Annotated in this window: 91 protein-coding genes, 1 tRNA gene and 1 other RNA gene (1 of these 93 only partly in view); 59 read left to right on the plus strand and 34 right to left on the minus strand. The window is 32.5% G+C overall.

Going from position 1 to position 100,998, the window contains the following annotated elements:
• The 3 genes in view from DESAMIL20_RS00940 to DESAMIL20_RS00950 are tightly spaced (at most 9 nt apart) and all read left to right on the plus strand, a layout consistent with a single transcriptional unit that may run on beyond the window.
• A protein-coding gene (locus DESAMIL20_RS00940) for a Nif3-like dinuclear metal center hexameric protein (protein ID WP_143340212.1) crosses the window boundary here: on the plus strand, nt 1-118 show its 3' end. Its footprint begins 644 nt before the window's first position; only the last 118 of its 762 coding nucleotides appear in the window; its start codon lies beyond the left edge, outside the window; it ends in the stop codon at nt 116-118.
• A 9-nt stretch (nt 119-127) separates the two neighbouring features.
• Nucleotides 128-832: a zinc ribbon domain-containing protein gene (locus DESAMIL20_RS00945; RefSeq protein WP_086033007.1), complete on the plus strand. Its 705-nt coding sequence runs from the start codon at nt 128-130 to the stop codon at nt 830-832.
• The gene (locus tag DESAMIL20_RS00950) at nt 829-1,410 is read left to right on the plus strand and encodes a ribonuclease HI family protein (protein ID WP_086033008.1); all 582 of its coding nucleotides are present in this window, start codon (nt 829-831) and stop codon (nt 1,408-1,410) included. Before DESAMIL20_RS00945 ends, DESAMIL20_RS00950 begins: the two co-directional genes overlap by 4 nt.
• On the opposite strand, the gene DESAMIL20_RS00955 is transcribed toward DESAMIL20_RS00950, so the two are convergent.
• Nucleotides 1,376-2,206 (minus strand): energy transducer TonB, encoded by an 831-nt coding sequence (locus DESAMIL20_RS00955; RefSeq protein WP_158090468.1) that lies wholly within the window; start codon nt 2,204-2,206, stop codon nt 1,376-1,378. The genes DESAMIL20_RS00950 and DESAMIL20_RS00955 overlap by 35 nt on opposite strands.
• Nucleotides 2,207-2,468: 262 nt before the next feature.
• Here DESAMIL20_RS00955 and DESAMIL20_RS00960 point away from each other — a divergent pair, with 262 nt between their 5' ends.
• From DESAMIL20_RS00960 to DESAMIL20_RS01045, 18 genes are all read left to right on the plus strand, one after another.
• Complete coding sequence (locus tag DESAMIL20_RS00960) at nt 2,469-4,202, plus strand: sensor histidine kinase (protein WP_086033010.1); 1,734 nt, start codon at nt 2,469-2,471, stop codon at nt 4,200-4,202.
• The gene (locus tag DESAMIL20_RS00965) at nt 4,195-4,911 is read left to right on the plus strand and encodes a LytR/AlgR family response regulator transcription factor (RefSeq protein ID WP_086033011.1); all 717 of its coding nucleotides are present in this window, start codon (nt 4,195-4,197) and stop codon (nt 4,909-4,911) included. The genes DESAMIL20_RS00960 and DESAMIL20_RS00965 overlap by 8 nt, the downstream gene beginning before the upstream one ends.
• Before the next feature lie 60 nt (nt 4,912-4,971).
• Nucleotides 4,972-6,348, plus strand: a complete 1,377-nt coding sequence (locus DESAMIL20_RS00970) for a mannose-1-phosphate guanylyltransferase/mannose-6-phosphate isomerase (protein WP_086033012.1) — start codon at nt 4,972-4,974, stop codon at nt 6,346-6,348.
• A 24-nt stretch (nt 6,349-6,372) separates the two neighbouring features.
• On the plus strand, nt 6,373-7,620 hold the full coding sequence (locus DESAMIL20_RS00975; protein ID WP_086033013.1) for a flippase: 1,248 nt from the start codon (nt 6,373-6,375) through the stop codon (nt 7,618-7,620).
• Nucleotides 7,613-8,611, plus strand: a complete 999-nt coding sequence (locus tag DESAMIL20_RS00980; RefSeq protein ID WP_086033014.1) for a glycosyltransferase family 2 protein — start codon at nt 7,613-7,615, stop codon at nt 8,609-8,611. The genes DESAMIL20_RS00975 and DESAMIL20_RS00980 overlap by 8 nt, the downstream gene beginning before the upstream one ends.
• A gap of 102 nt (nt 8,612-8,713) precedes the next feature.
• Nucleotides 8,714-9,205 carry an SCP2 sterol-binding domain-containing protein gene (locus tag DESAMIL20_RS00985; protein ID WP_086033015.1) on the plus strand — a complete coding sequence of 164 codons (492 nt, stop codon included), beginning with the start codon at nt 8,714-8,716 and terminating at the stop codon, nt 9,203-9,205.
• A gap of 75 nt (nt 9,206-9,280) precedes the next feature.
• A complete protein-coding gene (locus tag DESAMIL20_RS00990) occupies nt 9,281-10,183 on the plus strand; it encodes a protoglobin domain-containing protein (protein WP_086033016.1) in 903 nt (300 codons plus the stop codon).
• A 72-nt stretch (nt 10,184-10,255) separates the two neighbouring features.
• Nucleotides 10,256-10,723: a TlpA family protein disulfide reductase gene (locus DESAMIL20_RS00995; RefSeq protein WP_086033017.1), complete on the plus strand. Its 468-nt coding sequence runs from the start codon at nt 10,256-10,258 to the stop codon at nt 10,721-10,723.
• A 102-nt stretch (nt 10,724-10,825) separates the two neighbouring features.
• Nucleotides 10,826-11,836 (plus strand): phosphate ABC transporter substrate-binding protein PstS, encoded by a 1,011-nt coding sequence (gene pstS, locus DESAMIL20_RS01000; RefSeq protein WP_086033018.1) that lies wholly within the window; start codon nt 10,826-10,828, stop codon nt 11,834-11,836.
• A 42-nt stretch (nt 11,837-11,878) separates the two neighbouring features.
• On the plus strand, nt 11,879-12,805 hold the full coding sequence (pstC, locus tag DESAMIL20_RS01005) for a phosphate ABC transporter permease subunit PstC (RefSeq protein WP_086033019.1): 927 nt from the start codon (nt 11,879-11,881) through the stop codon (nt 12,803-12,805).
• 1 nt (nt 12,806) lies between these two features.
• Entirely contained in the window at nt 12,807-13,640 is an 834-nt protein-coding gene (gene pstA / locus DESAMIL20_RS01010) for a phosphate ABC transporter permease PstA (RefSeq protein ID WP_086033020.1), read from the plus strand.
• Nucleotides 13,637-14,416: a phosphate ABC transporter ATP-binding protein PstB gene (pstB, locus tag DESAMIL20_RS01015; RefSeq protein ID WP_239393352.1), complete on the plus strand. Its 780-nt coding sequence runs from the start codon at nt 13,637-13,639 to the stop codon at nt 14,414-14,416. The genes pstA and pstB overlap by 4 nt, the downstream gene beginning before the upstream one ends.
• A gap of 8 nt (nt 14,417-14,424) precedes the next feature.
• Nucleotides 14,425-15,084, plus strand: a complete 660-nt coding sequence (phoU, locus tag DESAMIL20_RS01020; RefSeq protein WP_086033021.1) for a phosphate signaling complex protein PhoU — start codon at nt 14,425-14,427, stop codon at nt 15,082-15,084.
• On the plus strand, nt 15,047-15,754 hold the full coding sequence (locus DESAMIL20_RS01025; protein WP_204218542.1) for a winged helix-turn-helix domain-containing protein: 708 nt from the start codon (nt 15,047-15,049) through the stop codon (nt 15,752-15,754). The genes phoU and DESAMIL20_RS01025 overlap by 38 nt, the downstream gene beginning before the upstream one ends.
• Nucleotides 15,738-16,958, plus strand: a complete 1,221-nt coding sequence (locus tag DESAMIL20_RS01030) for a sensor histidine kinase (RefSeq protein WP_086033023.1) — start codon at nt 15,738-15,740, stop codon at nt 16,956-16,958. Before DESAMIL20_RS01025 ends, DESAMIL20_RS01030 begins: the two co-directional genes overlap by 17 nt.
• Nucleotides 16,959-17,030: 72 nt before the next feature.
• Nucleotides 17,031-18,665 carry a CTP synthase gene (locus tag DESAMIL20_RS01035; protein ID WP_086033024.1) on the plus strand — a complete coding sequence of 545 codons (1,635 nt, stop codon included), beginning with the start codon at nt 17,031-17,033 and terminating at the stop codon, nt 18,663-18,665.
• Nucleotides 18,631-19,476: a DNA polymerase III subunit delta gene (locus DESAMIL20_RS01040; protein ID WP_086033025.1), complete on the plus strand. Its 846-nt coding sequence runs from the start codon at nt 18,631-18,633 to the stop codon at nt 19,474-19,476. The genes DESAMIL20_RS01035 and DESAMIL20_RS01040 overlap by 35 nt, the downstream gene beginning before the upstream one ends.
• Nucleotides 19,473-21,410 carry an alpha-amylase/4-alpha-glucanotransferase domain-containing protein gene (locus DESAMIL20_RS01045; RefSeq protein ID WP_086033026.1) on the plus strand — a complete coding sequence of 646 codons (1,938 nt, stop codon included), beginning with the start codon at nt 19,473-19,475 and terminating at the stop codon, nt 21,408-21,410. The genes DESAMIL20_RS01040 and DESAMIL20_RS01045 overlap by 4 nt, the downstream gene beginning before the upstream one ends.
• Before the next feature lie 165 nt (nt 21,411-21,575).
• Here DESAMIL20_RS01045 and DESAMIL20_RS01050 read toward each other — a convergent pair whose 3' ends face one another.
• From DESAMIL20_RS01050 to DESAMIL20_RS01080, 7 genes are all read right to left on the minus strand, one after another.
• Nucleotides 21,576-21,887, minus strand: a complete 312-nt coding sequence (locus tag DESAMIL20_RS01050) for a DUF134 domain-containing protein (RefSeq protein ID WP_086033027.1) — start codon at nt 21,885-21,887, stop codon at nt 21,576-21,578.
• 66 nt (nt 21,888-21,953) lie between these two features.
• Nucleotides 21,954-22,301, minus strand: a complete 348-nt coding sequence (locus DESAMIL20_RS01055; RefSeq protein WP_086033028.1) for a NifB/NifX family molybdenum-iron cluster-binding protein — start codon at nt 22,299-22,301, stop codon at nt 21,954-21,956.
• Entirely contained in the window at nt 22,298-23,116 is an 819-nt protein-coding gene (locus DESAMIL20_RS01060; protein ID WP_086033029.1) for a metal ABC transporter permease, read from the minus strand. The genes DESAMIL20_RS01055 and DESAMIL20_RS01060 overlap by 4 nt, the downstream gene beginning before the upstream one ends.
• Nucleotides 23,092-23,862 (minus strand): metal ABC transporter ATP-binding protein, encoded by a 771-nt coding sequence (locus DESAMIL20_RS01065; protein ID WP_086033030.1) that lies wholly within the window; start codon nt 23,860-23,862, stop codon nt 23,092-23,094. Before DESAMIL20_RS01065 ends, DESAMIL20_RS01060 begins: the two co-directional genes overlap by 25 nt.
• Entirely contained in the window at nt 23,855-24,706 is an 852-nt protein-coding gene (locus DESAMIL20_RS01070) for a metal ABC transporter substrate-binding protein (RefSeq protein ID WP_086033031.1), read from the minus strand. The genes DESAMIL20_RS01065 and DESAMIL20_RS01070 overlap by 8 nt, the downstream gene beginning before the upstream one ends.
• Entirely contained in the window at nt 24,703-25,500 is a 798-nt protein-coding gene (locus tag DESAMIL20_RS01075) for an inositol monophosphatase family protein (RefSeq protein WP_086033032.1), read from the minus strand. Before DESAMIL20_RS01075 ends, DESAMIL20_RS01070 begins: the two co-directional genes overlap by 4 nt.
• Nucleotides 25,487-26,326 carry a 4-hydroxy-3-methylbut-2-enyl diphosphate reductase gene (locus DESAMIL20_RS01080; protein ID WP_086033098.1) on the minus strand — a complete coding sequence of 280 codons (840 nt, stop codon included), beginning with the start codon at nt 26,324-26,326 and terminating at the stop codon, nt 25,487-25,489. Before DESAMIL20_RS01080 ends, DESAMIL20_RS01075 begins: the two co-directional genes overlap by 14 nt.
• A gap of 93 nt (nt 26,327-26,419) precedes the next feature.
• Between DESAMIL20_RS01080 and DESAMIL20_RS01085 the strand changes: the two genes are divergently transcribed.
• The 13 genes from DESAMIL20_RS01085 to DESAMIL20_RS01145 are packed head-to-tail and all read left to right on the plus strand — an operon-like array spanning nt 26,420 to nt 39,984.
• Entirely contained in the window at nt 26,420-27,163 is a 744-nt protein-coding gene (locus tag DESAMIL20_RS01085) for an SAM hydrolase/SAM-dependent halogenase family protein (RefSeq protein WP_086033033.1), read from the plus strand.
• Entirely contained in the window at nt 27,147-28,664 is a 1,518-nt protein-coding gene (purH, locus tag DESAMIL20_RS01090) for a bifunctional phosphoribosylaminoimidazolecarboxamide formyltransferase/IMP cyclohydrolase (RefSeq protein WP_086033034.1), read from the plus strand. The genes DESAMIL20_RS01085 and purH overlap by 17 nt, the downstream gene beginning before the upstream one ends.
• 11 nt (nt 28,665-28,675) lie before the next feature.
• On the plus strand, nt 28,676-30,013 hold the full coding sequence (glmU, locus tag DESAMIL20_RS01095; protein ID WP_086033035.1) for a bifunctional UDP-N-acetylglucosamine diphosphorylase/glucosamine-1-phosphate N-acetyltransferase GlmU: 1,338 nt from the start codon (nt 28,676-28,678) through the stop codon (nt 30,011-30,013).
• Nucleotides 30,014-31,807, plus strand: a complete 1,794-nt coding sequence (glmS, locus tag DESAMIL20_RS01100; RefSeq protein ID WP_086033036.1) for a glutamine--fructose-6-phosphate transaminase (isomerizing) — start codon at nt 30,014-30,016, stop codon at nt 31,805-31,807.
• Nucleotides 31,804-33,558, plus strand: coding sequence for a chloride channel protein (locus tag DESAMIL20_RS01105; protein ID WP_086033037.1), 1,755 nt, complete (start codon nt 31,804-31,806; stop codon nt 33,556-33,558). The genes glmS and DESAMIL20_RS01105 overlap by 4 nt, the downstream gene beginning before the upstream one ends.
• Nucleotides 33,551-35,488: an ATP-dependent helicase gene (locus DESAMIL20_RS01110; protein ID WP_086033038.1), complete on the plus strand. Its 1,938-nt coding sequence runs from the start codon at nt 33,551-33,553 to the stop codon at nt 35,486-35,488. Before DESAMIL20_RS01105 ends, DESAMIL20_RS01110 begins: the two co-directional genes overlap by 8 nt.
• Nucleotides 35,489-35,496: 8 nt before the next feature.
• The gene (locus DESAMIL20_RS01115) at nt 35,497-35,961 is read left to right on the plus strand and encodes a protein-export chaperone SecB (RefSeq protein WP_086033039.1); all 465 of its coding nucleotides are present in this window, start codon (nt 35,497-35,499) and stop codon (nt 35,959-35,961) included.
• Nucleotides 35,939-36,478: a hypothetical protein gene (locus tag DESAMIL20_RS01120; RefSeq protein WP_158090469.1), complete on the plus strand. Its 540-nt coding sequence runs from the start codon at nt 35,939-35,941 to the stop codon at nt 36,476-36,478. Before DESAMIL20_RS01115 ends, DESAMIL20_RS01120 begins: the two co-directional genes overlap by 23 nt.
• A gap of 15 nt (nt 36,479-36,493) precedes the next feature.
• Nucleotides 36,494-37,684, plus strand: a complete 1,191-nt coding sequence (locus tag DESAMIL20_RS01125) for a DUF1015 family protein (RefSeq protein WP_086033041.1) — start codon at nt 36,494-36,496, stop codon at nt 37,682-37,684.
• Nucleotides 37,677-38,042: a 6-carboxytetrahydropterin synthase QueD gene (gene queD / locus DESAMIL20_RS01130; protein ID WP_086033042.1), complete on the plus strand. Its 366-nt coding sequence runs from the start codon at nt 37,677-37,679 to the stop codon at nt 38,040-38,042. Before DESAMIL20_RS01125 ends, queD begins: the two co-directional genes overlap by 8 nt.
• Nucleotides 38,043-38,288 carry a DUF1844 domain-containing protein gene (locus DESAMIL20_RS01135; protein ID WP_086033043.1) on the plus strand — a complete coding sequence of 82 codons (246 nt, stop codon included), beginning with the start codon at nt 38,043-38,045 and terminating at the stop codon, nt 38,286-38,288.
• A gap of 10 nt (nt 38,289-38,298) precedes the next feature.
• Nucleotides 38,299-39,177: an HDOD domain-containing protein gene (locus DESAMIL20_RS01140; protein WP_086033044.1), complete on the plus strand. Its 879-nt coding sequence runs from the start codon at nt 38,299-38,301 to the stop codon at nt 39,175-39,177.
• A complete protein-coding gene (locus DESAMIL20_RS01145) occupies nt 39,178-39,984 on the plus strand; it encodes a CheR family methyltransferase (protein ID WP_086033045.1) in 807 nt (268 codons plus the stop codon).
• On the opposite strand, the gene rnpB is transcribed toward DESAMIL20_RS01145, so the two are convergent.
• Both rnpB and DESAMIL20_RS01155 read right to left on the minus strand, forming a co-directional pair.
• An RNA gene (gene rnpB / locus DESAMIL20_RS01150) (RNase P RNA component class A) lies at nt 39,982-40,316 on the minus strand. The two genes, DESAMIL20_RS01145 and rnpB, sit on opposite strands and share 3 nt — an antisense overlap.
• Nucleotides 40,317-40,348: 32 nt before the next feature.
• Nucleotides 40,349-41,521, minus strand: a complete 1,173-nt coding sequence (locus DESAMIL20_RS01155) for an N-acetylmuramoyl-L-alanine amidase family protein (protein ID WP_158090470.1) — start codon at nt 41,519-41,521, stop codon at nt 40,349-40,351.
• A gap of 105 nt (nt 41,522-41,626) precedes the next feature.
• Here DESAMIL20_RS01155 and mltG point away from each other — a divergent pair, with 105 nt between their 5' ends.
• The 14 genes from mltG to yihA are packed head-to-tail and all read left to right on the plus strand — an operon-like array spanning nt 41,627 to nt 55,917.
• Complete coding sequence (gene mltG, locus DESAMIL20_RS01160) at nt 41,627-42,643, plus strand: endolytic transglycosylase MltG (RefSeq protein WP_086033047.1); 1,017 nt, start codon at nt 41,627-41,629, stop codon at nt 42,641-42,643.
• Complete coding sequence (gene miaB, locus DESAMIL20_RS01165) at nt 42,640-43,908, plus strand: tRNA (N6-isopentenyl adenosine(37)-C2)-methylthiotransferase MiaB (protein WP_086033048.1); 1,269 nt, start codon at nt 42,640-42,642, stop codon at nt 43,906-43,908. The genes mltG and miaB overlap by 4 nt, the downstream gene beginning before the upstream one ends.
• Nucleotides 43,896-44,324 carry a DUF151 domain-containing protein gene (locus DESAMIL20_RS01170; protein WP_086033049.1) on the plus strand — a complete coding sequence of 143 codons (429 nt, stop codon included), beginning with the start codon at nt 43,896-43,898 and terminating at the stop codon, nt 44,322-44,324. The genes miaB and DESAMIL20_RS01170 overlap by 13 nt, the downstream gene beginning before the upstream one ends.
• The gene (locus tag DESAMIL20_RS01175) at nt 44,325-45,338 is read left to right on the plus strand and encodes a deoxyguanosinetriphosphate triphosphohydrolase (protein ID WP_086033050.1); all 1,014 of its coding nucleotides are present in this window, start codon (nt 44,325-44,327) and stop codon (nt 45,336-45,338) included.
• 15 nt (nt 45,339-45,353) lie between these two features.
• Nucleotides 45,354-46,655: a TldD/PmbA family protein gene (locus DESAMIL20_RS01180; protein ID WP_086033051.1), complete on the plus strand. Its 1,302-nt coding sequence runs from the start codon at nt 45,354-45,356 to the stop codon at nt 46,653-46,655.
• Nucleotides 46,631-48,166, plus strand: a complete 1,536-nt coding sequence (gene guaA, locus DESAMIL20_RS01185; RefSeq protein ID WP_086033099.1) for a glutamine-hydrolyzing GMP synthase — start codon at nt 46,631-46,633, stop codon at nt 48,164-48,166. The genes DESAMIL20_RS01180 and guaA overlap by 25 nt, the downstream gene beginning before the upstream one ends.
• 1 nt (nt 48,167) lies before the next feature.
• Entirely contained in the window at nt 48,168-49,145 is a 978-nt protein-coding gene (locus DESAMIL20_RS01190; RefSeq protein ID WP_086033052.1) for a PhoH family protein, read from the plus strand.
• Nucleotides 49,099-51,282, plus strand: coding sequence for an HD family phosphohydrolase (locus tag DESAMIL20_RS01195; protein ID WP_086033053.1), 2,184 nt, complete (start codon nt 49,099-49,101; stop codon nt 51,280-51,282). Before DESAMIL20_RS01190 ends, DESAMIL20_RS01195 begins: the two co-directional genes overlap by 47 nt.
• On the plus strand, nt 51,279-51,683 hold the full coding sequence (gene ybeY / locus DESAMIL20_RS01200; RefSeq protein ID WP_086033054.1) for an rRNA maturation RNase YbeY: 405 nt from the start codon (nt 51,279-51,281) through the stop codon (nt 51,681-51,683). The genes DESAMIL20_RS01195 and ybeY overlap by 4 nt, the downstream gene beginning before the upstream one ends.
• 2 nt (nt 51,684-51,685) lie before the next feature.
• Complete coding sequence (gene cysE / locus DESAMIL20_RS01205) at nt 51,686-52,489, plus strand: serine O-acetyltransferase (protein ID WP_143340213.1); 804 nt, start codon at nt 51,686-51,688, stop codon at nt 52,487-52,489.
• Complete coding sequence (leuC, locus tag DESAMIL20_RS01210) at nt 52,490-53,758, plus strand: 3-isopropylmalate dehydratase large subunit (protein ID WP_086033055.1); 1,269 nt, start codon at nt 52,490-52,492, stop codon at nt 53,756-53,758.
• A complete protein-coding gene (locus DESAMIL20_RS01215) occupies nt 53,755-54,249 on the plus strand; it encodes a 3-isopropylmalate dehydratase small subunit (protein ID WP_086033056.1) in 495 nt (164 codons plus the stop codon). Before leuC ends, DESAMIL20_RS01215 begins: the two co-directional genes overlap by 4 nt.
• A gap of 1 nt (nt 54,250) precedes the next feature.
• On the plus strand, nt 54,251-55,324 hold the full coding sequence (gene leuB / locus DESAMIL20_RS01220) for a 3-isopropylmalate dehydrogenase (protein ID WP_086033057.1): 1,074 nt from the start codon (nt 54,251-54,253) through the stop codon (nt 55,322-55,324).
• The gene (gene yihA, locus DESAMIL20_RS01225; RefSeq protein WP_086033058.1) at nt 55,321-55,917 is read left to right on the plus strand and encodes a ribosome biogenesis GTP-binding protein YihA/YsxC; all 597 of its coding nucleotides are present in this window, start codon (nt 55,321-55,323) and stop codon (nt 55,915-55,917) included. Before leuB ends, yihA begins: the two co-directional genes overlap by 4 nt.
• Here yihA and DESAMIL20_RS01230 read toward each other — a convergent pair.
• Nucleotides 55,895-56,911 (minus strand): TQO small subunit DoxD, encoded by a 1,017-nt coding sequence (locus DESAMIL20_RS01230; protein WP_086033059.1) that lies wholly within the window; start codon nt 56,909-56,911, stop codon nt 55,895-55,897. The genes yihA and DESAMIL20_RS01230 overlap by 23 nt on opposite strands.
• Nucleotides 56,912-56,927: 16 nt before the next feature.
• Nucleotides 56,928-57,710 (minus strand): sulfite exporter TauE/SafE family protein, encoded by a 783-nt coding sequence (locus DESAMIL20_RS01235; RefSeq protein ID WP_086033060.1) that lies wholly within the window; start codon nt 57,708-57,710, stop codon nt 56,928-56,930.
• 127 nt (nt 57,711-57,837) lie between these two features.
• Between DESAMIL20_RS01235 and DESAMIL20_RS01240 the strand changes: the two genes are divergently transcribed.
• From DESAMIL20_RS01240 to DESAMIL20_RS01250, 3 genes are read left to right on the plus strand one after another with little or no spacing between them, the layout of a single operon-like run.
• Nucleotides 57,838-59,058: an NAD(P)/FAD-dependent oxidoreductase gene (locus tag DESAMIL20_RS01240; protein WP_086033061.1), complete on the plus strand. Its 1,221-nt coding sequence runs from the start codon at nt 57,838-57,840 to the stop codon at nt 59,056-59,058.
• A 46-nt stretch (nt 59,059-59,104) separates the two neighbouring features.
• Nucleotides 59,105-60,574: an amidase gene (locus tag DESAMIL20_RS01245; protein WP_086033062.1), complete on the plus strand. Its 1,470-nt coding sequence runs from the start codon at nt 59,105-59,107 to the stop codon at nt 60,572-60,574.
• Between the two features lie 5 nt (nt 60,575-60,579).
• Nucleotides 60,580-61,452, plus strand: coding sequence for a DMT family transporter (locus DESAMIL20_RS01250; protein WP_086033063.1), 873 nt, complete (start codon nt 60,580-60,582; stop codon nt 61,450-61,452).
• On the opposite strand, the gene DESAMIL20_RS01255 is transcribed toward DESAMIL20_RS01250, so the two are convergent.
• The 7 genes from DESAMIL20_RS01255 to DESAMIL20_RS01285 all read right to left on the minus strand — a co-directional run bounded on the left by DESAMIL20_RS01255 (nt 61,449) and on the right by DESAMIL20_RS01285 (nt 68,214).
• Nucleotides 61,449-62,555, minus strand: coding sequence for a branched-chain amino acid aminotransferase (locus tag DESAMIL20_RS01255; RefSeq protein WP_086033064.1), 1,107 nt, complete (start codon nt 62,553-62,555; stop codon nt 61,449-61,451). The two genes, DESAMIL20_RS01250 and DESAMIL20_RS01255, sit on opposite strands and share 4 nt — an antisense overlap.
• A gap of 56 nt (nt 62,556-62,611) precedes the next feature.
• Nucleotides 62,612-63,556, minus strand: coding sequence for an MBL fold metallo-hydrolase (locus DESAMIL20_RS01260; RefSeq protein WP_204218543.1), 945 nt, complete (start codon nt 63,554-63,556; stop codon nt 62,612-62,614).
• Nucleotides 63,557-63,599: 43 nt separating this feature from the next.
• Nucleotides 63,600-64,301, minus strand: coding sequence for an ABC transporter ATP-binding protein (locus tag DESAMIL20_RS01265; protein WP_086033066.1), 702 nt, complete (start codon nt 64,299-64,301; stop codon nt 63,600-63,602).
• Nucleotides 64,288-65,067 carry an ABC transporter ATP-binding protein gene (locus DESAMIL20_RS01270; RefSeq protein WP_086033067.1) on the minus strand — a complete coding sequence of 260 codons (780 nt, stop codon included), beginning with the start codon at nt 65,065-65,067 and terminating at the stop codon, nt 64,288-64,290. Before DESAMIL20_RS01270 ends, DESAMIL20_RS01265 begins: the two co-directional genes overlap by 14 nt.
• Entirely contained in the window at nt 65,057-66,097 is a 1,041-nt protein-coding gene (locus DESAMIL20_RS01275) for a branched-chain amino acid ABC transporter permease (protein ID WP_086033068.1), read from the minus strand. The genes DESAMIL20_RS01270 and DESAMIL20_RS01275 overlap by 11 nt, the downstream gene beginning before the upstream one ends.
• Nucleotide 66,098: 1 nt before the next feature.
• A complete protein-coding gene (locus DESAMIL20_RS01280) occupies nt 66,099-66,992 on the minus strand; it encodes a branched-chain amino acid ABC transporter permease (RefSeq protein ID WP_086033069.1) in 894 nt (297 codons plus the stop codon).
• A gap of 85 nt (nt 66,993-67,077) precedes the next feature.
• Complete coding sequence (locus tag DESAMIL20_RS01285) at nt 67,078-68,214, minus strand: ABC transporter substrate-binding protein (RefSeq protein WP_086033070.1); 1,137 nt, start codon at nt 68,212-68,214, stop codon at nt 67,078-67,080.
• A 421-nt stretch (nt 68,215-68,635) separates the two neighbouring features.
• On the opposite strand from DESAMIL20_RS01285, the gene gdhA reads away from it, so the two are divergent.
• Nucleotides 68,636-69,982: an NADP-specific glutamate dehydrogenase gene (gdhA, locus tag DESAMIL20_RS01290; protein ID WP_239393357.1), complete on the plus strand. Its 1,347-nt coding sequence runs from the start codon at nt 68,636-68,638 to the stop codon at nt 69,980-69,982.
• A 110-nt stretch (nt 69,983-70,092) separates the two neighbouring features.
• Here the strand turns inward: gdhA and DESAMIL20_RS01295 are convergent, their stop codons facing one another.
• Genes DESAMIL20_RS01295 through DESAMIL20_RS01330 form a run of 8 tightly spaced genes read right to left on the minus strand, consistent with a single transcriptional unit; the run spans nt 70,093 to nt 78,870 of the window.
• Entirely contained in the window at nt 70,093-71,073 is a 981-nt protein-coding gene (locus DESAMIL20_RS01295) for a sodium:calcium antiporter (protein WP_086033072.1), read from the minus strand.
• Nucleotides 71,074-71,118: 45 nt separating this feature from the next.
• On the minus strand, nt 71,119-72,321 hold the full coding sequence (locus tag DESAMIL20_RS01300) for an MFS transporter (RefSeq protein WP_086033073.1): 1,203 nt from the start codon (nt 72,319-72,321) through the stop codon (nt 71,119-71,121).
• The gene (locus DESAMIL20_RS01305) at nt 72,314-73,072 is read right to left on the minus strand and encodes a menaquinone biosynthetic enzyme MqnA/MqnD family protein (RefSeq protein ID WP_086033074.1); all 759 of its coding nucleotides are present in this window, start codon (nt 73,070-73,072) and stop codon (nt 72,314-72,316) included. Before DESAMIL20_RS01305 ends, DESAMIL20_RS01300 begins: the two co-directional genes overlap by 8 nt.
• Nucleotides 73,069-73,611 (minus strand): class II aldolase/adducin family protein, encoded by a 543-nt coding sequence (locus DESAMIL20_RS01310; protein ID WP_086033075.1) that lies wholly within the window; start codon nt 73,609-73,611, stop codon nt 73,069-73,071. The genes DESAMIL20_RS01305 and DESAMIL20_RS01310 overlap by 4 nt, the downstream gene beginning before the upstream one ends.
• Nucleotides 73,601-74,206, minus strand: a complete 606-nt coding sequence (locus DESAMIL20_RS01315) for a DedA family protein (RefSeq protein ID WP_086033076.1) — start codon at nt 74,204-74,206, stop codon at nt 73,601-73,603. Before DESAMIL20_RS01315 ends, DESAMIL20_RS01310 begins: the two co-directional genes overlap by 11 nt.
• Complete coding sequence (locus DESAMIL20_RS01320) at nt 74,203-74,997, minus strand: DNA-3-methyladenine glycosylase family protein (RefSeq protein WP_086033077.1); 795 nt, start codon at nt 74,995-74,997, stop codon at nt 74,203-74,205. The genes DESAMIL20_RS01315 and DESAMIL20_RS01320 overlap by 4 nt, the downstream gene beginning before the upstream one ends.
• Nucleotides 74,990-76,654, minus strand: a complete 1,665-nt coding sequence (gene dnaG / locus DESAMIL20_RS01325) for a DNA primase (RefSeq protein ID WP_086033078.1) — start codon at nt 76,652-76,654, stop codon at nt 74,990-74,992. Before dnaG ends, DESAMIL20_RS01320 begins: the two co-directional genes overlap by 8 nt.
• Complete coding sequence (locus DESAMIL20_RS01330) at nt 76,651-78,870, minus strand: endonuclease MutS2 (protein WP_086033079.1); 2,220 nt, start codon at nt 78,868-78,870, stop codon at nt 76,651-76,653. The genes dnaG and DESAMIL20_RS01330 overlap by 4 nt, the downstream gene beginning before the upstream one ends.
• Before the next feature lie 111 nt (nt 78,871-78,981).
• Here DESAMIL20_RS01330 and DESAMIL20_RS01335 point away from each other — a divergent pair, with 111 nt between their 5' ends.
• From DESAMIL20_RS01335 to DESAMIL20_RS01350, 4 genes are all read left to right on the plus strand, one after another.
• Complete coding sequence (locus DESAMIL20_RS01335; protein ID WP_086033080.1) at nt 78,982-79,908, plus strand: sulfurtransferase; 927 nt, start codon at nt 78,982-78,984, stop codon at nt 79,906-79,908.
• Nucleotides 79,909-79,981: 73 nt separating this feature from the next.
• The gene (gene uvrC, locus DESAMIL20_RS01340) at nt 79,982-81,760 is read left to right on the plus strand and encodes an excinuclease ABC subunit UvrC (protein WP_086033081.1); all 1,779 of its coding nucleotides are present in this window, start codon (nt 79,982-79,984) and stop codon (nt 81,758-81,760) included.
• 55 nt (nt 81,761-81,815) lie between these two features.
• Complete coding sequence (locus DESAMIL20_RS01345) at nt 81,816-85,001, plus strand: helicase-related protein (RefSeq protein WP_086033082.1); 3,186 nt, start codon at nt 81,816-81,818, stop codon at nt 84,999-85,001.
• A complete protein-coding gene (locus DESAMIL20_RS01350; protein WP_086033083.1) occupies nt 84,994-88,347 on the plus strand; it encodes an Eco57I restriction-modification methylase domain-containing protein in 3,354 nt (1,117 codons plus the stop codon). Before DESAMIL20_RS01345 ends, DESAMIL20_RS01350 begins: the two co-directional genes overlap by 8 nt.
• A 201-nt stretch (nt 88,348-88,548) precedes the next feature.
• Here DESAMIL20_RS01350 and DESAMIL20_RS01355 read toward each other — a convergent pair whose 3' ends face one another.
• The 7 genes from DESAMIL20_RS01355 to DESAMIL20_RS01385 form a co-directional block, all read right to left on the minus strand.
• On the minus strand, nt 88,549-90,177 hold the full coding sequence (locus DESAMIL20_RS01355) for a hypothetical protein (RefSeq protein ID WP_086033084.1): 1,629 nt from the start codon (nt 90,175-90,177) through the stop codon (nt 88,549-88,551).
• A gap of 487 nt (nt 90,178-90,664) precedes the next feature.
• Nucleotides 90,665-90,741 (minus strand) — tRNA-Pro (locus DESAMIL20_RS01360).
• A gap of 37 nt (nt 90,742-90,778) precedes the next feature.
• Nucleotides 90,779-91,522 (minus strand): adenosylcobinamide-GDP ribazoletransferase, encoded by a 744-nt coding sequence (locus DESAMIL20_RS01365; protein WP_086033085.1) that lies wholly within the window; start codon nt 91,520-91,522, stop codon nt 90,779-90,781.
• Nucleotides 91,519-92,007 (minus strand): bifunctional adenosylcobinamide kinase/adenosylcobinamide-phosphate guanylyltransferase, encoded by a 489-nt coding sequence (locus tag DESAMIL20_RS01370; protein ID WP_086033086.1) that lies wholly within the window; start codon nt 92,005-92,007, stop codon nt 91,519-91,521. Before DESAMIL20_RS01370 ends, DESAMIL20_RS01365 begins: the two co-directional genes overlap by 4 nt.
• Nucleotides 92,004-92,933 carry an adenosylcobinamide-phosphate synthase CbiB gene (cbiB, locus tag DESAMIL20_RS01375; protein ID WP_086033087.1) on the minus strand — a complete coding sequence of 310 codons (930 nt, stop codon included), beginning with the start codon at nt 92,931-92,933 and terminating at the stop codon, nt 92,004-92,006. Before cbiB ends, DESAMIL20_RS01370 begins: the two co-directional genes overlap by 4 nt.
• A complete protein-coding gene (locus DESAMIL20_RS01380; RefSeq protein ID WP_086033088.1) occupies nt 92,905-94,260 on the minus strand; it encodes a cobyric acid synthase in 1,356 nt (451 codons plus the stop codon). Before DESAMIL20_RS01380 ends, cbiB begins: the two co-directional genes overlap by 29 nt.
• Entirely contained in the window at nt 94,257-95,219 is a 963-nt protein-coding gene (locus DESAMIL20_RS01385; RefSeq protein WP_086033089.1) for a pyridoxal phosphate-dependent aminotransferase, read from the minus strand. Before DESAMIL20_RS01385 ends, DESAMIL20_RS01380 begins: the two co-directional genes overlap by 4 nt.
• A gap of 211 nt (nt 95,220-95,430) precedes the next feature.
• Here DESAMIL20_RS01385 and DESAMIL20_RS01390 point away from each other — a divergent pair, with 211 nt between their 5' ends.
• From DESAMIL20_RS01390 to DESAMIL20_RS01400, 3 genes are all read left to right on the plus strand, one after another.
• Complete coding sequence (locus DESAMIL20_RS01390; RefSeq protein ID WP_086033090.1) at nt 95,431-97,986, plus strand: EAL domain-containing protein; 2,556 nt, start codon at nt 95,431-95,433, stop codon at nt 97,984-97,986.
• The gene (locus DESAMIL20_RS10740) at nt 97,983-99,656 is read left to right on the plus strand and encodes a methyl-accepting chemotaxis protein (protein ID WP_086033091.1); all 1,674 of its coding nucleotides are present in this window, start codon (nt 97,983-97,985) and stop codon (nt 99,654-99,656) included. The genes DESAMIL20_RS01390 and DESAMIL20_RS10740 overlap by 4 nt, the downstream gene beginning before the upstream one ends.
• Nucleotides 99,657-99,665: 9 nt before the next feature.
• A partial coding sequence (locus DESAMIL20_RS01400; RefSeq protein ID WP_086033092.1) for a methyl-accepting chemotaxis protein occupies nt 99,666-100,998 on the plus strand: 1,333 nt, incomplete at its 3' end.

Genomic DNA, 100,998 nt, shown 5'->3' on the forward strand with positions numbered 1-100,998 from the left:
TGCAACACATTTTTATACGGAAGTATGGTCTAAAGACATACTATTTGAGTGCTTAAAAGATTTGGATGTTAAAGTAATAAAAAGCACTAAAGATTATATCCCATGGGATTATATATAGGAGGTGTTAATGAATGCTGATATAGAAATGCTCTTAAAAATTCAAGAATACGATAAGCGAATTTATCAGCTTGAATCTGAATTCGCTAAAAAGCTTAAAGAAAGGGAAAAATTAGAAGAATTGTTAACTGCTCATACACTGAATATGGAGCAGGCACAAGAGGAACTAAATGAGATTCTTGAGGATTTAAATTTTAAAAAAAACCTACTTGAAGAAAAGGAAGTTTTGCTTGAAAAGCTTGATGAAAAAAGCAGTGCTGTTCAAAACCAGAAGCAATCAGATGCGTTGTCCAGTGAAATAACTATTGCAAAAACCAATAAAAGTATCTTGGAAGACAAAATTTTAGAAATGCAAGCAGTAGTTGATGACAAGAACAAGAAAATAAGTGAAATTCAACAGCAATTAGATGAAACAAAACAAAAATTGGAAGCTTTTGATATTCAATTATCTGAAATCAAAGAAGATATTGATAGGCAAATTGAAAAAGTTAATGAAGAAAGACAGACCATGTTGCACGACATAAATCCTAATCTATTATCAAAATACAATAAAATTTCCATGTGGGCCAAAGGTAGTGCTGTGGTGCGAGTTGAGGATGAAACGTGTTATGGTTGTTTTATAAAATTACCACCACAAGTATCTGTACTTGTTGAAGAAACCGAAGAAATTGTTTACTGTCCAAATTGTGGAAGAATATTGTATAAAAAAGAATGAAATTAGACTTACTCAAGAAATTTTGCGAATTTAAATCAGTAGAAAAAACCGCTGATTATTTTGGTATTTCAATTGATGATTTTTTTGGCAAGATAAGTCAAATATGCGGAGACTTAGAAATAGATAAACCGCTTGCCAAAAAAAATCATTTAATTGAACCAGATAAACCCCTAAGTGCTTATATAGATGGTGCTTCTAGTAATAACCCAGGACATGCTGGTATTGGTATAGTATTTATACAAGATGAACAAATTATCGATACAGTGTCTGAGTATATTGGTGAAAAAACTAACAACGAAGCGGAGTATACCGCCCTTATAGAAGCGTTAAAAAATGGACTAAATTTTGGCGTGAAATCAATAAAAGTTTTTTCTGATTCTGAATTAGTTGTAAAACAGATAAAGGGTGTTTATGCTGTAAAACAGGAGCATTTAAAAAAACTCAATAAAGAGGCTCGGTTGTTAATAGAAAAATTTGAGCATTTTGAGATTAACCATATAGTTAGAAGTTTTAATGCTAAAGCTGATAAATTGGCAAAATCGGCTATTGAACATAATGGTAAACTAGCTCATAGGTAAATGTTGCGTATATGTTGAGCCTATCAACACCAAATCTTTCTGGTAGTGGATTAAATGGTGAGGCTTCCCTTATGGCTTTTATTGCTGCTTCATCTAAAATAGGATATCCACTGGAGTGAATAACTTCTGCATAAGCAAGCGAACCATTTTTATTAATACCAAACTTTACAAGCAAGGTACCCTGCTGGTTTTTTAAACGGGCTTGCTCTGGGTAAACCCACACATTTTGTATTTTATCCTTAAGTAGTTTCATATAAGAAACATATTTTATTGACTCTGTTCCTATTTCAATAGTTGCTTCTTTTTTTGCATTTGGGCTTTCGTACTCTTTCACGTTGCTTGTGCCTTGATATTTTTGATTTGGGTTTATAGCAGGTGTGTTTTTGTTGGATTGCGAAAATAAGTTACCAGAAATTTTGTATGGAGTATTTTTGGTTAAATTTTGTTGTTTTGTTGCGCTTGAAATAGATTTTGGTTGCTTTAGAACTTGAGCATTCTTTGCAATTTCTTGATTTTGCGAGGGTTTGACTATTTTTTGCTCTTTATTGTGTGTTTTTTGAGGTACGCTTTTTCTTTTAGATTGCGGTGCGCTTTTTAATGGTATCTTTTCTGTTTTTGAATATATTTTGGATTTAGTCTGCCTATTGATATTTGACGCTATAATGTGCGGCTGTTTTTGCTGTGTGTTTTGTTCTTGTTTTGGCAATTGTACAATATCTACGTGATATACTGGTGGAGATAGTTTTGCTATAGGTTTTTTGTTATGAACAATTAGTAGATATAGCAAAACTATCAATAATAAGTGAATTACCACAGAAAAAGCAAAAGACAAAAACTTCATTTTTATTTTTAATGTTACCTGTTCATTTTAAGTTTTTTATTAGCGCAAAGCGCATACAGCAAAAGACACCTTCTTTTTCGGCCACTATAAATCATAGCTTAGAGTATATATATTTTTAAAAGTATTTAAAGAGGTTATCAAAAATTTTGTTTGTGATATTCAATGTAAAATTAATTGATTTATTCTATAATTTTTATACAATTAAATGGGGTTTTATATGCATGATTCGTTGCTTTTGGCTATGCTTGAGCGATTAAGTATAATTGCTATACTTGCATTTTTTTTATCAAAAGCATCATTTTTTAGGAATATTCTTTATAACGCAAAAGTTACAAAAAAAGACTTATTTTTAGCTATTTTGATATTTGCAGGAATTGGTATTTTGGGTACTTATACGGGGGTGCCAACAAAAGATGCTATTGCAAATTCTAGGGTTATTGGTCCTATGGTTGGTGGTTTAATTGGTGGGCCTATTGTGGGTTTTTTTGCGGGTTTAATTGCTGGACTTCACAGATTAACGCTTGGTGGGTTTACTGCAACAACCTGCGCTGTTTCTACAGCTTTAGAAGGTTTACTCGGCGGACTTATTAGGAAATATTACAAAGGTGAGTATGTGCCGTGGGAGCTAGCTTTTTTTGCTGGGATTTTAGGTGAAGGAATACAAATGGGTATAATCCTACTCTTTTCAAAACCATACCCTAAAGCACTGGATTTGGTAAACGACATAGGCATGCCAATGACAATTACAAACGCTATCGGTATAACTGTATTTATGATGATTGTTAAATCCGTATTTGATGAAAAGGAAAACATTTCTGCAACACTAGCAAAAATCTCACTTGATATTGCAAATAAAACATTGCCTTTTTTAAGAAACGGTTTAAATGAAATATCCGCTGCTAATGCTGCCAAAATTATTTATGAATCAACCGATTTAGATGCTGTAGCAATTACAGATACAGATAAAATTTTAGCTCATATTGGTGTAGGCAATGATCACCACAAAAGCGGTATACCTATACAAACCAATGCTACAAAAAATACACTTTTAAATGGAGGGATCAATATAGCAACTACAAAAGAAGAAATAGGTTGTTCTATTAAAGATTGCCAGCTAAATAGTGTAGTTATTGTACCGCTGAAGTGCTTTGATAAGCTTGTTGGTACTTTGAAACTATACAGGTCAAAAAAGAAAGTTAGCAGAAAAGTTATTTCTAACACAGACATTGAGTTGGCAAAAGGTTTAGCTCAGTTAATTTCTTATCAAATTGAGATTGCTCAGGTTGAAGAACAAAAGAAACTTGCTAGTCAAGCAAAGCTTATTGCATTAGCTTCACAGATGAACCCGCATTTTTTGTTTAATACACTAAATGCGGTAATATCATTTATCCGAACAAACCCCAATGTAGCTAGAGAAATGCTTATTAATTTAAGTGAGTATTTGAGATACAACCTCAAAAATATTGGAACTTTTATAACAATTGCTAAAGAATTAGAGATTGTAAAATCTTATTTGTATATTGAGAAGTCTCGCTTTGGTAATAAAATTGAAGTTGAAGAAGAAATTGATGAAAGTTTGTTAGAAGAAAAAATACCCGCTTTTATTTTACAACCGCTTGTGGAAAATGCTATAAAGCATTCGATATCGAAGATAAATACAAAATTGATGTTGAAAATAAAAATACAAAGGATGGAAGAAAACATACAATTTTATGTTACCGACAATGGACCTGGTATAAAACAAGAAAAACTTCAAAAGATATTTACTGCTAATAATGAAATTACTTCAGAGCAAGAATCAGAAAGTAGTTTAGGTATAGGTTTAAAAAATGTAAATGAAAGGCTTGTGTCGTTTTTTGGAAAAGATGCCTATTTGCACATTCATACAAAAGAAGGTCAAGGCACGTTAGTTTATTTTATGATGCCAAAATCATTGTTATCAAATGCTTAAAGCGCTGATCATTGAAGACGAAAAACCTGCTATTGATGAGTTAAAGTACCTATTAAGTTTGTATGATTTTATAGAAGTCATAGGTGAGGCTCAAGATGGGATAAAAGGTTTAAATCTCTTAAAATCTTTAAAACCAGATATTGTTTTTATTGATATAAACATACCTAAAGTTAACGGTCTTGAACTATCAAAAATTATATCAAGCGATAAGGTAGCTATAATTTTTACAACTGCTTACGATAATTATGCTGTTGATGCGTTTGAGTTAAGCGCGCTTGATTATATATTAAAGCCAATTAGCCCTTCAAGATTGGAAAAATCTTTAGAAAAAGCCAAAAATTTTCTAAATCAAATTGAGACAAAACAGAAAAAAATTGATAAAATTCCCGTCGAAGAAAAAGGCAAGATTTATTTATTAGATATCAATGAAATAGTTTTTGCTAAGTCTCAAGAAGGTTTTGTTAAAATTGTTACAAAAGGTTCAAGTTACTTATTTAAAAAATCCATGAAAAATTTAGAAGAGAAACTACAAGATTTTCCTCAGTTTTATAGGGTTCAAAAGAGCTACATAGTAAACTTACAAAGTATATCCGAAGTTATTCCCTGGTTTAAGAGCACATACTGGCTTGTCATGAACGATGCAAATAAAACCCGCATATCTGTAAGCAAAGTGCAGATAAAAGAATTAAAAAGTATTTTGGGTTTTTGATAACAATTTGACATTTGAACTCTATAATTTTTATAATACTATGTAATTTAAGGAGGAAGTATGATTAACGTAGTTTTGTGCGGCGGTTCTGGCACGAGGCTTTGGCCGCTAAGCAGGAGCCTTTACCCAAAACAATTTATAAAGCTTTTTGATAACAGGTCTTTGTTCCAATTGACGGTTTTGAGAAACAAAAGTTTTGCCGAAAAGTTTATTTTTGTTACAAACGAGGTTCATTATTTTTTAGCGCTTGATCAAATCGAAGAGGTTGGTTTGGACGTGAATAAAGCTGAGTTCATATTAGAGCCAGTTGGCAAAAATACTGCACCTGCTGTTGCATTTGCAAGTTTTTTGGTGAATGAAGATCAAGTATTACTCGTATCAAGCGCAGACCATTATATAAAAGAGTCAGATAACTATTATGAAAGCCTAAAAAAGGGGGAAGAATTTGCCAGGTTAGGATACCTTGTAACCTTTGGTGTTAGACCAACAAACCCCAATACAGGCTATGGTTACATAAAAGCTAAAGGTTTTGATGTAGAAGAATTTAAAGAAAAGCCAGATTTACAAACAGCTCAAAAATATATAGAAAATGGAAACTACTTTTGGAATAGCGGTATTTTTTGTTTTAAAGCAAAAAGCTATTTAGAAGAGCTAAACTTATATGAAAACGAGGTTTTTGAGTCATCGCATAAAGCATTGAAAAATGCTAAAAATTGTTCACCAATCAGGATAAAGCCTAAGGATATGTCTGAAATTAAACCCAACAGTATTGACTATGCCGTTGCAGAAAAAAGCAAGAGATTAAAAATTGTGCCTTTTGATACAGAATGGGATGATTTGGGCAGTTTCGATAGTTTATACGAAGTTTTAGAGAAAGATGAAAATGGCAATACAAAGAATAATTCTATCCTGATAAACTCAAAAAATAATCTTATAATAGAAGAAAATAATCGAATGATTGGAGCTATAGATGTTGAAGATTTAATGATTGTTGATACAGCGGATGCTTTATTGGTTTTAAAAAAAGGTTCTGGTCAAAAGGTTAAAGACATAGTATCTGTACTAAAAAGCAAAAACTCAGAGCTCACAAATGCTCACTTAACTGTATATAGGCCATGGGGCAATTACACACTTTTAGAAGAAAATCGTTTTTACAAAATAAAGAAAATTGTAGTTAAACCACAAAAAAGACTATCTTTACAAAAACACTTACACAGAAGCGAACACTGGATTGTTGTATCTGGGACCGCATTGGTAACCGTAGCTGACAAAGAGTTTATTTTAAGACCAAATGAATCAACTTATATAAAAATTGGCGAGCTTCATAGACTAGGAAATCCGGGTAAAATAGATTTAATAATTATAGAAGCTCAGGTTGGCGAGTATGTAGCAGAAGACGACATTATCAGAATAGAAGACGATTTTAAACGATGCTAAACGATTATAAAATAAAAATATTTTATGCGACTAAGCGAAGATAAAAAATTAGTTTTTAAAAATATATTTTTTTTGGGTTTAATGCAGGGTGCAAACTATATTTTACCTTTTATTACCATACCATACTTAGTTAGAACAATTGGTATAGAAAAGTACGGTCTTGTAGCTTTTGCCCAATCCTTTGCGGCATACTTTGTTATTTTTACCGATTACGGCTTTAGTTTATCTGCAACAAAATTAATATCAATAAACCGTGACAATCCTCAAAAAATCTCTGAAATATTTTCATCTGTTTTATTTGTAAAATTGGTTTTTGTGATTTTTGGCATAGCTTTATCTACAATTATTATTTTTAGTTTTAAAAAGTTTTATAGCCAGTATGAGATATTCTATTTTTCGCTTTTGGTATTGATTGGACAGATGCTTTTTCCTGTATGGCTTTTCCAGGGCTTAGAAAAAATGAAATACATCACATTCATAAATATACTGATAAAACTTATTTTTACTTTATGTATATTTATTTTTATCAGGCAAGAAAAAGATTACCTGTACGTGCCTTTGATTAATTCACTGGGCTTTTTGGTTGGGGGCTTAGTAGCTTTCTATATTGCAATAAAGCAATTTAATATCAAATTCACATTTAATTTAATAAATATTAAAAATCAACTTATTGATGGCTGGCACTTATTTTTGGCAATATTGTCAACGAACATTTATAGAAACGCGAATACATTTTTTTTAGGTCTTGTATCCACAAACACAGCTGTGGGCTATTATGCATTGGCTTCGAAAATTATTATGAGCTTACAGGCCCTGATGAGTCCAATTAGTCAAAGCCTATATCCGCATTTATCCAAAAAATACCACAGCATATCAAGAAAAAATGCTATTAAAAATTTATTTTCTATAGCTAAATACTATGGTTTAATACTTTTTGTAATTGTTTTTTTAGTATTGATATTCTCTAATTTTATTATAAAAATAATTGCTGCAAAACCCATGATTGAGGCTGTAATTGATATGAGGATTTTAAGCTTTGTAATATTGTTTGGTAGCTTCAACTATCTATTTGGTACGATAGGTCTAATTAATCTAAGCTTCGAAAGATACTTTACAAAAAGCATTGTGTTTGTATCAATATTTGATATAATAGCGTGTTTAACGCTAGGATATTTTTTTAAAGATTTGGGGGCGAGTATTGCGTTTGTTGCCAGTGAGTTTTTTTTGTTATTGTTAGTTTTTGGTAAGATTTTGAGGATACGTAATGAATAAACCGAAAGTATCAATTACTGTACCAGTATACAATCAAGCAAAATATATAAAACAAGCTATAGATTCTGCTTTAGGACAAGATTATCCAAATTTAGAAGTAATAGTATCCGATGATGCATCTTTTGATGAAACAAAAGACATTGTAAAACAATATCAAGATAAACGTTTAAAGTATTTTAGAAACGAAAAAAATATTGGCAGGGTGGCTAATCATAGAAAGCCTTTATACGAATATGCAATGGGTGATTATGTACTAAATCTTGATGGTGATGATTATTTAATATCGACTGATGCCATTTCTACAATGATAAACCAAATAGATTTTTATAACAAAAAAGAATGTGCAAATATAGTTATGGTTATGGCATTAGCTGAAACTGTATATGATAATTCAAAAATAACATACAAACGCAAAGAAGAAACCTGTATAAATGGTTTTTATGTGTTTCTCAATTGGAATAAAATCCCATATTTTCATGCTGCAACACTGTTTTCAAGACAGGCTGCTTTAAAAATTGGATTTTATAAACACGATATAATAAATGAAGATGTTGAATCTTTTTTAAGACTGTGTCTTTCGGGTAATGTAATTCTTTCAAACAAAACAGTCGCGGTTTGGAGACTTCATGAAAATAATATTTCTATGACATCTGATATTGATAAATTATTTGAAAGTTTGGAGTTTATCAAATCGCCTCATAGGTATGCGCTTGGTCTTGGATATAACAAAAAACAGCTATTAAGATGGAAAACTACAATGCTATTTAATAGATACAACAAAATGCTTAGTAAGATTTTGCTACAAAAAAATAAAAAATTATTTGTAGCTTATTTGAAAAGGTTGCATAAAGAAGATAAAAAAGGTTTTAAAGTGGTTTTTTACCCTAAAAATATTGTAAAAATAATTAGTTTTTATGTGCCTTTTTTATTTGAGGCTCTAAGACGTATTAAATGGTTTTTTACTAACAAATCAAAGCCGCCAAAACTCTGATATCTAAAAATCATCATATTTGAAAGTTTTTTGTTGACAAAATTATTTTGTTATATATTGTATAATCGTATTATATGAGTATGTCATTTTATGGAGGTGTGTATGTTTAAACGGTTAATATTAAGTTCATTGATTTTGTTTGGTTTAAGTTCGATATCGTTTGCAGCAGAGCCATGGATGAGTCCCAGTTGGACTAAAGAATTTTGCTCTTACTGGAATGAGCACCTACAGTCTACTATGGCAGAATGGTCAAATTACAATGTAAACAAAGAAAAAGGCTATAAAACAATAGCTTTTTACAGACAGGATTGTAACCCAAAAGTGATTTCAGCAGTTGAAGTTAAATATGAAAATGGCAAGGCTGTTTGTATTTACGGTGGTTTGCAAAAAGATCAACACCCAGAGTTTGTAATGTATGCGACTACTAAAAATTGGAAATCTTTAGCGGCAGGTGAGTTTGGTTTTCTAAACATAGGAATGTTTACAAAAATGACCTTCAAAGGTTCAAAAGGCGAAGCTATGCAATTTATTGCTCCTTTTAAAGCTTTTTTGGTTGATTTAGGAAAAGTTTCATATACCGATACCTGCCCTTAAGATTTTTTCTGCCTGTAAAACTGCAGGCAGATTTTTTTCTTGACAAATCTTTTTTTTTAATTAAAAAAACTAAATATGGAAACAATACAGAACATAAACCAAATATATAACTTTACAAAAGAGGACATAAGTAATCTTGGTAGCTTAAAAGAATTAGCGCAAAGCAATGCTAATAACTTCATAGAGGGGCTTTATCAGTTTATATCTAAGTTCGATAACTATAGTAAGTTTTTATCTGATGAGGAAATCAAAAACCGCCACAAAGAGAAGCTTAGAATCTGGTTTTTAGATTTATTTAGCGCAAAATACAACGAAGACTATCTTAGAAAAATAAAAAAAATTGGAGAAGTACATGCACAGATTGGCTTACCGTCGCATTATGTTAGCGCCACAATGAGCTTTATTAAATCATTTTTGCATAGCCTCATATTAGAAAATTATGATATTCTTTATAGACAGGAAGAGTTAAAACTGTCCGTAGATAAGATATTGGACATAAATTTGGACGTAATGACAAGCTCATACATTGATGAAAATCAATTCTATATTGCAAAAAGTAAAATTGAAACAAACATTGTGCGTTTGAGTTCAAGAATTTCTTATTTTTTTGACGTTGGTTTGGTTAGTTTGCTTGTATTCACAAGTTTTCTGATATTTTTCTTGTTTGTTTCTGATATAGTTAAATTTTTGTTTAACGCTACTTCTTCATTTGAAAATACAGTGGTAAATATACTAGGCGCTATGTTAATTTTATGGACAATAAGAGAGCTTTTAGAAGAAGAAGTAAAGCGCCTAAAGGGAAAAAAATTTGCTTTAAATGTGTTTATAAGTCTTGCAATGGCGGCATTATTGCGTAAGATATTGATATTTTCGCTAGAGCCTCAAAAGTCTGAGGAGGTTGCTGTACTTGGCTTGCTTGTTTTAATTTTGGGCATAGTATATTGGTTAATGAATATCAGCGAGCAAAAAAAGCAATAGAGTCTTTTTAAAATAATTTGATTTTTATATTTATCTGTGATAACTTTAAGCTCTTAATAATGGAGGTTTGTTATGCGTGCAAAAAAATATTTTTTTGTATTAATAATGGTTTTTGTTTTAACAAGCAATGCTTTTGCATTTAATTTAGATTTAGTAGGCACAAATGGGCAAAGGGCAAATGTGTCAAATTTTAAAAATAAAATTGTTGTGATGACTTTTTTTGATATTGGCTGTTATTACTGTCAAAAAGAAGTACCTACGTTAAACAAGCTATATGAGCTTTATGGCAAAAATCAGAAAAATGTGATTGTAATAGGTGTTGATCCATTCGATCATATTGGACAGATTAGAGCATTTGCGTCGCAGTTTGGTGTTAAATATCCTCTATATTGGGGTAATTACGCTCAAACTGCTCCACTTGGGGGAATTTTTGCTACGCCGACAAGCATTTTCATAAATAAACAAGGTATCTCAAAGGTTAGAGTACCAGGTCAAATTGGCGAGCAGGATTTTATTGAAATTATCAAATCCCTACAATAGCCGCTTTACAAAAATTTTACAATTTCTTGATGTTTAATTAACAACTTATAATATATAATACAAAGAAAGGGGCGTTGCAATAGCGCCAATTTGGGGGTGTGTATGAACTTATCTAAATGGTTTTTTCTTACTTTGGCTTTTTTAATCTTTATTGGTTTAGGTAAATCTTATGCTGCAAACATCAACGGCGCAGGTTCAACTTTTGCTTACCCAGTTTACACTAAGTGGGCTTTTGAGTATGAGAAAGTTACGGGCGCGGAAGTAAACTATCAGGGTGTTGGCTCTGGTGCAGGTATACAGCAAGTTAGTCAAGGGATTGTTGCATTTGGTGGCTCAGATATGTGTTTATCTAAAAAAGAGCTTGATAAAAAAAATTTGCTTCAGTTTCCCTCTCTTGTTGGAGGTATAGTATTGGTGGTAAATATTCCAGGTATTAAGGATAACCAGCTCAAATTATCTGATGCTGTTATCCCTAAAATATTTATGGGACAAATTAAGTATTGGGATGATCCCCAAATTAGAAAGGATAATCCTGGTTTAAGACTACCACATATACCTATTACAATAGTTCACAGGGCAGACGGCTCTGGCACAAACTGGAATGTTACATACTGGCTAAGCCAGATTAACAAAGAATGGGATGAGAAAATCCACTACGGTTTATCTGTAAACTGGCCAACAGGTGTGGGTGGTAAAGGCAATATGGGTGTATCAAACTATGTAAAACAGATCAAGGGCTCAATTGGATATGTAGAGTATGCATTTTGGCTGCAAAGTCATCTAACAAGTGTAGTATTGCAAAACAAAGAAGGCAAGTGGGTTGTACCTACTGTTGCAGCATTTAAAGAAGCTGCTGCAAAAGCAAACTGGCAAGCAAGCAATGGTTTTTGTGAAGCTTTGGTAAACCAAAGTGGTCCAAAGACTTGGCCAATCGTATCTGGTACTTTTGTGCTAATACCAAAACAGTCTAACCCTCAACACAAGCAAGCGGTTAAGTTCTTTAAATGGGCATTTGAACATGGCAATAAAGCAGCTGAGAGTCTAGGCTACATTCCATTGCCTCAATCAACGAAAGGCTTGATATTCAAATATTTAAATGAAAATAAGTTTTAAAATTTGGGAGGTACCTCTCCCATTTTTTAAAAAGGATTGGTTATGAAAAAAAAGTTTGTTATGATTGATTTTTTTCTTAAACATATTTCTATGTTTTTTGCTTATTTTGTTTTGCTTGTTATTTTTGGTTTATTCCTGGTTTTGTATATAAATTCAAAAGATGCTATAAATCATTTTGGTTTTTTTAGCTTTTTAACTAGCAATATATGGTCTCCTGCTTTCGATAAATTTGGTGGCTTAATTGCACTTATTGGAACATTTTTGACGACTGTAATTTCTGCAATAATAGCCATACCTATAGCACTTGGTATAGCTATATTTTTGGTTGAAATTTGCCCAAATTTTTTAAAAACGCCTATTGGGATAGCAATAGAGTTACTTGCTGCTATTCCTAGCGTAATCTATGGTTTTTGGGGTTTGTTTTATTTGGGTCCTTTAATTGAAAAATATGTTCAGCCTCTTTTTAATGCCACACTGGCAAAACTGCCAATAGTAGGTCAGTATTTTTATGGATATTCTTCAAGCGTGAGTTTATTTACCGCTAGTGCGGTGCTTGCTATAATGATTATACCATTTACTGCTGCTTTAACGCGGGACGCGTTAAAAATAACGCCAGATTTACTTAAAGAGTCTGCCTATGCATTAGGTGCAACGAAATGGGAAACTATATCAAAAGTTATGTTTAGATATTCAAAAGGTGCTATCATTGGCGCTGTACTTATTAGTTTAGGTAGGGCAATAGGCGAGACAATGGCTGTTACTTTTGTTATTGGAAACCAAGATAGTCTGCCTACGTCATTAATGTCTGCTACTACTACAGTTACAGCAACAATAGCAAACGAGTTTACAGAGGCAAGTTCCCACCTTTACTTGTCTTCAATGTACCTTTTGGCTTTAATTTTATTTTTGTTAAGTTTTCTCTTGATCATTGGATCAAAAATGTTTTTTTTGAGAAAAGTGAGGGATTAAAATGAGAAAACGCAAAATAAAAAACTATATAGGCTTGTTAATTTCAACAATTAGTGCTTTTATTGGTTTATTTTTTTTGCTTTGGATAATTGTGAGCTTAATCGAGAAAGGTTTTCACTATGTTAACTGGTCAGTGTTTACACAAAATGCTGTCTCTCCAGGAGATGAAGGCGGGGGCTTGAAATTTGCAATTTTAGGCCAATTAGAGGTTGTAGGAATAGCTTCTTTGCTTGGAATACCAGCTGGTATTTTAGGCGGTATTTATTTGAGTGAGTATGGCAAAGATAGCGTTTTGTCAAATGTTATAAGAAATGTTTCTGATGCTATGACGAGTATACCGTCTATAATAACAGGCATTTTTGTTTATGCTATAGTTGTTGTGCCAATGGGTGGTTTTTCTGTGTTGGCCGGCTCTATTGCACTTGCTTTGCTTATGATGCCTATTGTAATAAGCTCTATAGACAATATATTAAGGCTTGTGCCTAATGAATTAAGGGAAGCTGCTTATGCGTTGGGTGCACCAAAGTATATAGTGATTTTTAAAGTAGTTTCAAAAAAAGCCGTAGTGGGTATTGTAAGTGTAATTTTACTTGCGATATCAAGGATATTAGGTGAAACTGCACCGCTGTTATTTACTTCATTTAATAGTAATTTTGAAAGTTATAAATTAAATAAACCTATTGCAACACTAACTGTAACAATGTACGATTATGCAATGGGACCTTATGATAGCTGGCACCATTTAGCTTGGGCAGCGGCAATTATTTTGACTTTTAGTGTATTGTTGTTTAATATTGCAAGTAGGTTGTTTTCTTATTGGAGGTTTAGTCGTTGAAATATATCTGTAAAATAGATGGAAAACAAAAAATTGATGTGCGAAATTTTAATTTTTATTATGGGAAGAAACTCGCCCTGAAAGATTTAAATTTTTGCATAAAAGAAAACACAATTTTAGCACTCATTGGTCCATCTGGATCTGGAAAAACCACTCTTGCAAGATGCTTTAATCGTATGCATGATTTGTATATCAATAATCACTATGAAGGAGAAATCTTTATTGATGACACAAACATTTTAGATCCGAAAATTGACTTGATTGAATTAAGGGATAGAGTGGGTATGGTTTTTCAAAAACCTACGGCTTTCCCTATGTCGATTTTTGAAAACATTGCATTTGGCTTGAAACTAAAAGGTATAAAAAATAAAACAGAGCTTAAAGACAGAGTAGAAAAAGCTCTAAAAGATGCTGCACTATGGGATGAGGTAAAAGATAGATTGGATAAATTAGCCACAAATCTTTCTGGTGGTCAGCAACAAAGGCTTTGTATTGCTCGTGCAATTGCAGTTGATCCTGAAGTTTTGGTGTTTGACGAATCTACGGCTTCACTTGATCCTATATCAACATCAAAAATTGAAGATTTAATGGTTGAACTTTCAAAAAAGTTGACTATTATAGCAGTAACACATAATTTGCAACAAGCGGCGCGTGTATCTGAGTATACGTTTTTTTTATTGGATGGTGAAGCAATTGAATACGATAAAACAAATATTATGTTTACAAACCCAAAAGACAAAAAAACACAGGATTACATTATGGGTAGGTTTGGCTAGGAGCTTATATGAGATTGTTAGATGAAGATTTAAGACAATTGAGAGTTAAAATTTCCAATATGGCACAAGCTGCTACACGCATGTTTATTGATTCAATTGATGCGCTTATACACAAAGATCTGGATTTGGCTCAAAAAGTGAAAGAGTTAGATGACGAAGTAGATGCCCTAGATAATGATATAGACGAATTTTGCGCAAATTTAATAGCTCTAAGATGGCCTTTGGCTGAGGATTTAAGGATTGTTTTGTCTGCTTTAAAAATTAATACATTTTTAGAGCGTATTGCGGATAATGCCACAAATATTGCAGAGTGGATAGGGAAAATTGATTTTGTGGAGTTTAAGGTAGATACAAACGAAATTTCAAACATGAAAGATAAAACTGTAATTATGCTTGAAACAGCACTTGATTCTTTCTTTTCAAAAGACTATTCTAAGGCAATTTCTGTTATTAAAAGTGACGATTATGTGGACAAATGCGAATTGTCCATTATTAAAGAGATGGCTCAAATAACAAATGAGCAAAATGCTTCTATTTTAACGATACCGATGATTTTCATAGCAAGGGCAATAGAGCGTATAGCAGATGAAGCAACAAATATTGCAGAATTATCACTGTATATAGCAACTGGTGAGATTTTTAAGCACAAGCGCATCAAAGATCTATAAAATGTTTAATATATTAATTGTCGAAGACGAAGAAACAATATCGCACTTAATTGAATTTAATTTAAATAAAGAAGGTTTTAGGACTGTAGTCGCAGAAGATGCAAATTATGCAATGTTACTATTAAAAGATTTTATACCTAATTTAATTATCTTAGATTTGATGCTCCCTGGTTTGCAAGGTGAAGATTTTTTGAGATTGATAAAAACAAAAAAAGAGTACAAAGATATAGCTGTTATTATTTTAAGCGCAAAATCACAAGAAAGTGTGATTACAAAGTTATTAACTGATGGAGCAGACGATTACATTGTTAAGCCGTTTTCTATAAAGGTATTAATTGCAAAAATAAAAGCATTATTGAGGAGGATAGAAAAAAAAGATAATATATTGAGGTATGATGGCATAGAACTTGATTTAAACACATTTAGTGCTTACTTAGATAACAAAACTCTTGACTTAACAACAAAGGAATTCGAGCTTGTAAGTCTTTTTTTGTCAAATCCAAATAAAATTTTTTCTCGGGAAGAATTGTTTAGTAGAATTTGGGGATATGAGAACCAAGTTCAAACTAGAACTGTGGATGTTCATATATCGTCTTTACGAAAAAAATTAAGCTCAAAGGCAAATATAATTAAATCAAAGCCAAAAGTTGGGTATGGCTTTATTTTATAAATTTTTGTTCTTTTTTGTTTTATTGTTCAATTTCATTATTTGTTTAGCTGTTTTCCAATTTTTTCACCTATTTTTTTTAAGCGCAAGTTTATACGCTATTTTAACTATCATAATTTTAGAAGGTTTTAACCACTTAATCCCTGAAAGTTTTCAAAATCATGGCAATGTTTTTTTCAGGATTTTTCCTATCGTAAATAAAATTATTGAAAAACAATCTCAAAAAATTGACAAATTAAGTTTACATAGATCCAACTTGCTTAAAGTTATTGAAAATATAAAGCTTGGAGTCTTGCTTATCGATAATAAAAATACAGTAATATTATCCAATAATTATGTTTCTTATATATTTGATTGCAATATTGAACCTGGAAAATCAATAATAGATGGCTGGGAAAATTATAAATTTTTAACTCTATTTGATAAATTTATCAAAGAGAATTTTCAAAAAGTTGAGTTTGAGCACAAAATTTTAAAATTCAATAAAATTTTAATCGAAAATGGTTATATAATAATAATTGAAGATATAACAAAAGAAGAATCTTACCAAGCAATGAAGATGAATTTTTTTTCAAACGCATCGCATGAGCTAAAAACGCCTATTACTAGCATAGTAGGCTATGCAGAAACATTGCTTTTAAATAATGATATAGACAAAAAAGATCAAAACAAATTTCTAAAGTATATCTACCAAAATGCGCTAAATTTAAATGATTTAATAAACAATATATTGCAACTAGCCGAAATAGAACACTTCAAACAATCTAGCGATGTATTGTCTAATGTCGATATTTTGGCTCTATTGAGTGAATTAAACATTAATCACTTAATAAATAGCAAAAATATAGAGTTTATACAAGAATGCGAGCTTAGCGCAATTCCATTTAATAAATATCATTTAAAAACAATATTGGATAACTTGCTTGATAATGCGTTTTTTTATACAAAAGAAGGCTTTATAAAACTAAAATGCCACAACGATAATAATTATTATATTTTTGAGGTTCAAGATAGTGGTATTGGCATAGAAAAAAGCCAACAAGAAAAGATATTCGAGCGTTTTTATAAGATTAAAAGCAAAGGCAGCGGTCTTGGTCTTGCAATTGTAAAGCACCTCGTATTAATCTATAATGGCTCGATAGAGCTAGAAAGCACAGTTGGCGTTGGGAGTTTGTTTAGGTTAAAATTTCCAAAAAAAAATGAATAATTTGTGTAAAAAAGTAATCTTGTGGTATAATATTTGTATGTTTAGTTTTATCTTAAAAACAGAGGTTATATTATGAATACTAAGTATATTTTTATAACAGGTGGCGTTGTTTCGTCATTAGGTAAAGGCATATCTAGCTCATCGTTGGGTTTTTTGCTTAAAAAAAGAGGCTTTAATATTTCTATGTTAAAGATTGATCCATATATCAATATTGACCCAGGTACAATGAACCCATACCAGCATGGTGAAGTGTATGTTTTAGATGATGGCTCAGAGACGGATCTAGATCTTGGCCACTATGAGCGCTTCACAGGGTTAAGATTAACAAAAGACAATAATTTTACAACAGGCCAGGTATATTACAGCGTGATAGAAAAAGAGCGCAGAGGCGATTATTTGGGCGCAACTGTGCAAGTAATACCTCATATCACAGATGAAATAAAACAGCGCATTAAAAAGGCGGCATTAAATAAAGATATCTTGCTTGTAGAGATTGGCGGAACAATAGGCGATATTGAAGGATTGCCGTATTTGGAGGCAATAAGACAGCTAAAATTGGAACTTGGCAGCAAAAATGCCGTTTTTATACACGTTACATTGGTGCCCTACATTAAGGTTACAGACGAGCTCAAAACAAAACCCACCCAGCACAGTGTAAAAGAACTGCAGTCTTTAGGTATACAGCCAGATATCATTATCGCAAGAAGCGAAATTGCACTTGATGATTCGCTTAAGCAAAAGATAGCTTTATTTTGCAATGTTGACGAAAAAGATGTAATCAATGCGTGTGACGTAGATACAGTTTATGAAGTGCCTGTTGCTTTAAACCAAGAAGGTCTTGATTTGGCAGTATTGTCTAAGCTTGATTTGCCAGATAACGGAGTTGATATAAACGAATGGAAAAAAATGGTTCATTCTATAAAATACCCAAAAGATGCTGTAGAAATCGCTTTTGTTGGTAAGTATGTGTCGCTTAAAGAAGCTTACAAAAGTTTGATAGAGTCTTTTGTCCACTGTGGTGGCAATTTCAATATAAAGGTAAATTTACGTTGGATAGATTCCGAAGAATTAGAAAAAGATGGTACTGGTTTGTTTAGCGGAGTTGATGGAATTTTAGTTGCTGGCGGTTTTGGTTCGAGGGGTATTAATGGAAAAATATTGGCAATTCAATACGCAAGAGAAAACGGGATACCTTATCTTGGGATTTGTCTTGGCATGCAGACTGCTGTCATAGAATTTGCAAGAAATGTATTGAAATTAGATGCTAACTCGCAGGAGTTTGACGAAACAAGCCCAAACAAAGTTATTCACATTACAGATAAATGGGTAAAAGATGGCGTTTATGTTGAAGGCAGTACCAAAAAACTTGGCGGCACCATGAGACTTGGAAGCTATCCATGTGTTATTGAGGAAAATACACTTGCTCATAAAATATACAACCAAACATTAATATACGAAAGGCATAGGCACAGATACGAGTTTAACACTAATTATCTTAAAGCATTTGAAGAGGCTGGGTTTGTATTTAGTGGGAAAAGTCCAGATGATAAACTTATTGAAATTGTTGAGCTTAAAAACCACCCCTTTTTTATTGCAGTACAATTTCACCCGGAATTCCAATCACGACCTCTAAGCCCACACCCACTTATTAAAGCTTTTGTAAGTTACTCATATGAATCAAGACGAGCTAAAAAAAGAGATTTATAGTAAAAAAATAAGAAATTTATATATTTTTAATAGTGATGATTATTTTTTAAAACGCACGTATATTGAAAGATTGTCAAAATCAATTGGCTTAAGTGTTCAAAAATATGCATATATGTCTTTTAAGGAATTTTCGCAAGAATTGAATCGTTTGTGTTGTCTTGATCTATTTAGTGAAAAAACTATCAAGCATATTAGGTTAAACTTTGAGTTTGATCAGTTAATCGATATTAAAAATAGTGAAAATATAATAATCTTGGATCCGATAAGATGTTCTGATAAATTAAAATCGGATTTAATTGTAAATTTTAGGCGTCTTAAGCCACAAGAAATCAAGGCTTACTTAAAGAGTAAGCTAAAGCATATTGATTCAAACCTTATTGATAAGATTAGCGATAGTCCTTTTTATTCTAATGCTACAGCACTTTACCTGCTTGTTGAAAGGTTGTCTTTATCTGGCAATTATAATGAAATTGAATTTTTAGAAAAAGAGTTGTCAAACTTTGAAGCAGTTGATGCTATTATAAGTAATAATTTTGAACTATTTAGTGCGTTTTTAGATAAATACAACGACTATCCTTTAGTCCTTGTTTCAACACTTTCCACAATTTTCTTTAATGCTTTTTTGGAGTTATACAATGTGACTGATTTATCAAAAACCTACTACAAAAGGATCGTCAGTGCATTGGGTAAAAAAAGACTTGAAAGTTTGATATCTATTTTGTATGATTTGGATAAGTTATATAAAAGCACGAATATGGTTAATTTATTGCCACTAAAATTAAAAATTTTTTACTGGATGGTGCAAAATTGAGAAAATTTATCTTTGTAGTCCATAACCACCAACCTGTTGGTAATTTTGACAGTGTGTTTGAAGATGCTTTTAATAAAGCATATTTACCATTTATTGAGGTAGCTTCTAAGTTTGATAAATTTAAATTTGGGATTCATTACTCTGGACCACTTCTTAGGTGGCTTTCAAAGAACAAACCTGATTTTTTGAGCCTCATAAAAATTTTGGTTAGTGAGGGTAGGGTAGAAATACTTGGCGGAAGCTTTGCAGAAAGCATCTTACCAATTTGGGATGAAGGCTCTTCAAAAGCTCAGATTGAACGCATGAATGATTTGGTTTTTGATTTATTTGGTGTTAAACCTTTTGGTATGTGGCTTGCAGAGCGCGCTTGGGAACCTAATTTGCCAAGCATTATAAATCCTCTAGAGTATGTGGTTGTTGATGATATTCACTTAAAAAGGTGTGGAGTGTCTTCTAGTGAGCTTGTCCAAAATGTGTTTGTTGCAGATAACGTATTTTCAAAAATTAAACTGTTACCTTCAAATGAAGTTTTGCGCTATACAATACCATTTAGGCAACCTCAGGAAACTATAAATTATATAAATAGCTTTAATGATGATTCTTTTTTTGTATTTGCAGACGATGGGGAAAAATTTGGTATTTGGCCAGGCACTTACGATTGGGTTTATAAAAACAATTGGCTAGAAAATTTTCTAAATGAAATTATTGATGTTGTTGAATTTGTTCTACCAAAGGATTTTTTTGAAACTTTTCAAGGTATTGCAAAAAGAGCTAACCCTCCTACTGGTTCATATACAGAGCTTGGTGAGTGGGCACTTGGTTTTGAAGCCCAAAAGGAATACAATGATTATATAAATCAAATTAAATCTCTAAATTTGTACGATTCAAAAAAACACTTCATTCAAGGTGGTACATGGCGCAATTTTTTAGCAAAATACGATGAAGCAAATAATATGCACAAGCGTGTGTTATTTGCAAAACCATTTCTTGATAAAAGCAATGAGCAAAAAATGCAGCAGTTTTTTGATGCGCAATGCAACGATGCTTACTGGCATGGTATATTTGGTGGCCTATACATGCCGCATTTAAGAAATGCCCTTTATGAAAATATTATAAGTGCTTCACACTGGGAAGAAGCTATAATATCAACAGACATAGATAATGATTTTTCTGTTGAATATATTTTAAATAACGATTTATTTAATGTTTTTGTTAAGCCCAACTATAGTGGGTCTATTTTTGAGTTTGACATAAAACCATTTAACTTTAATATAGCAAATACAATTAGAAGGCATCGTGAATTTTACCATACAAAAATTGATTATAAAACACAGAGCTCTGGTGTAGAAAGCATACACAATAAACTTAAAGCTAAAGAAAAAGGGTTGGAAAATTCTATTTTTTATGACAAAAACAACAGATATAGCTTTGTAGATCATTTGGTTGAAAAAGATTTGACGCTAACAGAGGTTTTTGAGAGTTCTTTTAAAGAGGTTAATGATATACCAAAATATACTGTAAAAGCATTTGATTACAGCCTGCATTTAGAAAATCATCAATACGATATAAAAAAGGTTTATACAATAAATAATTCAAGCTTTACCGTTGATATATACAAATCAAGCGGTCAGTACAATCTATATGAAGAACTTAATTTTACTTTTTTGAGTGCTTTTTTTGATAAGCAAATAATAATCAATGAAAAAGAATACAATATGGATGCTTTTATTGAAGAGCAAACCGATAATATTCTACTTGCAGATAATTATAGAAAACTTTATTTTAATTTAAATTTTACGCCATCGCATGTTTTGATTGTACCCGTATACAGCGTTTCTCTATCAGAAAATGGCGTAGAAAAGCTTTACCAGCAAACATGCATATTTATTAAATGCGACGCTCCAATGTTTAGTTTAAGATTTAATTTGTTCTAAAGAAGGCTAAAAGCCTTTTTATAAGAGTTTTTAGTGATTAAGCAAAAGGTTATTTATCTTAGGGCGGTTCTTACAAGTAGTTTTTTCTCTTCTAAATGTTCTTTATAGCTTGATTGCAGATTAACACTTTATGCCTAGTAAATAATGATTTGAAATATTTTATCATCACTTGCTTGTGCTGTTATTCTCATTAAAATCATTTGCTTCTTCAATCACTAAAGCTTTACCATGCAATAGGCAGTCTGTAATCTTTTTCCTTGCGCTTTCTATAGTTCTGCCAAATGTGGTGCGAGAAATATTCATCCGCCTTGCGCATTCTTCCTGGTATAAACCTTCATAATCTGCCAGCCTTAAAGCCTCTAATTCATCGTGCTTTAATACATTTACTTCTAATTGACTAAATGCAATACCGCATGGTTTAAAGCACTTATTCTGTGGCTTAAACTCAATGTGTCTTCTTCGCCAGCAGTTCCTCATTTACTCTCCTTTATAGTCATATGCTCAAATATATAAGTCTTTAAAGATATATCAAGTATAGTTAAATTATTTTTTACTGTTCAAATAGACTTGAAGTAACTCTTTCGCATTTTTGAAATTACTCTGTGGAAATTCAATTACTTGAATATCTTTTTCTTCAAATGCTTTTTTAATGTGTTTTCCAATTAAAACAACCAATGCTGCATCAATATCACCTAAAGTTTCTACTTGCTTTCTGTGAAACTCCACATGATCTATTGACGTGCTTTCTTCATCTTCATGTTCATGGTTTCCTACCAGGTTTTTAATAAGATGGCTGAATGTTGAATCGTTAAATATAGCAAAATACGGCGTTTTACCTGTTTTTGGAAAGATTTCCAAACTTTCGTCTTTAACTGGGATTGCAATTTTCATTTTATCCTCCTTGCTATTTTATTGTAAATTAGACTAAATAACCAAAAAACAAAAAAAGTTATAACAATTGTAGCTCCAGATGGTGTGTTAAGATAGTAAGAAATAAAGATTGCAAAAACGCAGGAAACAATGGAGAACGCAATAGACCATAAAATAACATTTTTATAATTTCTTGCAACATTCATACCGCACAAAGTCGGTAAAACCAAAAAAGCGTTGACTAGAATAATTCCAATCAACTTTACACTCAACACAATAATAATACCTAGAAAAATTAAAAATAGATAATAAAACAGATCAACATTTATACCATTTATTCGCGCTAACTCTTCGTTGAAAGTTATAAGCTGCACATGCGAAAAAAAGATGCTAAACAAAATAAGCCCTATTGCAAGAAGTATTAGAGAATATACAATATCACTATTATTAATTGCTAAAATATCACCAAAGAGCATACCCAATATATTCGCCGAGTATCCAGAAGAAAAACTCAGCACAATTGCTCCCAATGCCATTGTAAAAACAAACATTACATTAATTGCACTATCTTTACTTAAGCCTTTTCGGTATAAAATACCTATTAACAATGCTGTTAAGCAAGCAAAACCAATAGGTAAAAATAGTGTAGTTAGACCAAAAAGGTAGTTAAAGGCTAAACCACCAAAAACGGAATGAGATATACCTACGCCTAAAAAATTCAAACGTTGCAGGACAACAAAATAGCTTAAAATAGAAAGCAATATTGATAAAGAAATACCAACTATTAAAGCTTTAAATATAATCTCAACAATTATTGAGTTTTGTAAAATTGACATGATCTACATCCATTTTTGTGTATAACTATATTAGTGGTGCTGCCATATAATGCTGAAGCAAGTTTTACATAATCAATGTTTTCTGGTTTTTCGCTGCAATGAAGTTTTATATTTAAGCACATGATTCTATCAACAAACCTGCTTACTGCCCCAATATCGTGACTAACCAGAATAATAGTTATATTGTTTTTTAATTTTTCTTCGACTAAAATATTGTACATTTTTTCGTTAAAAACAGTATCCAAAGCGGTATTTGGCTCATCTAAAACTAAAATTTCTGGGTCTTTAAGAAGACACCTGCCCAGCTCAACCCTTTGTTTTTGCCCACCCGAGAGTTCTTTTAAATATTTATTTTCAATATCTAAAATGCCAAATAAATCAAGCACTTGCCTTGCTTTTTGAATAAGATGCTTTTTAGGTTTTTTAAAGACTGTAAATGCCCTTAGGTTTTCTTCTATTAGCATAATATCTATAACTCTAAGCGGCATAGACCAGTTTATACTTGTTTGCTGAGGTAAATATGAAACTTTGTGTTTTGATATGTATTCTTTGGGGGTTAATCCCTCTATAAGCACAATTCCTTTTGTAGGCTTTATTAATCCTAGTAAAATTTTTATTAAAGAGGTTTTGCCTGCGCCATTTGGACCTATTATGCTTACAAATTCCCCCTTCTTTATAGTTGTGTCGATTCCATTTAAAACAATCTTTTTATCAAAAATTAGACTAACATTTCTAAATTCAATCATTTACAGCGTTTTTTATAGTGTTTAAATTATACTGAAGCAGTTTTATATAACTGTTTAATCTGTTATCTTTTGAATTACCAAGAGGGCTTAAATAAACGTCTTTATAGTGTTTTTCTTGGGCTATCACTTTTGCTTGCTTTGCTCTAAAAGCGTAAACAACGATACCTTTTTTACATTTGCAGTTATCTAGTTGCTTAAAGCTTGTAAGTGTTAATTCACCTGATCCTTCTTGTAACATCTTTGCACATGGCTGTTTTCCAAAGCTTCTTAAAAAGTAATCAAATGCTGGATCAACCTCAACTATGCAGATGTTTTTATTCTTGAACAGCTTTTTGTAATCATTTTGTATATGTGAAATTTCTTGACTCAAGTTTTTGGCATTATTCATGAAAAACGAGCAATTTTTGGTATCTATTTTGCACAAATTATCTGCAATGGCATAGACGGCTGTATTTTTTACAAAATCCACATCAAGCCAAATATGAGGATTGGCGATGATTTTACCCGATAAAGTTTTTTTGCCTATAGGATTTTTATGATAATCGGATAAAATCAATGTTTTACCTTTAATATTATTTTTTACTTTATCAAACCAAAACTCAAAACCATACCCAACGCTTATAAAGAGGTTTGATTTAGCCAACTCTTGAATATCTTTTGGTGTTGGGTTAAAAAAATGGGGATTTGCGTTTTCTGGAACAATAAATGCTGTATCAACCTTATTTTGTGCAATTTGATTAACTAGTGAGCTTAGAATATATGTGCTTGTAACAACAAGTGGTTTTGCAAAAGTGTATTGAACAAACATAATTATAAACAAAAAAGAAAGTAAAACTTTCCTCATACAACACCCCCTGAATAAATTTTATTGTAGAAGTAGTCTAGTTTTTTAATATCAGAAAGTGCCCAAAAAGGTTTATCCTTGCTTGTATCAATAGGAGCTATATAGGGTGTCTTAGAACCCCACTCAAACACGCCCCCGCCTGTTTCTTCTATGATGAGCTTGGCTGCAGCATAATCTATTATTCTTGATGGCTGTATGTGAAAAAAAACATCAATGCTGCCAAGACCTAGGTAGCACAAATCAAGCGCTACACTTCCCATAGACCTTATGCGGTGGAAACTTTTAAAAATATTTTTTAAATCATCCAGGCTTGTCTGGCGTTTTATGCCTTCGATTGAAGCAATTTCACTTGCAATTGAAAGCTTTTGTATAGGTTCGTTATTTAGAAATGTCCCTTTGTCTTTAATTGCAAAAAATTCATCTGAGTTTGATAAATTTAGCACATACGCTTCTGTCATGGAGTCGCTTGTTTGGGAATAAGCTAGCGCAATAGAAAAAGCACTGTATGGTATGCCTCTTTTAGCATTAAGGCTTCCATCTATGGGGTCAACAATAAACAGTGGATACTTTTGGCCAAAATCCATAAAACCGCTCTCTTCACTTAGCAAAGAGCATTTTATTGATTGTTTTATTATTGATTCAACAATAATTTCCTGCGCTTTTTTATCAATAAATACGCTAACATCACCAAATGGATTTGTTTCAAATTCTTGACTTGCTATTTTATTTCCAAAATACCTATTAAGTGCTATTATTTGTTTTCCAAGCTCTTTAAAAAAATCAATGTATGTCATTGTCTATACTTTCAATGGCTTGTATAACATCATCAATAAGCCATGAGGGTGTACTTGCGCCAGCTGTTATACCAACATTTTTTACATTATAAAACCATTCTTTTTTGAGTTCTTCTTTTGTTTCTATGTAATAGACTTTTTTGCAAAAATTAAGACATATTTCGAATAGTTTGCGTGTGTTTGCAGAATTTTTGCCCCCAATGACGATCATAATATCTGAAATTTGTGCTAGCTCTTTGGCAGACTCTTGTCTTTTTTCCGTTGCATCGCATATTGTATTAAATATTCTTATTTCTTTTGCTTTTTTTACAAGTTCGGACACAATTGAAACAAAATTATCCACAGATTGTGTAGTTTGTGATACAACACCAATTTTTTGAGCTTGAATGTTTTTTGCCTCTTCTTTAGAGTTTATAACCTGTGCCTGATAATTTGCATAAGCAATATGTGCCTGGACTTCAGGGTGATTTTTATCCCCTATTATTACAACAAAGTAGCCTTCTTCGTACAATTGTTTTGCATAATCCTGAGCTTCTTTTACAAAGGGGCAGGTGGCATCAATGCACTCCAGTTTTTTTTTATTAATAAGCTTGTAGATTTGAGGTGGTATGCCATGAGATCTGATTAAGATGGCATTTTTTGCTTCATCGATACTTTCTACTACTTTCAACCCTTTTTTTTCGTATTCGCTTACTACTTGAGGGTTGTGTATAATTGGACCTAAGCTGTAAATTGATTTGTTTTTTTCTAAAGCTTCGTCTGCGATTTTTATCGCCCTTCTCACACCGTAACAAAACCCAGCATTTTGAGCAATTCTGATTTTCATAGGTAGCATTATATCAAACGCAAACAAAGTTTTCAAATGACAATTGAAATAGATAACTTGAAAAACTTTTAATTTAAGTATAAAATATTAAAGATGCGAACGGTAGTGTTTTTATCGGATTTTGGCTATCTTGATCCTTATGTAGGAATTGTAAAAGGCGCAATAAAGTCTAGCTGTAATGTTGAAATTATTGATTTATCACATAATATAGATTCTTTTAAGTTAAAAAGTGCTCAGTTTATTTTAAAGCATTCTTATAAGTATTTTCCAGAAGGTAGTATTTTTTTGGTTGTGGTTGATCCTGAAGTGGGCTCTTTTGCAAGACCTATTGTTGTTAAAAGAAAAAATTATACATTTGTAGGCAGAGATAACGGTATTCTAACATTTGACAATGATTTTAAAGTATTTAGCGTCGATGAAGGATTTAAAGATGTATCTGCTACATTCCATGCAAGGGATGTATTTGCAAAAATTGTTTGCAAGATTATTAATAAAAAAATTAATTTGACAAAAATTGAATCTTTTGAAAAATTTAACATTGAGGAGGTGGTTTTTAGCAAAGATGAGCAAAAAGGTGAAGTTTTATGGATAGACAAATTTGGTAATATCATTACAAATATTAAGACTAACTCTAACAATTATGAGTTGGTTATAAATGGTTTTACTATAGAAAAGAAAGCCCAATACTATGCTGAGTTTAAGGAATCTTTTTTTGCTATAGAGGGGTCTTTTGGTTTCTTGGAAATTGCAAAATATCAAGATAGTGCAGCCAAAATACTAAACGTTAAAATTGGCAATAATGTTATAGTAAGGAGTAAAAATGAGAGCAATAATTAGCGTGTATGATAAATCAGGAATTGTAGAATTTGCAAAATTTTTGAAAGAAAAAGGTGTAGAAATTATATCAACTGGATCTACCTACACTTTGTTAAAGGAAAATGGTATCAATGCTAAAAGTGTTGAAAACTACACCGGTTTTGAAGAAATTTTAGATGGACGTGTAAAAACGCTTCAATATAAAATTCACGCCGGTATTCTTGCTGATTTGAGCAAACCAAAGCACCAAGAAGAGCTCTTAGCGCACAATATTGAGCCTATAGACATAGTGGTTGTTAACCTGTATCCGTTTGAGCAGGTTGCATTGCGATCAAATAACGAGGAAGAGCTCATTGAAAATATTGATATAGGTGGACCTACGCTTATTAGGGCAGCTTCAAAAAATTATAAAAGAGTGCTTGTAGTAGTAGACCCAAAAGATTATTCAAAAGTGATGGAAAATTTTGACAACATCGATTTAGAATTCCGAAAAAAATGCGCACTCAAGGCTTTTGCATTAACGTCTTATTACGATTCTGTGATTGTAGAAAAATTTGGCTATAGAGGCGATGTACTCAATGTTGGTCTTAAGTTAAAAAAATTTCTAAGGTATGGCGAAAATCCTCACCAAACTGCAAACTTTTTTAGACTGCCGCTAAAAAAAGGCTTACCAAACATGGTCCAACTTCAAGGAAAAGAAATTTCATTTAATAATATATTAGATATAGATATTGCCTATCGTATGATGATAGAGTCAAACTTTTTAAATAAAACTTGCATGTGTGCAATAATAAAGCATAATACGCCTTGCGGTGCAGCTTGTGCTGATAGCGCTCAAGAGGCTTATGAAAAAGCGCTTTTTGGCGATCCAGTAAGTGCTTTTGGTGGTATAGTAGGCATAAATGATACTGTAGATGGAAATTTAGCAAAAAAAATATCAGAGCGTTTCTATGAGGTTGTGGTTGCTTTCGATTTTAAACAAGAAGCTTTGAGTATTTTATCTAAGAAGAAAAATTTAATTTTGGTAAAAGTTGATAAAATAGACTTAAATTCTTATAAAAACAACAAAGATATAAAAAGCGTAATAGGTGGTTTTGTTGTTCAAGATATTGATTATATGAGTGAGTTTAGTTATGAAACCGTCACAAAAGCTCAATCAACGGATAAACAAATAGAAGATTTAAAATTTGCGTGGTTTGTTGCAAAATTCGCAAAATCAAACGCCATTTGTTTTGCTTTAAACTCTCAGACGTTGGCAATTGGGGCAGGTCAAACTTCAAGGGTTGATGCGATAAAGTGTGCTGCTCAAAAAGCTAAAGATTTAGGTATTGGCTTGGCTGGAAGTGTTTTAGCATCGGATGGTTTTTTCCCTTTTAGAGATAATATTGATGTAGCTAAGTCCTATGGGGCGGTAGCATTTATTCAACCAGGTGGCTCTATTCGCGATGAAGAGGTAATTAAAGCATGTAATGAGTATAACTTGCCTATGGTTTTTACCAAAAAAAGGCACTTCAGGCACTAAGAGAGGTTTATATGGATGCTGTAGTTTTGGCTGCAGGTAAAAGCAGCCGTATGAAGACAGCCAAAAGCAAAATTTTTTACGATTTGTGCGGGAAAAGCATTATTTCGCATATTATAGATACGCTAACACATAGTGGCTTTGAAAAAATTGTCATTGTAGCAGACAAAGATCATAAAGATCAGTTATCTTCATTTGGCACAGTTGTGGTTCAAAAAATTCAAAATGGTACAGCAAGGGCTTGCGAGATCGCTCTAGACTATGTTAGCAATGATTTTTTGGTTACCACTGCGGATGCGGCTTTAGTGAAAAGTTATACCCTTCAAAGAGCTAAAGATTATTTTATAGACAAATCTTTAGAATGTTTATTGCTTGTATCAGTCGTCGATAACCCAACAGGCTATGGTCGTATTGTAAAGCATGAAAGCGGTTTTAGGATTGTAGAACAAAAAGATGCCAGTAATGATATTTTAGCTATAAATTTGGTAAGCAGTGGTATTTTTTTTCTGAAAAAAGACTTTGCATCGGAAAACTTACCAAATATAGACAATATTAATGCCCAAAGTGAGTATTACCTGCCAGATATTGTAAAATTTAGCAAAAAATGCGATTTATTTGAAGTTGATAAGGATGAAATTTTGGGTATTAATACGCAAAAAGAGTATTCCATAGCAAGAAGCATTATGCAACAAAGAATTATTGAAGCTCACATGGAAAATGGTGTAGTGTTTATTGATCCAAAATCAGCCTATATCGATTTAGATGTAACAATAGGCACAGATACAATTATACACCCAAATGTTCACATAAGAAAGGGTACAAAAATTGGGAAAAATTGCTTAATTGATACAGGGAGTGTTATTGATTCTTGCAACATTTCTGATAATGTTGTTGTAAAACCATACAGTGTTTTGACTGGCTCAATTATTGAAGATAATTGTTCAATTGGTCCATTTTCTCACTTAAGGCCAGACAATGTGTTAAAAAAGAATGTGCATATTGGCAATTTTGTGGAAGTTAAAAAGTCAATTTTGGATAAAAATACAAAGGCAAGTCACTTAAGCTATATTGGCGATGCAATAATAGGCAAAAATGTAAATGTAGGTGCCGGTACAATTACATGCAACTATGACGGTTATAATAAAAACCAAACAATTATAGGTGATAATGTGTTTATTGGTTCTGATACCCAGCTTGTTGCACCAGTAAAAATTGGCAATGATTGTCTAATAGCGGCAGGCACTACAGTAACCAAAGACACACCACCTTTTAGTTTAGTTTTATCAAGACTACCACAGCAAGTTAAAGAAAATTGGGTTATATCGTACAGAAAACGCCAAGAGGAGAAATAAATGTGTGGTATTGTTGGCTACATTGGCAATAAAAAAGCAAGCGGTATATTGTTAAATGGTTTGTCTGCCCTTGAGTATAGAGGTTATGATTCTGCCGGTATTGCTCTTCTTAATGATCGTATAGAAGTTATAAAAGTTAAAGGTAAAGTTGCAGATTTAGTTAGTGCATGCTTGTCATCAGGAAGTGAGCTCAACAGCACAATTGGCATTGGCCACACCAGGTGGGCAACACATGGCAAACCAAGCAAAGAAAATGCCCATCCTCACTCCACTAAAAATTTTGCTATTGTCCACAATGGCATTATAGAAAACTTTAAAGAGATTGACGACTTTTTACTACAAGAAGGATATAAAAAATCCTCCGCTACTGACACAGAAACTATTTTGTTGCTTATTGATTACTACAGTAAAACTTTATCTACTTTTGAAGCTCTCAAAAAAGCAATGTCTATTTTGAAAGGCAGTTTTGCTATAGCGTTAATTCATTTAGGTGAGCAAAAAATTTATGCCGCAAAAAAAGAATCTCCACTGCTTATTGGTTTGCAAGAAGATGAACTGTTTTTAGCAAGTGATTTGAGCGCATTTTTGGAACACACAAAGCAATTTGTAGTTTTGGAAGAAAACGATATTGCAATATTAGAAAAAAACGGTAGATACAAAATCTACAATAATGCTAATAAGGTAGAACGTTTAGTTAAAAGCGTTGATTGGAACTTGCAAACTGCTCAAAAAGGTGGTTTTAAGCATTTTATGCTAAAGGAGATAAGCGAAGAAGACGAAGCTTTGGCAAACACTATTTATGCTCATATCCAAAGTGACAAAATCGAATTGGACATTGATGAAGATTTACTAAGAAATATTAAAAAAATAACCATTGTGGCTTGCGGCACAAGCTATTATGCAGGTTTAACATCAAAGTATTTTTTTGAAGATTTACTTTCTATACCTGTAAGTGTAGAAATTGCATCGGAATTTCGCTATTCAAAACCTATATTTTCGGACAATAACATATTTATTGCAATCTCACAATCAGGCGAAACGGCAGACACCAAAGAGTCTTTAAATCTTGCAAAAGCGTTAGGCATAAAAACCATTTCGATTGTAAATGTTCAAGAAAGCACCATTGCAAGATTAAGCGACTATGTGCTATATACGCTTGCTGGTCCAGAAATAAGCGTCGCTTCAACAAAAGCTTTTGTTTGTCAGCTTGCTATGCTGTATTTGCTTGCTCTAAAAATAGCTCAGCTAAAAGGAATAGACGTGGAAGACTACATAAAAGAGTTAAATTCTATACCACCGATATTAAAAAGTGAGTTTAACCATATCAACAGCGAAGTCGAAAAAATTGCTAAAAAATACTCTCATGTTAAAAATTTTATATATTTAGGCAGAGGTTTATCTTACCCACTGGGGCTAGAAGGGGCTTTAAAACTAAAAGAAATTTCATATATACATGCAGAAGGCTACCCTGCAGGAGAGCTAAAACATGGGCCTATTGCATTAATTGATAAAAGTACGCCAACATTTGTCATAGCGCCTGGCATTGAACCATTTTACTCAAAAACCATATCAAATGCCAATGAAGTAAAAGCCAGAGATGGCAAGATTATACTACTATCAGAAAAATATTCATATATTGCAGATGATTTCATAGAATCTCCAAAAGTTTCATACTTTTTTTCTGCTTTTATTAATATCGTGCCACTGCAGTTGTTTGCCTACCATATTGCAAATATTTTAGGAAATGACGTAGATCAACCACGCAATTTAGCAAAAAGCGTAACTGTTGAATGAAAAATATATCAAATTTGGGTATTTTAGAAAGCAAAATAGCAAAAAAGTGGTTACTTTATGTTTTGCTTGGTGTATTTAGTGGACTTGGCGCAATTTTTTTGTATGTGTTGATTAATTTCTTTAGTGTTTATCTGCTAAATCATGTAGCTGGGTTTCCTTTTAAGTTCCCTACAAACGAAAAATCACTGTTTGCTTTAAGAAATGTACCATTTAAACCTATTTTGTTTTTGATTATTATAACCTTGGGAGGATTTTTAAGCGGTTTGATGCTTTATATATTTGATGATAGAGAAAGCGGTGTCAATAAAATTATAAAGTACTTTCATCACAAAGTAATCATCAGACCAAAATCTGCTTTAATAAAGCTTTTTGCAAGCTCAATTGCGCTAGGCAGCGGATTTGCCGGAGGCAGGGAAGGTCCAGCAGCAGAAATAGGAGCATCTATTGGCTCATTTATTGGAAATACCTTTAATGTAAGCAATAGAGAAAAAAGGATCCTTATGATTAGCGGTCTTGCAGCGGGTATCGGTGCGATTTTTAGAGCGCCAATGGGGGCGGCTATTTTTGCAACAGAAGTACTCTACAAAGAAGCTGATTTTGAGTATGAAGCCCTGATGGCAAGTGCAATTTCTTCTATTACAGCATACTCAGTGTTTTCTTCGCTATTTGGGTGGGAGCGTATGTTTAGTGTCCCTACGATGTATTTTTATAAGCCACTAGAGCTGATATCATACAGTGTGCTTGCAGTAGCTATTGCAATTGGCGCCATATTATTTATTTATCTATTTAAACACGCAAAACTTTTAACCGGTATGATAAATTATCCCATTTATGTAAAAACCGCTTTAGGTGGATTAGTTGTTGGTTTGTTTGGCATTTTTTTGCCAGCTAGCGCTGGAATGGGTTATGGTTTACTAGAAGCTGCCTTTACAGACCCACGAAATTACTTCTTTTTGTTAATGGTTGGTATTTTGAGAATGTTTACTACTTCTGTATCAGCAGGTAGTAAAACACCAGTTGGTTTATTTGCGCCATTGCTTATAATTGGCGCGCTTCTTGGTGTTGGAATTGGGAATTTGTTAAAGTTAAGCGGTATTTTTGTTGTAGTAAACCCTTCGAGCTTCGCTGTAGTTGGTATGGCTGCTTTTTTGGCAGCCTGTGAAAAAACGCCTATTTCTTCTATTGTGCTTACAGCAGAAATAACAGGTGGGTATGAGTTAATTGTACCTGCTCTTTGGGTTGTTGCTATTGCTTTTTTGCTCACAAGAAAAGTAAATTTAGAAGAAGCTCAAGTAGATACAAGGCTTGACTCTCTTGTACACGCTGATGAGTACAAAATCAATATTTTAGAGCATATTAGAGTTGAAGAGCTTATGGAAACTAAATTTTTAACGATTAATAAAAATGAAACATTAAAGGAAATTTATGATATATTTGCAAATGAGAAATACAACGAAATCCTCGTTCTAGATGAAAATAATAAACTATACGGTATTATTACATTGCATGTTTTAAAAACCATCCTTAATGAAAGCTTACTTAATAATTTTTTGTTGGCTGTAGATGTTGCAAATACTGACCTTATATTTGTTTTACCTCAAGAAAGTTTGTATGCTCTTTTAAATAAAATTGACTTTAGAGAAATTAATACAGTGCCAGTTGTAAAATCTTTAGAAACTATGGAAGTTATTGGCATAATTAGAAGAAAAGCAATATTAAGAAAAATATCACAAGGAAGTATAAATGTTTGATTCATTAAACGAACAACAAAAAAAAGCAGTTGAAATATGCGATAAAAATTTACTTATTATTGCAGGCGCTGGAAGCGGAAAAACTAAAACACTTACATATAAAATTGCATATATTCTTAAACATAATCTTGCAAAGCCTCATGAAATCTTAGCATTGACCTTCACAAACAAAGCAGCAGACGAGATGAAAGAAAGAGTAGCAAGTATTCTAAATACAAATATTGAAAATTTTTATATAGGCACATTTCACTCTTTATCGTTGAGATTTTTGAGGAAAATGGGCAAAAATTATACAATTTATGACAAACATGACCAGGAAATGCTCGTTAAAGAAATTATACAGTCGCTTAATTTGGATAAAAATAAGTTTTCACCTTCTAAAATCTCATCTTATATTTCAAAATTAAAAAACTCTGCTAATATAGAGTTTCCCACTAAGGAAATAGAAAAGATATACAATATGTATGAGGAAAAACTTGTTAATGCTAATGCGGTTGACTTTGACAATATTTTAATAAATTTTATAAATGAGCTTAAAAACAATAATGAATTGCGTCTTAGGTTTCAAAACCAATTTAAATTTATCCTGATTGATGAGTACCAGGATACCAATAATATACAGTATGAGCTTATTAAGCAGTTTTACAATAGTAAAACATTAGTTTTCGCTGTAGGCGATGAAGATCAGTCTATTTATGCATTTAGAGGCGCAAATATAAATAATATTTTGTCTTTTAGTGATGATTTTTTGCCATGTGAAATTATTAAACTAGAAAAAAATTACCGTTCAACAAAGAATATACTAAACATCGCAAATACTATCATTACGCACAACAAAATGCGCATAGGCAAAAAGCTTTACTCTGAGATTTCTGGCGTTGAGCCTATTATCAAAGAATTTTCAACAAATAGAGAAGAATCGTATTTTGTTGCAAATCAAATAAAAAAAATTTTAAAAGAAAATCAACATACCAGCATAGCTGTTCTATATAGAAACAACAATCTTTCTAGACTTTTTGAAGAATATCTTGTACAGCTTGGTGTCTTCTACAAAAAAATAGGTTCTCACAAATTCTTTGATAAAAAAGAAATTAAAGACATTTTGAGTTTTGTAAAAGTTGCATATAATGAAAAAGATAATTTATCTTTTTTGCGCTCAATTGGAAATTTTGGTGGAATTGGCGAAAAGACAATAGAAAGCATTAAAAATCTAGCAAGTGATTTAGGTATGAGTCTTTTTGGAGCTACATCTAGACTAACACAAAAAAAATATGCCAAAGTTGCTAACTTTATTGAGTTTGTAAAAATTTTGCAAAAAAAGCTCGAATTTGATAGTATTAGCAAGTGCCTAAAGTTTATTTTTGATGAAGTGTTTTCAAATAAAAACTTTTACAAAGAAGATTTACGTCAATCAAATGTTGATGAGTTGATTGAATTTTCAAAAGATATGGATATTGAATCTTTTATGGAAAGTGCGAGTCTGTATGATTATTCTCAAAACATAGTTGAGCAGGATATTCAAGCAACATCAAGCGTTAGCCTTATGACCATACATGCGGCCAAAGGATTAGAGTTTGATCATGTTTTTATGGTGGGCCTGAATGAAGGCATATTGCCCAGTTTGTATCATGATTCGGCTATAGAAGAAGAAAGGCGCATAATGTATGTAGGTGTTACAAGGGCAAAAAAGAATCTATATTTAAGCTACTTTTTATCAGACTTTCATAACAATTTCATATCATCTCGTTTTTTAAAAGAGATAGGTTCGATAAATAAAAATCCCATAAGAAGGTATAAAATTGGGGAGACGATAACTCATAAGGATTACGGTAGTGGTGTTATTTTAAATGTTAAAGAAGAGCCATTAGAGTTAAAAGTGAATTTTTTTAAGTTTGGATTAAAAAATTTAACAAAAAGTGATATTATTTAGGAGGCACTATGGCAGATAGCGTTCAAGAAAGATTTGCAAAACTCAACACAAACCTGGTTTTGCACAACATCAGGCTTTATAAGTTTGAAGCTAGCTTTGATGATGAGAAAATTAATGTTTCTATGGAGGAATCCAAGGTTTATATTGACAAAAATGTTTATTATCAAGTTGTAGCTGATAATCATGTGAGGGTTTTTCAAGAGTTTTTTTTTAAAGTGGCACTCCAAAATAATCCAGAAGAAGTGTTAATTAAGATAAGCCCATCTTACATTTTAGACTTTCAAGTAGGCGGACCAATGGATGATGAGATTTTTAAGATTTTTGCAGACTCGACTGTCTTGGTCGATAGTTGGCCATATTTTAGAGAAATTGTCCAAAGCACACTCCTTAGGATGGGTTTAGCGCCAGTTGTTCTGCCGCCTATTAATTTTAACCCATTTGTTAATGTTGATGCAAGCGCACAGTCAAAGTAACAATATTGCCTTTGCAATTGACGGTTCAGGTGAATCACTTAGTATGGCTTTTTTTGAAGGTGAATTGCTAATTGATTCCATTTTCGTTGAAAAAGCCATACACTCTGTGAGGATTATTTCCACTTTTGATGCTTTATTAGAAAAAACACAACTGCATATTTTTGATATAGAAACATTGTATGTGACAATTGGACCTGGCCGTTATAGCAGTCTTAGAGTGACGCTGTCTGCAATTAAAGGTTTATTTTTTGATTTTTCAGGTTTAGTATATTGTGTTAACACAATGGATTTAATAGCAGCAAATTGCCTACATAGTGATTGTTTATCTGTAAGCAAAAAAACTTCAAAGGGCGAAATTATGTATTATTATAACACAAATAAAATTGTAAAAAGACTAAATAATTACAATAAAAATTGCCAAAACTGTAATGGTGCTAGCGATATTAAAAATTTATTTAGAATAGATAAAAAACTTTTTATTAAATGCAGTTTATCAAGTATTGTACCGATATATTAGATATTAGGAGGAGCTATGCCCATAGTTGAACCATTTAAAGGGATTTTTTTTAAAGAAAAAAAAATTGATACTTATGTATGCCCACCATACGATGTCATAGACAGTGACTATAAGAATCAATTATTATCAAAAGATGAGTTTAATATAGTAAGAATCGTTTTACCAGAAGGAGAGAATGACCAAAAGTATAAAAATGCTAAAAATATATTGAAAGCCTGGATTTTGCAAAAAAAACTGATTTTTGACGAAGATTGCTCATTTTATGCTTACAGTTGTAAATATAGTATTGATGGAGTAGAAAAGACATTATTTGGTTTTTTGGGCGCATTGAAGCTTGAAGAACTTGGTGGTTCTATAAAACCACATGAAAAAACGCTTAAAGGCCCAAAAATTGATCGATTTAAGCTTATAACTTCAACTAATGCTATGTTTTGTCCCATAATGATGATTTACGATAATGTACAATTGTCCGACTTTATAAAAAAATGCAATAAAGAGGATCTTTTTGAGGTAAATTTTGAAAATAAATTACATAAAGTTTATAAAATAAATGATGCATCTGCTATTAACCATATAAAACAAAAAATTAAAAATCAAACATTAGTCATAGCTGATGGTCACCATAGATACGAAACTTGTTTATCCATTAAAGAACACTACAAACAAATAGGTCAAGAAACTCCTGGAAGCGATTACGCTCTTGTTTTTTTTGTTGATAAAAATGATGAGCTGTCTTTAATGCCCATACACAGATTAATAAAAAAAATCAATATTGATAAATTGAAACAAAAACTTTATAATTTCTTTGAAATTGGCGATGTTTTTAATTATGATATAGTCATGTATGATGGTGAATTTACTTATTTAAAATACATGAAAAAAATTACGGATGGTTTAATAGAAAGGCTTGATGTGAAGATTTTTGAAGATGTAGTTTTTAAAGGTATGCTAAATCTTAGCGATGCAGACATTGCAAGTAATGAAATATCAGGCTATGCTCACTCAAAAGAAGAAGTAGTAAAAAGTGTTGATAGAAAAGAAGCTGCTGCGGGGTTTTTACTAAAGCCTATAACTTACGATACACTATTTGAAATTACAAGCCATAACCTTACATTCCCACAAAAATCCACATACTTTTATCCCAAAATCCCAAGCGGCCTTGTAGGGTATCATTTTAGCAGTATAGAGGGTTGTAAAAATGTTTGAAATTTGTGTTGAAAGTGATTTTTGTGCAGCACATAGACTAAATAATTATCTTGGCGCATGCGAAAACCTGCATGGTCATAATTTTAAAGTAGAGGTTGTTGTTAGATGTAGCAAACTTAACCAAACATACATAGGAATAGATTTTAAAGAATTAAAAGGACATCTAAAAGATATATTGTCTGCACTTGATCACAGGTATTTGAATGAAATAGATTTTTTTTCAAAAACAAACCCCACATCAGAAATGATAGCAAAATACATTTTTGAAACATTAAAAAGTCGCATAAAGGAATGCGATCTATACACTGTAAGTGTTTATGAAACGCCTACATCAAAAGCAACCTATATGGAGGATTAGATGAAGTTTGAAGAATTTATCCTATCAATTGCAGGCGGTGCTTATGTGCAGCTTGGGATAGTCGAAGACCCATTTGATAATACGAAAAAAATAGATTTAGAAATGGCAAAAGCCAGTATAGAGTTAATAGAAATGCTTAAAGAAAAGACAAAAAACAATCTTACAAAAGAAGAGGAAGACTTGCTTGAGAGTGTAATATTAGATTTAAATGAAAAGTATAAAGAAAAAATAAGCAAAGAAACATAAGTAGGCTAAAATGAATAACGTAGAAAAACTATACAATAATTTAGAATCTATTGAAAATTTACCCGCTTTCCCTCAGATTGCCCTAGAGGTTACATATTTATTGAGAAAAGAATCTACATCTGCAAAGAATTTGTACGACCTTATACAGAAAGATCCTGTGTTGGTGTCTCAAATTTTAAAAACGGCTAATTCTCCATTTTACGGGCTACATGAAAAAGTTTCTTCATTGGTGCATGCTATAAATTTACTTGGTTTTGTGCAAATAGAAAACATCGTTATTGCTTCGGCGCTACTTTCTACAATGAAAAAGTTTCCTGTTGGTAGACGATTCAACACAAATCAATTTTTGGATCACTCTTTTGGTTGTGGAATAACTGCAAAAATTATATCAAACATTCTAAATTTTAACACAGGTGGCTTGGAGTTTTCCGCAGGTGTTATCCACGATATAGGAAAAGTTATATTAGATTTATACGACCAGGAAGATTTTGATAAAATTTTAAACTTTGCTTATAAAAACAATAAGTCGTTTTACGAATCCGAAAAAGTACTATTTGGTATAACGCATTGCGATTTAGCCAAAAAACTGCTCAAAAAATGGAGTTTGCCAGAAGATTTAATCGATGCTGTGGTAAACCATCATAGTCCAAAAAAGGCAAAAAATCAGATAATGGCATCTATTATATCTGTTGCAGATTTGCTTACTTACTCAGAAGGCATAGGTTTTGGTGGCAATTATTCAAAATTTTTAATGGAAGATCAAGAAGGATGGAAAATTATAACCTCAAACATTGAAGTTTCAAAAAAGATTGATTTGGCTTTATTTACTTTCAAACTCTTTGAACAAATTGATGAGGCAAAAAAATCCTACTTTAAGGAGTTGCACTAAATGCCAGAAATGGATTCTGAAATATTTGAAAACTTAAGAAACTTCATTTACGAAAAATCCGGCATTTTTTTTGAAGTTAGCAAGAAATATCTGCTTGAAAATAAACTTTCAAAACGCATACAAGAATTAAAATTGCGAGATTATGAAGATTATTTAAGATTTTTACAAAACAGAAAAGATGAATTATGCAATCTCTTTGATGCAATAACAATTAATGAAACCTATCTTTTTAGGCATGCACAGCAAATTGAAGTATTTTTAATTGTAGCAAACGAGCTTCTAAAGCAAAAACCCATGTTGAATATATGGAGTGCAGCTTGCTCAAGCGGAGAAGAACCATATACTTTAGTTATAGCTTTAATGGAAAAATACGGGCAGCAAATACCAGCAAGAATCTTAGCATCAGATATTAGTCAGGAAGTTTTGGAAAAAGCAAAAAATGGAATTTACAATGAGTATGCTGTAAAAGAACTAACAAGTGCTATAAAGCAAAAATACTTCGATATTGAAAAAAATACATATAAAATCAAAGATTTTGTTAAGAGCAAAGTAGTGCTTAGACAATTGAACCTTATTGATAACGAAGATTTAAGCAGCGTTGGTAAAATGGATATAATATTCTTAAGGAATGTTTTAATTTACTTTGATAACAAATCTAGACAAAAAGTTATAGATAAGATTCATAATGATATTTTGAATAAAAATGGATATTTATTTTTAGGCGCAACAGAGTCAATATCAAGATTAAATACGAAGCTTAAGCTTGTACATTTCAAACAGGCACTTGCTTATAAAAAAGAAGATTAAGGCAAGCAGGCTATAAGCCAGGTTCTGTAAGGAATAAATCCTTTGGGGCCATTTATCTAAGCGACCTACCCGGAGATTATAGGCTCGGATCAGGCCAATCTCCCTATTTGGTCTTGCTCTAAGCGGGGCTTGCAATGCCACAGCCATTACTGGTTGTGCGGTAAGCTCTTACCTCACCATTTCGCTTTTTACTTAAAACTATCGTTTTAAGTAACTTCTTTTCTGTTGCGCTTTCCTGTGGATCACTCCAACCCTTTTACAGGCGCTTTGATCCGATAGAGCCTGGACTTTCCTCTAGTGCTTAATGCACCAGCGACCCCGCACCTACTTGCCGTTAATTAATATATCCTAAAGTATGGCGTTGTCAATTGTTTTTATATGTGTCTAAGTATTTAATCAAGCCGCTAGCTATGCCTTTTGCTATTGTTTGCTGGTAATTGGAGTCTTTTAAATACTCATTGTCTTTAGGGTTTGTTATAAAGAGCGTTTCTATTAAAATTGATGGGCAATTTGTACCTACAAGTACGTAAAACGGAGCCTGATCTATACCTCTGTTTATTAAACCAGGATATACTGGCTTTGTAATAGAATATATGGAGTCATCTACATCTTTGGCAAGGATAGCAGACTCTTTGAGTTTTGCTTGATTTATTAGTGAAATTATAATTTTGTTAATTGTGCCCATTTGCTCTAGGGGAACGTCGTTTTCAAGTGCAGCAATTTTTAAAGCCTTTTGGTTGCTGGTTGCATTTAAAAAAAATACTTCCATTCCCTTAGCGGATGGATCTGTCGAAGCATTAGCGTGGATTGATACAAACAGATTTGTTTTTGCATCATTTGCAATTTTTACTCTTTGGGCAAGTGGTATAAACACATCGCTGTCGCGGGTTAGTACTACCCTAAAACCTTTTTCTCTTAAAATTTGTGCACAATACTGAGCTATGCTTAAAACCACATCTTTTTCTTTAAGTCCTAAAATGCCAACTGCGCCAGAATCTTTGCCACCATGGCCTGGATCTAAAACAATTGTTATATTTTTAGGGTTATAAGATGGTAACTTAATGGGAGCTGTTATAATAGGAGGGTTACCTTGATTGTTATTATTGAGTGTTGGTTGAGAATTTTGAGTTGAATTTGTACTTAACTGAGTAGGCTTTATATTTTCTTTTTTTTCAGATATATTCAAATTAATTATAAGAGTTTTTTTGTTTGTTTTAGATAAGTTTATGTCGTATTGATAATCTGGGTTTAATTTAAAATATATGCGTGTTTGATTGGGCAGTTGCTTTAAAATAACTCTTTCTATATCATAATTGGGCTTTAGGTTAGTGTTTATTATGGCTTTGTTTGTGCCAATATAAAAAAGCTCATTTGAGAGCCTGATATAAGTGTAATTTTCTAAGTTGTCAAATTGAAGCATTATTGTTTGCTTTGTTTGTGAAATTTTGACAATATTTAGTGTCTTTAGGGTAAGACTAAAGGCGTTTGATACTAATAACAAAACAAACAGAGCGATCAAAATTGTTGCTTTTTTCATCATCTGACATTATACTAACATGCGGTTGTTATTGCAAGGTGTATTTTGGAGTGTTTTATTGATAGTTTTTGATTGTAATTTTGATTTATTAAAGATGCAATTTTAATGAAAAGAGTTAAAAAGTTAATAATCATAAATACGGCTTTGCTTTTTATAGCGCTAGTATTTATTGTGTATGCTATTTTTTCTTTTGAAAATTTTGTAAACCAGCCTAATTCGAGCATTAAAAAGAAAATTTATATGGTTATTTTACCAAGTCAGCCCGTCCTATCAATATCTGAAGATTTACAAAAAAAGGGTATAATAAAAAGGTATGATTGGTTTTACTATTATACGCGTCTGTCTGGGAAGTCTAAAGATATAAAAGCTGGTGTACATTTGTTTTATACAAATTATTCGCCTAAACAAACACTACAAGAGCTTATTGGTGAAAATAAAAATGATGTAATTTTTTCAATACCCCCTGGCTTTGATATTCAAACAATTGCACAGAGATTAAGTAAAATGGGTTTTGATGGAGGTAAGTTTTATAAGTTAGCAAAATCTAAATCAAATGCTTATGAATTATTGCATTTTAAGGCATCAAATATGGAGGGCTTTTTGGGCGCTGGGGATTATTTTGTTGAAAAAAAAGAAAAACCTTCTGTGCTGTTAAAACTTATGTTTGAGCAATTTAAAAAAGATTATACTGACCTGGCTGATTTTGGCCACATTGATAAAAATTTATACGAAAAGGTTATAATTGCATCATTAGTGGAAAAAGAAGCCAAAGTAAACTCTGAAAGGCCTTTAATTGCAAGCGTAATATGCAATAGATTGAAAAAAAACATGTTGTTGCAGATAGATTCTTCTGTAATATATGGTATAAAAGATTTTAATGGAAAATTAACCATTCAAGATCTTGAAAACAAAAAAAACATATACAATACTTATGTACATAAAAAATTACCTCCAACGCCCATTTGTTCTCCAAGTTACCAATCGCTAAAAGCAGCGTTTGACCCAGCAAAAACAAATTATTTATATTTTGTATCGAAAAATGACGGTAGGCATGTTTTTTCCACTACTTTAAAACAGCAAAATTACTGGGTAGATATATATCAGAAAGGCAAAAAACAATGAAATACTACATTAAAACATTTGGATGTCAGATGAACGAAAGAGATTCGGAAAAAATTGAATCAATATTGCAGGAAAATGGTTATGAAAAAGCAGACATTAAAGAAGCTGACATTGTGATTGTGAATTCATGTGCAGTGAGAGAGAAGTCAGAAAAAAAAATATTTAGCGAAATTGGTAGGATTAGAAATTTGAATAAAAAGGCAAAATTTATTTCAATGGGCTGTGTTGCGCAAATTTTCCCACAAAAGCTTTCTAAAATATCTGATGTTGTATTAGGTACCGCATCTATTTACGAATTCAAAAATTTTTTTAATAAAGATTTCAAAGGAATCTTTGTTTCCAAAGAGATGACTGAGTCAGATTATATATTTGGTCATTTAAAAAGCCCTACCGCCTACATTGATATAATTTATGGGTGTGATAATTTTTGCACTTATTGTGTTGTCCCATATACTAGACTTAGGGAAGTATCTAGATCATACAATTCTATTATACAAGAAATAAAGAATGCAGTTGAAATTGGTGCAAAAGAAGTTATATTATTAGGTCAGAATGTGAACTCATACAATTTTGATGGGGTAAATTTTATTGGGTTGTTAGAAATGGTAAATAAAATAGCTGGAGTAAAAAGGATAAGGTTTGTAACATCCCACCCAAAAGATTTTAGTGAGGATTTGGCAAAAACGATACTTGATTTAGATAAGGTATGTGAACATTTGCATTTGCCACTTCAATCTGGTTCAGATAGGATATTAAAATTGATGCGCAGAAAGTATAATTTTAAAGAGTTTGCTCAAAAAATAGAGTACTTTAGAAAATATAACCCAAAAGGTTCAATAACAAGCGATATTATTGTAGGCTTTCCCCGTGAGACAAAAGAGGATTTTAAACAAACACTAATGGCTCTAGAAGAAATTCAATTTGATGAAATTTACTCTTTTAAGTATTCTAACAGACCTTTTGCAAAAGCTGCTTTAATGCCTGATCAAATTAGTGAAGAAGAAAAAAAAGAAAGGTTATCGATTGTGCAAGATTTGCAGTCGAAAATTAGCGAGCAGATTAACAAGCGCTACTTAGGTAGCATACAGGAAGTTTTAATTGAGTCAAAAGCCAAAGCTTTTAACCAAGTGCAAGCAAGAACCAGAACAAACAAAATAGTAAACATTGATAATTCGAAATTAAATCTAAATGAAGGTAATTTGGTTTTTGCTAAAATAACAAAACTTAATAAGCATAGCTTTAATGGTGAAATATGTACAAACTAGAAGTGGCTGATTTAATATTTAGCGATAATAAAAATCAAGCGCAAATAATATTTGAGGATGAAAACGGTGATTTTTATGCATTTTCACTTACGCCAGAGCGAGCAAGGCTTGTATATCTGTTGGTCTACCAAACATACGTCCCAAAAAATACTATATACGAGGTGTTTTTAAATTTCACAGGCGCGCTTGGAATAAAAGTAAAGTCCGTTGTTATTGAAGATGTAGAAAATTTAAGCGCTTATTTAGTCTTAGAAACACAAGATTTGCAAGATATGAAAATGACGATATGTACACAAGATGCTTTTGTTGTAGGTCTTATGTCAAAAGCTGAATTTTACATAAAAAAAGATACATGCTTTGTTGATCATGTTGAGTATTGTTGGCTTGATTTTGTTAAGCGTTTTTTGGGAGGCTAATTGAATATAAGGGAGCGGATAGAAAAAAACGAAGAGCTTTATTTGTGCAAATTTGCAGCTAAATCAAGTCAAACAAAAGGTAGGTTAAAACCAGAAGAAAAAGACGATATCAGAACCGATTACATGCGCGATAGAGATAGAGTTATTCATTCTAAATCATTTCGTAGATTAAAACATAAAACTCAAGTATTTTTTTCCCCACTTGGAGATCATTATAGGACGCGTATGACTCATACGTTGGAAGTATCGCAAGTAGCAAGAACAATTGCTGTGGCATTGAGCCTAAACGAAACGCTCACAGAGGCTATAAGTTTAGCACATGACTTAGGGCATACACCATTTGGACATGCGGGTGAGGCTGTTTTGAACAAAAAAACAAACGGAAAATTTAAGCACTGGTTCCAAAGCTTAAGAGTGGTTGATGTGCTGGAAAAAGATGGTCAAGGCTTAAATTTGACATACGAAGTAAGGGATGGTATAGTAAAGCATTCAAAAGGAAGAGGAGATATTTTACTTGATAAAAAAAATTCTGCTAATACACTTGAGGGGCAGATTGTGCGTATAGCAGATATTATAGCATATGTAAATCACGATATAGATGATGCCCAGCGTGCTAAAATTATTGATAAAATACCAAATAGACTATCAAATGTTCTTGGAGATACGCATTCAAAAAGAATAACCACAATGGTAAAAAGTGTTATAAAACAAACAAAAGAATCAAATTACGAGCAAATCTTAATTGAAAGTGATATACTTGAATGTTTGAATGAACTAAGGGATTTTTTATTTGAAAATGTGTATATGTCAGGTGCAATACAAAGCGAAATTTCAAAAAGCTCAAAGGTTATAAGTGATCTGTTTGATTATTTTCTCGAACATATTGATCTTATACCACAGTATGGTTCTACAAAAGAAGAATCAGTTGCAGATTACATTTCTGGAATGACAGATAGGTACGCAATGGATCTATACTATAAGATTTTTATACCAAAATCTTGGGCTATTACATAAAAAGGGGGGGAGTTTGTGTTTGATTTTGCTCAAAACTTACTTGATTATTCAAAAAAGAAGGGTTTTAATCAGTTGGAAGTTTATATTGAAAAATATATAGAAAAGTCTTTTGACCTAAAAAATGAGTCTGATTATTCAAAGAGTTTAAGCGAGACAATTGGTGTTGCTTTAAGGCTCATTAAAGATGATTATATTTTTTTTGTAAACTCTACACTTAATGATGAGAAAAAAGTTGAAGATATGATAGATAATGTTTCTTCAATGAGTTTTTCAAAGAAAATTGATGCTCAGATTTTGTCAAAAGCTGATGATGAATTCAGCTTTAAAGAAGTTAACGAATATGATGAGTCAAAAATCAAAGAGGCCATTTATGAGATGAGTTTTGCTGCAAAAAATTTTGATAAACGGATTCAACAAGTTAAATCTTCTTCTGTAAATATAAATGAAAAATATATATGGGTGTTAAATTCATTTGGCCTTAAAGCGCATCAAGCTTATAATATTGTTGATTCACAAGTTAGTGTGCTCGCAAAAGACAAAATCGAAGAGATGGGCTGGTGTGATGAAAAAGGATTCAGCTTAAATGATATAGATTTTGTAAATATTGCAAAGGTTGCTTCGCAAAGAGCAGTAGAAAAATTATCACCATCAAGTTTTTCAACAAAAAAATTAAGCGTTGTACTATCAAATGAAGTAATGTCTTATATGCTGAGGTATTTTTTTAACATTTTTAGTGCTCAAAGCGTTATAGACAAAACCACTAAGCTAGAAATTGGCAAAAAGGCGTTTTCAAGTTCAGTCACTATAGTTGATGATAACATTGCAAAAGGTGGTGTAAAATTTTTTATCGATGAAGAAGGTGTTCAAAAAAAACCCACAATAGTTATGCAAAATGGTGAGTTGAAAACGTTTTTACACAACACTTACACAAGTGGCAAACTTAATTGTCAAAATACAGCTAATGCAAAACGTTTTGGGTTTGTCAATCCCGTAAAAGTGGGTCCTGCTAATTTTTATTTGAAACCTTCAAATGAAAGTTTAGAAGATTTACTAAGCACTGTAGATGGCTTTTATATAACGGAAATTATGGGGATGCATATGGCAAACCCAATAAGCGGAGATTTTTCTTTGGGTGTAAATGGTTTTTTGATTGAATCTGGGCAAAAAATAAAATACATAAAAGCATCGACGTTTACAGATAATTTTTATAATATATTAAACAAAGTAATTAAAGTAGCAAACAATGTATATTTTAGCGGATCCGTTGGGAGTCCTTCTGTTTGGGTAGCAGATTGTATTATTGGAGGAGAAGATTGAGCTTAGTGATATTGGATTTTGGGTCTCAATATACGCAATTAATTGCAAGGCGTATTAGACAGATGGGCTATTATGCAGAGATTTTACCTTATAATGCAAAACTAAAAGATAATGTAAAAGGTATAATATTATCAGGATCTCCAGCTAGCGTTTACGAGAAAGACGCACCAAAACCGGATGATTCTATATATGCTCTCAATGTTCCTATACTTGGTATTTGTTACGGCATACAGCTTATAGCCGAGAAATTCGGTGCTGGGATTAGTAAGGCGCAAAAAAGAGAGTATGGATACGCAGAAATCTTTTTTGAAAAAGAAGATAAGCTTTTTTATAATATTAATAACAAAAATATTGTGTGGATGTCTCATGCAGATAAAATAGATAAGCTACCAAATGGATTTGAGGTAATATGCTCCACACAAAATTCACCTTATGCAGGTATTAGAAATTTAGATAAAAAAATATGGGCAATACAGTTTCATCCAGAAGTTTCACATACTCAAAACGGCAATACCATTCTTGAAAATTTTGTTTCGACAATATGTGGTTTAAAGAAAGATTGGAATATGGGTGATTTTTTGGAGAAAACTATCAATGAGATAGGGCAAGAAGTAAGGGACAAAAAAGTATTGTGTGCAATATCGGGTGGTGTCGATTCTTCTGTTTTGGTAGTGTTGCTTAATAAAGCGCTAGGTGATAATGTAATTCCTGTATTTATAAACAATGGTTTATTGCGTCAAAACGAAGAAATAAATGTTCAAAAAGCATTTGAGAAGCTTGGTATCAAGATAAACTATATTGACGCAAGTGAGATTTTTTTATCAAAATTAAAGAAAGTGAAAGATCCAGAAAAAAAACGCAAGATTATTGGGCACACTTTTATTGATGTCTTTCGAGATTTTGTGTCAAAGCTTAGTGGCGTTGAATATCTTGCACAAGGCACACTTTATCCAGATGTTATTGAGAGTGTGTCCGTTAAAGGCCCATCAGATGTAATAAAAAGCCATCACAACGTAGGAGGCTTGCCAAAAGATTTGAAATTCAAACTTATAGAGCCATTTAGATTTTTATTCAAAGACGAGGTAAGACAGCTTGCAAGACAACTCAACCTAGACGATGCTTTTATTAACAGACATCCATTTCCAGGACCAGGTCTTGCTATTAGAATTATTGGCGAAGTAACAAAACAAAAATTAAATATTTTAAGGCAAGCAGATGCTATAATATTGGAAGAGATTAAAAAAAGTGGTTTTTACGACAAAGTTTGGCAAGCTTTTGGTGTTTTGCTTGATTTAAAAAGTGTAGGTGTAATGGGTGATAAAAGGACTTATGATTATGCTATTGTGGTTAGAGTTGTGGAAAGCTTAGATGGCATGACAGCAAACTGGGTATATTTACCACAAGAGTTTTTAAATACCATATCTACAAGGATAATAAACGAAGTGCAAAGAGTAAATCGTGTGGTATTGGATATTTCAAATAAACCGCCAGCAACTATAGAGTGGGAGTAATGTGGAAAAACGCCTTGTATTGAGCGATCCAGCGTATTTGGGTAATGTGTTTTACAACCGCAAGGATACATTAAAAAAAGTTGAGAAAAAGCTTAATGTTTTTATTGTTTTTAGGGGAGGCGAGGTTCTAATTAAAGGCAGTGATAAAAATATACAACTTGCTTACAACTATTTAAAAAATATAAATGATATGGTGGACAAAGGTATACTTGTTGAGGAAAATGCTATAGATAGTTTGATTTCTGAGCTTGATAATGGTAATGCACTTAATGCAAAAGCAGTTTTTAACCCACCAAAAACACACTCGAAAATAAAAGCCATATTGCCAAAAAATGTTAACCAGGCAAAATATTTGGAGCTTATTGAAAAAAATACTATGACTTTTGGTATAGGGCCGGCTGGTACTGGTAAAACTTATTTGGCTGTTTTTGCTGCCATAAATGCTTTGCTTGAAAAAAGAGTTAAAAGAATAATTTTAACAAGACCAGCAGTAGAGGCAGGCGAAAAGCTGGGTTTTTTGCCTGGTACATTGTATGAAAAAATTGACCCTTACATGAAACCTCTATACGATGCAATTTACGATTGTATAGAAACTGAGCTTGCGCTAAAGCTTATTGATCAAGGAAAAATTGAAATAGAACCGCTGGCTTACATGCGTGGAAGAACACTTAATAATGCTTTTATTATCTTAGATGAGGCACAAAATACAACAGTAAGTCAGATGAAAATGTTTTTGACGCGTACAGGTTTTGATTCAAAGGTTGTAATAACAGGCGATATAACGCAAATTGATTTACCATACAACATAAAAAGTGGTTTGGCAGATGCTGTTAGCCTACTTAGAAAACTAAATTTAGACTCAATTGGATTTGTTGATTTTAAAAAAGAAGATGTGTTAAGAAACCCTATAGTTTCAAAAATCGTTGAAGCGTATGAAAAAAGAGATAAAGATAATCAAGAAAGCAAAAACACTTATTGAAAAATACCAACATCTTTTTACAAATGAATTTTTGCTTGCATTAATTTTTTTTGTAATAATTGTTTTTTTAATAGTCCCAAAAAGTAAGCTAGGCATAAGTGCGCTGAAGGTAGGTGATGTAGCGCCAAAAACAATTCGCTCAAATGTATCAATGTTAGTAGAAGATCCGTACGCAACACATGCGAAAATTCAACAAGCAGAGGCAGCCGTTCCCAATGTATTTTACTATAACCCAGAATTATATGATAATTTATACGAAAAGGTCTTGAGTGCATTCAATGATATTTCTAATATTAAAGATAAAACAACCGCATTGAAGAAATTTAATCAGAATTTGGATTTAAACTTAGATCAAGATATGTTTAGTTTAGTTTTAAAAAATAAAAGCAGTATTTTGCGATTTACTAATACAATACTAAAAGATATTAACCGTTATTATGTTTTGTCTGGACCTTCAGACTACCAATATGTTAAAAATCAAATTTTAATATATAATACAGAATTAAAAACTAGTAGATTAGAAACTAATACGGAGAAATTTATTGATTTGAATACCGCAAAAGCACTATCGTATGATAAACTACACTGGTCTGTGCCAAATTCAACATTAAGAAAATTAATTATAAATTTTGTATTTTCTTTAGTTAAACCCAATGCTTACTACAATTCACAAAAAACACAGGAACTTAAAAAACAAGCTAGGGAAAAAGTTGTACCTATTTATTTAAAATTATCGAAAGGAGAAGTTGTTGTTAGAGAAGGAGATGTTCTTGATCGCAACGCTTATGTAAAATTAAAAGCACTAAATTCGCTGCTTGAAGTAAAAAATAGATTTTTGGATTTAATGGGAATTATTGCTATTCTAGCTGTTTTTTTTCTAACTTCGGCGTTTATTTATAAAAAACTCAAACCAACTGAAAAATTTCCATATAAAAAATTAATTTTAATAACAGGTACAATTGTCCTATTGCAGATTATTTTAATTAAAGTGTTTTACTTTTTATCTGTAGTTGTAGGTTACTACTCGCCCGATTTTCCAAAAAGCGTTTTATTATACTTAATACCATTTGCCGTTGCTTCGATCCTAGGTGTATTGCTTGTGGGTTTTAAATACTCGATTTCCATTTCTCTTATTACTGTGATTTTAGCATCCATAACGGTGGATAACAGTCTTAGGTTTATGATATTCATTTATTCCTTTTTAGATAGTGTCATTGCAAGCATATACCTTGTGAGCAACAGAAACAGAAGTGGCATTGTTATGACAGGGTTTATCATATCGTTTATTAATGCTGCGCTGATAGTAATATTTTATATGCTTCAAAGTAATAATTTGTTTAATACTGTTACATTAATAAGTATTGGTTTGGGTGCACTAAATGGTATCTTGACAGCAATTATTATAAGCGGTGTGTTGCCAATTTTTGAGTGGCTATTTGATATTGCAACAAATGTTAAGTTAGTTGAACTTGGAAATCTTAATCACACATTACTTAAAGAGCTAGCCATAAAAACGCCTGGTACATACCATCACAGTATAGTTGTATCAAGTTTGTCAGAAGCAGCTTGTCAAGCAATCGGAGCGAATTCGCTGCTTGCAAAAGTAGGTTCTTATTATCACGATATAGGAAAAATTAAAAAACCAACGTACTTTATTGAAAATCAATTCGATACAGAAAACCCCCACGATAGACTAATGCCATACGTAAGCAGTCTAATTATTAAAAATCATGTAAAAGATGGCGTAGAGACAGGTAAAAAATATAGACTTGGTTCTCAAATTATTGATATAATCGAACAGCATCACGGCACAATGATTGTGAAGTATTTTTACGATAAAGCTAAAGAGATGGGATTAAACCCAAATGAAGAGGATTTTCGCTACCCAGGTCCAAAACCTCAATCTAAGGAATCAGGTATTGTGATGCTTGCGGATAAGGTTGAAGCAGCGACCAAAAATTTAAATGAACCTACAATTACACATTTAAAAAATTATGTTAAGAACCTAACAAATGAGATTTTTTTAGATGGTCAATTGGATGAATCTGATTTGTCTTTAAAAGAACTAAATTTAATTGTGGATAGTTTTGTTAATGTGTTAATAGGTATATTCCATCATAGGATAAAATATAAATGAAAGCTATTATAGACGAATGTGGGTTGGGTAATAAAGCTTATTTTAAAAAATTTTTCGACTTTTTATACAAAAAATATAATATTTCAAGCAAAAAAGAAATAAATCTTTTGTTTTGTAGTATTGATAAAATAAAAGAATTAAATAAACAATACAGAAGAAAAAAAAGTCCAACCGATGTCTTGTCTTTTTATGGCTATGATGATAATATACTAGGAGATATTGCCATATGCTGTGAAGTAGCAAGCAAAAAGGCTAAAAAACTAAATATGGATGAGAAAGAATATATACTATTTTTAATCGCTCATGGTTTTTTGCACCTTTTGGGTTATAACCACGATACTATGCAAGATTATGAAACAATGGTCAATTTACAAAAACAACTTTTGCGGGAATGGAGTTAAATATGAAAAAGAAACTTTTATTAGCGTTGCCAATTATTACTTTTGGTGTATATTTTGGCAAAAAAACCAAAGTGGTTGAACAAGTAAAACAAGACATAAATAATGTTTTTGAAAAAGACCCAGCCGCAAAGAGTGTGCCAGAAGTACTATTGTGCTATCCAGGTCTTCATGCTTTATGGATGCATAGATTATCTCATTTTTTATGGAATAAAAATTTAAAACTTATATCGCGATTTACTTCTCATGTTAGCAGATTTTTAACTGGTGTTGAGATTCATCCTGCGGCAAAAATTGGTAAAAATTTTTTTATTGACCACGGTATGGGTGTTGTTATTGGTGAAACTGCTGAAATTGGAGACAATGTTACACTTTATCAAGGGGTTACGCTTGGAGGTACAAGTCTAGAAAAGGTAAAAAGACACCCTACATTAGGAAACAATATAGTGGTTGGCGGCGGAGCGAAAATATTGGGTGCTTTTAAAATTGGCGATAATTCAAAGATTGGTTCAAATAGCGTGGTAGTAAGAGAAGTGCCGGATAATTCTACAGTTGTGGGTGTACCAGGTAAAATTATTAAAAAGGAACCCTCAGAAGAGAAAAAAGACTTTGATCATACAAAAATGCCTGATGTTGAGGGTAAGTTATTTAGGTACCTATTACATAGGATTGAAGAATTAGAGAAAGAAATTCAGGCAATGGGTAAAGGCGATAAGGAATTTATAAAACTTGAAGAAGAAAAAAACTTACAGGAATTAAAAAACATAGAAAATTATATAAAAAGCTTTGATATAGGCCTAGGAGGGTAAATGGGAAAAATGACGATTAGCCAAAAGATTTTGGCAAAACATGCAAGCAAGGAGTTTGTTAAACCTGGTGAGATCATATTAGCCGATGTAGATTTAGCATTTGCTAATGATGTTACAGCGCCAATTGTAATAAAATTTGTAAATGATTTAGGTGGAGTAATTGCAAACAAAGACAAAATAGCTCTTATACCAGATCATTTTACACCAAACAAAGATATAAATTCTGCAAATCAATGCAAAACTATGCGAGATTTTGTAAAACAAAACGATATTAAGCACTACTTCGAATCAGGAGAGGTTGGCATTGAGCATGCGCTTTTGCCAGAACAAGGCTTTATTAAGCCTGGAATGTTAATTGTTGGTGCTGATTCACATACATGCACGCATGGGGCATTTGGCGCGTTTGCTACAGGTATGGGCAGTTCTGATGTAGGTTTTGCCTTTGTAACAGGTAAATCTTGGTTTAGAGTACCAGAATCTATTAAGTTTATCATAAATGGCAAAAAAAACAAATGGGTAAGCGGTAAAGATTTCATACTTAAAATTATTGGAACAATCGGTGTTGATGGGGCATTGTACAAATCGATGGAGTTTTGCGGTAGCGCTATTGGCGACTTATCTATGGACGATAGAATGACTATGTGCAATATGGCAGTAGAAGCAGGTGGCAAAAACGGCATCATCCAGGCCGATAAAACTACTATAAACTATTTACAAGAAAGAAACATTACAAATTATGAAATATTTCAAAGCGACGAAGATGCTGAATATGCAAGTGTGTATGAATTTGATTCAGCAAACATAGAACCACAGGTTGCATTTCCTCATTTACCAGAAAACGCTAAAGGGATAAGCGAAGTTAAAGAAGATATTAAAATTGACCAAGCTTTTATTGGTTCATGTACCAATGGTCGCATAAGCGATTTAAGAATTGCTGCGCAAATTTTAAAAAACAATAAAGTTGCAAAATATGTGCGTTTAATTATAATACCAGCCACAGTAGAAATTTATAAACAGGCGTTAAAAGAAGGTTTATTTGATATATTTTTAGACTCAGGTGCTGTTATTTCAACACCTACCTGCGGTCCTTGTCTTGGTGGCCATATGGGGATATTAGCCGACGGCGAAGTAGCAATTTCCACATCAAACAGAAATTTTGTAGGTAGAATGGGTTCACCAAAATCATTTGTATATCTAGCAAATCCAGCTGTTGTTGCAGCAAGTGCTATAGCAGGAAAAATTATAAATCCAGATGAGGTGATAAAATGATTTTAGCAAGAGTTTGGAAATTTGGAGATAATATTGATACTGATCTTATAATACCAGCGAGGTATTTAAATACCTCTGATGAATTTGAGCTTGCAAAACATTGTATGGAAGATGCAGACCCAGATTTTGTTAAAAAAGCTCAAAAAGGCGATTGTATTGTAGCAGGTTTTAATTTTGGTAGCGGCTCATCCAGAGAACATGCCCCAATTGCCATTAAAGCAGCAGGTATATCATGCGTGATAGCAAAATCTTTTGCAAGAATTTTCTATAGGAATGCGTTTAATATTGGCCTTCCTATATTGGAATTACCTCAAACAGATAAAATTGACGAAGGGGACATTTTAGAAATTGATACAAAAACGGGCAAAATTTTTAATAAGACAAAAAATGAGACTTATCAGGCAACAGCTATACCAGAATTTATGCAAGAGTTAATTGTAAGCGGTGGGTTGTTTAATTATGCCAAAAAAATGATCCAAAAAGGAGCTTGAAATGGGTAAATTTGTAATTTCTGTAATGGAAGGTGACGGGATTGGTCCAGAAATAGTCAAAGAGGGCCTTAAAGCTTTAGAAGAGGTAGCAAAGAGATTTAAACATACTTTTGAGTACAAGTATGTGTATGTTGGTGGGTGCTCAATTGATAGATTTGGCGTGCCTTTAACACAAGAAACAATTGATACAATCCTTTCTACCGATGCATTGTTTTTTGGATCCGTGGGTGGACCTAAATGGGAAAACTTACCGCATCACTTAAAACCTGAAGCCGGACTTTTAGGCATAAGGAAAGCTTTGGGTGCATTTGCAAACCTAAGACCTGCGAAAGTGTTTAGAGAGCTTATTAACACTTCAACGCTAAAAAAAGAAGTGATTGAAGGTATAGATTTATTAGTTGTAAGAGAACTAACTGGGGGTATTTATTTTGGAGAGCCACGCGGCTTTAGCGAAGATAAAAAGAAAGCATTTAATACAATGGTATATACAAATGAAGAAGTAAGGCGTATTGCAAAGCTTGCATTTGATATAGCCAGGCAAAGAAGAAAAAAACTAACCAGCGTTGATAAAGCAAATGTATTAGAAGTATCGCAGTTTTGGCGAAATATTGTGATTGAGGTATCCAAAGACTACCCAGATGTAGAGCTAAACCATATGTATGTGGATAATGCTGCTATGCAGCTTGTAAGAAACCCAAAACAATTTGATGTAATTGTTACAGGCAATATTTTTGGCGATATTTTAAGCGACGAAGCTAGTATGCTAACAGGATCAATTGGTATGCTTGCAAGCGCCTCCGTAGGTGGTAAAGTGGGTTTGTTTGAGCCCATCCATGGATCAGCACCAGATATTGCAGGACTTGGTGTTGCAAATCCTATTGCACAGATTGAATCCTTGGCTATGCTTTTAAAATATGGACTTAAACTTCACAAAGAAGCAAAATGTGTAGAAGATGCTGTAGCGCTAGTGTTAAAAATGGGCTATAGAACACAAGATATTGCAACAAACTCAGACAAAAAGGTAAATACGACGCAAATGGGCGATTTAATAGCAAAGGCTGTAAGCGAGGTATGAGCGAAGTTTACTTTAAAAAAGTTAAATTTGTGGGTAGCTTCATAGAAGCACCCACAAGGTTTGAACTGCCTCAGTTTGTTTTTTGCGGTAGAAGTAATGTAGGCAAATCTTCATTAATTAACGCTCTATTGAATCAAAAAATTGCTCAAGTAAGCAAAACACCAGGTAAAACAACTACTATAAATGCTTTTGTTGTAGACGAAAAATTTTACTTAATTGATGTGCCAGGATATGGTTTTGCAAAACGTTCAAAGTCAATAATAAATGCTTGGAAAAAACCTATAGATGATTATTTATTAAATGCAGGCATGCTAAGAACAGTTTTTTTACTAATAGATGCAAGAGTATCGCTTATGCCATACGATGAGCTTTTTTTAGAGTGGTTAAATTACCATAACCTAAATACTGTGGTTTTGCTGACAAAAATCGATAAAGCCTCGCAATCTCAATTAGCACTTACAAAAAAACACTTGCAAAAATTTAACTTACAGTATATTCAAACATCATCTGTTTCCAAAAAAGGTATAGATAGGCTTGCACAATTAATTATGCAAGCCTGCGATATTAGTTTTAATTTAGAGTTATTTTCTTAGCCCATTTAAGTCCACTTACATCTATTAACTCAACGGTGTAGTTGCCAGGCGCAAGCAATATATCTTTTTGCGAATTGATATTTATCGTAGCTTTTGCGCCAAGCGGTACCACTAGTGAAAATTTATTTGGTTCAATTTTGTTAAAATAGTAATTTTTAATATTATTTTTTGAGATATTTTGACTATTTGGTTTTATGTTTTCCATAACATTTCCTTTATTATCTAAAATAGCTATTTCTTCAACGAATGCACCATACGTATCAGGACCATTTGTGCGGTAAATAGTTAAGTTTAAAGAACCATTTTTCTTTATTTGCGCATTTAAAATTTCAACTTTTGGCACTTTAGATAAATTGTATAGCTTTCCATATAGGCCACCATGCAGCGCTTGATAGGTATATAATGTAATAAACATAGCGATTATGCTAAAAATCAAACCTTCTGTTTTAAGAGAAGATTCGCCTTTCCTTAAGTTATTTGAGGCTAAGAATGTTAACAATTTTGATTTTGTATCTTTAAATAATATATGATCTAAAGAAAATATACCCCCTCCAAGACTAAACATAACAAGCCCACTTGATATACCAGCTATGCCTATCTGCCACTCATCCACGCATGTTGAGCCAAGCCAGCCAGAACCAAGCAGTATGCCAAGAGAAAGCAATGTAGCACCTATAGCTGATAGCCTAGTTAAGAGTCCAAAAAGCAAACCAATACCCACAAGACCTTCAATAATAGTAAATGTAACTAAAAAAATATACAACAAATGTGGGTTATTGATAAGGTATTCTATCATTGGTTTAATAAACAATGCATGTGGTAAAAAATGATTGAATGCATGACCCATAAATGCAGGTGAGCTTGGATCTAGCTTTTGTGGATCATTTACCACTCTTCTCAAAAATGCACTAAAAAACTCCCAACCCAAAACTAAGCGAATTGGTGTTGCAAGCGTTGAAATACTGCTAAAAGAAAAAGATTTACCATTAGACATCAAAACCTCCAAACGATTAATGTATTAAGTCAAGCGTTCTTGCAAACATATAAAAGGCTAAGATAATTACAAAGTAAGAAAATATTCGAGTCAAAAATCCAGCTTTTACTTTTTTTGCAATAATTACTCCAATAGCCATACCAACAATTGCGCCTAAACTAATGTATATAGCTTGAACAATCTCAATAGAACCTACACCGCTAAGTCTTGAGAGAATACCCCATAAACAGTTTAGTGCTATGACAAGCAGGCTTGTAGCAATAGCATCTTTCATTGGAAAATCCAAAATTAAAACAAGCGTTGGCACAATTAAAAAGCCACCACCAACACCAAAAAAGCCTGTCATTAAACCAATACTAAAACCAGATAATACGAATTTAAGCCACGCTTTAGCGCCTTTTATATTTTTAAGGTTAATAGGTCCTTGAGTCTCTTTTTTATTTTGATACTCTTTTTGTTTTAGCATTAATACGCCAATGATTAACATCAATATTGAAAAGCCATACAGTATAATTTTGGAAGGTACCAAAGAATTGATATATGAGCCTAAAAATGCACCGAATATACCAGCAATAGAAAATACAATAGATATTTTCCAATGGACATACTTTTGCTTTCCAAGCATGTATTGAATGGCGCCAGCCAAAGAACCAATACCCACTACAACTAAGCTTGTGCCTGTTGCACTATGTACATTCATCTTTAGCAAGTATAATAATATAGGTATGGTTATGATTGATCCACCTGCACCTGTAAGACCAAGAGTCAGTCCAATAATAATTCCATATATTATTTCCATGTAAATTATACTAATTAATAAAAATTTTTTGTCAATGCTAATTAATATTTTTTATGCAAAACTTGACAGTTTTTATCGGATTTGTTAGAATTATAACAACTCTATTCTTAAGATAAGGAGGTTTTTTATGAAACCAAAGGTTGTCATTTTAGGAAGTGGTTTTGCTGGGTTTGGTGCCTTTTATAGCTTTGTAAAAAAAATTAATGATAAAGTTGATATTACTGTTGTTGATTCCAGTGTTTTTAGTTTATCAAAGCCTATTTTACCAGAAGTTGCATTTGGAGAGAGAGCACTAAATGAAGCGTTAATTCCGATTGGCAAATACATTGAAAAATACAACCACAAATTCATAAGAAAAGAAGTAAAATTAATTAAACCAGACACAAATCAGGTAATTTTAGAAGATGATTCAATCATAGCTTACGATTATCTTATCATAAGTTTGGGTGCTGTAAAAGATTATGATGCTATTGAAGGTTTTAGAGAATATGGCTACTCTATATGCGATTATACTCAGGCGCTAAGATTTCTTGATAGAAGGGCAAACTTAATTGGCAATAATGTAGTTATTGGAGCGTGTCTAACACAGTGGGGTAGTGCATCAACAGTTAAAACACTGGCTGCTCCTTGCGAGGGCCCAATAGGCGAGATAATGTTTATGTTAGATCATTATTTAAGGAAACACAATAGGAGAAGCAACACCAATATTACTGTATTTACGCCTGGTGAGATTTTTTTTGAAGATGTAGGTGAAAGGGTTCATAAAAATATGGAGCCAATAATTGGAAAGAGCAATATAAATGTTGTTACAAAAAAAATTTTAAAACATATTGACAAAGAATATGTGGAATTTGAAGATTCAAGCAGGCTTAATTGCGATATGGCTATAATTATTCCGCCATATAGAGGTCCAAAGTTTTTAATTGATTCAAATATTAGTGACGAAGCTGGTTTTGTTCCAACAGATAAACATATGCGCCACCCCACTTTCAAAAACATATTTGCTGCTGGTGATATAAACGCTACTTCTATGCCAAAATTGGGACACATAGCGGTAAAACAATCTCATACAGCAGCAAGCGTTATAATTAGCGAAATAATGCAAAAAGAAGAAATTATTCCTTTTGAGCCAGAAATATTGTGTATAATGAATAGAGGCGAGGAAGCAACGCTAATACTATCAGATTGGATGTATGGGGGAAACAGAGACTTAACATTTAACGGTAAGATTTCAAAACTTATGAAGATGGGTTTTGATGCATTTTACTTTTATTCTCATGGCAAAATGCCTCCAAAATGGTCTGAAGATTATTTAAATAAATTATTAGTAAAGTGTTTAAATAAATAAGTTTTTAAGCTTGAATTAATAATTTAATTTAGTATAATAAATACTAATGAAAATAAAAGAATATGCTCAATTAGATGCTATAGATGTTGTGCAATTAATTAAAAAAAGCCAATTTAGTGCGAAAGATGTTTTAGATAGCGCGCTAAATCAGATTGAAACACTTAACCCAAAATTAAATTCAGTTATATTTACATTTTACGATCTTGCTAAAAAACAATTAGAAAAAGCAGATAAAAACTCGCCTCTATATGGTACAGTAATTTTATTGAAAGATAGTTTACATGATATAGAAGGTACTTTTTCTACATTAGGCTCAAAGCTTTTAAGGAATAATATTTCTACGCAAACATCAACATTTGTAAAGCGCTTATTAGATGCAGGTTGTATTGTTGTGGGTAAAACAAATCTGCCTGAGTTTGCCTTAATGGGCACAACTGAGCCAAAACTTTTTGGTCCTACAAGAAACCCATTTAATCTTGCCTACTCACCTGGCGGTTCAAGTGGTGGCTCAGCAGCAAGTGTTGCAAGTGGTATGGTAAGTGTGGCAACTGGCAATGACGGTGGTGGTTCGATCAGGATTCCCGCTTCGATGTGTGGTTTGTTTGGGTTTAAGCCGTCAAGGTATTTTACACCTATGGGTAGTGAGTTTTTTGATACTTGGATGGGTCTTGTTGTAAACCATGTATTAACAAAAAGTGTTAGGGATAGCGCTCTTTTTTTGGATATAGAGTATGGTTTTGATGGTCCAATTTATTTCAAAAAACCTATCGAGTCTTTTTTAGAAGAGCTAAATAAACCACTTGAGCCTTTAAAAATAGCTTTAAACACACACTCGTATTTTGGCAGTGTAAATAATGAAAATGTAAGAGCAACACTTGAGGTTGCAAAAATACTAGAAAGTTTTGGTCATATTATCGAAGAAGATGAACCAAAGGTGGATTTTGAGAAGCTCTACGATACCTATATTGATTCAATGTTTATCGAAACCGCTTTTTTATTGGATTATCTGGAAAATAAATTGCATAAGAAAATTACAATTAAAGATGTTGAACCATCAACTTACATACTTGCAAAAATAGGTGATAAATTAAACGCAAAATTAAATATACAAATTAAACATTTGTGGGATAAGACTGGTTTTTATATGCGATCATTTTTTGAAAAATACGATGTTTATATGACCCCAACGCTTGCAAATCCACACATAGAATTAGGTAGTCTGTTGCCTTCTAGTATAGAAGAATTTGCACTAAAGTCAGTTTCAAAACTAGATTTGTGTTTTTACATAAAGCCTATAGTTAAAAAAATTGCATTTAAGCAGTTAAGCGCATTTCCTTTTACACAGCTTGCAAACCAAACAGGTCTTCCAGCAATGAGCATACCAGCAGGTATAAGCTCAAAAAATATACCACTTGGGGTTCATTTTATGTCGGGTTATGCAAAAGACCATTTATTGTTAAGACTTGCAAAGCAGCTTGAAGAAACACCAATCTGGTTCAGGCCTCAAAAGAAATAACTATTATGCTTTATATAGCATTCGTTTTATTAATACTTGGCTGGTCATATACTGCTGTTGTTACAAAAATAGCTCTAAATTATATCGGTCCTTTTGAGTTTACATTGTGGCGCGTTTTGGTAGGGTTTTTCTTTTTATTTTTAATTACGGTTTTTATGAAAAAATTGGAAAAGCCTAAAAGCCTAATGTGGGCATTTTTGCTTGGTTTGTTTCAAAATGCTCTACCTGTTATTTTTTACAATCTTGCCTTAGTGTATTCTTCTGCTGGAAAAGTGACTGTTTTGGGTTATATTATGCCGTTTTGGACAATACTATTAGAACGATTAATTTTAAGGACAAAATTTGAAAAATTTAAATATATTCCCATTGGCTTGTCTTTTGTTGGGTTAATTCTTATTATGGAGCCATGGTGTTTTAGATCAAGTATTTTGGGGTATTTATTTGCAATACTTTATGGTATAAGCTGGGGTATTGGTAATGTAATTTCTGTAATTATTTGGGAGAAATACCCGCACTGGGATGTTTTTTCTTTGACATTTTGGCAAATGGTGTTTGTTGTTGTAATTGTAGTGTTTTTTAGCTTATTACTCCCATCATCAAAAACTACACAGATTAATAGCTATTTAATTTTTGCAATTCTCTACACGGGTACTATAGCAACTGCTTTTGCATGGTTTTTATGGATACTGTTGTTGAAAAAATTACCAGCAAGCATCGTTGGCCTTTCATCTCTTTCTATTCCTGTATTTGCCATGATTGAATCATGCATCCAACTGCATGAAAAATTTAGTTTTTTAGATTTAACAGGCTCTTTTTTGATTATTTTGTCACTTTTGATAATTTACTTACATTCTTTACAAAAAAAGACGCAAAATTAGTTTTGCGTCTTAAAACTTAGATTTTTTTCCACTTTTTTAAGCCATCCGTATGGAGCTTTTATCTTTCCTGTTTGGATACCCGTATAATAAGTGTAGATTTTTTTGGAGTATTCGCCAATTGAGCCATCCCCTACCGTTAAGATGGTATTATCTTCTAAAACATACTCGCCAACAGGTGACACAACAGCAGCGGTGCCAAATCCACCTGCTTCTATTATTTCTTTATTTTTAATTTTTTCGATAAATTCATCCAACAAAACCTTCTTTTGTATAACTTTAAGTCCTAAAGAGGTCTGTAATTCAATAATTGATTCAGAAGTAATACTTCTTAAAATAGTATCTGTAAATTCTGGTATAACAACAGTCCCGTCTTTTTCTATATGGTAGTGGTTCATAGCGCCTGCTTCTTCAATATACTTATTTTGAGCGTCTAAATAAAGAACCTGGCTTGCATCAAATTGCTTTGCAAATTCTCCGGCTCTTAAAGATGCTGCATAATTGCCTGCTGCTTTTGATTCTCCTGTTCCGCCGCTTACCGCCCTATGGAATTTCTTTGTTATAAGCAATCTAATTGGCTTTGTAAAGCCTGCTGGGTAATAGGGGCCGCTGGGGGATAATATCACTATATATTTGTAAGATTTACTGGGGTGTACGCCTAATGAATCTTCAGTTGCAAACATAAATGGCCTAATGTAGAGCGATGCACCTTCTTGAATAGGAAACCATAACCTATCAACATCGATTAGTGCATGTATTGCTTCAACTTGAAAATTTTCATCGATACTTGGCATACAAAGAATTTCTGCAGATTTATTCAATCTTTTAGCATTTTTATCAATTCTAAATGTATAAATTTCTCCATCTGGGTGCATAAAAGCTTTGCCGCCTTCAAAAAGCGCTTGGCCATAATGCAACACGGTTGCGCCAGGCGATATTGATAGTGGCCCATAAGGTATAATTCTAGCGTTTTGCCACTGGCCATCTTCGTAGTCTACAATCAACATATGGTCAGTCCTAATTTGCCCAAAAGGCAGACTTTGGGTAGGTTTTAATGCCTCACTTCTTCTTTTAGATTTTGGTTTTAAAAGATAAGCAATGTTCATAACACACTCCTTAAAATTAAAGTTATTTAGTTTTATATTACTTAATAAATTAAATGTCAAGTTTTTAAAAAGCAATAGGTATCATTTAGCGTGGCTATTTTGGCTTTATGCAACTCGACTAGATACAAAAGATGCGCTATTGCTTCTGAGTGAGCAAACCACTTTTGTGCAATAGGAAAATCCTCCCAATTTTTGTATTTTATATCCCAATGCATTTTCGAAGCTATTTCGTATGGGCTTTTTGGGATTTTTGGATCAATCAGGCTTAGTATTTCATTTAGTCTATCTTTATGATGTTCTTTTAACTCATCGATTCTTTTTTGGAGGTTATAAAAAATTCTTCTATGACCGGGCAAAACTGTTTTAACATTTAAATTGTAAACTTTATCAAGACTATCTAAATATTGCTTCAGTGGATTTTCATTTTCATATGCTGCAGATATATTGGGTGTTATGTCTTTTAAAACATGGTCTGAAGAAAAAAATAACTTTAGGTTTGGTTCATATAAACAAACAATGCCTTTTGTGTGGCCAGGTGTTTTAATACATTGAAAAGCAAAACCATCGTAATTTAATACTTCACCATCCTCCACAAATTTTACTTTAGCAGATAATTTACCTTTGAAAGCATATTTATAGCCTGGATGCTTTTGAATTGCATTTGAAAGGGCATTTATGGGGAAGCCATATTTTTTAGCGTATTGTGCTTCTTGCAGCCAAAATTCATCCCAATTTGTCCCCAATATGTATGGTGCATCTTCTTGCGTACAATAAACAGTAGATTGTGGCGTAGATAGTTTGCCAATAAGGCCACTGTGGTCTGCGTGCATGTGTGTTATTAAAAAATCTGTGTTTGATAAATCAACATCTAGTTTTAAAAGTGCGTTTTTTAGAGCCTCTTCGCACTCTGGCCTATTCATTCCCGTATCAATAATTAAATTTCTGTTACCTTTAATTATATAAGAATTTATTGATTTTAGAGGATTTTGTGGAAGAGGCACCTCGACTTTGTAAATATTATCTAAAATGTATTCTATATTAATTTTAAACCTCTCCTAAATAACTTTTTCTCACATCTTCGTTTTGTAGTAAATTGTCTGCTATATTTTCCAGTACGATTTTTCCTGTTTCAAGCACATATCCATAATGGGCTATTTTGAGAGCCATTGCTGCATTTTGCTCTACAAGCAAAATTGTCATTCCTTCACGATTTAGGTGTTGTATAATTTCAAAAACTTCCTGTACTACCTTTGGTGCCAAACCTAGTGATGGCTCATCAAGCATCAAAAGCGAGGGTTCACTCATAAGCGCTCTTCCAAGCGCAAGCATTTGCTGCTCGCCCCCAGAAAGTGTGCCAGCGTATTGCTTAGCACGTTTTTTTAAAATAGGAAATATTTGGAATATCCGTTCATACTTTTCTTCTAACTCAGCAGAAAGTTTGTTGAACGCGCCTATGCGCAAATTTTCTAATACTGTAAGGTTGACGAAAACTTTTCTTCCTTCTGGAACAAGGGCAATGCCGCGTTTTATGCGTTGGTATGTTTTTTCCTTTGATATGTTATGGGATAAGAAATTTACCTCACCGCTTGATGGCACAAGGCCTACAATGGATTTTAGTGTGCTTGATTTTCCTGCGCCATTTGGACCAATTAAAGTGACAATTTTGCCTTCTGGTACTTCAAATGATATGTTATCTACAGCATGGATCAGTTTATAATAGACACCTAAATTTCTAATTTTTAACATTTGCTTCACCTAAGTATGCAATAATTACTTTTGGATCTTTTTGAATTTCTTCTGGTGTTCCTTCTGCTATCTTTGCACCATAATCAAGCACATAAATTTTTTGACAAATTCCCATAACAAACTTCATATCATGCTCTATTAAAAATACTGTTAGGTTAAAAGTATCCTTGATTTCTTTAATAAAGTACATTAAGGCAATCTTCTCATTAGGGTTCATGCCTGCTGCTGGCTCGTCTAATAGTAAAAGCTTAGGAGAAGTAGCAAGTGCCCTTGCAATTTCCACTTTTCTTTGTTCACCATAGGAAAGACCTGTTGCTTTTAAGTGGGCTTTTTCTTTTAGATTAATTTTTTCCAGCAATTCTAGTGCTTTATCTTTTATTTCTTTTTCTTGTTTTAAAAAGCGTGGGGTTTTTAAAATGGGATCAAATAATCCATATTTGGTTTTATGAGCAAAACCAATCATTATATTTTCAAGTACTGTTAAATTTTCAAACAACCTTATATTTTGAAATGTCCTTGCCATACCAAGCGGCACAATTTTGTATGGTTTAAAACCAGCGATGTTGTTGCCTTCAAAAATAATACTACCTGTGGTAGGCTTTAGGTTGCATGTGATTACATTAAACATTGTGGTTTTGCCAGCACCATTGGGGCCAATGAGACCTGTTATACTTGATTTAGCAACACTTAATGATACATCATTTAAGGCAACTAGCCCGCCAAATTCCATTGTTATATGTTCACAAGATAGTATGTTATTTTGCATTTTTTCTTCCACCTTTTATAGCACTAAATAACCAATCCCATGAAAATTCCTTTTTACCCATTATGCCTTCCCTTGCAAAAATCATTACAAAAATCAATAGTAGAGCAAATATAATCATTCGAAGGCCGGGTATGCCTGGCGTTGTGATACCGAATATATGCATTGGCTGATCAAATACTCTGAGTAACTCAGAACCCCAAACTATAACAATAGTAGAAATAGCAGTGCCCGTAATGCTTCCAAGACCACCCATAACAATGATAACAAGTAGATTAAAGGTTAAGAAAAATGTAAAAAGTGTAGGAGATATAGTTGTTATCAAGTGCGCGAGCAAGCCTCCGGCAACGCCTTGAAAAAAGGCCCCTACAACAAATGCAATCATTTTCATTTTGAATGTATTTATACCCATTGCGACTGCGGCATCTTCGTCATCCCTTATTGCTTTCATGGCTCTACCGTAATTAGAATTTATTATGCTCATTACAACAAAAATAGTAAATAAAAGCCACCCATAACTCCACCAAACATTTGTGTAGCTTGATATACCTTTTAAGCCAAGTGGGCCGTTTGTTATTGTAATGGCATTATTTGCAATTATGTCTATAACTATGCCAAAGCCTAGCGTAACGATGGCTAAGTAGTCTCCTCGTGTTCTAAACACAGGAAAACCCAAAATAAAACCAAAAAATGCTGTTACTAAGCCAGCTACTATAAGCGCAGGCAAAAAAGGCAAATGAATAGAACCCAATATTGGCATAATAGGGTCTATTATAAACATTGCTTGCTTTTGCGCAGGCGTCAAGCTTAAAAGCGCTGCAGTATATGCACCTACTGCAGCAAATCCATTTGGAGCAAGTGAAAACTGACCAGCAATACCATTTATGAGATTGTAACTTACAGCAAATATCATTGTTATTGCAATATTATTTAGGATTATGATTGTATATTGATTAAAGTGGTGACTTGCGTAATATAAGAAAGCAAACAGCAATAATATACTTAAAATTGTTAAAATTGTATTTCTACTCATATTAAAATCTCTTCCTTTCTAATTCTTTTCCCATAATACCTGTTGGTTTAAACAAAAGTACAAGTATTAATAGCAAGAAGGCAAAAGCGTCCTTATAACCAGCTAAACTAGGAAAAAAGGCAACGATTAACACTTCTGAGATGCCAAGCACAAGCCCGCCAATTGCAGCACCAGCCACATCACCAATACCACCTAACACTGCGGCTGCAAAAGCTTTCAAACCAGGCATAATACCCATTAGAGGGTTTATTGAAGGATACTGTGTAGACCACAAGATGCCACCTACTGCTGCCAAGGAAGAGCCTATAAAAAAAACCAAAGAGATAACGATATCAACATTTATACCCATAAGACTTGTGGTATCTATATCTAGCGCAATTGATCGCATTGCCATACCATACTTTGTATGATGCAAAATATAGAGCAACACATATAAAAGTACAAGTGCCAGAATAGGTGTATAAATGCTTACAACGGGCAAGTATATTTGATTAAAATTTAGAACGCCTTGGAAAATAGGCGCGATTGGAAAAGCCTCTGGTACACCACCAAATAGCACTAAAAACAGATTCTCAAGAAAAAAAGATACACCAACAGCCGTAATTAACAAAGAAACACGGTTTGCATTGCGAATTGGCCTATATGCTAATCGTTCAACCAAAACACCAGCAAAGCCTGTTAGTATAATCGCAGTAGTAAAAGAGACCCACCACGGTAGCATAAATGCACTAATTCCAAAAAACGCCAAATATGCCCCTACCATTAAAATATCGCCATGAGCAAAGTTTATCATTCTTAAAACGCCATACACCATCGTGTAACCAATGGCAACAAGAGCATACAAGCTGCCCACAGAAATTCCATTTATTAATTGCTGTATAATGGTTGTTAACATTTATTTAGTCATCCTTTTAGAAAATATATAGTTTTTAATTTTGTAAAAGGAGCAGCAAGTGCTGCCCCAGAAGTAGCCTTTGAATTTAAGGATTGATTGTTGTAACATACACAAATTTGCCGTTTTCAACTTTCTCAATAACAGCTGGTTTTATCGCATCACCATTAACAAGCGTAATGCTGCCAGTTATGCCTTGAAAGTTTTTGGTTTCTCTAAGTGCTGTATTAATTTTGACTGGATTGTCTGATTTTGCTCTGTCGATTGCGTTAACTAACATAAAATATGAATCCGCTGATAAAGCAGCAAAGTTATCGGGTAATTTTTTGTATTTTGCCATATAGGCTTGCTCAAATTTTTTGCCCAAAGCAGTTTTTATAGCTTCTGGAGCAAAACCTGTTGTAAACGTTAAACCATTTACTGCAGAGCCACCAACTTTTATTAATGCGGCTTCTGCTGCACCATCCCCGGCTAATATTGTTTGTTTTAAGCCGAATTCCCTTGCTTGTCTTGCAAAAAGAGCCATTTCTTGATAATAGCATGGCATATAGATAATTTGTGGGTTTGAAGGCTTAAGAGCAGCTATTTGAGCAGAAAAATTGCTTTCTCCAGTTTGTATAAATGTTTTAGCTACAATTTTACCACCCAATTTTTTGAAATTTTCTTCAAAAAATTTTGCAAGTCCAACAGAGTAGTCTTGTGCTGAGTCTATAACAATTGCTGCAGTTTTTGCATGTAAATTTTTTACTGCATAAATGGCTGCAACTTTGCCTTGAAATGGGTCAATAAAGCATGCTCTTGAAATGAAATTTTTACCTTGAGTTAGCAATGGGCTTGTTCCAGTGGGTGTAATTAGCGGAATTTTGGCTTTTTCCACAATAGGTGTAGCAGACATAACATTACCTGAAATTAGAGGACCGATAATTGCATCGACTTTGTTGTTGTAGACAAGTTTGTTTACAGCATTTGCTGCCTGGACTTTATCGCCCTGATCGTCTACTAGTATAAGGTCAATTTTTTTACCCAAGGCAGTTGGCATAATTTCTTTAGCTACCTGTAGACCATCCCAAGAACTTTGTCCAAAAGCGGCAATTGGCCCTGTCATTGAAAATACAACACCAACCTTAATGGTGCTTTGCGCTGCAAGAGATTTGTTTGCACCAAATCCAAAAGTAAACACAGCTGCTAATACAAACAAGACTGTTTTAAACAGCGTACTTTTCATAAGAACCCCCTTTCTTAAAATTATTTCTTATTATAATTTTTTACTTTTAATAAGTCAACTATTTGTAATTAAAATAATTTAAAAATAAATGCATTTTTAATTAATTAACTTAATTAAAAATCTGAAGAAATTTTGGCAATGTTAACTCAATTGTGTTGCTCATTCTGTTTCTTTTGTATCCCCACTCTTTCTGCTAGTTCTTGCTTTTCTTTAAACATTCGTACTCAATACATTAAGCCTTTTTGATTTGATATGCTTTATATAAAGTTTGCTTCGTTAGCCTCTCTTTACTTAGGGCTTAACACTATTCATTGTACACTGCCTGCGAAAAAAATTGACATAATATATGTAAATTCATATAATAAATATGATAAATGTACTTTTATATTTATGTATATTAAAAATTTGGAGGAGGTTATTTGTGTTTGGTGTTGATGAAAAATTGGAATCTATTTACAAAGAGGTGACAGATAGGAATACCGGAGAAACTGAATATCTTCAGGCGGTAAAAGAGGTATTAGCTTCACTACCACCAGTGCTTGCTAAACATCCTGAGTTTTATGAATATAATATCATTGAGCGTCTTTGTGAACCTGATCGTCAAATTATATTCAGGATTGTATGGGAAGATGATAAAGGTGAATTGCATATAAACAGAGGCTTTCGCATTCAATTTAATAATGCTTTAGGTCCTTATAAAGGAGGATTAAGATTTCACTCCTCCGTTTATCTGGGAATTGTAAAATTTCTTGGATTTGAACAGATCTTTAAGAATGCTTTAACTGGAATGCCAATAGGCGGGGCCAAGGGCGGTTCCGACTTTGATCCACATGATAAGTCAGACCGAGAAATAATGAGATTTTGTAGAAGATTCATGACAGAGCTATACAGATATCTGGGAGATGATATAGATGTTCCAGCAGGAGACATAGGAGTTGGCCAAAGAGAAATAGGTTATTTGTTTGGGCAATATAAGAGGTTAACTCACAAATTTGAAGCTGGAGTCATAACAGGTAAAAAACTGAATTGGGGAGGAAGTCAGGTAAGAACGGAGGCTACGGGTTATGGGCTGGTATATTTTGTGGATGAAATGTTGAGAGATCATAAAAAATCATTTGATGGTATGAAGGTAACGATTTCTGGCTCTGGAAATGTAGCTATATATGCGGCGGAAAAGGTGACTCAGTTGGGCGGAAAGGTTACCGCAATGAGTGATTCAAAGGGTGTAATTTATGATGAAAGTGGTATCAATGTTGAGACGGTAAAACAGATTAAAGAGATTGAAAGAAAGAGAATTAAGGAATATACAAAGTTTCATGAAACGGCTACTTATTATGAGGGCGGCAATATATGGAAAATCAAAACAGACATTGCCTTGCCCTGCGCTACGGAAAACGAACTAACAAAAAAAGATGCAGATACACTGATTAAGGATGGTGTCATTGCCGTTGGTGAGGGCGCCAATATGCCGACCACACCCGAAGGAATTAAAACTTTTTTAGATGCAGGAGTTTTATTTGCACCCGCTAAAGCGGCTAATGCAGGTGGTGTGGCAACATCAGCTCTAGAAATGATTCAAAACAGCCGTCATGATGTCTGGACATTTGAGTATACAGACAAAAGGCTAAAAGAGATTATGGTGAATATATATAAAACTTGCAATGAAACATCAGATGAGTTTGGATCGCCGGGAAATTTAATCACAGGTGCTAATATAGCAGGATTTATTAGAGTGGCAACGGCTATGATAGATCAGGGCGTTATATAGGTTTATCTCTAAAACAAAAAAGTCTGGGGTTAGGGAATGTTGGCTACTTTTTTTATACTGATATTAGCTACTCCACCTAACGCTAGTCAAGAATAGGTTTATTTAACCACTTATATAATTTTAAGCAAATAATAAATGTAGGTGAATAAATTGATGCTAAATATAAATCCATTTAATTTTTTAAAAGCATAGGTCCAAAAAAGCATTAATGCTATGTTAAATAATGCAATATAAGCACTAAGAAGAGCGCTTTGCGTTATTGTCCACTCGGTTAAAAGTATACCAATACTAACTGGAAAGCTTGATTGAAAAACCATTGCACCGCTAATGTTACCAAAGGCTAAAATATCTTTATTTTTAAGCGTCCACGTTAGAGAGTTAATTTTTTCCGGCAACTCAGTTGCAATAGGAGAAATAAGCAGGGAAAATATCAGTGGATTAAACCCGAAATGCTGGCTTAAAGTACTTAATTGATTTACAAATGCATAAGCTCCAAAAATCATAACAGACAAAGAGAAAAACAACTGAAAAAAGCCTACAAACAAATTTTCTTTTAGCTTTAGATATTTTGAAAATGATAATTTGTCTTCAAATTCTAACTTTGAACTTCTGCCTTTGAATGTTAAATACATGTATAATATATAAATCAAAATTATTACTAAAGCCATTAAATGTTTTAGGTTAGTCAACTGGGTTGTTGCAATTGCAAGCGTATAAGATATCAAAAAAAATATTAAGTCTCTCTTTGTAGTTTTTTTCTCTATGTTAACATTAAAAGTACCTTTTTTAAAGAAATACCTTATTGTAACGCCTATGCCGACCATAAAAAAACCAAGCGTTGAAAGCATAAAAGGTGCGCCAAGTATAGCACCTATGCCAATTTCGTGTGCTGAATGTTTTAAAAATAAAATTGCAATAACGGGTAGTATAGTTTCTGGCAAAGCAGTGCCAATAGCCGCTAAAATTGAGCCAATTACTGCTTGGGAAAGGTTTAATTTAAAGCCAATATATTCTAAAGAGTTAGTAAAAGTCTCACTTGCAATAACTATAAAAAAAATACTTAGCAAAAGCAATGCAATTGGTATAACCATTAAAAATTATGTTAACATATAAAGCTAATTGAGTCAAGAAATTACTTATTCTGTTGGGAAGTTAAAGTCTTTAAAAAATTTTTTGTAAAAAATTAAGTATAGTCCTTGCAAAAAAGCAGCCATAAAAAATGGTATTGCAAAAAGGCTAGCATCAAAAAGAATACCGGCAACGTAAGGACCTATAGAACGTGGGAACTGCATAGAAGCTGAATTTATGCTTACCGCAAACCCTCTTCTTTTGTCTCTAACTAGACTTACAGTAAGTGCTTGCCTTGCACCTGCTGAGCTTCTATTAAAAATCTGATGAAAAATGTAAAATATTGATGCTATAATGTAGGATGGTGCAAGTGGTAATAGAATTAAGAAAACTAGTCCAATAAGCCTTTGGATAAAAACAGATTTTATAATGCCAACACGTAAAGAGAGTTTGCCTGTATAAAAAGATAGTATAGCGCTAAGTAAAAATGTTATTGCAAAAATTAGGCCAATGTGCTTTGCACCAACCCCAAATCTTACGGCAAAAAAGTAGGCTATTAAGGGGCCTTTAAGGCCAATTGCTAAACCATTAATACTGTTTAGCCCTATAAGCTTTAATAAGTTAAAATTTTCTTTTTTATTAACGCTTTGTTCTTGCGTATTTGATAAGCTTGATTTTGCAACTTTTGATCTATAGTTTTCTTTAACTTCTAACAGTAAAACTAGCGTTAATATTGCAAACACAAATATTATTATATATGGTAGTTGATATTCTAAATTATTTTGCTTAAATTTTAAAAAAGAAAAAACCATTGCAAAAGCAGAGCCGATTGACATACCCAAAAATCCCAAAGCAGTATTTAAGCTAAAAATGGCTCCTCGCGTATTTGGTTTTATATTTTCTGCCAAAAGCGCTTGTTCTGCAGGCGAAAAAGGACCTGCTGCGCCATTTGCGCCAAGGCCGAAACTCCCAAAAGCACTAAAAATCGCAATGGCATAAATATCGGTTGCAAAAAGCATACCTAGGCTTGCAATCATCAAAAGTACGGTGTATATCACTAAAAAAGGTTTTCGTTTAGTTTTATCGCTAATTATACCCACGAATAAACTTCCAAAAGCACCAAATAAGCTTACAAATGTGTAAACCAATCCTATTTGAAAGCCATTATAGCCCATTGCTTTTAAGTATAGAGCAAAGTCGACGATTAAGAGACCTTGCCCAATGCTCCTTAAGAATCTTACGAATAAGAGATATTTTATGTTTTTATTCATTTAAAAAATGCAAATTTGATTTTTTAGAGGTTAGGTTAAGTTTATACGCATACTCAAAGAATATCTCAAGCGATTTTATTTTATTTTCGCCTAGATCGTAGGATAAATTATTTTTTAAGTAATCATAGGCTTTGTTGTAATCATAATTGTGCGTATCACAAAAAGCTTCGGCAATTGTTTCTAAATGATTTATACCCCAATTTTTTGCTTTTAAAAATAAGTCAGTGTAATGCGTTGGTATTTTTTTGTTTGCAATCCACAGCGCAAACACAAAAGGGTACCCGCTAAATTCCATCCATTCATAAGCCAAATCAATAACTTGCTCATCTGTGTGTTCTATGCGATAGAGCGCATTATCCCCTATAACAAGCTCACAATCAGCTTTATCTTCAGTGTATTCTACACCAATCTTATACTTATAAGCAAATAGAATTTTAGTTAATGCAACGGATGTATTTGAATTTTTATCAAGCTTAACAGTTTTGACTTTATTGAGAGGTTTTTTTAAAAATAATGCCACACTTTTTACTTTGTAATCGCTTGATATGCAAACATTTGGTATAATGTAATGATCAGATTTTGCATACTCAATTGAGGGTGCTATACCCACATCAACCTGTTTTTCGTAAAGCATTTTTGCGCATACTGATGGCATTTTTCTGATAAACTCAATATCGTTATCTATTATTTTATTTACAAGTGCAAAATAAAGTGGGTAAGCGTTTAAAAAATCAACCAGTACAACTTTCATGCTTTATCCTCCAAAATAATGATTTTAGAGCTAAACTCTAATGCACTAACTAGTTTTGAAGCGTTAAATAAATTATCAGAAATCGCAAAAACGCCGTGTCCTTTTGCCACAACGATCTGTTTTTTTGATTCAAAAAAATACTGAGCTATTGCATATTTTGCCTCATCCCAATTTTTTATATCGAGCACATCAACCTGTTTTAAAAATAACCTGCCTTCGTGGTCTTTAGGTGTAATTTTGCTATGTTTTATTGATAGGGCAACCGTGTAAGGACTATGGGCATGTACTATTGCTTTTACCTCATCAATTTTTTTGTAAATATTAACATGCAGTTCTACCTCACTTGAAGCGGCATTCCAGCGAACATCCCTTTCCAGCTCAATTTTTACAATATCCTTACTTTTTAAACCAAATAAACTCATGCCAGTTTTTGTTATCCAAATTCCATCTTTTACCTTAGAGCTCATATTACCACTTGATGCATCAACAAGTCCCATCAAAAATAGCATGTCTCCAATTCTTTTAAACTCACTTATCATATTTTCTCCTGTAAATGATATATCCTGCAATTAATACTAGTGCGAATATAAGTAAACCTAAACTAAATCTGTGCATATAGTATTTTAGAAGATCTGGATTTTTACCTACAAAATAGCCAATAAAGGCTAATCCAGCAGTGTATATTAAAGCACCCGCTGTTGTAAAAAGGCTAAATGCAAATACTCTCATTTTCGAAAGACCAGCGGGTATAGAAATTAGGTGTCTAATTGTAGGCAAGAGTCTTCCAATAAAAACACTTATCGCTCCGTGCTTTTCAAAGAAAATAACTGTTTTTTTCAAAGCATGATCAAGTCTAAAGATTCTTCCAAACTTTAAAACAAATTTTAAGCCCAGAGTTTTTGAAATATAATAATTAAAAAGTGCTCCGAACAAACTTCCAAGTGTTCCATCAATAATCACTATCCATAAATTCATTTTTCCAGTAGCTGCTAAATATCCAGCAGGAGGGATGACAAATTCTCCAGGCAGTGGCACAATAGAGCTTTCCAAAAACATCAATAAAAAAATACCAATGTATCCTGATGCTCCAATAGCATTTACTAAAAAATTAGCAAAATCAACTAGGTAACTCATATAACTCCTTTTTTTGCTGCCAAAAATAAGTATTGTTGGGCAACACCGGCGTATTTTCCAAAATAATCTTTTCCGAATTCTTCAATAATTCTTACACTTTGTTTAGTATCGTTAAAATAAAGTTTTTCTATAATTCTTTTTATCCATACATCAGTGCAAAATACCTCGTAGCGTCTATATGCAAAAAGCAAGATGCAATCTGCTACCTTGGATCCTATCCCTTTTATACCCATTAATTCTTTTTTTGCAAAATTAGTATCGAGATTGTGTAAATAATAAAAGAATTCCTTGCTCTTTTGCAGCTGAGCTATATATTTTTTTCTAAAGCCAAAACCGCAATTTTGTAGTTTATTTTCATCGAAGTCTACACCACAGACTGGAAATGTGTAACCAAGACCCGTTTGGTTGCCGTATACCGTACACATTCTATCTAGCATTAGCCTTATGCGCTTAATATTATTAAAAGCTGAGCATATGAAAGACACAGTAGCCTCATAAGGGTTTTGCGTTAATATAACTAAGCCTTCAAAAGCTTTTACTGCTTTTTTTATGTATTTGTCAACTGAGATCTGCTCAATAATCTTATCAAAGTCAATATCTAGCGAGAAAAATCTCTTTATATAGTTTTCATCGGCATTGTTATAGTATAAGTAATTGCCGTCAAAATACACATCAAAAATTACGCTAGAAAATATTCTGTAGCCATCGTTTATTTTTGATATCCTAAAAATCTGGCCACTTTCTAATGTATATTCTAAATTAAATTTAAATGGCACCTTTATTTTATTCATTCTTTAGCCTTTGCAGTTTATTTTTGGTTTGCCTGTAGGATTCTTTTAATTCTTCATTGTCTGGATCTTCGGCAATTCTTTTTAAGTAATAGTGCATTTGTTTTTTGAGCTTTTCCAACTCTAAAGTATTCATAAGCATTAAAAAATTTGCGCGTTTTTGAGAAATTGATTCTTCTTGCGTTAATAAATACAATTCATAGCACATTGAAGCACTTTGTTTATCCAAAGTGGATACAAATTGTTCAAAACTAACGTCTTTGTTTTGCGTAAGTTTAAAAAATATCTCTTTAAGCACAACGTCAAAGTTCTTTGCAAATTCTTCCTTGTCTTCTATCCAATCTAGTAAAAAAGGGTCTTTTAGTAGGTAAGAAATTATGTAGTGGCTTTTTGTGTATGTTTTTTTGGCTGTCTCTTGCGATTTATAGTTTTTTTGAACAATGTTTAAGTTTAGAAGTCGTCTTGCTTTTGAGTAATATAGGCTTTTTAACACAGAGTCGCTAATATTGTCTATGGCATTTTTTATAGCATTAATTGCACTGGCAACTGATATTGGTTGTGATTGACTAAGTCTAGCATTTTGCAAATTGTGCTGTTTTAATATCTTTTCTTCTAAAAAACTGAAATAGTCTTTTGCGCTTTGCAATAGTTTTTTATACTCTTGTATAGAGTATTTCATTACAAAGCTATCTGGATCTTCTTTTTGTGTATCATTAAGGCTAAACTCTACCACATATGCATCCAACTGACCCAAAACTTTGGTGTTTTTTAACATTGCGTTTATACCGGCTTCGTCTGAGTCGAAATTGAAGTAAATTTTATCAGTGTATCTTTTGATAAGCCTAATGTGGTAATCGGACAAATTTGTGCCCATTGTTGCGCTTGTGCACTGCAAACCTTCTTGGTATAATCTGATGCAATCAAAATAACCTTCACAAACTATAAGGTAATCTTTTGTGTAGGTTTTTGCTTTATCAAAACCATAGAGCAATCGCTGCTTTAAAAATATGGCAGTTTCTTTCGTATTTATATACTTTGCTTTTTGGTTATCATGCAGGGCTCTGCCTGCAAACCCTACAATCTTACCATATTCATCGGATATTGGAAACATCAATCTTCCAGCAAATATATTGTAAGCGTTGGATACAATCCCACTTTCGTTAAGTAGCTTGATTGAGTATTTTTTAAGTAAAAAATCCACTAGCGAGTTGTCATTTGGGTTATAACCGAGTTGAAAGACTTCCTGGGTTTCCTGTTTTATTTGTCTTTTTTCAAGATAATTTTGCGCAAAGTCAGAATTTTTAAGTTTTTTTTGAAAAAATTCGCATGCAAATTTGTTTACATCAAACAATAGGTTTTCTTTCTTTGTGCTTTCATCTTCGGAATTAATCTCTAACCCAAGCTGAAGCGCCAAATTCTTAATAGCCTCTTTAAAATCTAAATTTTCAATTTTCATATAAAAAGTTATTACATCACCACTTTCTCCGCAACCAAAACAATGAAAAAATTGTTTTTCTTTGTTTACAGTAAAAGACGGCGTTTTTTCGGAATGAAAAGGGCATAAACCAATATAATTATTACCGCTTTTTTTTAAATTTATGTACCTATTTATAAAATCGACGATGTCCAATCTACTTTTAATTTCTTCAACTAAATTCATTTCAAAATCACTATTGTAGCACCATCTCCGCCTAAATTAGGTGGTGCCATCGAAAAACTCTCAACCGATTTGTGTTCTTTTAATAAATTCCTTACCATTTCTTTCAATACACCACTACCTTTTCCATGGATTATACGAACTTCTTTGATGTTGTTTAAAGCAGCATACTCCAAGAATTGTAAAACCTCTAGTTCTGCTTCAAACGCATGCATGCCAATAATGTTTAGCTCTTTTGTTTCTTTTGGTGAATGAATTACATTTAAGCTGCTCTGTTTAATTTTTGGTTGCTTTTTTTCAAGCAATGATGTTTTTGCACTAACTATTTTGCCATCTATATTGACTTGAACGTATTCACCTTTAATACCAATTATTGTACCAATAGATTTTCCAAGTTGAACGGTATCCCCTTTTTCAAATGTTTGAGGATTGTTTAGGTTTTGTATTTTTGGGTGTATGTTTGCCGTTTCTAGTGTATTTACAAGTCTTTGAGCGTCTTTTATTTCTTTTGTTTTGATAACTCTTGATATTTCTTTTTTAAGGGAGTCAAACAAATGGTTATATTGATTTACTGTTTCATTATGTTCGCTAAGCAAATTTTGTTTTAGTTGAGCTATTTCAAGATTGAGCTTATTAAAAAGCATCTTGTATCTTTTTATAAGATTTGTATATAAAGCTTTTTTATTTATCATATCATTGAGCTCTTTTTCATATTTGTCAAATATTTGACTTTCTTTTGATTCAAAAACCTTTTTTGAGATTTCAAATATTTCATTGTTTAAGTATTTTTGCATAATTTCTATACCGTAGCTTTTGCCAATTTTACCAAAAACAAGTTTATAGGTTGGCTGTAATTTTTCCTCATTAAATTCAAAAGCAGCTAATCGCACATTGTCTATTTCTTTTAGTTTGTATACTAAGTTTCTATAATGCGTGCTCATTATAAGCATTGGGTTTTTTTTATTCAGATAAGAAAAGATAGCATATACTATGGCGTAGGCTTCTTCTGGGCTTGTGCCACTTCCTGGCTCATCCAATAATATTAGCGAGTTTTCATCAAATTTCTCAATTATTTCTTTTATTCTCACCATATTGGAAGAAAAGGTACTTAAGCTTTCGGTTTGCTGCTCATCGCCTATAACGGCAAAAACGTTTGAGACTTTGCCAACACAAAAGTATTGCGCACAAACTGGAATAGTTGCAAACGCACATAGCACAGCCAGCCCTACTTGCTTTATAAACACTGTTTTGCCGCCGGTATTTGGTCCTGTTATGATTAAAGACCCATTTAATTCTAAACTGTTTCCTACAACATTTTGCTGCGTTTTTAAAAGCAAAGGATGTTTTAAATCTTGTGCAATAAGGCGCTTTGTTTCATCAAAGTGTGTTAAATGTGCATCAAATTTATTTGCAAATAAAATTTTTGCACAAAAACTATCGAGTTTTGCCAGTTCTTTTGTATTATGTATAAGTTCTTTAGTGTACTTTCTAATTAGGTTGGTAAAAGCTGTTAAAATTTTTTGAGTTTCTTTGGTTTCTTCCAAAATTAAATCTTCAAGATAATTATTTTTTTCAAACACTTCGTATGGTTCTACAAAAAAACCTGCTTTTGATATATCGACCTTTCTGGCTTTAATGTACTCTTTGTAGTTTGGTTTAACCAGTATCGTAAACCTAGAATTTTTCAAAAACACATTTGTGTCAAGCAAGATATTTTGCAACCCTTTTTTTCTTACAAAAAAGTGCAAAAACGTAGCTATCTCATCCTTTGTGGATTTTATTTTAGAACGCAAAAAAGAAAGCTTTTTTGTGCTTGCGTCCTTAACGTATCCTGTTTCGTCTATTGTTTGGGCTATTAAAATTTTTAATTTATCAAGGTTTGCAAATGTAATGTAATTTTTTAGTTTATCCTCAAGATTTTTATTTAAGTTGCTAATAAAATCAATAAAAGTATATACGTAGTAAATTTCTTTTGCGCTTAATATAGAGTATGAAGCTTGATTTAAATAGGTGTCTATGTATATATCGTCTAGAGTTGGAATTGATTTGCCAAGAACTTCAAAGAAAATTTCCAAAAATTTTGTACTTTGTTGTACTGTTTCAAAATCAAATATAGGCTCAATTTGAGCAGTGTATTCTTTCCCATAAGTTGTTTGAGCAAACTCGTTTAGTATATTTTTTAATTTATCAAACTCTAAAATTTCAACACAACTTTTCATACCTTCGATATTATATACACTAATTTAAATTTTTGAAAAAATTTTTTAGGGTTGAAATTTTATAATATATGTATATTATAGAGTAAGAAATTCACTTACTAGGAGGTAGTTATGTTAAAGCGCGTAGCTTTAGTGTCGTGTTTTGCTTTACTTTTGTTATTCAACTTTGCATTTGCAAAGGTTGGTATTTTAAGCACTCAAGAAGTTGCATCTATGATTGGTAAAAAGGGCGTGGTAATTGTTGACGCAAGACCTCAAGAAGCCTATTTAAAAGCTCATTTATCTAACGCAATTAATTTGACACCCGCAGGCGAGCTTTTTAGCGAAAAATATGGGGTTAAAGCAGCAAGTATCGCAAATAATACCCAGCTTGAAGAAGTTTTGTCAAATGCAGGTATTTTGCCTGCAGACACTGTAATAGTTTATTCTGGTGGCGATAACCCCGCTTTTTTTCTAACCAATGCAACAAGGGTTATATTAGCTCTAAAATGGGCTGGTGTAAAAAATGTTTATTTTATGAATGGTGGTTTTGAAAAGTGGGTAGATGAAAAAAGGCCTCTACAATCTGGCCAGGTGAAGCTGTCAAAAACTCAGTTTGTTATAAATCACAATGCACCTCAATCTTACATTTTTAGTGATTTTGTTGAATGGGCTGTAAATAATGAAAATAAAATACAAATTGTTGATGTAAGACCAACTCCCCAATATACAGGTGAATTTACCAGCGATAAGCGTCTTGCAAAATTTGGCCATATAAAAGGGGCATTAAATTTGCCAGTTGGAGAGTATGTAAAAAAAGTGGATAATTACTTTTTAGTTAAAACTCCTCAAGAAATGGAAGGAATGCTTAAAAAAGCAGGTATAAATCAAGACAAACCAATCATTTCTTATTGCAATACAGGTTATTTTGCAAGTGGTTTATGGTTTGTTGAAAGAGCTTTGTTTGATAACGAGTTAGTTTTCACATACAATGGCTCAATGGTAAGTGCTTCAAGAAATCCAAATATACCGATTGTAACTGGATCATCCCCTCTATAACAATATTTAGCAAAGGGCAAACATGCGCCCTTTGCTCCCTCTACAATTAAAAAATTTTTGATATAATCAAGCTATGAGTTATGTAGAAATTTTTGCGGACAAATCCCTTTTACATGATATTCCAAAACTTCCCGGTGTATATAAGATCTTTTCCCAGGAAAACGAGCTTTTGTATGTGGGCAAAGCTAAAAATTTAAGAAACAGGCTTGCTTCTTATCTTAGAAAAAATATTGATCCATACAAGCAAAGAATGCTGCAAGAAGCCTACGGTGTAGAGTTTATAGTTACAAGCACACAAGAAGAAGCCTTGCTTTTAGAATCCAACTTAATAAAAAGCCAAAGACCACCTTATAATATAGTTTTTAGGGATGATAAAAGTTACCCATATTTGCGCATAACTTATAGTGAAAAATTTCCGCGTGTAACCTACTCAAGGCGTATAAAAAACAAAAATGATTTTTATTTTGGTCCATTTCCGTCTGCAGATAGTTTGCATTTGTTAATTAAAGTGATAAAGGATTATTTTAAAATTATTCAAAAAGATGATAAAAATTGTCAAAAAACAAACCAAAAGCCATGCATCTACTACCAAATGAATAAATGTTTAGCACCATGCGCACAGTTAATTAGCCAAGGGGACTATTTAAGGTTAATGGATGATATAAAAATACTCTTGTCAAAAAACCACAATGTATTAAAACATAAAATTATTGAGCAAGTAAAAGAATATGCTCAAAACGAACAATTTGAAAAAGCGATTGAGCTAAGAGATGCGCTTAGTGCAATAAACATATTAAAAGAAAAACCCATTGTTACAGACACAAAAGCTGAAATATTGGATTGCTTTGCTTTTTTTGAAAGCGAAGGTGTAACATGCGCTTATATTTTGAATATTAGATTGGGTAAAGTTATAGCGGGCAAGAGTTTTTTCTTTAATAAAAGTTTTGATTTAGAGTTAAAGCAAGAATTTATCATCCAGTATTACCTGCAAGGCGAGCTATTACCCCAAACAATCTTAACAGACGAAAAGGTAAATATACCAGAGCTCTTATTTGAAAAAAAGATAGAAGTACAAAACCCAAAGCGCGGTGAAAATCTAAAAATTTTGCAATTAGCTCAAAATAACGCAAGACAGCAGTTAGAACTGCACCTTTCAAAAATTAATGCAAACTTAGAGATATTTAAACAAATTAAATTATTGCTAAATCTGGATAAAATACCCTATTATTTTGATGTATTTGATATTGCACATATCAGTTTTGAAAATGTAGTTGCTGGGGCCGTGCGCTTTGATATCGGTGGGTTTAATAAAGCATATTATAGAAAATATAAATTGGAGTCAAAGTTTGAATATGATTCTATGAAAGAAGCTATTTGTAGGCACATAAATTTACTTAAGAATTCAAAAAGTATACTGCCTGATGTAGTAGTCATAGATGGTGGCCAGATTCAACTGAAAGCGGCTTTGGAGTGTCAGCTAAATGCTATTGGTATAGCCAAAGAAAAAATTGACCACAAAACGCTAAGAAGCCTTTATGATGTGAAAGACAGCATCTATCTGCCAGAAGGCAAGGTGGATGTTGATAAAAGTTTGCTTAATTTTTTACAAAAATTGCGTGATGAAGCACACAGATTTGCAAACGCATACCACAGAAACCTAAGAACTCGCACTACAATCGCAAGCGCACTTGATAGAATTGAGTTTATTGGACCAAAGCGTAAAAAAAAGCTTTTCGAAAAGTTTGGAAGTATTGAAAATATTAAAAAAGCTTCAATTGAGGAGCTCTGCTCAATAAAAGGAATTACAGTCAGCATTGCCCAAACAATAAAAGAAAAACTCAAAGAATACTAAAATTTGTTTACAATCAACCATTTTTGTGTTAAATAATTTAAAAAAGGGGGTTTGTGTGCTCATAAATGATTTGACCTTTATAACAAACCAAAATGGCCAAAGTTTGCTTGAGCGTTTTAAAGTTTTAATAAAAGATACAGAGTTTTTTGACTGCCTTGTAGGCTATTTTTATATAAGCGGATTTTATAAATTATACGAACCACTTGAAAAAACCAAACAAATTAGAATTTTAATAGGCATTGACACAGATCAACAAACTTACGATTTAATCAAACAGTTGTATTTATCTAATGTTAAAGTAAAAGAAATATACTCAAGACAAGTAATAGATGAAATTGAGAATTCACAAGATACTCAAGAAACAGAAAACGGCATAAAGCTTTTTAAAGAGTGGCTTAAATCAGAAAAAATTCAAATAAGAGCGTATCCAGAAAAAAACCTTCATGCTAAGTTGTACATAATGACTTTTACCGAAGGTGATAGAGACAGGGGACGAATTATTACAGGATCGAGTAATTTTAGTTACTCTGGCCTTGTGGATAATCTTGAGTTTAATGTAGAGCTAAAAAATGCCAGCGATTATGAGTTTGCAAAAGAAAAGTTTAACCAACTGTGGGAAAGCGCGATTGACATAAGTGAAGACTACATAAATACCGTTATCAGAAAAACATGGCTAAGAGATGACATAACGCCTTATGAGCTGTATTTAAAATTTTTATATGAGTATTTTAAACGAGATTTAGAAGAAACAAACGAATTATACAATTTAGAGTTACCCGATGATTTTAGGGATTTTGAATACCAAAAACAAGCAGTTTTAAATGCAAAACGCATTTTGGAAGAGTACGGCGGTGTGTTTTTATCTGATGTTGTAGGACTGGGTAAGACATATATGGCTGCTATGCTTGCATCCCAGCTTGACGGAAGAACTCTTATACTTGCTTCACCTGTATTGATTGATAGCACAAACCCCGGCTCATGGCCAAATGTATTTAGGGATTTTAATTTAAAATTTGATGCAGAATCGATTGGTCAGATAAAAAATATAACAGGCAAATATAATTTAGAGAAATACAAAAACATAATAATAGACGAATCGCATAGATTTAGAACAGAAACTACCATTTCTTATGAGCATCTATCAGAAATATGTCGTGGCAAAAGGGTAATATTGGTTAGTGCAACTCCATATAACAATTCTCCAAAAGATATATTTTCTCAGATTGCCTTATTTCAAAACAAAAGAAAAAGTACTATACCAGGTTTGCCAAATTTAGAAGGTTTTTTTAATAAGTTGGAAGATAATCTTAATAAAATTAACAAGAAAGAAAATTTTCAAGAGTACATAAAAATGGTAGAAGAAAATGCCCGACAGATTAGAGAAAAAGTTTTAAAATACATCATGATAAGGCGCACAAGAAGCGAAATTGAAAAGTACTTTAAAGAGGATTTAGAAAAAAACAAGCTTAGATTTCCTCAAGTAAATGACCCTCAAGCATTGTTTTATGAATTAGACGAAAAAGAGGACAACGTCTTTGATAGCACGATTAAGCTTTTGACACAAAACATAAGCTATGCAAGATATACACCATTGTTATATTTAAAAGACCCAAAACAAGTTACACATCTTGAGCTGTCTGGCCAGAAAAATATGGGTACTTTTATGAAGGTGTTGCTTATTAAAAGGCTCGAGAGTTCTTTTTATGCTTTTAAACTTACAATCAAACGCTTTGTGGGAGCTTATAAAAAGTTTATAAAAGAGTTTTCTAAAGGCAATGTATATTTGAGCAAAAAATACTCAAATAAGATATTCGAGTACATAGAAGAAGAAAACGACGAAGCAATCCAAAGTCTTATAGATCAAGATAAAGCACAAAAGTATTCAAAAGAAGAGTTTGTAGAGGATTTTGGAAACAAACTGGCAAACGATTATAGAACGCTTTGCCAAATAAAAAGAATGTGGGACGGCATAAAAAATGATCCAAAGATTAAAAAACTTATTACTGAGCTTGCAACAAATAAAATTTTAAAGAATAAAAAGGTTATTATATTTACAGAATCACAAGAGACTGCCCGTTATTTAAAAGATAAAATAGAAGAGTCTCAAAATGACAAAGTTTTGGTTTTTAGCAGCTCATCAAGCGAAGATATAAAAAAAACCGTTATAGAAAACTTTGATGCCAAAGTAAAAAACAAAAAGGACGAATATAGGATATTGGTTTCAACGGATATTTTATCTGAAGGCGTAAATCTTCACAGATCAAATATTATAATAAACTACGATATACCGTGGAACCCTACAAAGATGATGCAGCGCGCTGGCAGAATAAACAGGATAGATACAAAATTTAGCGATTTATATGTGTTTAACTTCTTTCCTACAAGACAGTCAAACGATCAAATTCAATTGCAAGAGATAGCCCAAGCAAAAATCAATGCGTTTTTGACATTGCTTGGTGATGATGCGGCAGTATTAACCGAAGATGAGCCTATTGGTTCACATGAGCTTTTTGGCAAGCTAACATCCAAATCTACAATTACAGGCGAAGATGACCCAGAAAACAGCGAGCTTAAATATTTGAGCCTTATACAAGACATTAGAAAAAACAACACAGTTTTGTTTGAAAAAATTAAAAAATTACCTAAAAAAGCAAGAAGCGTAAAATATTGCAAGCAACAAGATTTCCTTGTTACGTATTTAAGAAAAGGCAAGATAGAAAAGTTTTACTGCGCCAAAGACAATGAATCCAATGAAATAGATTTTATTGAAACAGCAAAGCTTTTAGAAAGCACAGTAGATGAGAAAAGACCAAGTATGCCTATAAAAGATTTTTTTGATCTACTTAATTTAAATAAAGATAAATTTTCAAATGCTGTAGAAACTCAAGATGAAAACAGTTCAAAAATGGGTAGAGATAAATCAAAAGAGGTAATGAAATATTTAAAATTCATAAATTCAAAAAGGGCTTCTCTTACAGACACCCAAGAGGATTTTGTTAGAAAACTTAAAAAGAAATTAGAAGAGGGTGCAATACCAAAAGGTATTTTAAGCACAATTATAAAATCTGTAGAAATCCTTAAAAAACAAGCATCAGATCCATTAAAACTTTTAGGTAGTATTCAGCACGCCGTCCCAGAAAGGCTGCTTATGGATCACTACGCACAAAATTCTTTTGAAAATGAATCTTATAAAACTGAAGTTATTTTATCAATGTATTTTAAGAGGGGGTTAAATGAGTGAAGAATATGGTAAAAAAGATATACGAGATATGCTAGAAGATCAATTTGTTTTAGAGAAGTTTAAGAAATTTGTAAATATATTAGAGGGTTTTGATGGATCAAAAGAGTTTTCTATTCCAGCACAATATATACCTGATAGCTTTAGAAGCTATGTAAATGATTATAAACGCATAGGTCAATACGAAACAGACAAAAAAGATGAGATTATTGATGTGTTAGTTGTGACTCTAAAAAATGAGATTACGCTTGAGCGCGCAAGATCAGCTCAAAGAAATTTTATCAGGCGGTATTTAAATGGTGGCAGAGGCAACCAACTAAGGGATGCGGCACTTGTGGCTTTTATAGCTAAAGGCAGCGACAACTGGAGATTTTCATTTGTCAAAATGCAGTATAGTTTTGATGAGCGTGGAAAAATTAAAGATGATTCAACACCTGCCAAAAGGTACTCTTTTATCGTTGGAAAAAATGAGAGCAGTCACACAGCACAGTCTCGGTTTTTGCCGCTAATTTTAGAAAAAAAACCTTCGTTAGCTCAAATAGAAGAGGCATTTAATGTAGAGCGTGTAACTGATGAGTTTTTTAACAGTTACAAAGCATTATTTATAAAAACTGTAGATGAAATAGAAAATATTATAAAAATTAATCAATCAATAAAAAATGAGTTTACCAGCAAAAACATTAGCAAAGTTGATTTTGCAAAGAAGCTATTAGGTCAGATTGTTTTTCTTTATTTTTTGCAAAAAAAAGGCTGGCTTGGAGTAGAAAAAGATAAATCATGGGGATCAGGAAGCAGGGATTTTTTGAGAAACCTTTTTGAAAAAGCCAAAACTGAAAATAAGAATTTTTTTAGTGATTATTTAGAATACCTTTTCTACGATGCGCTAAACAACGAGCGTTCTCATCAGACAGATCCTTCTTATCACGAATATTTAGGTTATAGGATACCTTTTTTAAACGGTGGTTTGTTTGAACCATATAGGGATTATGATTGGAAAAATATTAATTTATTAATACCAATACCAAATGAATTATTCTCAAATCAAGACAAAGACGGCATATTGGACGTCTTTGACCTATTTAACTTTACTGTGAAAGAAGATGAACCCCTTGAAAAAGAAGTGGCCGTAGACCCAGAGCTGTTAGGTAAGATTTATGAAAATCTTAATGCCATAAGAGAAGATAACTTTGAAGAATACAAAAAGGCCGTTAAAAGTGATGAAAGCAGGTTTAACAAAAAGTATGGAGTTTATTATACGCCAAGAGAAATAGTGCATTTTATGGCTCAAAATGTTTTAGTTGAGTATTTATTTGAAAATCTAAAAGATAAATCGCAAGATTTAGAAAGCTTAAAAGAAGATTTGGAAAATTTTATTTTTCATTCTGATAAATTTAAAGAAAATGATATAAAAGCCTTAGAAAACCAAGACAAAATTGAAAAAGGTGAGCAAAAAAGCTCAAAGTATAATCCAAAAATCTCAACTTTTATACAAGAAAATGCTAGTATAATAGATAATCTTTTGGAAAATGTAAAAATAGTAGATCCAGCTGTAGGATCAGGTGCTTTTCCTATAGGACTTATGCACGAAATTGTTAAAGCAAGAGAATTTTTACTCGATTTATACCTCAAAGATTCAAAAAAAACAGCTTATGATTTCAAAAGCCACTGTATACAAAATAGCCTTTATGGTGTGGATATAGACAGCGGTGCAATAGAAATTACAAGGCTTAGATTTTGGCTATCGCTTGTGGTAGACGAAGAAGACTTAAACTCAATAAAGCCACTGCCAAACTTAGATTATAAGCTTGTAGCAGGTGATTCTCTTGGCCAAATAAATGTGGATTTATTTAGAGATTTTGACCGTTTAGAGAAGTTAACAGATGATTATCATAATGTAACCAATTTTGAGCAAAAAAAACATTTAAAACAAGAAATAGACAAAGAAATTTATGAGCTTACTGGAGGCCAAAAAGAGTTTGATTATTATGTGTATTTTTCAAAGATTATGCGAAATGGGGGTTTTGACATTGTAATGGGCAATCCGCCTTATATACAACTTCAAAAAAATCACGGGGAACTTGCAAACCTCTACGAAAGATTTAAGTATGAAGTATTTAACAGGATGGGCGATATTTATACACTGTTTTATGAAAAAGGTATAAAGATTCTAAAAAATAGCGGCCATTTATGCTTTATTACGTCTAATAAATGGATGAGAGCAGGTTATGGTGAAAAATTAAGAGGTTTTTTTATAAAATACAACCCAAAAATCCTCGTAGATTTAGGTCCTGGAGTTTTTGAAAGTGCTACAGTAGATACTAATATACTCTTAATTCAAAACTCAGAAAATAAGAACTTGCTTAAAGCTATAAGTCTAAAAAAAGAAGACAAAGACGATATAAGTAAAGCTCTAAATCAGAATGGCTTAATTTTAAGCAAATTAAGTAAAGATGCGTGGTTCATAGGTAATAATGCCGAGCAAAAACTCAAAGAAAAAATAGAGCACATAGGCAAACCATTGAAAGATTGGGACGTAAACATATACTATGGGATTAAAACCGGTTTAAATGAAGCCCTTATAATTGATAGCAAGAAACGAGAAGAAATTTTAGCGAATTGCAAAGATGAAGAAGAAAGAAAACGCACCGAAGCAATTATTAAACCCATACTGCGTGGCAGAGACATTAAACGTTACCATTACGAATGGGCAGGGCTGTGGGTGATAGGGACATTCCCTGCTTTACATCTTAATATTGATGAATATCCTGCAATTAAAGAATATTTCATCAGCTACTTTGATATTCGACAATTAGAACAATCAGGAAAGAAATACCCTGAATTAGGATTTGACGCACGTAAGAAAACAGGCAACAATTGGTTTGAAACACAAGACCAAATAGCTTATTATCCTGAGTTTGAGAAAGAAAAGCTGGTGTGGCAGGAGTTAGCACAAGGGGCTCAATTTGCTTATGATACAAATGGAGAATTTTTTATTTCAAATACTGGATATATGCTAACCGGGAATAGATTAAAATATGTTCTTGGATATTTCAATTCAAAATTAAATGAAGTTATTTATGATAAATGGTATTGTACTAAATTAGGTTCAACAGGAATACGTTGGTTGAATCAACACATATTAGAAATCCCCATTCCTCCCACCACTCACTCCAACGAGCCAATAGTAAAGCAAATAGAATCGTTAGTTGATACAATTTTAGACGCCAAAAAGCAAAACCCACCCTCAGACACAAGCCACCTGGAGCGTCAAATAGACCAATTGGTTTATCAGCTTTATAACTTAACAGAAGAAGAGATCAAAATAACGGGAGGAATACCTAATGGATAAAAATGAAGTTGATACAGCCTTTGAAATTTTACTCGAAGAGATTGAAGAAAATTTTTGATATAATAAGAAAAGATATAGAAGATGCTGCCAAATTACGTGGTTTTGATAGTACCTATAAAAGTAGCCTGTCCCCTTTTTCCCAGACATACCTATTTTAGAATCGCTTATTGAATTAGGTGGAAAAGCAAAAATGAAAGACGTCTAAAAGCTTGTAAATAATAGAATGGGTTTATTATTCGATAAGCAATAAATTTTATCAAAACAGTTATCTTTCTGATTATTTAGTGAGTTTCTTATTTGATTTACAATTTCTTTATAAAAATTTTTGTCTAAATTTTCATGTACATGTAAGTTTAAGGCAGTTCTACTTATTATTGATGGATTAAGGTAAAGCCATAGTTCATCCAACTTTAAATTTTGCTTTGTTTTATTATAATCTTTACACTTTAATATTTTCTCGTTAATTTTATCTTTCAATTGTTCAATCAACTGGTACGGACCGTTTGTGGGATCGATAAATGGTAGATTAAACTTGTCGTCATTAGTTCTTTCTCTAAATTCTTCCTCTTTTTCATATCTAGTAAGCTCCAAACCTATTTTATAGGCGTTTTCTGTTTCTAATATAAAATCAGGCTGTTCAAACTTTGATATTTTCGATGTTTTTAATTTGTACCTATCGTTTTCAAAGGAAAGAATAAAATAATACAGATAAATTGTTTCATCTATTATTCTTTTTTCTTCTTGTTTTAACAAAATAACACCAGGCAAGAGTTTATTTAAATAATCAGCAGATGCAAAAGATGCAAAAACAAAACGATAACTCTCTGTTTTATTTTTATTTAGCCAATTAGACATTTCACTAAAATGAAAGGAATTATTAATAATCTTAAGGAGTTCTTTGGTTTTTTCTTGTAAGTTTAAAGTTATGTTTTTCAGTATTTTTTCTCTAAAAAAATTTTTTTCTTCATCACATGCTTTTCCTTCAAATGAATGGACTAACTGCAGAAAATTATATATAAAATGATTTGCAAAAGGATTATCTTTATCTAAAGATTCACCTTCGAAACCACCTTTTGCAATGTTATCAATAAGTTCAAAATTTATAAAAGTTGTTTCGTTAAAAAAGCTAAAATACGGGTTTTCTTTCCATTCCCAAAAGAAATTTCTTTTATCTTTCCAATCAATTTTTTTAGAACCTATCAACGTTTCAGTAATAATCCAGGTAGCTAAAAATTTTTCCTCCTCTGTTTTATTTGTGAAATTATCCCTTGCTTTTGATATTATTTTTTCAATACAGGTACTAGTATTTATTTCTTGAACTGATAAAATAAACAAGTATATTAAAAACAAAAATTTTTCACTTGCAAGGCTATCTACATGCCTACTTAAATTGCATAAGTTACGCACGTCCTTTTGTCTCTTTTCGTCTGGTAATTTTTCTATATATTGCAATTCTCCCATATAATTAAACAATTTAAAAAGATTATTTTCATTGCCTTCTTGAATTTTTTCAAAAGTTGCAAAAAGTTCAGCAAACAATTGATCTATCCATTCTAAAGGATATTTTTCACATAAAAGTTTTAGTATTCCTTTTACTGAGTTATCAAACCCAGGATAACTAACCAGATAATTACTTGGCGACTCTTGGTAGTTACCGTTACTTTTCCAGCCCTCCCGATATTTCCAATATTCTTTATCACAATAATCAATTATCTTAATAAAATCGTTTATATTGTCTGTTATGCTATTTTTGTCTGATTTTAATATATTGTGTTTTACCTCCATATAATGGCTTCGGCACCTTAAATTGTCTTCAAGCATTTTTGACATTATTCACCTCCAATTTACAAGGGGTCTAGTGTTACTACATTAAAAGGAAAAAGGGGACAGGCTACTTTATTCTATCTTCTATTTCTTTTTTGGTCTTCCATTTCGCTTTATGGTTGATTCCAAGCCAAATACTTTTTTGATTCTTGCTTGCCATTTTTTACCTATAAAAGTAGCCTGTCCCCTTTTTCCTCGCATACCGGAGTGCTAGGGCAAGTGTGACCTTCTTTTCTTTTTGTGTTTCTTTCCCCGCCGCCGTCCGAAAAAATCGCTCTCGAGTTTCCAGCAGGCGGGCAAAAAGGAAGGGGTTGGGGGAGGAATTTTCACCACGCCCGAGCCGAAGCGAAGCGTTTCCGCCGTTTGGCATTAAGCCAAACATCAAAGCAAAACAATTTTCAATTCCTTTTAAGAAAAATTTGGCGGGCGGAAACCTAAGCGGGTTTTCAAATCATTTGAGCGATTTTTATTCAAAATAGGTTTAAGCTTTGTTTGGTCGGGGCGAGAGGATTTGAACCTCCGACACCCAGTACCCGAAACTGGTGCGCTACCAGACTGCGCTACGCCCCGCTTTTGCTCATTAAATTATGAAATTTATTGCAATGTGTCAAGACAAATATTTACCAAAGAAAATACTGGCTAAAAGCATCAAAAGCTCATTAGCTTCAATTAGAAACCCATACATATCACCATTTAAGCCGCCAAACTTTTTTGTTAATAAATAACCTAAAAACATACTAAAAAAAACACTTAAACCCAAAAATATAACGGCCAAATTATAAACAAACGTGCAAAGTATTATCATTAGTAAGCTTGCGATAGCTAAGTGATAAATTTTTAGCTCTTTTTTTGCGTTTTCAGCCATACCGTGGGAAATATAAGGAAAAAATTTTATAGAAAAAATTACACTGTAGCGGGACGATGCGGCAATTAAAATAAAAAAAAGCATATGATTTAGGTACGCAAAAGCACTAAGTTTTGTGATTAAAAACAATGTGCCAAAAATTACAGAAAATGCCCCCAAATGTGGATCTTTTAAAACGCTTAAAACTTTTTCTCTCGGTGCTTTTAAAAAAATTGCATCAAGACTATCGAATAGACCGTCTAAATGAAGTGCCCCATAAGATAGTGTATAAAACCCAAATAGCAAAATTTTTATTAACACTTGCGGGCTTTGATTTTGAAATAGTAAGTTTATGCAATAAATAATTGATCCTAATATAAACCCCACAATACCATAGCTTACACACGAAAACCCCATATAGCCTTCTTTAAAAGTGTGAGTTCTAAAAATAGGTATAGCAGTTAGCATATTCCAGGCTATAGCAAAACCGACTAAAAGTTTTTTCATTTTACTTTTAAGCTTAGACCCGCTGTGCAAAAGTACACTTCATCGCTGTTTTTTGCTACGATTTGTGATACCAGGCCATTGTAGTGGGCAAATTTTCTTGCAAGTTCATTTGCTGGTATAACACCTGCGCCTACTTCATTTATAACAAAAATCGAGTTTTCTATTTGTGATATTTTTTCTGCTTCAGTCAATATTTCATCTTCTTTGCTATTAAGAAGCATATTGCTAACCCAAAAACTTAAACAGTCAACAAGCTTGTATGCTTCTATGGGTTTTATTGTTCTATAGATCTCAAGGGGTTCTTCTATTGTAATAAATCTATTTTGGCGGTCTTTTTTGTGAATCTCAATTTTCTTTTTCATTTCTTCATCTGTTGGTATACCTGTTGCAATAAAATACGGCTTTTTTGAAGCTAATTTTAGTGTATATTCCAAAGCCAAACGTGATTTACCGCTTTTGTTGGCTCCAATAAACAACGCCTTCATTTAATCAAAAGCCTCCAATTTTCCAAAATAAAAGAAATCAAGATCACCAAAAAAATAGCTATGTCGATTTTTGTTTTTTGGTTTAGCGCGTAGAATACATCGCTTTTATCCAGTGTGCATTTGTTATAGCCCAACGTAGGCTTAAATACTGTTTTGCCAAAATAAACGCTTGGGCCCCCAAGGCATATTTCCAGTGAATACGCAAAAGCCCCAATAGGGTAGACTGCATTAAAGCTTGGATAGTGCCTTGCGAGAGAATTTATATGTTTTATATATTTTAACTTATTATTTAAGAGCAAAACCAATATAGCTGTTAGTCTTGCGGGTATGAAATTTAACACATCATCAAGGCGCGCGCTTATTTTACCAAACTTTTCATAGCGAGAGTTTCTATAGCCTACCATAGAATCAAGCGTATTAACAGCTTTGTAAACCACAATACCCCAAATGCCAAATAAAAGTAAATAAAACAGCGGCGCAATGACTGCATCATTTAAATTTTCTGCATATGTTTCGATACAGGCTTTGTATACATCTGAGTCGCTCAAGCGATCGACATCTCTAGTTACTAAGTACTTTAATTTCTGTTTTGGATTTTCTGATAGTACGACATTTTTTACTTCATTGTACAAAAGCCTATTTGCTAACAAAACACTTGCAAAGATAACCTCAAATATAAGCCAATAAGGTGCAGGCAATAATAATTTTATTAAAACTACAACGACTACAGATACGATAATAGTTAAAACAGACAAGATAAATCCCGCAAAAACACTATCCTTATAAAAATGATTTTCAAAAAATCTAATGTATTTGCCTAATAAGTAAACAGGGTGAAACTTAAATTTAATAGAGCCAAATATGTTTTCTAAAACAAACGCACACAGCGCTAAGGCACTATAGGAGTTTAAAAAGTTTATCCACATAAAAGTTCATTTTAGCGTTTTCTACAAATTGCGCAAGGTGCTTCTTGTAGGCTTTTTTGTAGTTGTAGGGGGAGTATTGTGGGTTAATTTTTTTTAGCAGGCATGTTCTTAAATCATCGTTGTATAAAGCTTCGTGCACAAATGTGCCAAAAATATTTTCATCTTCAAAATAAAGTTTATCTGTTTTGCCGTAGTGCATCTCAAAACCATTTACTTCAAAACTTCCAATTTTATATTTAGAGCGTTTTAGTATTTTGTTTGGCTCAAATCTAACATTGCCTTTTATTAAACCTAAGCCTTTTGTGTGTTTTATGTCTGACTCTATACTGTCATAAATGTTTTCAAACAGCATCTGGTACCCGCCACATAAGGCAATAATTTTTGTCTTTTTCAAAATTTTGTAGTCTTGCTTTTTGATAAGCAATAAATCTAAAACTGTTTGTCTTGAGCCAGGTAACACTACAACATCAAATAAATCTGCTTGATTTAAATTATTAAAAAAAGAAACCTCTACATTTCTATCTAAAATTAACGGTTCAATATCATAGTAGTTACTCATATATCTAAAATTATACACGCCGGCTTTTATAATGGGTTTTTTGTGCTGGATATAGTTATTTGTATTTAAATTATCTTCAAAACCTACATTGAGCTCTAAATAAGGCAACACACCAAAAATAGGTATATTAAACTCTTTTTCTATTATTTTTATGCCATCATTAAACAATTTTATATCGCCTCTAAATTTATTTATGATGACACCAGAAATCTCTAATCCAATTTTTTTTAACAATTCTTTTGTGCCAAATATACTTGCAAAAACACCACCACGCTCAATATCTGCAACAAATACAATTTTAGGTTTAAAGTTTAGCGCAATAAAAGTATTTGCTAAATCTCTATCCAAAAAATTCAACTCTGTTGGGCTTCCTGCGCCTTCTGATACAACTATGCCCTCTTGTTTTAATCTAATGTAACTATTCTCAACCGTTTTTTTAAATGTATCAATTGTATTGTAGTATTCGATTGGTGATAATTCGCCAAAAAAATTGCCGTTTTCTATAATATGCAAATGAGAATTTTTGCCAGATTTTATTAATAAAGGGTTCAAATAGCGGCTTGTTTTTAGATTAACTGATTTAGCCTGAAAGTACTGAGCAAAGGCAATTTCTGTATTGTCATCGGCTACGGTTGAGTTGTTTGAGAAATTTTGTGCTTTAAAGGGTAGGGCATTTATATTGTGCTGTTTTAAAATATTTAGCAAAAGCATTGTAATTGTAGATTTTCCTGCACTTGATGATGAGCCAAATACTGCAATATCGTTCATTTTAGAGTCTTTTTGAGTATTTTTAAGTCTTTTTTTGATTTTACTGCAAAACGCACAAAAGATTCATCTAAAAAGTCAAAGTTAGAGCAATTTCTAATTAAAATCCCAAACTCGGATAGTTTTCTTTGTAAGCTAAAAGCTGTGAGGTTTTTTAGCTTTGCAAGGTAAAAGTTTGCACAGCTTTCAAATATTGTTGTAAATAGATTGCTTTCTTTCAAAATTTCACATAGCATCTTTTTGTTTTTTTCATTGACTTGAGTTGATTTTAATGAGAATTTTGAGTCATTTAACGCTTGCAAAATGTAATTTTCGTCAAATGATGAGATATTCCAAATTGGTGTGTCAAATTTTATTTTACTAATTGTGCAGCCAACCCTTACGCCTGCACACGCATAAAACTTACTAAAAGACTTTAAGATAATCAATTTATCGTATTGAGCAATGTAGTCGATAGCGCTTTTCTTACTGCAAAAATCCAAAAAAGACTCATCAATTAAGACTGTGTTGTTTTGTTTATACCAGATTTCAAACAAGTCATCTAAGTTATAATATGTTCCATCAGGTGTAGCTGGGTTTGCAAATACCACAAGTGCATCTTTTTTTGGTAATTCGTAAATATTTTCAAACCTATTTATCATGTGGATGCGTTGCGCTCTTTTATATTCTAGGTAAATTGGTGCGTATAAAACTGCATTTTTGTAGCGTTGCAAAATATTAAATATAGCATCGCTTGCGCCGTTAAACAGCTGAATTAAGCTTGCGCTAATATTAAATTTTTTTGCGATGGCTTTTTTAAGCCTTGAGTAGTTTGGGTCAGGGTATGGACAGACGTCAATATTTAACTTTACCTTTGGTGTTACAAAATTTATATTTGAGGAAAAGTCAATAATATCGCTTGGTTTTAAATGGAGTTTTCTAGCAAAGCTATATATATTGCCTCCATGTATGAGTCTATTCATATGCTTAATACTCGCAAAGATTCAAACAAAAACACCCAACATTTATCAAACAACAGTATATTTTAATATTTGTCTGGCGTCAATATTTGATGAGTTTTATATTTTTAAATTGATATTTAATTTCAATTACATATTATAATTTAATTTATGCATAATTTCCTTTACAAATTAAAAAAATTTTAATATAAAGAAATAATAATATCGGTATTGGTTGCTCAAAAATTTATTAAGAAGGTATAAAAAGATCAATAATTACTTAAACGTTTTTGGTAGTTCTGACATATTTGGTGTGTTTGTATATCAAGAAAACGGTAAAATTGTTTATGCAAACAAAACGCTTGAAAAACTCTTAGGATATGAGCATGAAGGATTATTAAACAAAAGTTTTTTTGATTTTTTAAAAGTTGATTTTGATACTCTAAACCATATTAAAGATATTGTGCTAAAGCGCTTAAGTGGTGAGTTATTTGCAATAGAGCTAAAAGAGTATTTTTTTTGCAATAAACATGGGATAAAAATACCTGTTTCAATTTTTGCATACACTGTGGATTTTGAAGGAAAACCATCAGGGTTAATATTGGTATTTGATAAATCCAAAGAAAAATCATACGAAAAACTATTTTTTGCACTAAGTCAAATAAATCAGCTAACTATTAGACAAAATAATGAGAATGATTTACTAAAAGCGGTTTGCGATGTGTTGGTGGATAAAGTTTCGTATAGTGCGTGCGTACTTGGTGTTGTAAAGAATAAAAAATTCAAAGCTATTTATAAGAGGGCAAAAAATTACATAGATGAGAGCAGTATAGATTTTGATTTGGAAGTTAAGCCGCAAAATGTTTGTAACTGCTCTGTGTCGAAAGCCTATTTTTCAAAAAAAATTAGCTTAATACAAAATGTTAGTCAAACGTTAAACTGCGAAGGAGATTTTTTTTCAAAGTTTAATGTTCGATCAACATGCGCAATACCTATCCTAAAAAATGCTAAAGTGAGCTACATTATTTTAATCGTGGATACGCTGCCAGATACTTTTGATGATAAATTTTTGCACTTGCTCAATGAAATTCAAGAAGATTTAATATTTGCGCTAAATAAAATCGAAAAAGACAGATTTTCTTTGCTAACATTTTCAGCACTTAACCAAAGTAATGAACTTGTAGTTATTTGTGATAGTAATTTTAGGATAATTTTTGTAAACGAAGGTAATTATCTCTCAAGCGATGCTTTTAAGGTTTTGATTGGCAAAGAAATTGCATATTTATTTGATAAAGAGCAATTTAAAATTATAAAAAGCAGTTTTTACAATACTTTAAAAAAAGGTGAGGCTTTTTTGGGATTACTAAAATACGACCTTAAAGAAGGTTCAAAAGAATTTTACACAAGCATTTATTCTTTTGTGGATAGTGGCAGAATTACACATTATATATTAATTGCAAAAGAAGTTTCACAAAAAGAAGAGCTAAAAGACAAACTTTATAAATTAATGCACTTTGATGAGGCAACAGGGTTTATAAACCTTAATACTTTTATTTATACTTGTGAGCTTTTTTTCCAAAAAGTTTTGGAACATAGCCAAATAAGCTCAATTATGGTGATAAATCCCATACAGTTTAAAAACATAAACCATGCCTTTGGCTATGAAATGGGCAATAAAATACTACAAGAGATTGCCTTGCGCTTAAAACAAAATATTAGACTCAGCAATGTAATTGCAAAGCTTGAGTCTGATAGATTTGGTATTTTAATAAAAGATTTAAAAACACCAGAAGATGTTTTAGTAATAACAGTAAAGCTTTTAAACGAGCTATCAAAACCATATATGGTCGAAAGTCATAAAATATTACTCTCATTTAATATAGGCCTCAGCTTTTTTCCTAATGATTCTAAAAACGCAAAGGATTTATTAAATAAAGCTCAAGTGGCGCTTGTAGATGCACGGCAAAAAGGCGAAAATCAAGCAGGATTCTTTAGAAAAGATATAGAGACAAAGTCTTCACAAAAATTAAAACTAAAAGCAGAATTAGAACTTGCGGTGTTGAATAAAAAATTTATACCGTTTTATCAGCCATATGTTGATAAAGATAAAAACATTGTTGGGGCAGAAGCTCTTTTAAGGTGGAACAAAAATGGTAAAATTTTGTTGCCCGGCAAGTTTTTATCGATATTAGAAGATACTTCTTTGATTGTTGATGTAGAAAGTATGGTTTTAAACCAAGTTTTAGGCGATTTTAAAACTATAAAGTCTTACTGTAAACATTTAGTGCCTATATCAGTTAACCTTTCGATCCAAAGTCTGATGCAAAAACATTTAGCACAAAGTCTTGTTTCTAATTTAAAGTATTTCGGTATTAATGAGCCGTTTTTAAGAATTGAAATTATTGAGAGGTCATTCTTCAATGATTTTAACTATATAAGAAGGCTTATTGACGAATTAAGGCAAAGTAGTGTTCATTTTGCGATAGACGATTTTGGGACGGGATACTCATCTTTATCTTATCTTACAAAACTAAATGTTGAGTTTCTAAAGATCGATATTTCGTTTGTTAGAGGACTTTCAAATACTCAAACAAAAAACATAACTAAATCTATTATCTACCTAGCACACAGCTTAAATTTGAAAACAATAGCAGAAGGTGTAGAATCGATGGAGCAATTTGAGATACTAAAAAATATGGACTGCGATTATTTCCAGGGCTACTTGTTTTACAAGCCACTGCCAAAAGAAGAATTCTTTGAGATAATAAAATGTAAAGGGGGCGTTTTATGATTAATAGACTTGTTATTTTTACTATTGTAACATTTTTATTGTATTTTGCGGGTGGAGCGATTGGGTATTTATTTTTTAGAACATTTGTAAATCAATATTTTATGTATACGTTTAGTGCTGCTACAACACTGTTTGTTTTGGTTAATTTTTGGTATTACTATAAAATTGTCATCGGCCCTATTGTAAAAACAAACAAAGAATACACTAAACTGTTAGAAATCCAAAGGCATGACTTAACAAAACAATATGATTTACCTGGCTTTATTGAGGCAGTTAAGATTTTTCTAAACGATATGATTGGCTTTTCAAGAAATGTTTTCAATGAACTTATACTTAATGCAACAAAAACTTCCGTTTTTAACGCTAAATTCAACTTTGAGCTTAAAAATATAACACACCATATGAATGAAACTAAAGACAACCTAGAAGCAATAAACAAAACTATGAACGATTCTACAAAAGCCATAGGCGACATATCGCATAACATGGAAAATTTTGTCAGATTTATGGAAGAAGTAAATGTTATAAGTGAACAAACAATTAAAACAACGCAAAACATAAGCAATGCATCTCAAAATTCAATTGAAGTGTTAAACGAAAACAAGCAGTCTATGGAGAGTTTGCATGCTCAAATAGATGATATTTTATCTATAGTAAATATTATTAACGACATAGCAAACCAAACAAACCTTCTTGCTTTGAATGCAGCCATTGAAGCGGCCCGTGCAGGTGAGCACGGCAGAGGCTTTGCTGTAGTTGCAGATGAGATTAGAAAGCTTGCAGAGCAAACACAAAAACAATCAAAAGAGATAGAAAAGACTATTAATTCAGTAGCCGATGATTTTAATCGCTTAGCAGATGGTAACAAAGTAATACATGAGGCAGTTGAGCTTAATATACAGTCTGTAAAAGAGATGCTCCAATCATTTGAGACTTTAGCAGGAAAAATCAACCAGGCAAACAATATGATTAACACAATTACGGCCTCTATAGAAGAACAGTCAAGCTCGCAAGAAGAAGTAGCACAAACGGTGGGCTATTTAGCAAATTCTGTTAAAGAAATATCCACTAGCTTGGATGCTATTAGTGTTAAGAGTTTAGATTTAAGCAAAATGTCATTGCAAGCCGCTGATATCCTCAAAAAAGTCAAAGTGGGAAATTACCTTGAGAAAGTTGTTGATTTAGCAAATCAAGGTGCAAAGGAAATGAAAGAGTTTCTTGAAGATTCGATTAAAAAGGGTTTGATTTCTTCTGCTGAGTTGTGGGATAGAAACTATGTGACTATTCCCAATACAAACCCCCAAAAATACCGCACACAATTCACAGACTTTTTCAAACAATACATACAGCCCATTGAAGATAATTATTTAAGCATGGACCCAAATTTTAGGTTTTTTTTGCTAACGGATAATAATGGCTACTTAATACACAATTCAATCTACGACAAACCATTAACGGGTAATTACGAAAAAGACCTTGTAGGGAATCGTTCTATGAGAATATTTAACGATCCAGTGGGTTTGGCCGTTGCAAGAAATACGGATAGTTTAATTATTCAGGTATATCCAAGAGATACAGGAGAGGTAATGGCTGATGTAGGCGTGCCTGTGTTTATTGAAGGCAAACATTGGGGTGGAATAAGAATTGGTCTAGCTGTGGAGAATATTTAGGAGGCTAAAATGAGTGTAAAAAGACTATTGACATTTTCAAATGGGTTTTATCTTTTAAGTGCTATAGTGCTTTTGGCTATTGTATCTTACTTAGGTTATAATCTAAACAATTCTATTAAACAAACTGATGTTTCGCAAAAGCTTGTTTACAATTTAAATGAGATTTTAGTTTCGAGCTTGCAGAAAAACGGCTCATTAAACAGCATTTTGATTTACCCTCAAAACGAGAAAGCCAAGAAAAATTTTAATCAAGCGCAAGAAAATATGAATAAAGCTTTTAACGAAGTACTAAGCATCTCAAACGAGAGCCAAAAAAAAGAATTATTAAAACTCCAAAGCTACTTAAAATCAGATAGCGAACTTGAAAAAAAAATAATTGAAACAGTATCAAATAATTTAGGAGAAGATACTATAAATGCTTTAATGCAGCAAAAAATTATTGCATGGAAAGATGCGTATTTGTTACTTCAAAAAATCATCGATCAAGAAAATTATAACTACAACAATGAAAAAAGCGCTATGCAAAAATTAATAATTGCTACTGTGGCACTTGTTGCTGTAGCCATGATATTGACAATAATTATTGTATCCATTGTCTGGGTAATACTTTATAAAAGGATTTTCATCCCCCTAAAGCATATAAACTCCACTGTCTCCACACTTGCCAAAGGCGGAGGTGATTTAACTATTGTACTGCCCAAGCAGTCAAATGATGAGTTTGGTGAGCTCACAGACCACTTAAACAAATTTATCTCTACGCTTAAAGGTATAGTGCAAGAGGTACTATCAAAAGCCACAGAGGTTCAATCTTCCACAAACTCACTTGCATCATCTGCAGCTCAAATCTCTGCATCCAGTGAGCAGGTCTCATCAAACACAAAAGAGATATCACATGCAACAGAAGATACAGCAAACGCCCTATCTGGCATAGCCCGCTCTACAGAAGACATAAGAGTATCTTCCGATGAAGCAAAAGAGATTACAGACAAGATGGTAAAAGAAATCCAGCTCAATGTAGAAGCAATCCGAGAGCTATCCAATTCTATCTCAAAAGCAAGTCTTGATGTAAATGACCTTGGAGAAGCTTCAAAGAAAGTAGGAGACATTCTAAAGATAATAAACGATATAACAGATCAGATAAACCTCCTTGCATTGAACGCTGCCATTGAAGCGGCCCGTGCAGGTGAGCACGGCAGAGGCTTTGCAGTAGTTGCAGATGAGATAAGAAAGCTTGCAGAAAAAACACAAAAAGCTACAGACGAAGTGGCAGCAATCATAAAATCCATACAGGAAAAAACTTCAAAAGTAGTAAGCGTTATGAACCAAACCCAATCAGATACAC

Source organism: Desulfurella amilsii, assembly GCF_002119425.1.
Lineage (GTDB): Bacteria > Campylobacterota_A > Desulfurellia > Desulfurellales > Desulfurellaceae > Desulfurella > Desulfurella amilsii.

Bases quoted from the DNA above. Each gene is read 5' to 3' on its own strand.
- DESAMIL20_RS00960 (WP_086033010.1), top strand. From the start codon at position 2,469: ATGCATGATTCGTTGCTTTTGGCTATGCTTGAGCGATTAAGTATAATT.
- mltG (WP_086033047.1), top strand. From the start codon at position 41,627: ATGAAAAGAGTTAAAAAGTTAATAATCATAAATACGGCTTTGCTTTTT.
- DESAMIL20_RS01155 (WP_158090470.1), bottom strand. From the start codon at position 41,521: ATGAAAAAAGCAACAATTTTGATCGCTCTGTTTGTTTTGTTATTAGTA.
- DESAMIL20_RS01215 (WP_086033056.1), top strand. From the start codon at position 53,755: ATGATTTTAGCAAGAGTTTGGAAATTTGGAGATAATATTGATACTGAT.
- DESAMIL20_RS01275 (WP_086033068.1), bottom strand. From the start codon at position 66,097: ATGAGTAGAAATACAATTTTAACAATTTTAAGTATATTATTGCTGTTT.
- DESAMIL20_RS00950 (WP_086033008.1), top strand. From the start codon at position 829: ATGAAATTAGACTTACTCAAGAAATTTTGCGAATTTAAATCAGTAGAA.
- DESAMIL20_RS00975 (WP_086033013.1), top strand. From the start codon at position 6,373: ATGCGACTAAGCGAAGATAAAAAATTAGTTTTTAAAAATATATTTTTT.
- DESAMIL20_RS00970 (WP_086033012.1), top strand. From the start codon at position 4,972: ATGATTAACGTAGTTTTGTGCGGCGGTTCTGGCACGAGGCTTTGGCCG.
- DESAMIL20_RS01255 (WP_086033064.1), bottom strand. From the start codon at position 62,555: ATGAACATTGCTTATCTTTTAAAACCAAAATCTAAAAGAAGAAGTGAG.
- DESAMIL20_RS01105 (WP_086033037.1), top strand. From the start codon at position 31,804: ATGAAAAATATATCAAATTTGGGTATTTTAGAAAGCAAAATAGCAAAA.
- DESAMIL20_RS01085 (WP_086033033.1), top strand. From the start codon at position 26,420: ATGCGAACGGTAGTGTTTTTATCGGATTTTGGCTATCTTGATCCTTAT.
- DESAMIL20_RS00945 (WP_086033007.1), top strand. From the start codon at position 128: ATGAATGCTGATATAGAAATGCTCTTAAAAATTCAAGAATACGATAAG.
- DESAMIL20_RS01315 (WP_086033076.1), bottom strand. From the start codon at position 74,206: ATGAGTTACCTAGTTGATTTTGCTAATTTTTTAGTAAATGCTATTGGA.
- DESAMIL20_RS01285 (WP_086033070.1), bottom strand. From the start codon at position 68,214: ATGAAAAGTACGCTGTTTAAAACAGTCTTGTTTGTATTAGCAGCTGTG.
- DESAMIL20_RS01250 (WP_086033063.1), top strand. From the start codon at position 60,580: ATGCTTTATATAGCATTCGTTTTATTAATACTTGGCTGGTCATATACT.
- DESAMIL20_RS01235 (WP_086033060.1), bottom strand. From the start codon at position 57,710: ATGGAAATAATATATGGAATTATTATTGGACTGACTCTTGGTCTTACA.
- DESAMIL20_RS00990 (WP_086033016.1), top strand. From the start codon at position 9,281: ATGGAAACAATACAGAACATAAACCAAATATATAACTTTACAAAAGAG.
- DESAMIL20_RS01070 (WP_086033031.1), bottom strand. From the start codon at position 24,706: ATGAGGAAAGTTTTACTTTCTTTTTTGTTTATAATTATGTTTGTTCAA.
- DESAMIL20_RS01170 (WP_086033049.1), top strand. From the start codon at position 43,896: ATGTACAAACTAGAAGTGGCTGATTTAATATTTAGCGATAATAAAAAT.
- DESAMIL20_RS01050 (WP_086033027.1), bottom strand. From the start codon at position 21,887: ATGAGGAACTGCTGGCGAAGAAGACACATTGAGTTTAAGCCACAGAAT.
- DESAMIL20_RS01110 (WP_086033038.1), top strand. From the start codon at position 33,551: ATGTTTGATTCATTAAACGAACAACAAAAAAAAGCAGTTGAAATATGC.
- DESAMIL20_RS01060 (WP_086033029.1), bottom strand. From the start codon at position 23,116: ATGTCAATTTTACAAAACTCAATAATTGTTGAGATTATATTTAAAGCT.
- DESAMIL20_RS01230 (WP_086033059.1), bottom strand. From the start codon at position 56,911: ATGTCTAATGGTAAATCTTTTTCTTTTAGCAGTATTTCAACGCTTGCA.
- DESAMIL20_RS01080 (WP_086033098.1), bottom strand. From the start codon at position 26,326: ATGAAAATCAGAATTGCTCAAAATGCTGGGTTTTGTTACGGTGTGAGA.
- DESAMIL20_RS01245 (WP_086033062.1), top strand. From the start codon at position 59,105: ATGAAAATAAAAGAATATGCTCAATTAGATGCTATAGATGTTGTGCAA.
- DESAMIL20_RS01240 (WP_086033061.1), top strand. From the start codon at position 57,838: ATGAAACCAAAGGTTGTCATTTTAGGAAGTGGTTTTGCTGGGTTTGGT.
- miaB (WP_086033048.1), top strand. From the start codon at position 42,640: ATGAAATACTACATTAAAACATTTGGATGTCAGATGAACGAAAGAGAT.
- cbiB (WP_086033087.1), bottom strand. From the start codon at position 92,933: ATGTGGATAAACTTTTTAAACTCCTATAGTGCCTTAGCGCTGTGTGCG.
- DESAMIL20_RS01335 (WP_086033080.1), top strand. From the start codon at position 78,982: ATGTTAAAGCGCGTAGCTTTAGTGTCGTGTTTTGCTTTACTTTTGTTA.
- DESAMIL20_RS01380 (WP_086033088.1), bottom strand. From the start codon at position 94,260: ATGAACGATATTGCAGTATTTGGCTCATCATCAAGTGCAGGAAAATCT.
- DESAMIL20_RS01135 (WP_086033043.1), top strand. From the start codon at position 38,043: ATGAAGTTTGAAGAATTTATCCTATCAATTGCAGGCGGTGCTTATGTG.
- DESAMIL20_RS01270 (WP_086033067.1), bottom strand. From the start codon at position 65,067: ATGCAAAATAACATACTATCTTGTGAACATATAACAATGGAATTTGGC.
- DESAMIL20_RS01035 (WP_086033024.1), top strand. From the start codon at position 17,031: ATGAATACTAAGTATATTTTTATAACAGGTGGCGTTGTTTCGTCATTA.
- DESAMIL20_RS00995 (WP_086033017.1), top strand. From the start codon at position 10,256: ATGCGTGCAAAAAAATATTTTTTTGTATTAATAATGGTTTTTGTTTTA.
- DESAMIL20_RS01320 (WP_086033077.1), bottom strand. From the start codon at position 74,997: ATGAATAAAATAAAGGTGCCATTTAAATTTAATTTAGAATATACATTA.
- pstA (WP_086033020.1), top strand. From the start codon at position 12,807: ATGAGAAAACGCAAAATAAAAAACTATATAGGCTTGTTAATTTCAACA.
- DESAMIL20_RS01055 (WP_086033028.1), bottom strand. From the start codon at position 22,301: ATGAAAATTGCAATCCCAGTTAAAGACGAAAGTTTGGAAATCTTTCCA.
- DESAMIL20_RS01355 (WP_086033084.1), bottom strand. From the start codon at position 90,177: ATGTCAAAAATGCTTGAAGACAATTTAAGGTGCCGAAGCCATTATATG.
- DESAMIL20_RS01140 (WP_086033044.1), top strand. From the start codon at position 38,299: ATGAATAACGTAGAAAAACTATACAATAATTTAGAATCTATTGAAAAT.
- DESAMIL20_RS01075 (WP_086033032.1), bottom strand. From the start codon at position 25,500: ATGACATACATTGATTTTTTTAAAGAGCTTGGAAAACAAATAATAGCA.
- glmU (WP_086033035.1), top strand. From the start codon at position 28,676: ATGGATGCTGTAGTTTTGGCTGCAGGTAAAAGCAGCCGTATGAAGACA.
- DESAMIL20_RS01330 (WP_086033079.1), bottom strand. From the start codon at position 78,870: ATGAAAAGTTGTGTTGAAATTTTAGAGTTTGATAAATTAAAAAATATA.
- ybeY (WP_086033054.1), top strand. From the start codon at position 51,279: ATGAAAGCTATTATAGACGAATGTGGGTTGGGTAATAAAGCTTATTTT.
- DESAMIL20_RS01305 (WP_086033074.1), bottom strand. From the start codon at position 73,072: ATGAAAGTTGTACTGGTTGATTTTTTAAACGCTTACCCACTTTATTTT.
- queD (WP_086033042.1), top strand. From the start codon at position 37,677: ATGTTTGAAATTTGTGTTGAAAGTGATTTTTGTGCAGCACATAGACTA.
- DESAMIL20_RS01365 (WP_086033085.1), bottom strand. From the start codon at position 91,522: ATGAAAAAACTTTTAGTCGGTTTTGCTATAGCCTGGAATATGCTAACT.
- leuB (WP_086033057.1), top strand. From the start codon at position 54,251: ATGGGTAAATTTGTAATTTCTGTAATGGAAGGTGACGGGATTGGTCCA.
- dnaG (WP_086033078.1), bottom strand. From the start codon at position 76,654: ATGAATTTAGTTGAAGAAATTAAAAGTAGATTGGACATCGTCGATTTT.
- yihA (WP_086033058.1), top strand. From the start codon at position 55,321: ATGAGCGAAGTTTACTTTAAAAAAGTTAAATTTGTGGGTAGCTTCATA.
- uvrC (WP_086033081.1), top strand. From the start codon at position 79,982: ATGAGTTATGTAGAAATTTTTGCGGACAAATCCCTTTTACATGATATT.
- DESAMIL20_RS00985 (WP_086033015.1), top strand. From the start codon at position 8,714: ATGTTTAAACGGTTAATATTAAGTTCATTGATTTTGTTTGGTTTAAGT.
- phoU (WP_086033021.1), top strand. From the start codon at position 14,425: ATGAGATTGTTAGATGAAGATTTAAGACAATTGAGAGTTAAAATTTCC.
- leuC (WP_086033055.1), top strand. From the start codon at position 52,490: ATGGGAAAAATGACGATTAGCCAAAAGATTTTGGCAAAACATGCAAGC.
- DESAMIL20_RS01350 (WP_086033083.1), top strand. From the start codon at position 84,994: ATGAGTGAAGAATATGGTAAAAAAGATATACGAGATATGCTAGAAGAT.
- DESAMIL20_RS01385 (WP_086033089.1), bottom strand. From the start codon at position 95,219: ATGAATAGACTCATACATGGAGGCAATATATATAGCTTTGCTAGAAAA.
- pstS (WP_086033018.1), top strand. From the start codon at position 10,826: ATGAACTTATCTAAATGGTTTTTTCTTACTTTGGCTTTTTTAATCTTT.
- DESAMIL20_RS01310 (WP_086033075.1), bottom strand. From the start codon at position 73,611: ATGATAAGTGAGTTTAAAAGAATTGGAGACATGCTATTTTTGATGGGA.
- DESAMIL20_RS01280 (WP_086033069.1), bottom strand. From the start codon at position 66,992: ATGTTAACAACCATTATACAGCAATTAATAAATGGAATTTCTGTGGGC.
- DESAMIL20_RS01265 (WP_086033066.1), bottom strand. From the start codon at position 64,301: ATGTTAAAAATTAGAAATTTAGGTGTCTATTATAAACTGATCCATGCT.
- DESAMIL20_RS01120 (WP_158090469.1), top strand. From the start codon at position 35,939: ATGCAAGCGCACAGTCAAAGTAACAATATTGCCTTTGCAATTGACGGT.
- DESAMIL20_RS01040 (WP_086033025.1), top strand. From the start codon at position 18,631: ATGAATCAAGACGAGCTAAAAAAAGAGATTTATAGTAAAAAAATAAGA.
- DESAMIL20_RS00965 (WP_086033011.1), top strand. From the start codon at position 4,195: ATGCTTAAAGCGCTGATCATTGAAGACGAAAAACCTGCTATTGATGAG.
- DESAMIL20_RS01125 (WP_086033041.1), top strand. From the start codon at position 36,494: ATGCCCATAGTTGAACCATTTAAAGGGATTTTTTTTAAAGAAAAAAAA.
- DESAMIL20_RS01195 (WP_086033053.1), top strand. From the start codon at position 49,099: ATGAAAAAAGAGATAAAGATAATCAAGAAAGCAAAAACACTTATTGAA.
- DESAMIL20_RS10740 (WP_086033091.1), top strand. From the start codon at position 97,983: ATGATTAATAGACTTGTTATTTTTACTATTGTAACATTTTTATTGTAT.
- DESAMIL20_RS01115 (WP_086033039.1), top strand. From the start codon at position 35,497: ATGGCAGATAGCGTTCAAGAAAGATTTGCAAAACTCAACACAAACCTG.
- pstC (WP_086033019.1), top strand. From the start codon at position 11,879: ATGAAAAAAAAGTTTGTTATGATTGATTTTTTTCTTAAACATATTTCT.
- DESAMIL20_RS01030 (WP_086033023.1), top strand. From the start codon at position 15,738: ATGGCTTTATTTTATAAATTTTTGTTCTTTTTTGTTTTATTGTTCAAT.
- DESAMIL20_RS01145 (WP_086033045.1), top strand. From the start codon at position 39,178: ATGCCAGAAATGGATTCTGAAATATTTGAAAACTTAAGAAACTTCATT.
- cysE (WP_143340213.1), top strand. From the start codon at position 51,686: ATGAAAAAGAAACTTTTATTAGCGTTGCCAATTATTACTTTTGGTGTA.
- DESAMIL20_RS01300 (WP_086033073.1), bottom strand. From the start codon at position 72,321: ATGAATAAAAACATAAAATATCTCTTATTCGTAAGATTCTTAAGGAGC.
- purH (WP_086033034.1), top strand. From the start codon at position 27,147: ATGAGAGCAATAATTAGCGTGTATGATAAATCAGGAATTGTAGAATTT.
- DESAMIL20_RS01065 (WP_086033030.1), bottom strand. From the start codon at position 23,862: ATGATTGAATTTAGAAATGTTAGTCTAATTTTTGATAAAAAGATTGTT.
- DESAMIL20_RS01370 (WP_086033086.1), bottom strand. From the start codon at position 92,007: ATGAAGGCGTTGTTTATTGGAGCCAACAAAAGCGGTAAATCACGTTTG.
- glmS (WP_086033036.1), top strand. From the start codon at position 30,014: ATGTGTGGTATTGTTGGCTACATTGGCAATAAAAAAGCAAGCGGTATA.
- DESAMIL20_RS01295 (WP_086033072.1), bottom strand. From the start codon at position 71,073: ATGGTTATACCAATTGCATTGCTTTTGCTAAGTATTTTTTTTATAGTT.
- DESAMIL20_RS00980 (WP_086033014.1), top strand. From the start codon at position 7,613: ATGAATAAACCGAAAGTATCAATTACTGTACCAGTATACAATCAAGCA.